The organism is Geodermatophilus sp. SYSU D00696 (assembly GCF_054050235.1).
This window is the reverse complement of the sequence record NZ_JBJGYY010000019.1, coordinates 1-90386: the sequence shown is the minus strand read 5'-3', so window position 1 is coordinate 90386 and position 90386 is coordinate 1. Positions and strand designations below refer to the sequence as shown.

The window sequence follows — 90386 nt, the reverse complement described above, 5'->3', positions numbered from 1 at the left end:
AACACCGACCACCCCCCCCACCCCCCCAAAACCCAATAATCCCCCCCGCGAGGGGCCCGGGACCCCCCCCGGTCCCGGGGCCCCGTCGCGTTCAGTGGGCGTTGGCCAGCGGCGGCGGGCGGCCGGGCTCGCCGGTGCGGGCCGCGGGGTCGACCGGGGCGTCGGTGGCCTGGCAGGTCGGGCACCAGTAGGTGATCCGCTCCTGCAGGTCCGGCCCCTGGTCGCCGCGCAGGACCGGCGTGCCGCAGCGGTAGCAGGGCTTGTCCTTGCGGCCGTACACCCAGTGGTCACGGCCGCGGCGCAGGTCGCCGGTGGTGCTCTGCTCGGGCCGGTCGCGGTTGGCCAGCATCAGCGCGCGGGTGCGCTCGACGAGCCCGGGGAGGTCCTCGACGTCGGCCACCCGCATCCACGGGTGCACCCCGCAGACGAACAGGCCCTCGACCTTGTAGAGGTTGCCCGGCCCGCACAGGTTGCGCTGGTCGAGGACAGCGACGCCGATCTGCTCGTCGGGGTGCGACCGCAGCCGGCGCAGGGCCTCCTCGAGGTCCCAGTCCGGGCCGAGGACGTCGGGGCCGAGGTGGCCGACGACGGAGTCCTCGTCCGCGGTGCGGACCAGCGCGACGTCGTGCAGCCGGTAGCCGACGCAGTCCCACCGGTCGGTGGCCAGGATCGCCCGGATCGAGAACGCCGGCCCACCGCGCCACCGGGCGCCCTTGCGGTAGATGTGCCAGCTGCCGTCCATCCGGTAGTGGGTGCGCAGCGTCCAGCCGTCGGTGAACCGGGTCAGCATGTGCTTGCCGCGGGGGACCACCTCGCTGACCGTGCGGCCGGTCAGGTCGGTCGCGGCCAGCTGGGGCACCCGGAGCTCGCCGCGGCGCAGCGTCTGGCCGGCCAGCGCGCTGTCCATCCGCTTGGCCGCCAGCCAGACGGTGTCTCCCTCGGGCACGTCCTCCAGTGTCCCCGGTGCGCATCGGCGCTGCTGGAGGGCGAGGGAGGTCACCCCGCGGGCGGGAAGCGCCGTGCGCCCGGACGCGCTGGGTCTGCCGTGCAGCGACGTCCCGACCCCAGCGACACGGCCGTCTCCCCCGAGCACGTGACCGGGGTTGCCGAGCCGGTCACGGTGACCGTCGCCCGCGACGTCCGCGGCGACCACCGGACGGCGTTCGAGCAGTGGGCCGGTGAGGTCCTCGGCCTGGCCGAGCGGTTCCCCGGCAACCTCGGCACCAGCCTGCTCCGCCCCGGTCCCGGCTCGACGCGGTACCACCTGGTCTACCGCTTCGCCGACGGCGAGTCGCTGGCCGGCTGGGAGCGCTCGGCGGAGCGTCAGGCGGCCCTCGCGCGGGTCGCGCACCTCTCCGACGGCGCCGACTACGCCCGCGTCGCCGGACTCGACAGCTTCTTCACCGCGCTGACCCCGCCGCGGCCGGGCCCGCGCTGGCGGCTCACGGTGCTGACCATCGCCGCCGTCTTCGGCATCACGCTGGCCTTCCAGCTGCTGGTGGCCCCGCACGTCGCGTCGTGGCCGCTGCCGCTGCGGCTGCTGCTGTCGGCCACGGTGGTCGTCGTGCTGCTCGGCCAGGTGGTCATGCCGCGGCTGACCCGCTGGTTCGCCCCCTGGCTGCGCGGCCGCCGCTGACCGCCCGCTCCCGGACGGGACGCCCGCTCAGTCGAGAGGACGGACGCCGCTGGCGCTGGTGCCGCGCGTCCCGGAGGTGCGGGTGAACGAGACCCGCTGGCCCTCCTCGAGCTCGCGGTAGCCGCCGTCGTCCTCGATCTCGGAGTAGTGCACGAAGACGTCGTCGCCGCCGTCGTCGGGGGTGATGAACCCGAAGCCCTTGTCGGGGTTGAACCACTGCACGGTGCCCTCGGCGTCCCCGCCGGAGTCCCCGCCGCGCGGAGCGCGGGCCGGCCGCTGGTCGCGGCTGCCCCGGTCGTCACGGCGGTCGCGCGGCGCGGGCCGGTCGTAGCCGCCGCGACGCGGGGTCGACGGCAGCAGCCGCACGGAGTCGGCCTGCAGGCCGCGGTTGCCCTCGACGAGCTCGAACTCGACCCGGTCGCCCTCCTCGAGGTCGCCGCCGCGGGTCACCGCGGAGACGTGCACGAAGACGTCCTCGGGGACGATGAAGCCGAACCCGCGGTCGGCGTCGAAGCGCGCCACGGTGCCCTGGACGACGATGCCGCGGGGCGCGCGGCTCCCCCCGGAGCGGCCGCGGTCGTCCCGCGACCCGCCGCGGTCGTCGCGACGGCCGCCGCGCGGGGCGCCGCCGGTCGGGCGCACCCGCTCGGCCTGCGGGCCACGCGGCCCGTCGGCGGCGTCGTACTCGACCGGCTGACCCTCGTCGAGGGAGCGGAACCCCCCGGTGTCCTCGATGGCCGAGAAGTGGACGAAGACGTCGTCCCCGCCGTCCTGCGGCTCGATGAACCCGAAGCCCTTGTCCGCGTCGAACCAGCGGACCGTGCCGGCTGCCATGTCTGTTCCCTCATCCCTCACGACTGCGACGGTCCACGGTACGCGCGGTGGCGCGGACGCCGGTCGGCCAGCCGCCGGAGGGTCACCCGCGCAGGCGCAGCCCGCGCGGGGTGGCGGCGAACCCGGCGGCCTGCAGCGCGGACGACAGCGGGGTGTCCTGGTGCACCGAGGCGCCGTCGGCCTTCTGCACGACCATCCGCCCCAGCGCTCCGGCCGCGACCGCGCCCGACAGCGCGGTGGCCGCCTCCTTGAGCGTCTGCTCGTCCTCGGTGAACGACAGCAGCGACTTGCCGCCGCGTTCCACGTAGAGCACGAGGTCGCCGTCGACCAGCACCACCAGGGCCCCGGCCTTGCGCCCGGCGCGGTGCCCGGTGGCCCGCTTTCCGCCGCCGGTGCCCTCGCCGACGTCGACGGCCACCTGTTCGGCGGACTCGCCGTCGGCCGGCCCGCCGCGCTCGGGCCACGGCAGCGCCGCGCCGTAGACGTTGGCCGGGTCGGTGGCCGCGAGCACCACCGCGCCCTCGGGGGCCCGGTCGGGGGAGGCGAACGCCCGCAGCCGGTCGACCGAGCCGGGGGTGCCGAACTGCGCGGCGCCGAGGGTCTCGACGAAGTAGCCGCGCCGGGCCCGGTTGTTCTCCTCGAACGCGCGCAGCACGGGGTAGACGGCGGAGAAGCCGCCGGGCACCTGCTCGGCCATCACCGCGCCGCGGGTGAGCACGCCGTGCCGCTCGAGCAGCGCCTCGGCGCGGGCGGTGGTGCGCCGGGTCGGGTTGGGCTCGCGCTCGGGCAGCCGCGACCACCGGCCGGCGACCGTGGGCGGCCCGGTGCGGGTGGGCATCGCCGGGCGGCCGAGCCGCGGACGGCCGTAGCGGGTGCGGTCGACCCGGGCCCGCGGCGGTGCCGGGGCCCGCTTGTGGGTGCCGCCGCCGGCCAGCCGGGTGCGCAGTGGGGCGAGGGTGTCGTTGGTGAGCAGCCCGGCCCACACCAGGTCCCAGACGACGTCGGCGAGCGCGGTGTCGTCGGTGGAGCCGACCAGGTCGGACAGCCCGCGGAAGAACACCGCCTGCCCGGCGGCGAGCTGCTCGAGGACGGCGAACGCGACGCCGCCCTCCTCCGGCGGCTCGACGACGTCGGGGAGCAGCAGCGGCGCGAGGTCGGCGGGCACCAGGCTCACCCAGCCGTCGCCGCCGGGCAGCCCGCCGGCGCCGGCCCACAGCACCTCGCCGGCGCTGGTGAGCTCGTCGAGCATCGCGGGGGAGTAGTCGCGGACCCGGCCGGGCAGCACCAGCGTCTCCAGCGCGCTGGCCGGGACGAGGGCGCCGGCCAGCTGCTCGACGACGGCGAGGACGCCGTCGACGCCGCGCATCCGGCTGCCCACCGACTGCCAGGACGGGGTGAACCGGGCCAGCGTGCCGATGGGCACCGGCTCGACCTCCTGGCGCAGCTTGGCCAGGCTGCGGCGGCGCACCGAGCGCAGCACCTCGGCGTCGCACCACTCCTGGCCGCTGCCGCCGGGGCGGAACTCGCCGGTGACCAGCCGGCCGGTGCCGACCAGCCGCTGCAGGGTGGCGGTGACGACCGCGACGCCGAGGCCGAGCCGGGTGGCCACCTCGGCGGGCTGGACCGGGCCGTGGGTGCGGGCGTATCGGCCGACCAGGTCGCCCAGCGGGTCGGCGACCGGCTCGGTGAACGCCTCGGGCACCCCGACGGGCAGCGCTGTGCCCAGGGCGTCGCGCAGCCGGCCGGCGTCCTCGATGGCGACGTACCGCTCCTGGCCGGCGATCCGCACGACGATCGCCCGCCGCGACGCGACCAGTTCCTCCAGCCACTCGGCGGGCACGCCGCGGGGCGCCGCCTCTTCCGCGGTGAGGTCGCCCAGCAGGCGCAGCAGGTCGCCCGCGCCGTCGACGTCGCGCGGGTGCCGCTCGGCGGGCAGCCGCTGCAGCTCGCGCTCGACCTCGGCCAGCGCCTCGGCGTCGAGCAGCTCGCGCAGCTCCGAGCGGCCGAGAAGCTCGGCGAGCAGGCCGGTGTCGAGGGCCAGCGCCTGCGCGCGGCGCTCGGCCAGCGGGGCGTCGCCCTCGTAGAGGAACTGCCCGACGTAGCCGAACAGCAGCGACTGGGCGAACGGCGAGGCCGCCTGGGTCTGGACGTCGACCACCCGCACCCGCCGCGAGCGGACGTCACGCATCAGCTCCACCAGGCCCGGCACGTCGTAGACGTCCTGCAGCACCTCGCGGGCCGCCTCGAGGGTGATGGGGAAGCTCGAGAAGTCGCTGGCCACGGACAGCAGCTGCGCGGCGCGCTGCCGCTGCTGCCACAGCGGGGTCCGCCGGCGCGGGTCGCGGCGGGGGAGCAGCAGCGCGCGGGCGGCGCACTCGCGGAACCGGCTGGCGAACAGCGCCGAGCTGCCGACCTCGGCGGTCACCTCGCGCTCGACGTCGTCGGGGTCGAGGACGGCGAGGTCGGCCTCCGGCGGCTCGCCGGTGGTGTCGGGCAGTCGCAGCACGATGCCGTCGTCGGAGTGCATGGAGGCGACGTCGACGCCGTAGCGCTCGCGCAGCCGGGCGGCGAGCACCAGCGCCCACGGGGCGTTGACCTGCGCGCCGAAGGGGGAGTGCACGACCAGCCGCCAGTCGCCGAGCTCGTCGCGGAACCGCTCCACCAGCAGCGTGCGGTCGTCGGGCAGGTGGCCGGTGGCCGCCTTCTGCTCGGCGAGGTAGGCGAGCAGGTTGGCCGCGCCCCAGTCGTCGAGGCCGGCGGCCTGCGCCCGCTCCCGGCCGCGCTCCGGCGTCGCGGAGCCGACCTCGCGCAGGAAGGCGCCCAGTGCCCGGCCCAGCTCCAGCGGCCGGCCGGGGGCGTCGCCGTGCCAGAACGGCATCTTCCCGGGCTGGCCGGGCGCGGGGGAGACGAGCACCCGGTCGTGGGTGATCTCCTCGATGCGCCACGAGGAGGAGCCGAGCAGGAAGACGTCGCCCACCCGGGACTCGTAGACCATCTCCTCGTCGAGCTCGCCCACCCGGCGCCCGCCCGACCCCTCGCCGCCGACGAGGAAGACGCCGAACAGGCCGCGGTCGGGGATGGTGCCGCCGCTGGTGACCGCCAGCCGCTGGGCGCCGGCGCGCGCGGTGAGGGTGTCGGTGACCCGGTCCCAGGTCAACCGCGGTCGCAGCTCGGCAAAGGCGTCGGAGGGGTAGCGCCCGGCGAGCATGTCGAGGACGGCGTGCAGCGCGGAGTCGGGCAGGCCGGAGAAGGGCGCCGAGCGGCGCAGCAGGGCCCCGACCTCCTCCACCGTGCGCGAGCCCTCCGACACGATCGCGACGACCTGCTGGGCGAGCACGTCGAGGGGGTTGCGCAGGTAGCGGATCGACTCGATGGCGCCGGCCTTCATCCGCTCGGCGACCAGCGCGCACTGCACCAGGTCGCCGCGGTACTTGGGGAACAGCACGCCCCGGCTGACCGCGCCGACCTGGTGCCCCGCCCGGCCCACCCGCTGCAGGCCGGCCGCGACCGTGGGCGGGGCCTCCACCTGGACGACGAGGTCGACCGAGCCCATGTCGATGCCGAGCTCGAGCGACGACGTCGCCACCACCGCCGGCAGCCGCCCGGACTTCAGCGCCTCCTCCACGACCGCCCGCTGCTCCCGCGACACCGACCCGTGGTGGGCGGCGGCGACCGGCCGCACGCCCTCGGGCACCCCGCCCCCCGAGCCGGCCTGCGCCATGAGCGCCGCGGCGTTGGTGCCCGGCGGGACGGTCTCGCCGGTGGCCCGCTCGTAGGCCATCTCGTTGAGCCGGCTGGTCAGCCGCTCGGCCAGCCGGCGGGAGTTGGCGAACACGATCGTGCTGCGGTGGGCCTCCACCAGGTCGAGCACCCGCTCCTCGACCGCCGGCCAGATCGACGCCCGCGGCTGGTCGCCGGCCGCCGACCCGTCGAGCTCACCGGTGGGCTGGCCCAGCTGGCTCATGTCCTCGACCGGGACGACGACCGACAGGTCCCACTCCTTGGCCGACGGCGGCTGCACGACCCGCACCGGGCGCCCGCCGGCGAGGAAGGTGGCGACCTCCTCGATCGGGCGGACCGTGGCCGACAGGCCGATCCGCTGCGCGGGCCGCTCGAGCAGCTCGTCGAGCCGGTCGAGGGAGACCGCCAGGTGCGCACCGCGCTTGCTGTCGGTGACCGCGTGGACCTCGTCGACGATCACCGTCTCGACGCCGCGCAGCGCCTCCCGGGCCGCGCTGGTGAGCAGCAGGAACAGCGACTCGGGGGTGGTGATGAGGATGTCGGTGGGGCGGCGGGTGAACGCCCGCCGCTCGTCGGCCGGGGTGTCGCCGGAGCGGATGCCGACCGAGATCTCCGGCCGGGGCAGGCCCAGCCGCATCGCCGCCTGGCCGATGCCCGTCAGCGGGGCGCGCAGGTTGCGCTCGACGTCGACGGCCAGCGCCTTGAGCGGGGAGACGTAGAGGACGCGGCAGCGGCGGCTCTCGTCGTCCGGCGGCGTGCTGGTCAGCCGGTCGAGCGACCACAGGAACGCCGCCAGCGTCTTGCCCGACCCGGTGGGGGCGACGACGAGGGCGTGCTCGCCGCTGCTGATGGCCTCCCAGGCGCCCTCCTGGGCGGCCGTGGGCTCGGCGAAGGCACCGGTGAACCAGGCCCGCGTGGGCGCGGAGAACCGGTCGAGAGCGGGCACGTCCCCAGTGTCCCCGGGGGTACGACAGTCCGCTGGCCTGCGGGGACGTCACCGGCCCGCGGGGTCGCCCGATCCGGTGGTGGCGTGCGGCACACTGCCGGGCATGCGCACCTCCCTCTACGAGGCCGGGCACGAGGACTTCCGGCAGACCGTCCGCACGTTCCTCGAGAAGAACGTCGCCCCACACCACGACCAGTGGGAGCGCGACGGGATCGTCCCGCGCGAGGTGTGGCTGGCCGGCGGCGAGCAGGGTCTGCTCGGGATGGACGTCGACGAGCGCTTCGGCGGCGGCGGGGTGCGCGACTTCCGCTACAACGCCGTCCTCGACGAGGAGGTCACCCGGATCGGCGCCAGCGGACTGGGCTTCGGGCTGCACAACGACGTCGTCGCCCCCTACCTGCGCGACCTGTGCACCGAGGAGCAGGCGCAGCGCTGGCTGCCCGGCTTCTGCCGCGGCGAGCTGATCACGGCGATCGCGATGACCGAGCCGGGCACCGGCAGCGACCTGCAGGCCATCCGCACCACCGCCCGCCGCGACGGTGACTCCTGGGTGCTCACCGGCGCCAAGACGTTCATCACCAACGGCATCAACGCCGACCTGGTGATCGTGGTGGCGCGCACCGACCCCGACGCCCCCGGCGCCAAGGGCACCAGCCTGCTCGTCGTCGAACGGGGCATGCCCGGCTTCACCCGCGGCCGCAACCTCGAGAAGGTCGGTCTCAAGGCCCAGGACACCGCCGAGCTGTTCTTCGACGAGGTGCGCGTGCCGGCGGAGAACCTGCTCGGCACCGAGAACCGCGGCTTCGCCCACCTCATGGACAACCTGCCGCAGGAGCGGCTGTCCATCGCCGTCGGCGCGGTCGCCGCCTGCGAGACGGTGCTCGCCCGGACCCTCGAGTACGTGACCGGCCGGACCGCATTCGGCCGGCCGGTCGGCAGCTTCCAGCACAGCCGGTTCGTCCTCGCCGAGCTGCACACCGAGACGACGATCGCGCGCACCTTCGTCGACGAGTGCATCCGGCAGCTGGGCACCGGCGAGCTGACCGCCGTCGACGCCGCCATGGCCAAGTACTGGACGAGCGAGCTGCAGAACAAGGTCGCCGACCGCTGCCTGCAGCTGCACGGCGGCTACGGCTACATGGACGAGTACCCGGTGTCGAAGGCCTGGCGCGACGCCCGCGTGCAGTCGATCTACGGCGGCACCAACGAGATCATGCGGGAGATCATCGGCCGCTCGCTGGGACTGTGACCACGCAGGCGGGCCCCGACGTCGGACGGGTCCAGCGGCGCACGGTCGGCGTGCTGTCCGGCGCGGTGGCGCTGGCCGGGCTCGGGGTCACCGTGGGCATAACCATCGGCGGCCTGCTGGCCCGCGAGGTGGCCGGCAGCGACGCCGCGGCCGGCCTCGGGCAGACCGCGGGCGTCCTCGGTGCCGCGGTGCTCGCCGTCCCGCTGGCTCGGCTCTCCGACCGCTCCGGCCGGCGCGCCGGGCTGGCCGCCGGGTACGCCGTCGCCGTCGGCGGTGCGCTGCTGACCGTGCTCGCGGCCGCCCTGTCGTCCCTGGCGCTGCTGCTCGCCGGGCTGTTCGCCGCCGGCGCCGCCACCGCCTGCGGCCTGCAGGCGCGCTACGCCGCCGCCGACCTGGCCGCACCCGAGCGGCGCGGCCGCGACCTGTCCCTGGTCGTCTGGGCGACGACGGTCGGCTCGGTCCTCGGCCCGAACCTCGCCGCGCCCGGCGCCGACCTGGGCCGCGCGCTCGGCCTGCCCGCGCTCGGCGGCGGCTTCGCCGTCTGCGCGCTCGTCTTCGCCCTCGTCGCGGTCGGCCTGCTGGCCGGGCTGCGGCCCGACCCGCTGCTGCTCGCGCGCCGGCTGCGCGGGCCGGCCGACGGCGGGCCGGCGCGCGGCCGCACGCGCACGGCGCTGGCCGAGGTCTGGCGCGCACCCGACGGGCGGCTGGGACTGGTCGCCGTCGTGGTCTCCCACTCCGTGATGGTCGGCGTCATGGTCATGACGCCGGTGCACATGGGGCACGCCGCTCACGACGACGCGACGACCTTGCGGCTGGTCGGCGTGGTCATCAGCGTGCACGTCGCCGGGATGTACCTGTTCTCGCCGCTGGTCGGCTGGCTCGCCGACCGGGCCGGACGCCGGGTGACGGTCGCCGTCGGCGCCGGCCTGCTGCTGGCCGCCGCCGCGATCGCCGGCACCGCCCCACCGGAGGCCGCGGGCCGGCTCGGCGTCGGCCTGCTGCTGCTCGGGGTGGGCTGGTCGTGCGGGCTGATCGCCGGCTCGACGCTGGTCACCGAGTCGGTGCCCGCGGAGAGCCGGCCGACGGCCCAGGGCGGCACCGACCTGCTCATGGGGCTGGGCGCGGCGGTCGCCGGCGCCGCCGGAGGGCCGCTGCTGGCCGGCGGCGGCTACGGCCTGGTGGCGGGCGTGTCGGCGGCGCTCGTGCTGCCGCTGGCGCTGGTGTGGGCCCGGCGCTGAGCGGTCAGCGGCCGCGCAGGTTGCGCCAGAGCAGCACCAGCGTCACGACGAGGCACAGCGCGATGCCGATCTCCAGGACGGTGTCCCAGGTCGCCGAACCGGTGGTGGGGAACACGCCTCCAGGATAGTCCGCGTATCATGAAGCCACTTCACGGTGAAGGGGGCTCACGATGACCGCCGACGACCCACGGGTGGCGGCCCTGGACCGCGTGCTCGAGCTGACCGTGCTCCTCGGGCGGGACATGACGGCCTCCCTCGCCGCCTCCGGCCTCACCGTCGCCCGCACCACGCTGCTGTGGCACCTGCGCGCCGCGGGACCGAGCACCCAGCGCGCGCTGGCCGACGCGCTCGGGGTGAGCGCCCGCAACGTGACCGGCCTGGTCGACGGGCTGGTCGCGGCCGGGCTGGTGACCCGCGAGCCGCACCCGGGCGACCGCCGGGCCGCCCTGGTCACCCCCACCGCACGCGGGCATGCGCTGCTCGACGAGCTCGCGCGCGGACAGGCCGAGCTGGCCGGCCAGCTCTTCGGCGGGCTGCCGGCCGACCGGCTCGACGGGCTGGTGGCCGCGCTCGACGACGTCCTGGAACGGCTGCGGGCGCTGGTCCCGCACGGGGCCGCCGCGGAGGAGGAGGGCCGGTGACCGCCCGCGGGCTGCTGCGCGCCGCGGTCACCGCCGAGGTCGGCGTCTGGCGCAGCCTGGGGCGCTGGGTCCGCCGCCGGCCCGACGTGCCGGCCGGGGCCGACGCCTTCCCCTACGCCTCGGCGGCGTCGCCGGTGCTGTGGACCTTCATCGTGCTGTCGGCGGTCGAGATCCCGCTGGTCGACTGGCTGCTGCCCTGGCCCTCGCTGCGGATCGCGCTGCTGGTCGTCGGCGTCTACGGGCTGCTCTGGATGGTGGGCCTGCTCGCGGCGATGCGCGTGCACCCGCACACCGTCGACGACGGCGGTCTGCGCGTGCGGGTGGGGTGGTCGGTCGACGTCCGCGTGCGGTGGCAGGAGATCGCCGCCGTCCGGGTGCGCCGGCGCAGCGTCGAGGGCTCCCGCACGGTCGTCGTCGCCGAGGAGGGCGGCCGGCGTGCGGTGTCGGTCGCCGTCCTCTCCTCCACCCAGGTCGACGTCGAGCTGCGGGCGCCGCTGGTGTTGCCGCTGGCGCGCACCGGCGGCCGGCCGGTCGACGAGCTGCGGCTGGCCGCCGACGACCCCGCGGCGCTGGTCCGGCGGCTGCGGGCCGGGCTGGCCCACCACGCCGCCGCCGAGGGGGACGCGCGCTAGCGTCGGGGCGTGCGCCTGCAGGAGTTCTGGTCCCGGCTCGACGAGCAGTTCGGGTCGATGCGGGCGCAGAGCGTGGCGCGCGACCACGTCTTCGCCGCGCTCGGCGGGCGGACGGCCGTCGACGCCATCGAGGCGGGGCTGCCGGTGCGGCGGGTCTGGCTGGCGATCTGCGAGGAGTACGACGTCCCGCCGCGGGAGCGCTGAGCCGGTCGGAGCCGGGCGACGGCGTGTCGCTCGACTCGAACACGTGTTCGTCCTACAGTGGCGGACGCGTCCACAGGGGGGTCGTCCCTCCACAGGCCGAGCCGGTCACCGGAAAGTGTCGGACCCCCGGCCTACCGTCGCCTCCGACACCGCTCCGACTCCACGACACGCGACTTCCCGAAGGTGAGCAGCATGGCAACGCTGGACCGCGACAAGGCCCTCGACATGGCCCTCGCCCAGATCGACAAGCAGTTCGGCAAGGGCTCGGTCATGCGCCTGGGCGACAGCGCCGCCCAGGCGATCAAGGTCATCCCGACCGGCTCGATCGCGCTCGACATCGCGCTGGGCATCGGCGGCCTGCCGCGCGGCCGCGTCATCGAGGTCTACGGCCCCGAGGCCTCCGGCAAGACCACGGTCGCCCTGCACGCGGTGGCCAACGCCCAGGCCGCCGGCGGCATCGCGGCCTTCATCGACGCCGAGCACGCCCTCGACCCGGAGTACGCCCGGGCCATCGGCGTGGACACCGACGCGCTGCTGGTCAGCCAGCCCGACACCGGTGAGCAGGCGCTGGAGATCGCCGACATGCTCATCCGCTCCGGCGCGCTCGACATCATCGTCATCGACTCCGTGGCGGCCCTCGTGCCCCGCGCCGAGATCGAGGGCGAGATGGGCGACAGTCACGTCGGTCTGCAGGCCCGCCTCATGAGCCAGGCGCTGCGCAAGATCACCGGTGCGCTGAACAACTCCGGCACCACCGCGATCTTCATCAACCAGCTGCGCGAGAAGGTCGGCATCGTCTACGGCTCGCCCGAGGTCACCACCGGTGGGCGCGCCCTGAAGTTCTACTCGTCGGTCCGCCTCGACGTCCGCCGCATCGAGACCCTGAAGCAGGGCACCGAGGCGGTCGGCAGCCGGGTGCGGGTCAAGGTCGTCAAGAACAAGGTCGCCGCACCCTTCAAGCAGGCCGAGCTCGACCTGCTGTGGGGTCAGGGCTTCAGCCGCGAGGGCGGCCTGATCGACGCCGGCGTCGAGCACGGCTTCATCCGCAAGTCCGGCGCCTGGTACACGTACGAGGGCGACCAGCTCGGCCAGGGCAAGGAGAACGTCCGGGCCTTCCTCCGTGACAACCCCGACCTCGCCGACGAGATCGAGAAGAAGGTCAAGGAGAAGCTGGGCGTCGGTGCCACGCTCGACGCGCCGGCCGCCGACCCGGCCGACTTCTGAGCGACTCCGTGACCGGCTGGTCGGGCTCGTTCTCCGAGGAGATCGACCCCGAGCAGTCCGGCCGGCGCGGCCGCGGGGCCCGTCCGTCGGGTCCCGGCGGCCGCGCCGGCCGCCCCCGGCGGCGGTCCGGGCCGTCCCCTGACCCGGACGGCCCGGCCGCCGCTGTGCCGTTCCCGGCCGAGCGCGACGCCGGGCGCGGGGATCCTCCCGACGAGCCGGGCGATCCCGAGTCGGTGGCCCGGGCCATCTGCCTGCGGGCGCTCACCGGCGCGGCCCGGACGCGGCAGCAGCTGGCCGACCTGCTGGCCCGCCGGGGGATCCCCGAGGACGCGGCGACCGCGGTCCTCGACCGGTTCGGCGAGGTCGGGCTCATCGACGACGCCGCCTTCGCCCGGGCCTGGGTGACCTCGCGGCAGGCCGGCCGCGGCCTGGCCCGGCGGGCGCTGCGCGCCGAGCTGCGCGCCAAGGGCGTCGACGGCGAGGAGGCCGAGCAGGCCCTCGCCGAGGTCGACGACGACGACGAGCGCGCCGCCGCCCGCCGGCTGGTGGAGCGCCGCCTGTCCGCGCTCCGCCGGGTCGACCAGGCCACCGCCACCCGCCGCCTGATCGGCATGCTGGCCCGCAAGGGATACAGCGGCGGCCTGGCGGCGGCCGTGGTCCGCGACGTGATGGACGAGACCGGCTTCGGCACCGAGGATCCCGACCTCGACGGACCGACCTGGCACCCCGAGGACGACTGACCCGGCACGGGTCGTTCGCGCTCACCGCGGACGACACCCGCACGGTGCGTCCCGGGGCCTAGCTTCCCCCCATGAGCGCGACCGAGATCGTCCCGGGGCTGCACCTGCTGGCGCTCGGGATCAGCAAGGCCTACCTCTGGCGCGGCGAGTCCGGCCTCACCGTCGTGGACACCGGCCCGGCCGGCAGCGCTCCGGTCATCGCCGACGCACTGGCCGACCTGGGCCTGCGACGCGAGGACGTGCGCCGGATAGTGCTCACCCACTTCCACGACGACCACATGGGCTCGGCCGACGCGGTGCGTGCCTGGAGCGGTGCGCCGGTGCTCGCCGGGGCGGCGGACGTGCCGGTCGTCCAGCGCGACCGGCCGGGCCCAGCGGCGGTGGTCACGCCCGCCGAGCAGGAGCTGTACGCGATCGCCTCGGCGGAGGTGCCGCCGGCGCCCGCCTGCAGGCCCGTCGATCCGGTCGCCGACGGCGACGTCCTCGACAGCGGTGTGGTCGTGGTCGGCGTCCCGGGGCACACGCCGGGCAGCATCGCGGTGCACCTGCCCGAGGCGGGCGTGCTGATCACCGGCGACACGGTCGTCGAATTCCACGGCGAGCTCGTCCTGGGGCCGTTCAACGTCGACCGACCCCAGGCCTGGTCGTCCCTGCAGCGCCTGGCCGCGCTCGAGGCCGACGTCGTCTGCCCCGGCCACGGCCTGCCCGTCGTCGGTGGTGCTGCCGCAGCGCTGCGGGCGGCCACCGACCCCTTCGGCTGAGCGGACCGGTCAGCCGGCCGCGGGCACGGCCGCCATCGGCTCGGCTGGCAGCCCGGCGGTCCCGGCGCGACCCGCGCCGGGAGGTGTCGGGCTCAGCACCGGCATGGCCGCCGTCGGCAGGTGCGTGACCGTGGCCGACGGTGCCGTCCACGCGGTCAGGTCGACCGCGCGCCCGTCCGGGGCCTCGTCATCGCTGACCCAGCCGGCGGCCTGGTCGGCGGAGGCGGCGGCCAGCCACTGCTGGATCTGTGCCTCGAAGGTGCGGTCGGGCAGCACGGCGGGACGGCTCACCGGCCCGAGGAAGGTGACGTCGCGCTCGCCGCCGTCCGTGAGGCGCAGGACCACCCGGCAGCGGGCCCGGCGGTGCCGCGCCGGGGGCACGACCTCCCGGACGACGGCGGACCCCGCGCCGGCCGCGTCGGCGAATCGCGGCGCGGCCGCCCGGAGCCGGTTCACGAACTCCTGCGCGGCGTCGGCCTGCCCGCCGGGCAGGCGCACCATCGAGGGCAGCGGCGGCACGACGGGGCGGAGAGCGGTGTCCACGGGACTGTCATCGGCAGACCCGCGGACCGGCGGTACCACCGTTCCGCGGTCCGGAACCGGGTCCTACCGGCCGCCCGCCTCGGTCACCAGCCCCCCGCCGCTGCCGTCCATCTGCACCTCGGCCAGTCCGGCGTCGCCGGCGCCCGCGGTCTTGCGGTTGCTCCGGGTGCGCTTCTCGACGTACTTGGCCAGCTGCGAGAGCAGCACGTTGACGATGATGTAGATGAGCCCGGCGGCCACGTAGAGCTGGAACGTGTAGATGTTGCCGAACTGGAAGTTGAAGAACTCGACGAGGCTGCGCGCCTGCCGCAGCAGCTCGACGTAGCCGACGATGAAGCCCAGCGAGCTGTCCTTGAGCAGCACCACGAGCTGGGCCACCAGCACCGGCAGCATCCGGCGGACGGCCTGGGGGAGCAGGACGAGGGTCATCACCTGCGTCTTGCGCATGCCCAGCGCGAAGGCGGCCTCCCGCTGGCCGCGGTCGACCGACAGGATGCCCGCCCGGAAGATCTCCGCGAGCACGGCCATGTTGTAGAGCGTCAGCCCGAGCGCCAGGGCGCGGAACGCGGTCATGGGGACGCCGATGGTGGGCAGGAACAGCAGGCAGAAGAGGATCAGCACCAGCAGCGGGACGGCGCGGAAGAACTCGATGACCACGGCCACCGGCCCGCGCACCCACGCGTGGTCGGAGAGCCGGCCGACCGCGAGCAGCGCACCCAGGACGGTGGCCGCAACCATGCCGACGGCCGCGACGGCGAGGGTGTTGAGCAGTGCCTCGCCCAGGGCCTGCGGCACGCCGGCGGCCGGGTCGAACAGGATCGCCCAGCGGTCGGGGTCCAGCTGGCCGTTGGCGCCCAGCCGCCACAGCGCCAGCGCGACCAGGCCGGCGATCAGCAGCGCGCCGACGACCGTGCCGATGCGCTGGCGGCGGCGGGCCCGCGGCCCCGGGAGGTCGAACAGGACGGTCGGCGCGCTCATCGGACGATCGCCACCCTCTTCTCGATGACCCGGATGACCCACGCGGAGGGCAGGGTGATCACCAGGTAGCCGGCGACGATGGCGGCGAAGACCAGCAGCAGCTGGTCGGCGTTGGCGTTGGACAGCCGCTGCAGCGCCGCGGTGAGGTCGGCGACGGCGAAGCCGGCGGCGATGGAGGTGTTCTTCGCCAGCGCGATCCAGACGTTGCCCAGCGGCGGCACGACGGTGCGGAAGGCCTGCGGCAGCACGATGGTCCGCAGGCTCTGCCCGAAGTCCAGTCCCAGGGCGCGGGCGGCCTCGGCCTGGCCCGGCGGGACGGCGTTGATGCCTGAGCGCAGCGCCTCGCACACGAACGCGGCGGTGTAGGTCGACAGCGCGGCGACCGCGGCGATGAAGCGGCTCGGGAACGACAGGTCGATCTGGACGATGCCGAAGACGAGGAAGAAGAAGACCACCGTGAGCGGGGTGTTGCGGAACACCTCGACGTAGAAGGTGGCCAGCCCCCGCAGCGGCGGGACCGGGCTGACCCGCATGCCGGCGAGCACGGTGCCGATCACCAGCGCGCACAGGCCGCTGACGACGGCCAGGGACAGCGTCGTCAGGAACGCGCTCCACAGCAGATCGGCGTTGTCTCTCAGGAAGCCCATGGCGCCTCGCCGTCAGGTCGTCGGTCGTCGGGGACGGTCGTCGGGGACACGGCGGGACGCCGCCGGGCGGGAGGTCCCGCCCGGCGGCGTCCCGGTGCTCAGTAGCGGTCGACCGTCGGGGGCTCGGGGGCCTCCTCGCCGGTGATCGACCCGGCAGTGCGGTCCCAGGCCTCGGCCCAGCGGCCGTCCTCGAAGGCCTCCTCGAGCACGTCGTTGACGAAGGTGCGGAACTCCTCGTCACCCTTGGGCAGGCCGATGCCGTAGGGCTCCTCGGTGAAGGGGTTGCCCACCAGCTCGAAGCCCTCGGGGTTGCCGGCCACCAGGCCGGTGAGGATGACGTTGTCCGTGGTCACGGCCTGCACCGCGCCGTTGGCGAGGTCGTCGGCGCACTTGGAGTAGACGTCGTAGGTGACCAGGTTCGCCTCCGGGAAGTTGTCCCGGATGTTCTGGGCGGGCGTGGAGCCCTCGACCGAGCACACCGTCTTGCCGGCGAGGTCCTCCGGGCCCTGGATCCCCTCGGGGTTGCCGGCGGCGACCATGATGTCCTGGCCGGCGATGTAGTACGGGCCGGCGAAGTCGACGACCTGCTTGCGGGTGTCGTTGATGGTGTAGGTGGCCACCACCATGTCCACCTGGCCGTTCTGGATGAACGGCTCGCGGTTGGCCGACACCGTCTCGGTCCACTCGATGTCCTCGGGCGCGATGCCGAGCTCACCGGCGATGATCTTCGCGATCTCCACGTCGAAGCCCTCGGGCTCGCCGTCGGGGTTGAGCAGGCCGAAGCCCGGCTGGTCGTACTTGGTGCCGACGGTGATGCTGCCCGCCTCAGACAGCTCGGCCATCGTCGTGCCCGGCTCGAAGTCGACCTCCTCGGCGACGGTGGGCGCGCTGGCCTCCTCCTCGGCGGCCTGGTTGCCCGCCTCGCTGGAACAGGCCGCGAGGGTCAGGCCGAGTGCGGCGAACGCCGCCAGCTTCCGGGTGCTGCGCATGGGTTCCTCCCGTGGGTCAGTGCTCGAGGATCTTGGACAGGAAGTCACGGGCCCGGTCCGAACGCGGGCTGGTGAAGAAGGTGTGCGGGTCGGCGGCCTCGACGATCCGGCCGCCGTCCATGAAGACGACCCGGTTGGCCGCCCGGCGGGCGAAGCCCATCTCGTGGGTGACGACCACCATCGTCATGCCCTCGCGGGCGAGGGAGGTCATGACGTCGAGGACCTCGTTGATCATCTCCGGGTCGAGCGCCGAGGTCGGCTCGTCGAAGAGGATGACCTTGGGGTCCATTGCCAGCGCGCGGGCGATGGCCACGCGCTGCTGCTGGCCGCCCGACAGCTGCGCGGGGTACTTGTCCGCCTGGTGCCCGACGCCCACCCGGTCGAGCAGCTCACGCGCCCGCCGCTCGGCCTCGGACCGCGACTGCCGGCGCACCTTCACCGGCGCGAGCGTGACGTTCTCGAGGATCGTCTTGTGCGCGAAGAGGTTGAAGCTCTGGAAGACCATCCCGACGTCGCTGCGCAGCCGGGCCAGCGCCTTGCCCTCCTCGGGCAGCCGCTGGCCGTCGATGCGGATCTCGCCCTTCTGGATGCTCTCCAGCCGGTTGATGGCGCGGCACAGCGTGGACTTGCCCGAGCCGGACGGTCCGATGACGACGACGACCTCGCCGCGGTCGATCGAGAGGTCGATGTCCTGCAGCACGTGCAGGTCGCCGAACCACTTGTTGACGCCGGTCAGCTCCACGAGCGGTGCTCCGGTCTGCTGGCTGGTCACCGGGGCACCCTATTGCCGCCCGGGCGCAGCAGCGTCCCGGGACCGTCACGAACCAGTAACGAGTGCCGTCACCGCCCGTGACCGCCGGGGCCGGGCGCGGCGCCGTACCCTCGCAGGCGACATGGGAACCGAGGCCGACAGCCCGCAGCGCACCTACCGGGTGCGCACCTACGGGTGCCAGATGAACGTGCACGACTCCGAGCGGCTGTCCGGGTTGCTCGAGGCCGCGGGCTACGCCGCCGCCCCCGACGGCGAGGACGCCGACGTCGTCGTGCTCAACACCTGCGCGGTGCGGGAGAACGCCGACAACCGCCTCTACGGCAACCTCGGCCACCTGCGCCCGGTGAAGGACGCCCACCCGGGGATGCAGATCGCCGTCGGCGGCTGCCTGGCGCAGAAGGACCGCGGCGAGATCGTGCGGCGGGCGCCGTGGGTCGACGTCGTCTTCGGCACGCACAACGTCGGGTCGCTGCCGGCGCTGCTCGAGCGCGCGCGGCACAACGCCGAGGCCCAGGTGGAGATCGCCGAGGCGCTCGAGGTGTTCCCGTCGACGCTGCCGGCGAAGCGGGACTCCGCCTACGCGGGCTGGGTGTCGATCAGCGTCGGGTGCAACAACACCTGCACGTTCTGCATCGTCCCGGCGCTGCGCGGCAAGGAGAAGGACCGCCGTCCCGGCGAGATCCTGGCCGAGGTGCAGGCGCTGGTCGACCAGGGCGTGCTCGAGGTGACGCTGCTCGGCCAGAACGTCAACGCCTACGGGGTGGAGTTCCGCGACCGGGGCGCGTTCGCCGACCTGCTGCGCGCGACCGGCCGGATCGAGGGTCTGGAGCGGGTCCGCTTCACCAGCCCGCACCCGCGCGAGTTCACCGACGACGTCATCGACGCGATGGCCGAGACCCCGGCGGTCTGCCACCAGCTGCACATGCCGCTGCAGAGCGGGTCCGACGAGGTGCTGCGCCGGATGCGCCGCGGCTACCGGCAGGAGCGCTACCTCGGGATCATCGACCGCGTCCGCGCGGCGATGCCCGACGCGGCGATCACCACCGACGTCATCGTGGGTTTCCCCGGCGAGACCGAGGCCGACTTCGAGCAGACCCTCGAGGTGGTCCGCCGGGCCCGTTTCGCCGGCGCCTTCACCTTCCAGTACTCCAGGCGCCCCGGGACGCCGGCGGCGGAGATGGACGGGCAGCTGCCCAAGGAGGTCGTGCAGGAGCGGTACCTGCGGCTGACCGCGCTGCAGGACGAGATCGGCTGGGCGGAGAACCGCGCGCAGGTCGGCCGCACCGTCGAGCTGCTGGTCGCGGCGGGGGAGGGCAGCAAGGACGCCCGCACCGGCCGGATGAGCGGCCGGGCCCGCGACGGCCGGCTGGTGCACTTCGCCGGCGGCACCGAGGCCGGCGTGCGCCCGGGCGACGTCGTCGAGACCGTCGTCACCGCCGCCGCGCCGCACCACCTGGTCGCCGACGGCCCGCTGTTGTCGCACCGGCGCACCCGCGCCGGGGACGCCCACGAGGCCGGCACCCGGCCGACGACGCCCGGCGTGCTGCTGGGCATGCCGCGGATCGGCGCCCCGGCCTGAGGTCGCCACACGCCTCGCGTCAGGCGAGCTCGAGCAGCAGCTCGGCGAGCTCGCGCGGCCGGTTCTGCGCGACGAGGTGGGTCGTGGCGATCTCCCGGTAGTTCCAGGAGCCCGAGGCCCGGGCGCGGGCGGCGGCGGCGTCGAACGCCGCGTTCGTCACCGCGGCCGGCTCGACCGCGGTCGCCCGGACGTACGTGCGCCGGAACGGCCAGTCCTCCAGCGGCCGGGACATCCGCACCGGCTCGGTGAAGCAGGCGACCGGCTGCGGCGTCCGCCGAGGAGCGGAGAACGCCTCCTCCGCCGGGTCGTCGTAGGCCCGCGCCGGGCCCTCGACCAGCCACGGAGTCCCCGGCCCGGCACCGGGGGCGGGCAGGCCGAGCAGCCCGTACACCGTGTCGCCGTCCGACGGGACGAACGCGTCCAGGTACACCAGTGACCGCACCCGGTCGCCCACCGTCTCCAGCGCCCCGGCCACCACCATGCCGCCGTAGGAGAACCCGAGCAGCACCACCTCGTCGAGGTCCTCGTAGAGGACCTGGTTCACCACGTCGGTGACGTGCGTGGTGAGGTCCACCTGCGCGCTCGCCAGGTGCACCCGCTCCCCGACGCCGGTCAGGGCCGGGGTGAACACCTCGTGCCCCGCCGCGGCGAGCAGGCGGCGCACGTGCCGGAACCCGTGGGCGCCGCCCCACGCCCCGTGCACGAGGACGAAGACCGCCACCGCCGCTCCCGCCCGGTGCGCGTCAGCGGCGGGAAGCGGACCGCTCCGCCTCGGCCAGCCACTCGCGCCGGGTGGCCAGGTTCGCCCGGGCCTCCTCGATCCGGCGGGCGTCGCCGGCGGCCTCGGCCTTGGCCAGCTGCTCCTCGGCCTTGGTGACCGCCGCCCGCATCGAGGTGACCATCGGGTTCTCCGGGGCGGTGCGCACCCGGCCGGAGTCGGCGGCACCGCGGATCCGCTGCTCGACGGCCTGCATGCGGTCCTCCAGCGAGCGCATGGCCCCGCGCGGCACGTGGCCGATCGCGTCGTAGCGCTCCTGGATGCGCCGCAGCGCCGCCTGGGCGCCGCGCAGGTCGGTCGCGGGGTCGAGCTTCTCGGCCTCGGCGAGCAGCTCCTCCTTGGCCTGCTGGTTGGCCAGCTGCTCGGAGGAGCGGGCCTTGTCGGACTCGGCGCGGGCGGTGAAGAAGACGTCCTGGGCGGCGCGGAACTGCTTCCACAGGTCGTCGTCGCCGTCGCGGCCGGTGCGCGGCACTGCCTTCCAGCGGTCCATCAGCGAGCGCATGGCCGCGCTGGTCGGGCCCCACTCGGTGGACGTGGACAGCCGCTGCGCCTCGGCGATGAGCTCCTGCTTGGCCGCGCGGGCCTCGCCGCGCTGCACGTCGAGCGCCGCGAAGTGGGCGCCGCGCCGCCGGCCGAACGCGTCGCGGGCCGCGGCGAACCGCGACCACAGCGCCTCGTCGGTCTTGCGGTCGATGCCGCGGATGGTCTTCCACTCCTCGACGATCGCCTTGAGCCGGTCGCCGGCGGCCTTCCACGACGTCGACTCCGCGGCGATCTGCTCGGCCTCGGCGGCCAGCGCCTCCTTGCGGGCGACCTGCGCGGCGCGGGCGGCGGCCTTCTCGGCGCGGGACTCGGCGGCCGCGGTGTCGGCGGCCCCGATCATGGCGCGGGCCCGGGCGGCGAGGCCGTCGAGGTCGCCGACGGCGGTGGCGGTCGGGATGGAGTCGGCCAGGGCCTGCACCTTGGCCTTGATCTCCGCCGGGTTGCCGGTGTGCGCCCGCAGCCGCGCCTCGAGCAGCGACACCTCGGTGGCGAGGTCGTCGAAGCGGCGGGCGAAGTGCGCCAGGCCCGCGGCGGGGTCACCGGCCTGCCACGAGCCGACCGCGCGCTCGCCGTCGGCGGTGCGCACGTACACGGTGCCGTCCTCGTCGACCCGGCCCCAGCGCGAGGGGTCGGAGGTGGCGGCCACGGCCGGCTCGGGCGCGGTGGGGACGGGAGCGGCCCGCTCGGGGACGGCCGGGGTCTCCGGCGTCGCGGCCTCCTCGGTCTCCGGCGTCGCGGCCGCCGCCTCGGTCGCCGGAAGCTCGGCCGCCGCCTCGGTCGCGGGGCCGTCGGCCGTCGGGTCGGCCAGCGCGGCCGCCTCGGGGGTGGGCGCGGTGGGCGTCCCGGCCTCGGGGGTGACCGCGTCCGGGCCGGCCGTCTCGGGCGAGGGGACCTGCTGCGACCCGGTTCCGGGGTTCTCCGTGCTCGACACGCACCGCAGTCTCCCACGCCGCATCGGCGACACTGCTGCGGTGAGCAGCCCGCCCGCCGGACCGGTCTCGGTCGCCTTCTGCCCGTGCCCCCCGCTGCTGCTCCCGCAGGTGGCCGGTCGGGCCGCCGCCGACACCGCGGGCCTGCGCGCTGCCTGCGCGGACGCGGTCGACGCGGTCCTCGCCGCCCGCCCCGAGGTGGTCGTCCTCGTCGCGCCGGACGCCGACGGCCGCTACGGCCCCGGCGACGGCGGGGACCTGCGCGGCTACGGCGTCGACCTCGAGGTGCCGCTGTCCGGGCGGGTGCGCCCGGGCGGCCGGCGGACCCCGCTGGGCCTGACCGTCGGCGCCTGGCTGCTCGACGCCGCCGGGCACACCGGCGCCCGGGTCGGCGTCGGCCCGCGCGACCTCGCCGCGGTGGTGGCCGGGCTCGCCGGCCCGGTGGGCGTGCTGGCGATGGGCGACGGCTCGGCCCGCCGCAGCGTCAAGGCGCCCGGGCACCTCGACGCCGCCGCCGCCCCGTTCGACGCCGCCGTCGCCGCGGCCCTGGCAGCCGGGGACGCCGCCGCGCTCGCCGCCCTGGACGCCGCCGAGGGCGAGCGGCTGCTGGCCGCCGGCGTCCCGGTCTGGCGGGCGGTGGGCGTGCTGCTGGCCGGCAGCGTCGTCGACGCGCGACTGCTCGCCGACGAGGCGCCCTTCGGCGTCGGCTACCTGGTGGCCTCGTGGCAGGGCCGGTGACCCTCCCGCCCGTCCTCGCCGTGGTCGGGCCCACCGCCACCGGCAAGACCGCGCTGGCCGTCGAGCTCGCCCTGGCGCTGGGCGGCGAGGTGGTCAACGCCGACTCGATGCAGCTCTACCGCGGCATGGACATCGGCACGGCCAAGCCCGACGCGGCCGAACGGCGCGGCGTGCCCCACCACCTGCTCGACGTCTGGCCGGTGCGCCGGACCGCGTCGGTGGCCGAGTACGCACGGATGGCCCGCGCCGAGATCGACCGGCTGCGCGGGACCGGCGTGCTGCCGTTGCTGGTGGGCGGGTCGGGCCTGTACGTGCGGGCCGTCCTCGACGACCTCGACATCCCCGGCACCGACCCCGCCGTCCGGGCGCGGCTGCAGGCCGAGCTCGACGACCTCGGGCCGGCCGCGCTGCACGCCCGCCTGGCCGCGCTCGACCCCGCCGCGGCCGCCGCGGTCCTCCCGTCCAACGGACGGCGGATCGTGCGGGCGCTGGAGGTCGTCGAGCTCACCGGCGGGCCGTTCCGGGCCACGCTGCCCGAGCCGCGGCCGCACTACCCGGCGGTCGTGGTCGGCCTCGACCGGGAGCCCGCCGAGCTGGACCGGCGCGTGGCCGACCGCGTGGACCGCATGTGGGCCGCCGGGTTCGTCGCCGAGGTCGAGGCGCTGGCGGAGCAGGGGCTGCGCGAGGGCCCCACCGCCTCCCGCGCGCTGGGCTACGCGCAGGTGCTGGCCCAGCTCGACGGCAGGCTCACCCCCGACGAGGCGCGGGAGCGCACGGTCGGCGCCACCCGCCGCTTCGTGCGGCGGCAGCGCTCCTGGTTCCGCCGCGACGCGACGACGACGTGGTTCGACGCCCGCCGGCCCGACCTCGCCGACGCCGTCGGCGCGCTGCTCGCCGGCCGTACGATCGGCCGGTGAGCGACCGGTTCCTCCTCGGGCACGGCACCGAGAACGACTTCGTCGTGCTGCCCGACCCCGACGGGGACCGCTGGCCCGAGGACCGTCTCGACGCCGCGCTGGTCCGCCGGCTGTGCGAGCGCCGCTCGGGCCTCGGCGGCGACGGCGTGCTGCGGGTGGTCCGCAGCGTGCACGTGCCCGACGCCCCCGCCGTCCTCGGCGAGCAGCTCGGCGCGTGCGAGTGGTTCATGGACCACCGCAACGCCGACGGTTCGCACGCGGAGATGTGCGGCAACGGCATCCGGCTGTTCCTGCACGCGCTGGTGACCGAGGGCCTGCTCGACCGCGCGGCCTGCGCCGACGGGGTCCTCGTGGGCACCCGCGGCGGGCCGCGACGGGTCGGCGCGGGTCCCGACGGCACCTACTGGGTGGACATGGGCCCGGCGCGCCCGTTCGGCCGCGGCGAGGCGACCGTGGCCGGCCAGGTGTTCGCCGGCCAGGCGGTGTCGATGGGCAACCCGCACCTGGTCTGCCTGACCGACGCCGACCTCGACGCGCTCGACCTCACCGCGCAGCCCGGGTTCGACCCCGCGCTGTTCCCCGACGGCGTCAACGTCGAGTTCGTGCGGGTGCTCGCCGCCGACGTCGAGGGCGCCGACGCGCACGTGCGGCTGCGGGTGCACGAGCGCGGGGTGGGGGAGACCCGCTCGTGCGGGACGGGCGCCTGCGCCACCGCCTACGCCGCGCTGGCCGCCGGGTCCGACGGGCCCCAGCGCGGCACGGTCGTCGTCGACGTCCCCGGCGGCCGGCTGACCGTCGACGTCACCCCCGAGACGACCGTGCTGCGCGGTCCCGCCGTCGTGGTGGCCACCGGCGAGCTGACCCGGGAGTGGCTCGCGAGCTAGGGGTTGTCCGGGGTGTCGGCGCGGGTCTCCGGCTCGTCGGTGGGCGCCTCGGGCTTGTCGCCGGGCCCGACGTTGCCGGTGCCACGCGGCGTGCCGGCCCCGGTGTCCTGGTCGGCGCCGCCGAAGAGGTTGCGCGGGACCTCGAGGCCGGCCGGGTCGCGGCCCGGGTCCTCGACGCCGGCGTCACTGCTGGTGCTCACGGGGTGCCCCTCTCGTCGGTGCTGCGGACGGTCCCGACCTACCCGGCTCCCGGCGGGATGCACCTGACCCGTTCCGGTGTTGCACCCGGTGTATGACGACTGCACAGACGACAACCCAGGTGACCACTGACGACGCGCGTGTCACGCTGGACGCGATGACGACCGCCCCCCGCAGCACCCCGATCGACGACCAGCAGGCCGTCGACCCCCGTCCCGCGCCGGCCGGCCAGTGGGACGACGACACCGACGACACCACCGGCTCCTACGACCTGGAGGCCCGCGGCGCGCTGCGCCGGGTGGCGGGCCTGTCCACCGAGCTCGCCGACATCAGCGAGGTCGAGTACCGGCAGCTGCGCCTCGAGCGCGTCGTGCTGGTCGGCGTGTGGACCGAGGGCACCCAGGCCGACGCCGACCGGTCGCTGGCCGAGCTGGCCGCGCTCGCCGAGACGGCGGGCTCGGAGGTGCTCGAGGCGGTGAGCCAGCGGCGGGACAAGCCCGACGCCGGCACCTACGTGGGCTCGGGCAAGGCCGGCGAGATCCGCGACATCGTGGCCGCGACCGGCGCCGACACCGTGATCTGCGACGGCGAGCTGACCCCCGGCCAGCTCAACGCGCTGGAGCGGATCCTCAAGGTCAAGGTGGTCGACCGGACCGCGCTGATCCTCGACATCTTCGCCCAGCACGCCACCAGCCGGGAGGGCAAGGCCCAGGTCGAGCTCGCGCAGATGCAGTACATGCTGCCGCGCCTGCGCGGCTGGGGTGAGTCGCTGTCCCGGCAGGCCGGTGGCCGCGTCGCCGGTGGTGGCGGCATCGGTACCCGCGGTCCCGGTGAGACGAAGATCGAGACCGACCGGCGGCGGATCCGGTCGCGGGTCAGCAGGCTGCGCCGCGAGATCGCCGGCATGGCCACCGCGCGGGCGACCCAGCGCTCGGCGCGCGGCCGCAACGCCGTCCCGAGCGTGGCGATCGCCGGCTACACCAACGCCGGCAAGTCCAGCCTGCTCAACCGGCTCACCGGTGCCGGCGTGCTGGTGGAGAACGCGTTGTTCGCCACCCTCGACCCGACGGTGCGCCGCGCGCAGTCGCCCGACGGCCGCGAGTACACCCTCACCGACACCGTCGGGTTCGTGCGGCACCTGCCGCACCAGCTCGTCGACGCCTTCCGCTCGACGCTGGAGGAGGTGGCCGGCGCCGACCTGCTGCTGCACGTCGTCGACGGCTCCGACCCCGACCCGCTCGGCCAGATCGACGCGGTGCACGTGGTGCTGCGCGAGATCGACGCCGCGGCGGTGCCCGAGCTGATCGTCGTCAACAAGGTCGACGCCATGACCGAGGACGACGTGCTGACCCTGCGCCGGGCGCTCCCCGGCGCGGTGTGGGTCTCGGCGCGGACCGGCGAGGGCATCGAGCAGCTCCGCGAGGTCGTCGCCGCCCGGCTGCCGCACCCGGACGTCGAGGTCGAGGTGCTCGTGCCCTACGACCGCGGCGACCTGGTGGCCCGCGTCCACCGCGACGGCGAGGTCTTGAGCGAGCAGCACGAGGCGGACGGCACCCGGCTGAGTGCGCGGGTCGACGGCGGCCTGGCCGCGGCGCTGGAGCGGTTCGCCGTCCCGGTCGGCTGACCGGCCGCGGCGCTCGCCCGCCCGGGTGACCGGCTGCCCGCCGGTCACCCGGGCGGCTCGCCGTCCCCCGCGGCGAGGTCACGGCCGGGTCACGGCCCGGTACCGTGGCCGCGTGACCAGCGGCGTGGTGCGTCGGGGGAGGGGAGCGCCGGCCGACGGCGACCCGTCGGCCCCCGTCCCCGCCGTCGTGACCCCAGGACGGCCGCCGTGGTGGCTGATGATCCTGTCGCTCGTGGTGACCGTGGGCGTCACCGTCGACCTGCTCAGCCGGGGTGTCCTGGAGCGGCTCGACCTCGAGGTCTCCGAGATCGTCAGCCAGTGGGGGCTGCGCGACTCCCCGGCCTACTGGCCGGTCTGGGCGGTCACCCAGATCGGCGGACGGGGCACGATCCTCGTCGTCCTGGCCGGCCTGGTCGGCTGGCTGTGCATCCGCCGGCGGACGCTGCTGCCCCTGGTGCGGGTGCTCGTCGCCCTCGCCCTGCTGACCGTCGTGGTCTACGCGTTCAAGTTCGGCACCGGTCGCACGGCGCCCGCCTATCCCGGCTCGTTCTTCCACCGCGACGGCGCCAGCTACCCCTCGGGGCACGTGGCCAACGCCGTGCTCATGTGGGGCGTGGCCCGCTGGCAGGCCGTCGAGTACCGGCTCGCGCCGCCGGTGCAGCGGACGCTGTGGTGGCTCAGCGTCGTCGGGCCGGTGGCCACCGGGATCGCCATGGTCTCGCTGGACTTCCACTGGGTCACCGACGCGGTCGTCGGGGCCTCGGTCGGGATCCTGCTGCTGGGCGTGGTGCACGCACTCGACGCAGTCGTGCTGTCACGCTGGGCGGGTGCCCGCGCCGGCCGTCCTCCCGCGTAGCGCGCGGGCGTGCGCCCCGCGCGCACCGGCCGCCGTCCTCGGGCTCGCGCTGGGGCTCGCCCCGGTCCTGCTGCCATCGGCCTCCGCGGCCGCCGAGGAGGCCACGCCCGCACGGCGCTGCCAGGTGACCGACCCCCGGCTCGCGGAGCTCTCCGGTCTCGTCGACGTCGGCGACCGGATGCTGGCCGTCGCCGACGGCGGTGAGCGGGTGACCGTCGCGGTCCTCGACCAGACCTGCCGGGTCGTCGACGAGACCGTCGCGCCGCTGGACCCCTACGACCCCGAGGACCTCGGCGTCGGACCCGACGGCACCGTGTGGCTGGCCGACACCGGGGACAACAACGCCACCCGGGAGACCGTCGCCCTCATCGCGCTGCGGCCCGACGGCGCCACGGCGCTGCACCGGCTCACCTATCCCGACGGCCCGCACGACGCCGAGGCACTGCTGGTCGCGCCCGACGGCACGCCGTACCTGGTCACCAAGGAGGTGCTCGGGGCCAGTCACGTCTACCGGCCGGCGGCACCGCTGGTCGACGGCGGCACGGTCGAGCTGGCCGACGTGGGCACCGTGGCCTTCACGCTCACCGGGACGCCGGGCGGCCCGGTCGGGCGTGCCGGCCAGTTGCTGGTGACCGGGGGCGCGGTCGCCCGCGACGGCAGCCGGATCGCGCTGCGGACCTACACCGACGCCTACGTCTGGCCGCTCGCCGGGTCCGACGTCCCGGCCGCGCTGGCGGGCGAGCCGGTGCGCATCGCGCTGCTCGAGGCGCCGCAGGGCGAGGCGGTGTCGTTCACCGCCGACGGCGCCGCGCTGCTCGTCGCCGGGGAGGGACCGCCCGGCGACGTCACGGTCGTGCCGATCCCGGCCGGGGCCGCCGCGTCGTCGTCACCGGCGGGGACCTCGACGGCGACCGCGCCCGCCGACGGCGGCACGGACATCCCCCCGGTCACCGCCGGGCTGGTGGCGGCCGCCGTCGCCACGGTGGCGGTGTGGATCGGCGGCCGCCTGCGCCGCCGGCGGGCGGCCGCGCCACCCACCGGCTGAACCCGCGACCCCGGGGCCTGGCTCCTGCCGCGCCGGTCGGCGGGAGCCGGGCCCGCGTGGGTCGGGCGGTGGGTCAGACGCGGCGCAGGACGGACACCACGCGGCCGAGGACGGTGGCCTCGTCACCCGGGATGGGCTCGTAGGCCGGGTTGTGCGGCAGCAGCCACACGTGCCCGTCGCGCCGCTTGTAGGTCTTGACCGTGGCCTCGCCATCGAGCATGGCGGCGACGATCTCGCCGTTCTCGGCGGTGGGCTGCTGGCGCACGACCACCCAGTCGCCGTCGCAGATCGCCGCGTCGACCATCGAGTCGCCGGCGACGCGGAGCATGAAGAGGGTGCCCTCGCCGACCAGCTCGCGCGGCAGCGGGAAGACGTCCTCGACGGCCTGCTCGGCCAGCACCGGGCCACCGGCGGCGATCCTGCCGACCAGCGGCACGTAGGTGGGCGCGGTGCTGCCGTCGGCGGCGGCCGGCGCGGCCGGTGCGCCCTCGGCGGCCGTGTCCCCGGGCAGCCGCACGTCGAGTGCGCGCGGGCGGTTGGGGTCGCGCCGCAGCCATCCCTTCTTCTGCAGCACCGAGAGCTGGTGGGCGACCGACGACGCCGAGGACAGGCCCACCGCCTCGCCGATCTCCCGGACCGAGGGCGGGTAACCGCGGCGGTCGATCGAGTCGCGGATGACCTCGAGGACCCGGCGCTGCCGCTGGCTCAGCCCGTCGCCGGCGTCGCCCCGATCGGGGAACGACCGCACCGCGGCGGTCTGCCCCCCGGCGCCGTCGGCAGCGGTGTCCGTCCCCCGCCGGCCTCCTCGCCGGGTGGCCGTGCCCCCGCGCGTGCCCTGGCCGGTGCCGCTCGTGCCCGCCACGTCTCCTCCTCGCCGGCCGTGTCGCCACGGCCCTCGTGTCCCGCCCGCCACCCGGAGGACCCGGCCCCCGGACGCCGGGAGGTGCCGGCGTCCGGGGGAACGGGCGGACGGCTGCTGATCGGACCGTAGCGCCTCGGGCCCGGTACTTCAAACGTGTGTTCGAAACCCGTCGGAGGTGTCGGGTCGACCCCGTCGGTCCCATGCGGTAGACATCGCACAGACGTTCGATCGAACGCGTGTTCGACGGCGGTGGGATGACGAGGAGGAGTGGTCATGGGCAGCGTGCACCAGGCGGTTCTGGAGTTCGACGCGGCGGTCCGGGTCCCCTGGCGGCCGCTGCTGGCGGAGGGGGCCGCGCGCGGGACCGCGGCCCCGCGCCGGCAGGCACCTCCCCCGGCTCCGCGTCGCCCGGCCCAGGGCACTCCGGCGTCGCCGCGGGCGGCCCTGCCGGGCTCGGGTCCGCGGATCACCGGGCACCTGCGGCCGGTGCCCGACCGCCCGGCCGCGGCGCCCGTCCGCGCCACCGGTCCCGCCGCGGGGCCGGCCGCCGAGGCGCCCCGCACCCGCCGGGCACCGGCGCGGCCGGGGGGCCGGCCGGTGCGCTGCGAGCCGGCCCGGGCCGGCCGCGGTCCGGCGGCGCCGGCCCCCGGGCCCGTGCGGCTGACCCGCCGCGGGCGCCGCCTGGTGGCCGTGCTGGTCCTCGCCGCGGGCGTCGGCGGCGCGGTCCTGGGGCGGGAGGTGCTCGCTCCCGAGCAGGGCCTGCGGCTCGCCGGGGAGAGCAGTGTCGTCGTGCAGCCGGGTGACACCGTGTGGTCGATCGCCGGCGAGGTCGCCGGCCCGGAGCAGGACGTGCGGGTCGTCGTCGACGCGATCGAGGAGCTCAACGACCTCGACGACTCGGCGGTGGTCGCCGGTCAGGTGCTGCGCCTGCCGTGACCGGGACGGGGGCACTCCTCGGACAAGTGACGAGACCGCCCCGCCCGGTTCGTCAACCATCGGTGTCCGGTCGCTCACGCATTCGGCTTGAACGAACACATACGGTGAGGACGTGTCAGCAGCCGTGAACAGCAGGGCAGCGGTGTCATTCGGGTCGCCGCAGGACGTCGAGGTGCTCGTGGACGGCGCCTGGGTCGCGGGCGCGATGCTCGGCTGGCGGCACGACGAGACCGGCGCGTGCGAGGTCTGGGTGCGACTGCGCACCGAGGTCCCGGGCGTCGTCGAGGGCGCCGGGACCTGGGTCGATCTGGCCGCCGTCCGGCTGCCGGAGCGCCGGCTCACGCTGGCGCCGGCGGTCGCCACGGCGGTCGCTGCCACGGCCGCGATGTCCGTCGTCCGCCCGGTCGGCGTGCCGGCTGCTGACCGCCCGCGCCGTTCCCGCCGGCACTGTGCCGACGTGACCGCCGAGCAGCCCGCCGTCGGCGTGGCCGGGCCCGGCCGGCACCGGGCTCCCTCCGCGGCCGGCGCCGGCCGGCACCGCGCGGTCACCGCCGAGATGCCGGCCGTCGCCGGGTCCGCCGGGGCACCCGTCGCGGTGTCCGTGGGCACCTCTGGCGCCACCCTCGTTCCCGACGCGGAGCCCGACCTGCTCACCCGGCCGATCCGTCTGGGCGACCTGGTGCCGAACCCGCGCGGCAGGCGTCCCGCGGTGCGCCCGTCGGTCTGAGCGACCCCTCTCGGGCGTCCCGCGCCCTCCCGGACCCGCCGGCGGCGTCCCCGGCCGTGCCGGGCACCGCGCGGTGGCGGCGGTCCTGGTCGTGGCCGGCGTGTACACCCGGCAGCCGTGTCCCGCGCGCGGACGCGCGGGCGCCGCGGCGTGTCGTGTGACGGGTGGGAGAGGTGGTCGCGCCTGGTCACCGCGAGGTCACGACCGCATCTCGGGGGAAGAGACACGCCCGGCGTCGGCTTGCAGATGTTGTGGAGCCAGGCCTACTGTCCCCCTACATCTAGTGGTCACGACGGAGGGAGTCCTCCACAGGGCCGTCCTCAGGTCATCCCCGGGGTGTCCACCGGATGTCCCCAGAGGGGTCCACAGCAGAGGGCGGCGAGGCGTGGTGGCCGGTGGCATCCGGCCGTCCGCCGGCACGTCCCACCCGGCGCCGGGGAGACCGGTACCGAGCTCGTCCGCAGAGGGAGGTGAACCGCAGTGCGCTGCCCCTTCTGCCACAACCCCGACAGCCGGGTGATCGACTCGCGCGAGGCCGACGAGGGTGCCACCACCCGTCGCCGTCGTTCCTGTCCCGCCTGCGGCCGCCGGTTCACCACGGTGGAGGAGGCCGTCCTCGCCGTCGTCAAGCGCAGCGGGGTCAGCGAGCCGTTCAACCGCTCGAAGGTCGTCGCGGGCGTGCGCCGGGCCTGCCAGGGCCGGCCGGTCGACGAGGACCAGCTCCAGCAGCTCGCCCAGCAGGTGGAGGACGCCATCCGCGCCAGCGGGGTGGCCGAGGTGCCCAGCCACGAGGTGGGCCTGGCGATCCTGCGGCCGCTGCGGGAGCTCGACGAGGTCGCGTACCTGCGCTTCGCCAGCGTCTACCGCGCCTTCAGCTCGGTCGAGGACTTCGAGAAGGAGATCACCGAGCTGCGCGCGCGGCACCACACCGGGGGCACGCCACCGCTGCCCGGCATGCAGCTCGACCCGCCGCCGCGCCGTCGTGGCGGGCGCGGCCAGGCCGGCACCAGCGGCGCTGCCACCCCCTGACCACCGGCCGGCAGCGTCGCCGGACCGTCCAGCACCACCTCAGAAACCGTCAGCACCAACCGCTAGGAACAGGGTGGCTCTCTTCCCCAGCCGCCTGGACCACTCACCGAGGGAGAGCTCGTGACCGAGATCGAGGACCGTCCGGCAGGCCGCACGCGTCGTGCCCCTAAGGCGCCGACCCGGGGGAAGGGCCTGAAGGTCAAGCGCGTCTACACGACCGCCGGCGTCCACCCCTACGACGAGGTGGCCTGGGAGCGCCGCGACGTCGTCATGACCAACTGGCGTGACGGCTCGGTCAACTTCGAGCAGCGCGGTGTCGAGTTCCCCGCCGAGTGGAGCATCAACGCCACCAACATCGTCACGACCAAGTACTTCCGTGGCGCCGTGGGCACCCCGCAGCGGGAGACCAGCCTGCGCCAGCTCATCGACCGGGTCGTCCTGACCTACGGCGCCGCCGGCCGTGAGCACGGCTACTTCGCCACCGAGGGCGACGCCGAGGTCTTCGAGCACGAGCTGACGTGGATGCTGCTGCACCAGGTGTTCAGCTTCAACAGCCCCGTGTGGTTCAACGTCGGCACCAGCGCCCCGCAGCAGGTCAGCGCCTGCTTCATCCTCGCCGTCGACGACACGATGGACTCGATCCTCAACTGGTACCGCGAGGAGGGGCTGATCTTCAAGGGCGGCTCCGGCGCCGGCCTGAACCTCTCGCGCATCCGCTCGTCCAGGGAGCTGCTCTCCTCCGGCGGCACCGCCTCGGGTCCGGTCAGCTTCATGCGCGGCGCCGACGCCTCCGCCGGGACGATCAAGTCCGGCGGCGCGACCCGGCGCGCGGCCAAGATGGTCGTCCTCGACATCGACCACCCCGACATCGAGGAGTTCATCGAGACCAAGGCGCGCGAGGAGGACAAGATCCGCGCGCTGCGCGACGCCGGGTACGACATGGACCTCGGCGGCAAGGACATCACCAGCGTCCAGTACCAGAACGCGAACAACTCGGTCCGCGTCTCCGACGAGTTCATGCGCGCGGTCGAGGACGGCACCGGCTTCGGCCTGCGTGCCCGCCTCGACGGCTCGGTGATCGAGACCGTCGACGCCAAGGACCTGTTCCGCAAGGTCACCCAGGCCGCGTGGGAGTGCGCCGACCCCGGCATCCAGTACGACGACACGATCAACGACTGGCACACCAACCCCGAGACGGGTCGGATCAACGCGTCCAACCCCTGCTCGGAGTACATGAGCCTGGACAACAGCTCGTGCAACCTGGCGTCGCTGAACCTCATGAAGTTCCTGAAGGACGACGGGACCTTCGACGCCCGCACGTTCGTCAAGGCCGTCGAACTGGTCATCACGGCGATGGACATCTCCATCTGCTTCGCCGACTTCCCGACCGAGCCGATCGGTGAGACCACCCGGGCCTACCGGCAGCTGGGCGTCGGCTACGCCAACCTGGGCGCGCTGCTCATGGCCACCGGCCACGCCTACGACTCGCGCGGCGGCCAGACCCTCGCCGCGGCGATCACCTCGCTGATGACCGGCACCGCCTACCGGCGCTCGGCCGAGCTGGCCGGCATCGTCGGCGCCTACGAGGGCTTCGCCCGCAACGCCGACGCCCACGCCCGGGTCATGCGCAAGCACGCCGCGGCCAACGACGCCATCCGCCCGGTCGGCGCCGATGACGCCGACGTGCTCCGCGCGGCCACCGCCCAGTGGCAGGAGTGCCTGGACCTCGGTGCCGAGAACGGCTGGCGCAACGCCCAGGCCTCGGTGCTCGCCCCCACCGGCACCATCGGCTTCATGATGGACTGCGACACGACCGGCATCGAGCCGGACTTCTCGCTGGTCAAGTACAAGAAGCTGGTCGGCGGCGGGTCCATGCAGATCGTCAACCAGACGGTCCCGCGGGCGCTCAAGAGCCTCGGCTACCAGGACGAGCAGGTCGAGGCGATCGTCGAGTACATCGCCGAGCACGGCCACGTCGTCGACGCCCCGAGCCTGCGCCCGGAGCACTACGAGGTCTTCGACTGCGCGATGGGCGAGCGGGCCATCTCCCCGATGGGCCACGTGCGGATGATGGCCGCGGTGCAGCCGTTCATCTCCGGTGCCATCAGCAAGACGGTCAACATGCCGGAGACGGCGACCGTCGAGGACGTCGAGAACATCTACTTCCAGGGCTGGAAACTCGGCCTCAAGGCGCTGGCGATCTACCGCGACAACTGCAAGGTCGGCCAGCCGCTCTCCGACGCCAAGGCCAAGAAGACCACGGCCGATGGTGGGGCCAAGGCGGAGGTGGAGGCGGCTCCGGTCGCCGCGACGTCGCACCCGGTCCGCCGCCGCCTGCCCAAGAAGCGGCAGAGCATGACGACGTCGTTCAGCGTCGCCGGCGCCGAGGGCTACATGACCGCCGGGATGTACGAGGACGGCAGCCTCGGCGAGGTGTTCCTCAAGCTCGGCAAGCAGGGCTCGACCCTGGCCGGTGTCATGGACGCCTTCTCGATCGGCATCTCGATCGCGCTGCAGCACGGTGTGCCGCTGGAGACCTACATCCAGAAGTTCACCAACATGCGGTTCGAGCCGGCCGGCATGACCGACGACCCGGACATCCGGATCGCCCAGTCGGTGATGGACTACATCTTCCGCCGCCTGGCCCTCGACCACCTGCCGGTCGAGACCCGCGCCACCCTCGGCATCTTCACCGCCGAGGAGCGGGCGGCGCAGGTGTCGGGCAGCTACGGCGGCTCGGCCTCGACGGCGGAGGTCGTCGAGGAGGAGGTCGACGTCGAGGCGCTGCGCGGCTCGGTGCCGACCGAGGCGCCGGCCAAGCCCGAGCCCGCCGCGGACAAGCCGGTCAAGGAGGCCCACTCCTCGGCCGAGCTGCTCGAGCTGGTCACCGGCAACGTCACCGACGCGCCGCTGTGCATGACCTGCGGCACGAAGATGCGCCCGGCCGGCAGCTGCTACGTCTGCGAGGGCTGCGGCTCCACCAGCGGCTGCAGCTGACCCTGACCGGTCAGGGACGTCCCTGACCACCGAGGTCGTCACCGGCCCGGTCCCCTGCAGGGGGCCGGGCCGGTGACGTCTCGCGGGGGCGACGCGTCAGGGCAGCCGCGCGAGCAGTGCCCGGGCGAACGCCTCGGCGGCCGGGTCGACCGGCCCGTGCGTCGCCGCGGCGCGCAGCCAGCCCGCCAGCGGCGCGGCCAGCTCGGGGGAGAGGGCCGCGATCCACGCACCGGTCCCGGCCCGTGCCTCGGCCACGTGCTCGGTGCCGCCGTCGGGGGAGTGCGCGACCACCTCGGGACGGGTCGCCAGCAGTCCGCCGGTGCGCCAGTCGCCGGGGGTCGTCCGGGCGGCGAGCGCGTCCAGCCGGTCGGCCGTCGTCCGCAGCAGCTGCTCGGGGTCCACCGCGCGATCGTGCCCGACCCGCGGTCGGGCCGAGGAGGTCCCGCCGAGCGCGGTGCCCGCCCTCAGGCCGGGGCCGCCGCCGTCGGTGCGATCGCGGCCGTGAGGCTCAGCCGCAGGTCGAGCAACGCGTCGAGCGCGTCCTGGGCCGCCTGGCACAGGCCGAAGGCGCGGCCGCTCGGGGCGCTCTGGAAGTCGTCGCGGGCGGTGCCGAGTTCTCGGTAGGCGGCCACGATGCGACGGTCGACGTCGGGAACGGGGGGACGAGAGGGCGACACGTCGCCTCCAGCGGATCGGCGGCGCCGGGAGTGGATGCCCGGTCGTCACGGGTCCCTCTACCCACCGCGGGGCGGGCGCACGCGCGCTCCGGCGACACCGGTCGTCCGCGGGTCAGTCGATCCCGCACTCCTCGCGCAGGTAGGTGTCGACGTTCTCGCTCGCGGTGTCCAGCCCGCTGCCGGCGTCCTCGAGCGCGGCGACCGAGTCCTGGTCGGTGAGGTCGAGGTCGGCCATCGCGTCGGCCATCCGGTCCAGGCCGGCCTGCATGGCCTCCCAGTCGTCGGCGATCGCTTCCGGTGCGCTCATGGCGCGCATCTCGTCCCCGAGCCGGCGGAACACCTCGGGGACCGAGGCGTCGCCCTCGGCCTCCGCGAGGGCGTCCTCCACCCGCTGGTCGAGGTCGGCGGCCTGGGCGCAGAAGTCGTCCCCGGCCGCCGAGTCCTCCGCGGGGGAGTCGGTCGCCGGGGTGTCGGCGGCCGACCCGCCGCCGTCGCCGGAGCCCTCGTCGCCGGAGCACGCGGCGAGCAGGACGACGCCGAGGAGGGTGACCACCCCGGCTCGGACGGAACGCATCTGCTGGCGCATGGACCGACCCTCCCGCCGCCGCGGCGGCGCGGGCAGAGGCGAAGGACCGTCGCCGGCGGCGGGCCCGGACGGACCACCGGCCCGGTCCCTCGTCGAGGGGCCGGGCCGGTGGCCGTGCGAGCGGGGACCGCGGCGGAGCGGCGCGGCCGGGTCAGCCGACCTCGACGGCCCGGGCGGTCGGCTGCTGCTCCGGGCGGCCCAGGTACCGGTCGACGAGTGGACCGGTCATGCCGGTGGTGATCAGCGCCATGACCACCGCGCCGGCCTGCAACTGGGGGCTGATGACCCCGGCGTTGAGCGCGACCAGGGCGACGACGAGCACCATCAGGCCGCGGCAGTTCATCAGGATGCCCAGCGCGTTGCTCTCGGCCCAGGTGAGCCCACCGAGCCGCCCGCTGACCAGGCCGCCGCCCCACTTGCCGATGATCGCCACGACCACGAACAGCGCGATGCCGGGCACCACGGCCCAGGTCAGCGTGGTGAAGTCGGTGCGCAGCCCGCTGTAGGCCAGGAAGATCGGCAGCAGGAACACGATCGCCACGTCGGAGAGCCGCGAGGTCAGCGCCGTGGTGAGGACGGCGTGCCGCGGCACGACCAGGCCGGCGACGAAGCCACCGACGAGCGCGTGGATGCCGATCCGGTCGGCGGCGTACGCGGCCAGCACGACCATGCCCATGACGACGGCGAACTGGGTGCCGGTGAGCGGGTCGCCGGCCTCGCCACCACGGAACAGCCGCGCCAGTGCCGGCCGCACGACCAGCCACATCACCGCGAGGAAGACGAGCGTCCCGGTCAGCCGCCACAGGTGCGAGGACGCCGGCTCCCCGGTGGCCACGCCGCGGGCGACGCCCACCGTGAGGAACATGAGGATGGTGACCAGCGCCGCCGCCGCGATGCCGACGATGCCGAGCGGCGAGGTCGCCAGCCCCTTCTCCTGGAGGATGCGCGCGGCCACCGGGAACGCGGTCACCGCCAGCATCGCGCCCACCATGAGGGTGAAGCCGATCCGGGACGGGTCGCCGACGCCGGTGAACCGGTCGGTGAAGAGGACCGGCGCGATGAGGAACCCCAGCGCGACCGGGATGGCCACGACCCCGACGGCCACGGTGACGATGCCGGCGGCCCGGCCGCGCAGGCGGTCGGTGTCGAGCTCGAGCCCGACCAGGAACATGAACAGGACCAGGGCGATCGTGCCGAGCAGGGCCAGCCCGCTCTGCGCCTGGGCCGGGAACAGGCACGAGCTGATGCTCGGCGCCACCCCCTCCGGGAGGGACCGGTCGCAGGCCAGGAACGACGGCGCGTCGTCCCAGACGAACGTCGTGGCGCCCAGCAGGGAGGGGCCGAGGAGGACGCCCGCGACGATCTCGCCGACGACACGGGGCTGGCCGACGCGCAGGGCGAGCGCGCCGACGAGACGGGCGGCGATCAGGATGATCGCGATGTCCAGCAGGACGAAGGCGATCACCTGGTCCCCGGGCAGGGACGGTGCGGGCATGGGGGTCTCCGGAGGTGGGGGCTGAGCGGCGGCACATGGTGGCGCAGCCCCCCGGTCCCCGTCACCGGTTCCGTGCGCGGCACTTTCACGCCTGTGGAAACCGGAGCTGCTCAGCCCTGCGCCGTCGTCGAGGCAGCCGCCCCCGGCTGCGCCTGCTGCCGGCGGGGGAGCGGCACCGGCCCGGCCTCGACCTCCTGCCAGAAGGCGTCGACCCGGGCGTTCCAGCGCTCGGGCACCTCCTGGAACGGCTGGTGCGACTCGGTCTCCCACACCTCGAAGCGGGCGCCGGGGATGGCGTCGGCCACCACCCGGCCCAGCGCCGGACGCGCACCGGGGTCGACGCCGCCGGCGAGGACCAGCGTCGGCACCGCGATCTGCGGGAGCCGGGCGGTCGTGTCGTGGTCGGGCAGCGGGTCGAGGTAGCGCTGCAGGTCCCGCGCCGACTGCTTGTGCGGGAACGCCAGCGCGTCGTCGACCAGCGCGGCGACCGTGCCGTCCGCGTACGCCCGGGGTGTGTAGATGTCGAGGAAGAACCCCTCGAGGAACGCCCGCTCGCTCGGGGCGGCCTCGACCAGCCACTGCACGAAGCGCACCCAGGACCGGTAGTAGGGGTCCATCGCGGCCCAGGTGCTCTGCAGGACGAGGCTGCGCACCCGGTGGGGGTGGCGCAGCGCGAGCTCCTGGACGGCGATGCTGCCGCCGGAGTAGCCCACCACGTGCGCGGCGGCGATCCCGAGCCCGTCCAGCACCGCGGCGGCGTCGTCCGCCATCGCCTCGATGGTGACCGGCTCGTCCGGCATCGCGGTGCGGCCGGCGCCCCGGTTGTCGAAGGCCGTCAGCCGGTAGCGGCCGGCCAGCCCGTCGAGCTGCGCCTGCCACGCCTCGACGGTGTCCCCGGCGCCGCAGACGAGCAGGACGTCGGGTCCCGCGCCGGCCTGCTCGGTCCAGATGTCCAGGCCGTTGCCGGCCACGTACCCGCCCACGGTCAGCCCTCCTCGGCGTGCCACCGGTCCATGTGCTCGGCGTGCGTGCGCAGGTACGCGTTCGCGGTGAAGAACCGGTCGTAGAACTCCAGGTCCAGGTGGTGGGCCTGCAGGTAGTTGAGGATGAACAGGGTCGGCACCGTCCCCGGGAACTTGCCGAACGTGTCGAACACGTACTGCGCCTGCAGGGCGATCAGCGCCCGGAAGCGCTCGTCGTGCACCTGCGCGCTCCCGCGGAAGCCGGGGCTGTCGGTCCACGCGCCCGGGGTGTCGCGGTGGAACGGCCCGCCCGGGCCGAACTTGCGCACCACGAACGCGTCGACCGCGGCGGCCATGTCGGCGTGGTGCGGCGGGCAGAACGCCTCGAACACCCCGGGCAGGCCGGTCGGGTTCGGCGTCGACCAGCGCTCGTCCTCGTCGTAGCGGAACCCCAGCCCCGGGACCTCGGGGTTCCCCGACGCGCCGAGCACGGTGAACCGGTCGATCCCGTCGAACATCCAGCCGCCGAGGCCCATCGCCTGCAGCACGAGCGCGCCCGCGTAGCAGCTCGTCGCCAGCTCCGCGGTCGCCTCGGTCAGGGCGTACTGCTCGACGAAGGTCAGCGGCAGGGGCTCCTCGACGTCGACCAGGTCGGCGAAGGCCTCGACGCCCGGGATCCGGCGGCGGTGGACGTCGTCGCTGACGCTGTACCCGTTCTGTGCGAGGAAACAGAGGATCGCGATCATGTGCTGGGCGATGTCGGCCACCGGGATGACCAGCAGCGATCCCGGCACGTTGACGCACCAGGTGTTGTGGCCCTCCATGTAGGGCTCCTCGGCCGGCAGGTGGAGCCGGCGGTCGGAGAGCCGCCGCACCCGGTCGCGGTGCCGCTCGACCATCAGCCGCGGCGTGACCTCCTCGGTGGCGGGGTCGACCAGCGCTCCCGCGTCCCGGGTCGGGAAGAACCAGACGCCGGAGTCGTCGGTGAAGAACAGCTCCGCGGTGTGGAAGCCGGCCGCCGACGGGAAGGTCCGCCCGGCCGCTCCTCCGGCGTAGTTCGCGGCGTGCGGCGCGTACCGGGCGTTGCGGGTGATCGAGTAGTGCCAGCCCGTCGTGCCGCCCGCCGCGCTGACGACCAGCATCCGCTCGAGGTCGGTGAGCGGGACCGGGTCGTGCCGGGACCGGTATGCGAGCGGGCCGTCCGGGATCTCGTCGCCCAGCGCGAAACGCCGGGAGCGCCGCCCGTAGAGCGCCTCCAGCAGCGGGAAGGCGGCGAGGTCGGCCAGCGGGTCGGACCGCGGCGGCGCCTCCTCGGACCTGCGGGCGGACGGGATCCCCCCGGCCGGGGTGGTCGTCGGTCGCTGCGTGGTGCTCATCGCGTTCGTCCTCGCTGTGCTCGGCCCCCGCGCGGGGCGAGGCTCCCGCCGGCGGGCACCCGGGTCAACGGAGACCGCCGCGTCCGCCCGGCGACCGCCGGGCACGTCCGGGAGGGGCGATAGCGGGACGTGATCGGCTTCGGTATTGGCCTCCCGCCCTCCCCCGCGTCACCGTGGACGCGCCCGGCCGGAGCCCCCGCCGGCCGGGCCCCTCGCTCCGTCGTCCCGCCCCGCCGTGGAGAGCGACATGACCGCTGCACCGCCGATGCCCGTGCGGACGGCGACCGCGCCGGCCCGGGTCCGCGACGAGCGGCGCCGCCGCGCCGACGGCGTGACGGCCGAGGCCGTCGTCTTCCCCGCCCACGGCACCCCGCTGGCCGGGGTGCTCTACCGGCCGGCGGGGGTCAGCGGTCCGCTGCCCGGTGTGGTGGTCACCGGCACCTGGACCAGCGTCCGGGAGCAGATGGCCGACCGGTACGCCGCCCGGCTGGCCGCCCGCGGTCACGCCGCGCTGGCCTTCGACCACACCGGTTACGGCACCAGCGGGGGAGCGCTGCGCGACTACGAGTCACCGGGGCTCAAGGCCCGCGACATCGGTGACGCGGTGGGCTACCTGGCCGGCCGCACCGACGTCGTCGACCCGGGGCGGATCGGTGCGCTCGGGGTCTGTGCCTCGGCGGGGTACACGGTCAGCAACGCCGTGGCCGACCCGCGGGTACGGGCGCTGGCCCTGGTGGCCCCCTGGTTGCACGACGCGGAGGTCGTGGCGGACACCTACGGCGGCGCCGAGGGCGTCGCGATGCGGATGGCCGCCGGTGCCCGGGCGCGCAGCCACCACGAGGCGACCGGCGAGGTGACCTACGTGCCGGCGGTCGGTGTCGGCGACCCGCTGACCGCGATGCCGTTCGACATCGACTTCTACCAGGACCCGCTGCGGGGAGGGGTACCCGCCTGGAGCAACCGCTTCGCCGTCATGGCCTGGCCCGGGTGGCTCACCTACGACCCGATCTCCCTGGCCCCGCGGGTGCGGCAGCCGGTGCTGCTCGTGCACAGCGAGGACGCCGCCATCCCGCAGGGCGCGCACCGGTTCGCCGCGTCGGTGGCCGGGACGATCGACCAGTACTGGGACGACGGCACCCAGTTCGACTTCTACGACGGCGACGCCCACGTCGACCGCGCCGTCTCCCTGGCCGGCGCCCACTTCGCCGAGCACCTGTGAGCACCCTGCTCGTCGTCGGCGGCTCGGGGCGCACCGGCCGGCGGGTCGTCCAGGGGCTGCTCGCCGCCGGGCAGCCCGTGACGGTCCTCAGCCGCCGGCCGCGGCCGGTCGCCGGGGTCGGCACGACCGTCGGAGACCTCGCCGACCCCGCCACGTGGCCGGCGGCCCTGGAGGGGGTCGGCGGGGTCGCGGTGTCGGTCGAACCGCCCTACGACGCCGACGGCGCCGAGGCGGTCATGCACCGCGGCGTGGCCGCCCTCGCCGCCGCCGCGGCGGACCGGGGGACCCGGGTCGTGCTGGTGAGCCAGATCTACGTCACCCACCCGCAGGCGTACCCGACGATGGCGCACGTGACCGAGGCCCGGTGGCGCGGTGAGCAGGCACTGCGGGCCAGCGGCGCCGACCACGCCGTCGTGCGGCCCGGCTGGCTCACCGACCGGCCCGCCACCGGGGTCCGGCTCGAGCAGGGCGACACCGGTGACGGGGAGACCAGCCGAGACACCGTGGCGGCGGCGTGCGTGCACCTGCTGCTGCGCCCACCCGGCGCGCCGGTCACCTTCGAGGTGTTCGACGACCCGGCGGCGGGGGCCGTGGACTGGACGGCGGCGCTGGCCGCCCTGGCCCCCGACCGCGTGGCGGGTGCGCGGTGAGGACCAGCGGCGTCGCGGTCGTCACCGGCGCCAACCGGGGGATCGGCCGGGAGGTGGTGGCCCGGCTCGCCGCCCGCGGGGTGACCACCGTCCTCGGGTCCCGTGACGAGGCGCGCGGCCGGGACGCCGCCCGTGGCATGACCGGTCCGGTCGTCGTCCGGCAGCTCGACGTCGCCGACCCGGCCAGCGTGGAGGCGCTGGTGTCCTGGCTGCGGATCGAGCACGGCGGCGTCGACGTGCTCGTCAACAACGCCGCCGTCCACTACGACACCTGGCAGACCGCGGTCGACGCCGACCTCGGCGTGGTCGCCGAGGCGCTGGCGGTCAACGTCGTGGGCGCCTGGCGGATGGCGGTGGCGCTGGCCCCGCTGCTTCGGCCGGGGGGCCGCCTGGTCAACGTCTCCAGCGGCGCCGGGTCCTTCGGGGAGACCGACGGCGCCGGCGGGGCGCCGGCCTACTCCGTGTCAAAGGCCGCCCTCGACATGCTCACCGTGAAGCTGGCCGCCGACCTGCGCCGCCGTCGCGTCCTGGTCAACGCCGTCTGCCCGGGCTGGGTGGCCACCGACATGGGCGGCGCGGGCGGCCGCCCGGTGGCCGACGGCGCGGCCAGCGTGCTGTTCGCCGTCGACGTCGGCGACGACGGGCCCAGCGGCGGCTTCTTCCGCGACGGCCGGCCGATCCCCTGGTGACCCGGTCGGGCGGTCGGACTCACCCGGCCGCGGCGGTCGGGGGGCCGGGCACTCCCGCGCCGGGCGTCGACGCTGCGGCCTCCACGCAGGCGGCCACGAAGTCGTGGACGGCCGGCCGGGGGTCGCCGTCGCGCCACGCGATGGCCAGCTCACCGGGCGGCAGCCCGCGCACCGGACGGACCACGTACTCGGGACGGCGGTAGATCGCCGCGTTGCCGGCGCTGATCAGCGCGACGCCCAGGCCCCGGCCGAGGGCCTCCACCGTCTCCTCGGGGCCGTGCACCACCGCGCCGATCCGCACGGGGTGGCCGTCGCGGGCCTCGACCGCCAGCCAGTAGTCCCGCAGGCTGCCCGTCGACTCGGGCAGCGCGAGGAACGGCTCGTCGTAGAGGTCGGCCATCGTGAGCTCGGCCCGCTCGGTGAGGGGGTGGGCGGCGGGCAGCGCCAGGTGCCGCTCCTCCCGGACGAGCACCCGGTGGGCCAGCCCGCTGTCCTCGGGCAGGGGCAGCCAGCAGAACGCGAGGTCGGCGGCGCCCGAGGTCAGGCCGGCGGTGCGGTCGTCGAACGTCGTCTGCTGGAACTGGACGGTGAAGCCCGGGTGGCGCTGCTCGAACGCCTCGACCGCGGCCGGGATCAGGCCGCGGCCCACGCCCACCGACATCCCGACCGTGATCGTCCGGCTCGCGGCGGCGACCGCCTCGGCGACGGCGTGCTGGGCCTCGTCCCACGTCGCGACCGTCGCCCGGGCGTAGGGGACCAGGGCCCGGCCGGCGGTGGTCAGGGTGACCCCGCGCGGCCCGCGGGCGAACAGCGGCGCGCGGACGTGCTGCTCGAGCACCTGGATCTGCCGGCTGAGCGCGGGCTGGGAGACGAACAACCGCTGGGCGGCGCGGGTGAAGTGCAGCTCGTCGGCCACCGCGAGGAAGTACCGGAGGTCCCGCAGGTGCACGTCCATGAGGGGGTGCTATCACGCCCGGCATTGGACCGACAGTTCTGCAGGTCCTGCACTGACGGAGGACGGTCGGCGGTGACCGACCGCGACGAGTGGAGGGTCAGGTGCAGGGACGACCCACCGTGGCCGCACGGCCTCCGGCAGCGTCCCGGGTGCCGCCGGCGGTGGTCGTGGTGACCGGCGCCAACCGCGGCATCGGGTTCGAGCTCGTGCGCCGGCTCGCGCTCCGCGGTGACACCCCCGTCATGGCCGTGCGCGACCTGCGCCGCGGGCTGACCGCGGCCCGGGAGCTCGGGGCGCGCGACGGCGTCCGCCTCGACGTCGTCCGGCTCGACGTGACCGACCCGTCCAGCTGCACCCGGGCCGCCGAGGAGGTGCGCCGCTGCCATGGCCGGGTCGACGCCCTCGTGAACAACGCCGCGGCGCCCCGTGACGTGCGCGGCACCGCCGCCGCGGCGGACCTCGAGCAGGTCCAGCGGGCGTGGGAGGCCAACGTGCTGGGCGCCTGGCGGACCACGCAGGCCTTCCTCCCCCTGCTGCGGCGGAGCTCCGCCGGGCGGGTGGTCAACGTGTCCGCGGAGGCCGCGTCGCTGGTCAACATGGGCGGGGGAGCGCCCGCGTTCCGCGTCTCGAAGGCCGCCCTCAACGCCCTGACCCGCATGCTGGCCGCCGAGCTCGGGCGCGAGGGCATCGCGGTGAACTCCGTCTGCCCCGGTTGGGTGGCGACCGACGACCGGGGCACCGGTGGGCGGTCGGCGGACGACGCGGCCGCCAGCATCCTGCGGGCGGTCGACCTGCCGCCCGGGGGCACCACCGGCGACTTCCTCCGGGACGGCCGCCGCCTGCCCTGGTGATGCGGGCGCGGCGCCGTCGACACCATTTCGCCATCGGCGCCAGAAATGCGCGGAAAGCGTAATGGCGCCATTTCGCTGCGCATTTCCGTGGATCTCCCGATTGACTGCGACCGTCCGGTCCCGGCGGTCCCCAGGAGGTCTGAGAACGATGACGACGAACGGCCACGGCTCGCTGCAGGACGCCGTCCTCGACCGGCTGCTGCAGGAGCGCATCGTCGTCCTGGGCAGCCAGGTCGACGACGACGTCGCCAACCAGCTGTGCGCGCGGATGCTGCTGCTGGCGGCCGACGACCCCACCCGGGACGTGCACCTCTACGTCAACTCACCCGGTGGCTCGGTCACCGCGGGGATGGCCGTGTACGACACGATGCAGTTCATCGACTGCGACGTCGCCACCTACGCGTTCGGCATGGCGGCCTCGATGGGCCAGTTCCTGCTGACGGCCGGCACGCCGGGCAAGCGGTACGCCCTGCCGCGCACCCGGATCCTCGTCCACCAGCCCTCGGCCGGCGTCGGGGGCACGCAGTCCGACATCGCCGTCCAGGCCGACATGCTGCGCCGCCTCAAGCGCGAGGTGAACGAGCTGCAGGCGCGGCACACCGGGCAGACCGTGGAGCGGATCGAGCGCGACTCCGACCGCGACCGGTGGTTCACCGCGGAGCAGGCCGTCGAGTACGGGCTGGTCGACCACGTCGTCGGGTCGGCGGCGGCCCTGCCCGGCCCGGCCCTCGTCCCCGCCGGCGGGGGCGCGCGGTGACCGACTGGCTGAGCGCGGCGCTGCACGAGGACCGGTCGGCGGAGCTGCGGCGCTCGGTGCTGCACCACCGCCGGGTCGCCGCGGCGCGGCGCCGGGCGCACGCCCGGGAGCTGGCGCGCCGGGCCGCCGCGCTGGCCGAGCGCTCCGCCGTCCTCGCCGCCCGTGCGGCGCTGCTGTCGACGGGCCCGCACGCCGTGGCGGACCCTCCGGCGAGGGGGCGGGTCGCCGCGCGGTGATCCCGCGGGCGGGGTCCCGCTGCGCGGCCGTGCCAGGGTGGGGCCGTGCGCGTCCTGGTCACCGGCAGCTCGGGACACCTCGGTGAGGCGCTGGTCCGCGTGCTGCGCGCCGCCGGCGACGACGTCGTCGGCCTGGACCTGCTGCCCTCGCCGTGGACCGACGCCGTCGCCTCGGTCGGTGACCGGGGCGCGGTCCGCGCCGCGCTGGCCGGCGTCGAGGCCGTGCTGCACACCGCCACGCTGCACAAGCCGCACGTCGGCACGCACGACCGCCAGGCGTTCGTCGACACCAACGTCACGGGCACGCTCACCGTGCTGGAGGAGGCGGTGGCCGCCGGCGTCGGCCGGGTCGTGGTCACCAGCACGACCTCGGCCTTCGGTCGCGCGCTGACCCCGGCGCCGGGGGAGCCCGCCGCGTGGGTCACCGAGGTGGTGGCCCCGCGGGTGCGCAACGTCTACGGCGCCACCAAGGTCGCCGCCGAGGACCTCTGCGAGCTGCTCGCCCGCGACACCGGCCTGCCCGTGGTCGTGCTGCGCACCTCCCGGTTCTTCCCCGAGGGCGACGACGCCGACGACGTCCGCCGCGCGTACGACGACGACAACGTCAAGGTCAACGAGCTGCTGCACCGGCGCGTGGACCTCGCCGACGTGGTCTCCGCCCACCGCGCCGCACTCGACCGGGCACCGGCGCTCGGGTTCGGCCGCTACGTCGTCAGCGCCACCACGCCGTTCCGCCGCGAGGACCTCGCCGGGCTGCGCACCGACGCCCCGGCCGTCGTCGCCCGCCTCTTCCCCGACGCGCCGGCCCTGTACGAGCGGCTGGGCTGGCGGCTGTTCCCCTCGATCGACCGGGTGTACGTCAACGCCGCCGCCCGCGCCGACCTCGGCTGGACGCCGGAGTACGACTTCCGCGCCGCCCTCGACCTGCTCGCCGCCGGGCGCCCGCCGCGCAGCGAGCTGGCCCGGACCGTCGGCGCGAAGGGCTACCACGCGGAGCCGACCGGGCCGTACACCGTGCGCTGACGCCGCGATCGTCGGTGGGCCGTGCCAGGGTGACCCGACCGGCGGACGACCCGAGGGGACGGCATGACCACGTTGCAGGACAGGCCCCACAGCGCGCTGCTCGTCGTCGACGTGCAGAACGGCGTCGTCGGCGGGGCCCACGCGCGCGACGAGGTCGTCGCCACGATCGCCGGGCTGGTCGACCGGGCGCGCGGTGAGCGGGTCCCGGTCGTGTGGGTGCAGCACGACGACGAGGAGCTGGCGCGCGACAGCGACGAGTGGCGGATCGTCCCCGAGCTCGCCCCGGCCGAGGCCGAGCCGCGGATCGAGAAGCACTACGGCGACTCGTTCGAGGGCACCGACCTCGAGCAGGTGCTGGCCGGGCTCGGCGTCGGCCGGCTCGTGGTCACCGGCGCGGAGACCGACGCCTGCATCCGCGCCACGCTGCACGGCGCGGTGGTCCGCGGCTACGACGCGCTGCTGGTCGGGGACGCGCACACCTGCGGCGACAAGACGCAGTGGGGCGCGCCGCCGCCCGCGCAGGTCGTCGCGCACACCAACCTGTACTGGGGCTTCTCGGGTGCGCCCGGGCGCACCGCCGGCACCGTCGCCGCGGCCGACGTCGACCTGCGGGGGACGCCCACCGCCTGAGCAGTGCGCGTGCACGGTGCACGGCGAATCGCTGACCGGCTGACCTGCGGAAACTGTCGTACTCGCTCCGTAGGTTCGGTGTCGTGGAGGAGGTCGCCGGTGCCGGGTCGCTCGTCGAGCGCGCGCTGGCCGGCTGGCTGCTCGACCGGCCGGTCCGGCTGGCGCGGCTGCCGGTGGCGCTGCTGTCCCGCGAGCAGAAGGCGGCGGAGCTGCAGCGGGTCGCCGCACTCAAGGCGATGACCGCGGCCTACGAGGCCGAGCTGGTCCTGGGCCTGGCCGACGACTCGCCCGATGACGACGATCCCGCCCCCGGCACGCCGGGTGCGAGGTCGTGGAAGCCCGACACCGAGCTGCCCGGGGTGTCGGAGTTCTTCACCGCCGAGCTGGCGGTGGTGCTCAACTGCGGCCGCGGCACCGTCAACCACCTGGCCCACCGGGCCTGGACCTACCGGGAGCGCCTGCCCGCCACCTGGGCGGCGCTGGCCGCCGGCACCCTGGACGAGACCCGCGCCAAGGCGCTGGTCGATGTCCTTGAGCACGCCCCGGCGGGGATCGCCCGCCGGATCGAGGCGGCGCTGCTGCCCGCGGCCGCGCAGTCGACGGTGGGCCGGCTCAAGCAGCGCGCCCTCGCCCTGCTGCTCGACCTCGACGCCGACGCCGTCGGCCGGCGCAAGCAGCAGGCCCGCCGCCGCGCCGACGTGCGGGTCGATCCCTGCCCGCTGGCGGGCATGGTCACGCTGGCCGCGGACCTGCCGGTGGAGGTGGCCGCGGCCTGCCACGCGCTGGTCGACTCACTCGCCCGGATGCTCAAGGCCGACGGCGACCCCCGGCCGATCGGCGAGCTGCGCTGCGCGGTGGTGTTCGCCGACCTGCTCCAGCGCCCGTGGGAGACCGGCCGTCCGGCGGTGACCGCGCAGCTGACCATCATCGCCGGCCTCGCCGCCCTCGCCGGCCGCTCGGCGGAGGCCGGGCAGGTCAACGGGCTGCCCATCACCGCCGCCCACCTGCGCGACCTGCTGCGCGAGCTGGACGCGTTCGGCGTGCGGGCGCCGGACGGCGGGTCGGTGACGGTGGCGCTGACCGACGCCGACGGCACGCTGCGCGCCACCGGCACGCTGGACCGGCTGCGCCGGCTGGCCGCCCGCGGCTGCCCCGCCCACCCCGACGAGCCGGACTGCGGATGCCCGGTGCTCGACCGGCCCGACCCGGTCGACCGCTACACCCCCACCGCGGCGCAGCAGGCGTTCGTGCGCACCCGCGACCGCACCTGCCGGTTCCCCACCTGCGGGCAGCGGGTCGGCTGGGCCGACGCCGACCATGTCCTCCCGCACGCCGACGGCGGGGTCACCGACTGCGCCAACCTGTGCTGCCTGTGCCGCTCCCACCACCGGCTCAAGACCTTCGCCCGCGGCTGGCGCTTTCACCTGCACCCCGACGGGACCCTCACCGTCACCACACCCTCCGGCATCACGAGAACGACCCGCCCACCCGGGGTGCGACCACCCCCGGCAGCACCCGACCCACCACCGGACGACACCAGGCCACTCCCGCCATCCGCCGACCCGGTCGACGACCCACCGCCGTTCTGACGGGCTGGGCACACTCCGCGACCGGGCGCGACCGTCCGCTCAGGCCCGGACGGCGGGGCGGACCTGGGCGAGCACGAACGCGGCGACGACGTCGTGCACGGTCTCCCGGTCGTGCTCGTTGAGGACGTCGTGCAGGTCGCCGGGGAACGTGCGCAGCGTGGCCCGGGGCAACCGCGCGACCAGCGCGCGCGAGTGCTCGACCGGCACCATCGGGTCCGACTCGCCGTGCAGGAACAGCGTCGGGATCGACGGCTGCCCCGCGGCGACCCCCGCCTCCACCTCGGGCCAGGCGGCCTCGATCGCCACCATCGTCTGCCGGGGGACGGGCCCGCGGTGCACCAGCGGGTCGTGCAGCAGCCGGTCCAGGTACTCGGGGTGGGTGCTGAACATCCGGCTGGGGTCGGGGTCCTCGACGTCCTCGGCCTCCGCGGCCATCAGGGCCTCGACCCAGGGCAGGCACTGGGCCGGTGGCGCGGAGACCACCAGGGCCTGCGCCAGGTCGGGGGACCGCTGGGCCAGCAGCAAGGCGGCCACCCCGCCGCCGGAGTGCCCCATCAGCACCAGCGGGCGGCCGGGGTGCTCGGCCTGGGCGATGCCGGCCAGGGTCCGGGCGTCGTCGACGTAGTCGTCCCACGAGACCATGAGGTCGCGCTCGCCGTCGCTGCGGCCGTGGCCGATGGCGTCCAGGGCGTGCACGGCGATGCCGTCGGCGGCCAGCCGCCGGCCGAGGGGCTCGTACAGGCCCACGTGCTCGCCGAAGCCGCCGTGGCAGAAGACGACGACGGCGCGCACCTCGCCGTCGGGGAGCCACGCGGTGTGGTGGATGCGGCCGCGGGAGCCGTCGAAGAAGGGCATCGCGCCCCTCCCTCCAGGTCGGGTGGACGTGACCCCCGCGGCCGCGCATCCTCCTCGCCGCCGGCCCGCCGCAGCGCGGCTCCGCGCACCGCTGGGCGGCGACCCCGGCGCAGCGTCACCGGCCGGCGTCCGATCGCCTACGCAGCGCGGTCGCAGCTCGGCGGCTCCCCGGTTCGGGTCCTCGCGCGCCGGGCAGGACAGCGGCCATGGCCCACACCGCAGCGCAGGACCGCTACGACTCCATGACCTACCGCCGCACCGGCCGCAGCGGCCTGGACCTCCCCGCGATCAGCCTCGGGCTGTGGCACAACTTCGGCGACGACGTCCCGCTGGAGCGGCAGCGCGCGGTGCTGCGGAGGGCCTTCGACCTGGGCATCACCCACTTCGACCTGGCCAACAACTACGGGCCGCCCTACGGCAGCGCCGAGACCAACTTCGGCCGGCACCTGCGCGACGACCTCCACCCATACCGCGACGAGCTGGTGCTCTCCACCAAGGCCGGCTACGACATGTGGCCCGGCCCCTACGGGCAGGGCGGCGGCTCGCGGAAGTACCTGCTCGCCAGCCTCGACCAGTCGCTGCGCCGGATGGGTGTCGAGTACGTCGACGTCTTCTACTCCCACCGGCCCGACCCCACGACGGCGCTGGAGGAGACGATGGGCGCGCTCGACACCGCCGTCCGGTCGGGCAAGGCGCTCTACGCCGGCATCTCGTCGTACTCGCCGCAGGACACCGCGCGGGCCGCGGCTGTCCTCGACGATCTCGGCACGCCCCTGCTCATCCACCAGCCCAGTTACTCGATGCTCAACCGCTGGATCGAGACCGAGGGCCTGCTCGACACGCTCGCCGAGGTCGGCGCCGGCTGCATCGCGTTCTCACCGCTGGCCCAGGGGATGCTCACCGACAAGTACCTGTCCGGCATCCCCGAGGGCTCGCGCGCCAGCCAGGGCAAGTCGCTGTCGACCGACCTGCTCACCGAGGAGGCGCTGGGCCGCATCCGGGAGCTGGACGGCATGGCGCGGGAGCGCGGGCAGTCCCTCGCCCAGATGGCGCTGGCCTGGGCGCTGCGCGACCCGCGGGTGACCAGCGTGCTCGTCGGCGCCAGCAGCGTCGCCCAGCTCGAGCAGAACGTCGCCGCCCTCGACCGCCTCGACTTCTCCGCCGACGAGCTCGCCCGCATCGACCGGCACGCCGTCGACACCGGCGTCGACCTGTGGGAGGGCCCCCGCACCGCCTGAGCCCGCAGCGCCTGCGCCCGCCCTGCCTGGGACCGGGGCGGTGTCGCGGGCACGGGCTCCGCGGGTCACACCGTCTCGGCGGCCGCCCGCACGGCGTCTCGCACGACCCCGAGCACCTCCTCCTGCTCGGGGGTCGTCGGGTGCCCGGCGGCGCGCGCGATGCCATCGGTGTGCGCGATCAGGGGGATGTCCCGGTCGCCGTCGTCGGACACCCGGGCCATCGCCCAGCGGGCGAAGCGCCGGTTCGGGACCCGCTGGCCGTGGAGGAGCGTCACGAACTCGTGGCGCCGATCGCGCGCGATCGTGGCGTAGAGCGACCGTACGGTGGCCTCCTCGCCCTCGAGCACCTGGACGAACCAGTCGGCGTGGACCAGCAGTGCGCCGGTGACCCCGCGGCCCTTGTCGTCCCGGCGCGCCTGGCTGAACAGCCGGCCGAGCTCCTCCTTGCGCTCCTCGGCCGGGATCAGGTTGCGGCTGCGGTACACCAGGCGGAAGACGTCGCCGGATGCGGTGTCACGCGCGGCATCTGTCATGGCGTCCCCTCGGTTCGACGGAGTCCTCCACCGTCATCCTGTGAGGGGCGAGCGGGCCGGCTGTCTCGATGTGAGACGCCCGCCCGGCCGGAGAGTTCAGCGCCGGCGACGGCGGGCGAGCAGCACCACCGCCACGAGGACGAGCGCCGCGACCGGCGCGGCCGGCCCGCCGCTGAGCAGCGTGCCCGCCGGGTGCAGCCGCGCGTGCCGCGTGCCGAGCAGCGCCGAGCCCGCCGCCGAGTCGACGTCGGCGCCCAGGCTGAGCACCCGGCCGCCGGGACCGTCGAGCCGCGCGGTCAGCCCCCGGCCGGCCAGGGTGTCGGCCACCCGGGCGAGTTCCGCCCGGCCGGGCGGGCCCTGCGTGGCCGCCCCGCCCGCCACCCGCACCGCGGAGAACAGCCGCCGGACGTCGGGGGAGGCGGCGGTGATCTCTGACCCGGACGCCCACACCCGCAGCGGGAGGCCGTCGACCTCGAGGGACAGGTCGGCGGAGACCTCGAGCGCCGGGTCGCCCTCCGGGGTCATCCCCGGCTGGCGTTCTCGGCGGTGGTGATGCGCAGCGTGCCGTTGAGCTTCCAGGTGGCGCGCGGGGAGTCCGGGCCGGTCTCGCGCGGCACCTCGACGGTCATGTCGACGAACTCGTAGTTGATCGCCGCGCCCTTGCCGGTGAGGTAGGACCACATCTCCTTGCCGAGGTCGGCGAAGCTCGTCGACTCGTGCGACTTGATGTCGCGCGGGCCGGTGGCGGCGTCGCGGGTGGTCGTGTCGGGAACGGTCATCGCAGGTCTCCCTCGTCTCGGCGGTGTGCGACTCGGCGGCGCACTACCCGTGTCCCCGCGGCCACACACGACCCCCGGCGGACGGCTCCGTTTCCAGAGACCGGCCGCGACGTCGCGCAGCGCGGTCGCGGTCGGCGGCGCGCTCGCCGGCCACACCGTGCTCGACCGGCTGCGTCCGCACCGCCTGCCGACGCTGGTGCTCACCGCCGTCCTCGACCGGTGCGAGCAGGGCTGAGCGGCTCTAGCGTGCGCGGCGTGGACCCCCGGGTGGTGGCGTGGCGGCGCAGCGACGAGGAGCAGGGGCACAGCCTGGCCCGGGTCGAGCGGCGCGGGGACGGCTGGCTGCTCCACGGCACCGAGGTGCTGGCCGGACCGACGCTGCTCGCCTGCGCGTTCCGGGTCGAGGTCGACGGCGCCTGGGCGACCCGGGCGGTCGAGGTGACCGCGGTGTCCGCCGCCGGGGAGCGGCGGTTGACGCTCACGGCCGACGGCGACCGGCGCTGGTGGCGCGACGGCGCCCGCGCACCGGAGCTCGACGGCTGCGTCGACGTCGACGTCGCCGCGACCCCGCTGACCAACACCTTCCCGATCCGGCGGCTCGCGGCGCTGGAGGTCGGTCGGCAGGTGACCTCGCCGGTGGCGTGGGTCGACGTCCCGGCGCTCGGCGTGACCCGCGTCGACCAGACCTACCGCCGGCTGGGACCGCGGCGGTGGGAGTACGCGGACGCCGCGCACGGCGCCTTCGAGCTCACCGTCGACGACGACGGCCTCGTCGTCGACTACACCGGCTTCGCCACCCGCGTCGCCGGGTGACGGCATCCTCACGCGCCGACGAGGACCACCCGGTTGCCCTCGGGGTCGCCCAGCCGCAGGACGCGGCTGCCCCCGCCGGGCTGCGGGCCGTCGTGCGTGATCCCGGCGGCCGTCAGGTCGCGCGCGACAACGTCGGAGTCGGCGACCTCGAGCACCACGGTCGACCGGCCGCTGCGCCCGGGCTCCCGCCACACCTGGACGCCGCCGGAGTCGGTGAGGTGCCACTCGAGCAGGCCGTCCATGGGACGGCTGTCGGGGGCACGGCCGAACAGCGTGGCGTACCAGCGCTCGGCGCGGTCGAGGTCGGCGACGGTGGCCTGGGCCAGGACGCGGGTGGCCTGCACCGGGATCTCCTCGCGGTCGGGCCGCGGCGGCACCGCGGCGCGTCGGTCTGTCCGCAGGGCAGACCGCCCGGCGGCCGGGGACTCATCGGTGTCGTCGAGGACCGCCGCGCGGCCGGCGGCGGACCGGGGTAGGGAGGGAGGCATGCAGCTCCAGGACGCCGTCACCGTCGTCACCGGGGCCGGCAGCGGCATCGGCGCCGCGCTGGCCCGCCGTTTCGCCGCCGAGGGCGCGGCCGCCGTCGTGGTCAGCGACCGCGACGGCGCGGCCGCGGAGCGCGTCGCCGGGGAGATCGGCGGGACGGCCGACACCACCGACGTCAGCGACGAGGCCGCCGTCACGGCGCTGGTCGAGCGGACGCTGGCCGAGCACGGCCGCATCGACCTGTTCTGCTCCAACGCCGGCGTCTTCGCCGGCGGCGGGCTCGAGGTCGCCACCGATGACTGGCAGCGGGTGTTCGCCGTCAACGTGCTCGCCCACGTGTACGCCGCCCGCGCGGTGCTGCCCTCGATGCTCGAGCGCGGCTCGGGGTACCTGCTCAACGTGGCCTCCTCGGCGGGGCTGCTCACCACGCCGGGCGACGCCCCGTACACGGTGACCAAGCACGGCGCGGTCGCGCTGGCCGAGTGGCTGGCGGTGACCTACGGCGACCGGGGCATCGGTGTCAGCGTGGTCTGCCCGCTCGGCGTGGCGACCCCGCTGCTGCTCGACCCGCTGGAGCAGGGCAACCCGTCGGCGTCGGTCGTGGTCGCCTCGGGGGAGGTCATCGCAGCCGAGGACGTCGCGCGGTCGGTGGTCGAGGCGCTGGCCGAGGAGCGGTTCCTGGTCCTGCCGCACCCCGAGGTGGGCACCTACTGGGCGCAGAAGGCCGCCGACCCGGAGCGGTGGCTGGCCGGCGTGCGGAAGCTGGTGCGACGCACGGTCAGCTGACCGTGCGCACCCGCTCGGCGACGAGGTCGGCGACGGCGTCCGGGCGGGTGACGAGCGGGCTGTGCCCGCAGGCCCACGCCACGGTGCGGGTGGCGCGGGCGGCCATGGCGCGCTGCCGCTCCGGGTGGACGACCTCGTCGGCGGTGCAGACGACGTAGGTCGACGGCACGGTCCGCCACGCGACCGCCTCCGGGACCCCGCGGAACACCGCCCGGCCCACCGGGCGCAGCCGGGCGGCGCACGCCGACGCGGTGTCCGGGTCGGCGTCCCCGTACAGCAGCCGCGGGCCGAGCGCGGGGTCGAGGCCGACCTCGTCCCCGGACACGACCATCGCCTCGCCGAGCCGGGTGTCGGGCAGGTCGCCGAACCGGGTCCGGCTCACCGACTCGCCCTCGTCGAGGGCGAACGCCGCCAGGTAGACCAGCTCCCGCACCAGCGGGTGGGCGCCGGCGGCGGTGACCACCGCGCCGCCGTAGGAGTGCCCGACCAGGACGGCGGGGCGGCCGGCGGCGTCCAGCGCGTCGCGCGCGGCCGCGGTGTCGGCCGGCAGGTCGGTGAGCGGCAGCTCCACGGCCACGCTGTCGACGCCGCGGTCGTCCAGCGCCGCGCGGACGGCGTCCCAGCACCAGGCGCCGTGCCAGAGGCCGTGCACCAGCACGGCGAGGGGAGTGCTCATCCGGTCCAGCATGGCGGGTGCTCCCCGGCCCGGTTCACCCGCCGGTGGCGCGCCTGCCGTGCCCGGCGGCCAGCCGGCCCTCCGGGTCGAGCCGCTCGAGCAGCGCGCCGGCGATCTCGGCGAGCTGGCCGACCTGCTCCGGGGTGAGCGCGTCGACGACGTGCTCGCGGACGGTGGCCACGTGACCGGGCGCCGTGGCGCGGACCGTCGCCCAGCCCTCGTCGGTCAGGCGCGCGTTGGTGGCGCGGCCGTCGGAGGGGCACGGCGCCCGCTCGACCAGCCCGCGGTCCTCGAGCCGGCGCACGACGTGGGACAGCCGGGGCAGCGTGGCGTTGGTGCGGGTGGCCAGCTCGGTCATGCGCAGGGTCCGCCGCGGGGCCTCCGACAGCATCGCGAGCACGTGGTAGTCGAAGTGGGTCAGCCCGGCGTCGCGGCGCAGCTGGCCGTCGAGGACGCCCGGCAGCAGCTCGACGACGGCGACCAGGCGCACCCACGCCGTCATCTCCGCCTCGCTCAGCCACCGGGGTTCCACGACGACATCGTCCCACCCGGTCACTTGTAGGTTCAACTTCCTGGGGCTAGGGTCGTCACTTGTAGGTACAAGTGATCGGAGGTCGCGATGACCCTCTCCCTCGACGCCGACGTGGTGTCCCCGGCTCCCGCGGCCACCGTGCGCACCCGCGTGACGGTGCCGCTGCGCTTCGCCGACGGGTACGCCACGACGGCGGAGGTGCTGACCTTCGACGGGCTCGCCGACGGCCGCGAGCACCTGCTGCTCGGGCTGGGCGACTGGCGCGCCGCGCTCGCCGGGTCGGCCGCCGGGGGAGCGGCGCCGCTCGTCCGCCCGCACAGCGAGTGCCTCACCGGCGACGTCTTCGGCTCGGAGCGCTGCGACTGCGGCCCGCAGCTGCGCGAGGCCGCCGAGCGGATCACCGATGCCGGCGGGTTCCTGCTCTACCTGCGCCAGGAGGGCCGCGGCATCGGCCTGTACGCCAAGCTCGACGCCTACGCGCTGCAGGACGCCGGCCTCGACACCTACGAGGCCAACCGGGCGCTGGGCCGCGGCGAGGACGAGCGCGACTACACCGCCGCCGCGCAGATGCTGCAGGCGGTGGGCGCCGACCGCGTCCGGCTGCTGTCGAACAACCCCGACAAGGCCGCCGCGCTCGAGCTGCTCGGCGTCGCGGTGACCGAGCGGGTGCCCACCGGCGTCCACCTGTCGGCGGCCAACGCCCGCTACCTCGCCGTCAAGCGGGACCACACCGCGCACACCCTCGACCTGCCGCTGGCGGGCTGACCCGCGCACCCGGCCCCGCGAGTGGTCACCTGCCGTGGTCGTGCACGGGGGTGACCACGTCAGGTGACCACTCGGCGCCCGTTGTCGACCTGGTGCTCTCTCCGCGCCCGGGAGACCGCGCCAGGTCGACACGGGGCGGGGTCAGGCGCGGCCGCGGGCCAGCTCGGCGAACGTGTCGGCCACCCAGTCGGCGACGAAGGTGCTCACGTACGGCAGGTGGTCCAGGCCGATGTGCTCGGTGGCGCCCTCCTCGGGGGTGAACACCCGCAGCTCCCGCTTGGGGGAGTTGACCGCCTGGTCGTGGGAGCGGTGCGCCATCTCCAGCGGGATCTGCCGGTCGTTGGCGCCGTGCGCGACCAGGAACGGCACGGTGATGTTCTCGACGACGCCCTCGAGGTTCACCGCGTCGGCGAACTCGATGAACTCGTCGAGGTCGGTGTGGCCCCACACCCACAGCACGTGCTCCCAGTAGTGCGGCACCGGCCGCTCGCCCTCGCGGTGCCGCCGGCGCCGCTGCACCGCGCCCCAGTCGTGGTTGGCCCCCCACGCCACGCAGAGGGCGAACCGCTTCTCGAACGCCGCGGCGCGCGGGGCGTAGTAACCGCCCAGCGACCAGCCCACGATCCCGATCCGGGAGGCGTCGACGTCGTCGCGGGTCTCCAGCCAGTCGACGGCGGCCGCGCCCCACGCCTCGGTGTCGACCCGCGCGGTGAGCCCCTGCAGCCGCAGCGCCTCGCCGGTGCCGGGCTGGTCGAGCATCAGGCAGGAGATGCCGCGGGCGGCCAGCTCCTCCCAGTGGTTCGAGGCGTACATGTGCTCCTTGGTCGAGTCCAGCCCGTTGACCAGCACGACCACCGGCACCGGGCCGTCGTCGGCGGCCGGCGCGGCGCTGAAGTAGGCCGGCAGCGTCGTCCCCTCGTAGGGGACCTCCACCCGGGAGACGCGCGGGCTGTGCGTCTCGAAGGCCTTCTGCGCGATCTCGAGCATCCGGCGGTAGGTGGGCACCCGGTTCGGGTCGGAGTGGGCGAGCATCCGCTCGGCCTGGGCGAGGTAGTTCGACGCCCGGAACCACAGCTGCCCGGCGGTGCGGGTGTGCCCGGCCTTCTCCGCCGCCTCGGCCTGCTCGACGAGCTGGTCGGTCAGCGCGGTCCAGGCGCGCAGGAAGTCCGGCGTGCCGGCGTCCTCGCCGGCGCCGGCGGCGTCCTTGATCGGCCGGCAGGCGCGGTCGACCTCGTCGATGAGCCCGCCGGAGTTCAGCGTGGCGACCACGCTGAGGTTCCAGGTGTAGGGGCCGGTGGGGAAGTACTCGAACACTGCGGGGTCCTCTCAGGCGGTACGGACGGCGTCGCTGATCGACTTCACGCCGCCGTGCGCGGTCATCCCGCCGTCGACGGGGATCTCGGCGCCGGTGACGAAGGAGGCGCCGTCGCCGAGGAGGAAGGCGACCAGGGGCGCCACCTCGTCGACGGTGCCGGTGCGGCCGAGCGGGGTCTCGGCGACGTTGGCGTCGCGGAACGCCGGCGCCGCCGAGGCGGTCATCGGCGTCTCGACGTAGCCGGGGTGGACCGTGTTGACCCGGATGCCGCGCGGGCCGAGCTCCAGGCAGGCGGCCTTGGCCAGCCCGCGCAGCGCCCACTTCGACGCGGTGTAGGCGACCGGGAAGTGCCCGGTCAGCGCGGCCACCGAGCCGACGACGACGATCGACCCGCCGCCGGTCATCAGCGGGGCGAGCGCCTGGATGCCCAGCAGGGTGCCGGTGACGTTGACCTCGGTGACGCGGGCGAGGTCGGCGGGGTCGAGGTCGGCCAGCCGCGCCCGCCAGGTGATGCCGGCGTTGGCGACCAGCCCGTGCACGCGGCCGTGCCGGCTCTGCAGGTCGTCGGCCAGCGCGGCCCAGCCGGCGGCGTCGGTGACGTCGAGCCGCCGGTAGGCGGCGCCGCCGAGGTCCTCGGCGGCCTGCTCCTGCACGTCGGTGGCCACGACGACGGCGCCCTCGGCGGCCAGCAGCCGGGCCTCCGCCGCGCCCTGGCCCTGGGCCGCGCCGGTCACCACGACCACCCGCCCGCGAGGCTCATGCCGGACGCTCGCGGGTCCGCGGGCGTGGCCGGGCGGCCCGGACCGGCGGCAGGGCGACCCCGGCGACGACCCGGTTGCGGATGGTCCCGATGCCCTCGACGGTCATCTCCACGACGTCGCCGGGCCGCAGCGGGGGAGGGGCCGCCGCGCCGCGCCGTCCCCAGAGCTCGGCGAGGCACCCGCCGTTGCCGCAGGTGCCCGAGCCGAGGACGTCGCCGGCGCGGACCCAGGTGCCGCGCGACGCGTAGGCGACGAGCTCCTCGAACGGCCAGCCCATGTTGGACAGCAGGTCCTGGCCGATCTCGACGTCGTTCACCGACACCCGCATGTCCAGCGCCAGGAAGCCGTCGGCGTCGCGGTAGGGCTCGAGCTCGTCGGCGGTGACCAGCCACGGGCCGAGCGTGGTGGCCGAGTCCTTGCCCTTGGCCGGGCCGAGGTTGACCCGCATCTCGCGGGCCTGCAGGTCGCGGGCGGACCAGTCGTTGAGGACCGTGTAGCCGAACACGTGGTCGCGGGCCTCCTCGGGGGTGAGGGAGGTGCCGTCCTCCCCGACGACGACGGCGACCTCGAGCTCGAAGTCGAACCGCTGCGAGCCCGGGGGCACCGCGACGTCGTCGTGCGCGCCGACGAGCGCGTAGGGGTTGGTGAAGTAGAACGTCGGCGCCTGGTACCACTCCTCGACCACGCCGGCCTGCCCGTCGATGGCCTTGCGGACCCCCTCGACGTGCTCCTCGAACGCGACGAAGTCGCGCACCGTCGGGGCCTGCAGCGGGGGCAGCAGCCGCACCTCCGACACCGGGACCGCCGGCGCCGACAGCGCCGCCAGCCCCGCGTCGAGCGCCGCGGGCAGCCCGGCGCGCACGAGGTCCAGGACGGTGACGTCCGGTGGCAGGGCGTGCAGCCCGTGCTCGCCGACGACGCCGGCGCTGACCACGCCGCCGTCCTCCCAGGTGGCGAACCGCATCAGACCGGAGGAGCGACGAACAGCCCCTTGTCGGGGTCGTTGAACGATTTCTTGGCGACGAACTCGTTCATCTGGTTCGCGGTGCCCCACTGGTCGCTGACCTCGGGCTGGGTGAAGTCGTAGACGTGCGGGTGCCAGGTGTCCTCGTCGATCGTCTCGAGCTCGGTCGTGTACTCGACGGTGTTGCCGTGCGGGTCGAGGAAGTAGGAGAACGTGTTGTTGCCGGCCATGTGGCGGCCCGGGCCCCAGATCTTCTCGATGCCCTGGCGCAGCAGCCGGCCGGTGCCGCGCATGTACTCGTCGATGCCGCGCATCTCGAACGAGGCGTGGTGCAGCGCCGCGTGCGGGCCGCGGGCGATCGCCATCGAGTGGTGCCACTCGTTGGTCCGCAGGAACCACATCATGTTCCCCATCCGGGGGTGCATGAGCGTGTCCGACAGCGAGAACGCCAGGTAGTTCTCGTAGAAGGCGAGGGTGCCCTCGGGGTCGGCCGAGTTGACGACCACGTGCGACAGGCGCACCGGAATCGACTCGCCCTCCTCGATCCGGCGGTGCTGCCGCACGGCGACGTCGGAGCTGACCTCGATGGTGCGGCCCTCGTTGTCGAAGAACCGGAACCCGTAGCCGCCGCCGGGGGTCTGCAGGTCGCGCGGCTCGTGGACCAGCCGCACGCCGTCGCGGGCCAGGGTGCCGGCGAGGGTGTCGACGTCGGCCCGGTCCTCCGCCCCGAAGGAGATGAGGTCGATCCGCTTGTCGGGGGCCTCACGCAGCCGGACGACGTACTGCTCCGGGCTGCCCTCGGCGGCGAGGAAGGTCAGGCCCGAGTCGGTGTGCTCGGCCGTGAGGCCCCAGGTGTGGGTGAAGAAGTCCTGCTGCGTGCGCAGGTCGGGCACGGCGAGGTCGACGTGCCGCAGGTGGGTGATCAGGCGCTGGGTCATGTCTCTCTCCGGGAGGGGAGAGCCTTTATCGCGATAAAGGCTGTTCAGGCGGGCTGGGCGACGAGCTGGGCGATGGAGCGCATCAGGCCCGGGATGTCGCCCTGGACGTGGTCGAGCTGCCACTGGGCGAGCTGGTTTGACGCGTCGACGACGGTCGTCGCGCGCTCGAAGCGGCGGGCGGTGAAGGCGTCCCACAGGTCCTGGTCGAGCGCGGACCGGGTGAGCAGCAGGTCGGTGAGCGCGTAGGCGTCCTCGAGCGCCTGCGCGCCGCCCTGGGCGATGGTGGGCGGGCAGGCGTGCGCGGCGTCGCCGACGAGCACCACCCGGCCGCGGTTCCACGGCGCGGGCAGCACGTGGGTCTCGAACCAGGTGTAGTTCACCCGGGACGGGTCGGTCAGCGTCTCGCGGACGTCGTCCCAGGGGCCGTGGTAGGCCGCGGCGAGCTCCCGCATCGTGGCCAGCTGCTCCTCGGGCGTCAGCGTCGAGCGGTCCTGGGCCGGCTCCACGATGTAGGCGTAGAGCGAGTCCTCGCCGGTGGGGCAGTAGCCGGCGATGAACGACGGCCCGCCGTAGTACAGGTCGGTGCGCGTGACGCTCGCCGGGCGCGGGCCGAACGCGCGCCAGATGCCCATGCCGACCGGCGTCGTCTCCAGCTCGATGCCCAGCGCCCGGCGGGTCCAGGAGCGCAGCCCGTCCGCGCCGACGACGAGGTCGTAGCGGCCGGCCGAGCCGTCGGCGAAGGTGACGTCGACGCCGGTCGCGTCCTGGCGCAGCTCGGTGTGCGTCGTCCCGAACCGGACCTTGACGCCGACCTCCGCGGCGCGGTCGGTGAGGATGCGGGCGAGCTCGGGGCGCGACATCCCCATGACGGCGGGCAGGTCCGGGCCGCCGGTCCGGGCGTCGGGGATCTCCGCGACGACGGTGCCGGCGGGGTCGGGCGCCCGGATGCCGGTGACGTCGAAGGCGTACCCGGCGGCGGACACCCGCTCCCAGACGCCCAGGGTGCGCAGCTCGCGCAGCGCGTTGCCCTGCAGCGTGATCCCCGACCCGAGGGCGCTCACCTCGGGCCGGATCTCGACCAGGTCGACGGCGACGCCGGCCTCGGCCAGGCGGATGGCGGTGGCGGCACCGGCGAGGCCGGCGCCGACCACCAGGACGTTGCTGACGGCGGGCATCTCTCGGCTCCTACTTGACGGCGATCGGGTTGACCGGGGCCCCCACGGCGCCGGTCACGGGCAGGGGGGCGGCGGTGAGGAAGAACTCCCACACGCCGTCGGCGGCGCAGTCGGCGGCGAGCGCGTCGAGGTCCCACAGCTCGCCGAGGAACAGGCCGATGTGCGGGATGGCGACCTGGTGCAGCGGCTGGAAGGCGACGTCGAACTCGTTGGGCCGCACCTCGAAGCCCCAGGTGTCGGTGGCGACGCCGGCGATGTCGGTGGCGTGCAGCCAGTCGGCGGCGGTGAACGACAGGCCCGGCGCGGGACCGCCGGCGTAGTCGCCCCACCCGGTGCCGGCGGCCACCGAGCGTCGGGCGCGGGTGAGCTGCCCGGTGCGCACGCACAGCAGGTCGCCGCGGCCGACGCGGGCGCTCTCGCCCTGGGCGGCGATGGTGGCCTCGAGGTGCTGCGGGGTGATGGCGAACCCGTCGGGCAGCTCGCCGTCCTCGCCGAGGGCGCGGCCGACGTCGAGCAGCACGCCCCGGCCGGCGATGCGGTCGGCGACGGTCTCGATGCCGGTGACGGCGTCGCCGAGGCTGGTGACGACGTCGCCGGCGCGGCGGCCGTTCCAGGCGGCGCCGTGGTCGAAGATGTGCCCGAGGCCGTCCCACTGGGTGGAGGCCTGCAGCGGCATCGCGATCACGTCGTCGGCGCCGCCGATGCCGTGCGGGAAGCCCTGCACGCCGCGTTCGGCGTCGGTGCCGGTGTCGAGCATGGTGTGCACCGGGTTGGTGCGCCGGCGCCAGCCCCTCTGCGGGCCGTCGGCGTCGAAGCGCTGCGACAGCGAGAAGGCCGCCCCGCGGCGGACCAGCCGGGCTCCCTCGGCGCGCTTGGCGTCGTCGAGGAGGTTGAGGGTGCCCAGCACGTCGTCGGTGCCCCAGCGGCCCCAGTTCGAGCAGCGCTTGGCGGCCGCCGCGATGGCCCCCTCGGGGTCGGTGCGGTCGAGCTCTGCGGGGTCGAGCCAGGTGCGGTCGGGCACGGTCGCGTCCTCCTCGTCGTGACGCGGACCACGGTCGGTCACGGCGGGTGGTCCGGGAAGACGAGATGTCTGATGGGGGTCATAGACGGCGCCGATACCGTCGCCCCGTGAACCTCGCGAGCCTGGACCTCAACCTGCTCGTGGCCCTCGACGCGCTGCTCACCCAGCGCAGCGTCACCCGCGCCGCCGGGCAGATGGGGTTGTCCCAGCCGGCGCTGTCGGCGTCGCTGGCCCGGCTGCGCCGGCACTTCGGCGACGAGCTGCTCACCCGCGTGGGCAACGACTACCGGCTCACGCCGCTGGCCGTGCAGCTGCGCGAGCTGGTGCGGGTGGCGCTCGGCAACGTCGAGCGGGTGTTCACCGCGCAGCCCGGCTTCGACCCGGCGTCGTCGACCCGGGAGTTCTCGGTGCTCGTCAGCGACTACGTCGTCGTGGTGCTCGGCGACACCATCGCCGCGCTGCTCGCCGAGGAGGCCCCGCGCACCCGGCTGCGGCTGACCCCGCACTCGCCGGCGATCGTCGAGAACGCCGCCCAGGCGCTGCTCACCGCCGACCTGCTGCTGCTGCCGCACGGCTTCGTCAGCGACCTGCCCCACCGCGACCTCTACCGCGACGAGTGGGTGTGCGTGGTCGCCGCCGACAACCCCGTCGCCGAGCAGGGGCTGACCGTCGAGGACCTCGAGACGCTGCCCTGGGTCGCCACATACCACGGCCAGACCGCCTCCACCCCGGCGGCGCGGCAGATGCGCCAGCTCGGCATCGAGCCCCGCGTCCAGGTGGTGATCGAGAGCTTCCTGACCGTGCCCGCGCTGGTCGCCGGCAGCGACCGGATCGCGCTGCTGCAGCGCCGGCTGGTCGACCTGCTGCCGCTGGGCTCGGGCATCCGCGCGCTGCCGCCGCCGTTCGAGGCCGGGCCGCTGGTCGAGGCGATGTGGTGGCACCCGGTCTACGACGACGACCCCGAGCACCGGTACCTGCGCGACGTCGTCTCGCGGGCCGCCGCGCAGGCGGTCTCACCCGGCGCCCGCGAGGGCATCGACCTGACTGATACCGCACCCCAGGAGAAGTGATTTCCGCTCCGGCCCCCGCGTCCTGACACTTCCCGGCCAGTGATGCCGGTCACCGGGACCGGCGCCCGTCCCCTGGAGCCGCCCGTGTCCGTCCGCGACGCCGCACCCCTCGCCGACGAGGTCGCCGTCGACCCCGCCACCGGCCGCCCGGCCGGCCGCGCGCAGGCCCTGGTCCTGCTGTTCTCCAGCTGCCTGTCCGTGCTGGGCGCGGTGCTGCTGGCGCCGGTCCTGCCCCGCATCCAGGACGCCTTCGCCGGCACCCCGGGCGTGGAGACGCTCACCCCGGTGGTGCTCACCGCCCCGGCGCTGGTCATCGGCCTGACCGCGATGATCGCCGGCCGCATCGTCGACCGGGTCGGCCGCAAGCGGCTGCTGGTCGGCGCGCTGGTCGCCTACGCCTTCGCCGGCACCGCGCCGCTGTGGCTGGACTCGCTGCAGCTCATCGTGGCCAGCCGGGTCCTGGTCGGCCTCACCGAGGCGGCGATCATGACCTGCTGCACCACGCTGCTCGCCGACTACTTCTCCGGCGCGCAGCGCGAGCGCTACTTCGGCCTGCAGGTGGTGTTCACCACCGTCTCGGCGACGGTCTTCTTCGGCGCGGGCGGTGCCCTGGGCGCGCAGGACTGGCGGACGCCGTTCTGGCTGTACGCGGTCAGCCTGCCGCTGGCGGCGCTGGCGGCGAGGTACGTCTGGCAGCCGGCTCCCGCGCCCGCCCGGTCGCGGCGGCTGCCCCGCCTGCCCTGGGCGCAGCTGGCCGTGCCGGTGGTGGTCACCCTCGTCGGTGGCCTGGTGTTCTACGTCCTCGTCGTGGAGCTGTCCTTCACGCTCGACGCGATCGGCGTCGAGTCGACCGGGGCCATCGGGGCGATCAGCGCCATCGGCTCGCTGGGCACCGCGGTCGGCGCGTTCTCCTTCGGCCGGCTCGCGCGGCTCGGCCCGGCGGTGACCGTGCCGGCGGCGTTCGCCCTCTCCGGCGCCGGCCTGGTCGGCCTCGGGCTCGCCGACTCCGTCCCCGCCGTCGTCGTCGCGGCGGTGGTGACCGGCCTGGGCAACGGCCTGCTGCTGCCCTCGATGCTCTCGTGGGCGCTGGGCTCGCTGACCTTCGAGCAGCGCGGCCGGGCCACCGGAGTGTGGACCTCGGCGCTGTTCGTCGGTCAGTTCGTCTGCCCGCTGGTGGTGCTCGCGCTCACCGGCGTCCTCGGCAGCCTGGGCACGGCGCTGGCGCTGCTCGGCGTCGTCAGCGTCGGCGCCGCGGCCGGGGTGCGGCTGGCCCGGCCGGTCGCGGTGGCCACCGCCTCCTGAGACCCCAGCTCCCGATCGCCCGCTCCCGGTGCCCCGGTCCGCGTCCGCGGACCGGGGCACCGGTCGTCAGCGGCGCAGCCGCTCCCGCACCCCCAGCGCCGCGGTGATGCCGACCGCGGCCAGGCCGACGACGACCAGCCAGAACAACCCCTCCACGACCCAGCCGACGACGGTCACCGCGAGCCAGACGAGCAGCAGCAGTCCGAGCAGGCGCAGCAGCACGGGGACCTCCGGACGCCGGTGGGATGGTGGACCCAGCCTAGGCAGGAGGGCCCCTGTGGAGGAGGGACCGGTGAGCGACCCGGTGGACGACATGACGGCGTTGCTGACCGCGCTGGCGCCCCCGACCGCGGACCTCGTCCGCGCCGCCGACGCACTGGTGCGCGAGACCGACCCCGCCGTGGTCCGGGTGGTGTGGCCGCACCAGCGGACCGTCGGCTACGGCGTGGGACCGCGCAAGCAGTCGGAGCACTACGCCTACCTCGACGTGTACGACCGCCACCTCAACCTCGGCTTCAACCGTGGTGCGGCGCTCGCGGCGGCCGGCCTCGACGGCGGCCTGCTCGACGGGACCGGCGCGTCCTTCCGCAAGCTCGCCGTCCGCACCCTCGACGTCCTCGCCGACCCGCGGCTGCCCGTGCTGCTGCGCGCCGCCCGCGAGGAGCGGCTGCGGGCGCTCGGGCGGTAGCCCGCGGGTCAGCCGGTCAGCTCGGCGAGCAGCCCGCACACCCGGCGGTCGAGCTCGTCGCGTACCGGCCGCACCCCGGCGACGTCGGCCCCGGCCCGGTCGGCCACCGGCCAGTCGAGGTAGCGGGTGCCCGGCAGCAGCGGGCACCGCCGGGCGCCGCCGAGGCTGACGACGACGTCGGAGACGTGCACCGCGTCGGCGGTCAGCGGCTTGGGGAAGCGGACGGACAGGTCGACGCCGAGCTCGGCCATCGCCGCCACCGCGGCGGGGTCGACCCGCGCGGCCGGTGCGGACCCGGCCGAGAGCGCGCGGACCCTCCCGCCGGCCCGCCGGGCGAGCAGGGCGGCGGCCATCTGGGAGGTCGCCGCGTCGGAGGCGCCGACGAACAGGACCGTCGGGGGGCCGACCGGGTGCGGGGCCGCGCTGGGCTGGGCGGAGGGGGAGGGGACCACGGGGACTCCGGGGGTCGGGTGCCGACCGGCGGGTGCCGGCGCGTCGGGACGTCGTCCGGGGCGGGGGACGGCGCCGTCCTCCGGGCCCCACCGTGCCAGGGACGCCACGCGGGCGCACCTCTCTCGCGCGCGGCGGTCGACCGCCCGTCCGCGGCCGTGGCAGGGTCGCGCCGTCGTCCGCCGACCCGCGAGGAGGGAGCGTGGACCTCGACGAGGTCGCCGACGAGCTCTACGGCCTGGCCCCCGGCGACTTCGTCGCCGCCCGCACCGAGGCCGCCCGCCGGGCCCGCGCGGCCGGTGACCGGGCCCTCGCCCAGCGGATCGCCGCCCTCGGCAAGCCCACCACGGCGGCCTGGGCCTGCAACGCGCTGGTGCGGGAGCAGCCCGACGAGATCGCCGGGCTGATCGAGCTCGGGGACCTGCTGCGCGAGGCGCAGCAGGCCCTGGCCGGTGACCAGCTGCGCACCCTGGGCACCCAGCGCTCGCGGCTGCTGGCCGCGCTCACCCGCCAGGCCCGGGCGGTGGCCGCCCGGCTCGGGCACCCGCTCAGCGACGCCGTCGCCGACGGGGTCGAGCAGACGCTGCGGGCCGCGCTCGCCGACCCCGAGGCGGGGGAGGCGCTGCTCGCCGGCCGGCTCACCGGCCCGCTCTCGCCCCGCGGCACCGGCCTCGGCACCCGGCCCGACCTGCGGGTCGTACCGCCGCCGGCCACCGCCCGTCGGCCCGCGCGGCACGAGGCGGACGGGCGCGCCGCCGGGCGGCGGGAGGACGAGGAGGAGGCGCGGCGGCGCGACGAGGAGGCCCGACGGCGGGACGAGGCCGAGGCCCGGCGACGGCGGGCCGCGGAGGAGCGGCGGCAGCGCGAGATCGCCGCCGCCCGCGAGGACGCCGAGGCCGCGGCCGACGTCGCGGAGGAGGCCGCGCGCTCCGCCCGGACGGCGCGGGACCGGGCGGAGCGGGCGCGGCGCCGGGCGGCCGACCTCGCCGCCCGGGTGGAGGACCTGGCCGCGGAGCTCGCGCGGGTCCGCGAGGAGGCCGCGCAGGTCGAGACCGAGGCGGCGACGGCGTCGCGGCGGGCCGGTGCCGCCGACCGGGCGGCCGAGCGCGCGGCGGCCGAGCGCGACCGCGCCGCCGCCCGGGTCACCGAGCTCGAGGACGCCCCGCCGGCCGGCTGACCCGTCGGCTCGCGGCCGGCGGGGGTCAGGGCGTGACCGGGTCCGCGGGCGGGAGCGGGTCGGCCGGGACCTCCGTGGCGGGGTCCTCCTCCCGGGCCTCCTCGGCGGGCGCCCGCCCGGCGGGCTCGTCGGCAGGCGCCTCCGCGGCAGGCGTCTCGGCAGGCGTCTCGGCAGGCGCCTCGGCAGGTTCCTCGGCCGGCTCCGGGTCCGGCGGAGGCGCCTCGGCGGGTGGCGCCTCGACGGGCGGCTGGTCGGCCGGCGGTGGACCGACCGGCGGGGGCTCCTCGGCGGGTGGCGGCTCGTCGGCCGGTGGTGGCCCGGCCGGGGGTGCGTCGTCCGCCGGCGGGGGTTCGCCGGCCGGCGGCTCGGCCGGCGGCGCCTCGGCCGGTGGTGGCGGCTCGTCGGCCGGCGGGGGTCCGGCCGGCGGTGCCTCGTCCCCGGGTGCCTCCCCGGCCGTCCCGTCGTCCGCGGGCGGGCTACCGGGCTCCTCGGGACCGCCCGGGGCGGGGGCGGGCGTGCCTCCGGTCGCCGGGTCGCTCGTTCCCGGCGGGTCGCCGGCGGGCGGTGACCCGCCGGTACCGGCCGACCCGCCGGCGGACGGGGACCCGGTGGCGCCGGGACCGGTGCCGGTCGTGCCCGCGGCCTGCGGGTCGGCGGACGGCGGGGCACTGCTCGACGGGGGCGTCGGCGCGAAGCCGCGGGCCTGCGCCGCCAGTTGCGGGGCGACCGGTCGGTCGGCGTCGCCGGCGGTTCCTGCGGGACGCGCCTCGACGGCGCCGGTCGCGTCGTCGACGAGGACGAGGACCGGCACGGGCGCCGGGCTGCGCTGCACGACGACGACCGTCTCCGGCGCCAGGCCGGGCCACGGGTCCCCCCCGTACTCCGGGCCGGGCCGGGGGGCGGGCGGCGCCAGCGGGTTGCCGCAGATGCAGCGGACCTGCGGGACGCCCGCGCCGTCGACGAGCACGGCGGTGCCCGCCTGCAGCACCGACTGGAACGGGATGGCCCGCCCGTGGGCGAGCCCGTGGTTGGTGACGGCGGTGTCGAAGCGCAGCACGACGGGGGTGAGCGCGGCCAGGTAGTCGCCGATCTCGGCGCGGGGGACGTCCTCGACGGCGGCGAACGCCGCGGCCGCATCGGGGTGGGCGTCGAGGTACTCGGCCATCGCCGCGGGATCGCAGACCTCCGCCCCGGAGCCGCCGTAGAGGCCGGGCCGGTTCCCCGCGACGGTGCTGCCCGCCGCGGTGGCCGGGGCAGCGGCACCCGATGCGGGGCCGCCCGCGCCCGAGGTGGTGCCGGCGGTCCCCTCGGCGGGGCCGTCGCCGTCCGGCTGCGGTGTGCCGGCGGAGTCCGGTGCCGCTTCGCCGTCCGGCTGCGAGCTGCCGGCGGAGCCCGGTGCCGGTTCGTCGTCCGGCTGGGCGGTGCCGGGGCTGCCCGGTCCCGGGGCGCCGTCCTGTTGCGCCGGGTCGGCCGTGCCCGGCGGCGGTGGGACGAACGGGTCGTCCCCGGGGTCGCCGGCCGGCTCGGCCACGACCGGGGTCGACGCCGCCGCGTCGGAGCTGTCGGAGGCCAGCCGGACCGCGGCCACGCCCCCCGCGGCACTCACGGCGACCGCTCCGGCGACGAGCACGGCGATCAGGCCCCGCCGGTGCCCGGCCCGCGGTGCCGGTGGCGGGACGCGGTGCCGCGCTCGGCGGGCACCGGCCGGCCCGGTGGCGGCACCGCGCGCACCGCCCGCCGCGGCACCGCGCGCACCGCCCGCCGCGGCACCGCGCGCACCGCCGGCGGCCGGCGGTGCGACGGCCTTCACCGGCACCGTGTCCGGGGCCGGGACGAGCGCCGCCCGGGCGGCCTGCGCCAGCTCCCCGGCGGTCCCGTACCGCCGGTCGGGGTCCTTGGCCATGCCGTGCGCCACGACGTCGTCCAGCGCGGGCGGGAGCGACTCGACCGCGTCGGAGGGGCGCGGCGGCTCCCGGTGCAGGTGGGCCGCGTACAGCTCCTGCGGGTCGGCGGCGTCGAAGGGCGGCCGGCCGGTGAGCACCTCGTACAGGAGGCAGGCCAGTGCGTAGACGTCGACCCGGTGGTCGGCGAGCCGGGCGGTCAGCCGCTCGGGGGGCACGTACCGGGGGACCTCGACCGGCCCGACGCCGTCGGCCGTCGTGTCCTGGCCGGTGCCCGCGACGGGGGCGCCGGCGACGCCGAAGCCGCTGAGGTGGCAGACCGGGCGGGTGCTCGGGCCCGACAGCAGCACCTCGGACGGCCGGACGTCGCGGTGCACCAGACCGCGGGCGTGGGCGGCGTCGAGGGCGCTGGCCAGCTGGCTCACGGCCACGACGGCGCGGGATGCCGGCAGCGGCCCGTCTGCGGCGAGCGCCGCGGCCAGGGTCCGGCCGTCGACCAGCTCGGTGTCCACGTACAGCCGGCCGTCGATCTCGCCGAACTCGTGCACCCGGACGACGTGCGGCTCGTCCACCCGTGCGGCGCGCTCGCAGTCGCGGAGGAAACGGACGCGGAACCGCGGGTCCTGGGTGAGTTCCGGCCGCAGGATGCGGAGGGCGACGGTCCGGTGCCGGCGGGTGTCCCAGGCACGGTGGACCTCGCCGGAACGGCCGTGGCCCAGCAGCTCGTCGAGCTCGTAGGGGCCGAAGGTCTGGAGCGGCAGGAGCGTCTCCCGGTGGCGCACGGGCTGACGGGGGCTGCGTCAGTCCACCGAGTGTGGGCCGCGACCGGGCGGTGTGCCACGGTCCTGCGGAACGCGCGCGCGTGCGCGGCGGACCGTCGTCGTGTCACTGCGCACGGTGACCAGCCATCCGGCGGGGGCCGCGGTCGGCCCCCAGCATGGGGACATGACGGAGTCAGCGGGCCGCGTCGCGGTCGTCACGGGGTCGGAGTCGGGCATCGGGAAGGCGGTGGCCGTCGCGCTCGCCGAGCAGGGCTGCGACGTCGGGATCACCTGGTACCGCGACGAGGCCGACGCCCTCGACACCGCCGAGGAGGTGCGCTCGCGCGGCCGGCGGGCGGAGGTCCGCCACGTCGACCTCACCCGGCTGCCCGAGGCCGCCGACGTCGTCGACGAGCTCGCCGACGCGCTCGGCGGCATCGACGTCCTGGTCAACGACGCCGGCACCGGGCACTCGACGCTGCTCCTGGAGACCGACTACGCGACCTGGCGCGAGGTGCTGGCCACCGACCTCGACGCGGCGTTCCTGTGCCTGCAGCGCGCCGCGCGCCGCATGGTCGCCGCCGGCCGGGGCGGGCGGGTCGTCAACGTCACCAGCGTCCACGAGCACCAGCCGCGGGTGGGCGCGGCCGCCTACTGCGCGGCCAAGGGCGGGCTGGGCCTGCTCACCCGGGTCGCGGCGATCGAGCTGGCCGAGCACGGCATCACGGTCAACGCCGTCGCGCCGGGGGAGATCGCCACCCCGATGACCGGCCAGGAGGACGAGGACCCGACCGCGCCCGGCCACGAGCGGCCCGGCGTCCCGGTCGGCCGCCCGGGCGACGCGCACGAGGTCGCCGCCGTCGTCGCGTTCCTCGCCTCCCCGGCGGCCTCCTACGTCACGGGGGCGTCCTACACCGTCGACGGCGGCATGCTGCAGATGGGGCCGATGGCCGGCTCGCACCTGACCTCCGGCGACTGGCGCCGTCCCTAGCTACACCTGGCCCGCGAGCAGCTCGAGCAGCCGTGCCCGGTCCGGGCCGGGGAAGCCCGACGGCGGCCGGTGCTCGGCCGCGGCGACGCGCTCCTGCACCTCCGGCCGGGCGAGCACCTCCGCCAGCGGCGCCATGCAGAGCCGGTACTCGAGCATCGCGCGGAAGAGGCCGGCGTCCTGCGCGGCGGCACCGAGGAAGGCGGCGAGCTCCGGCGACGGAGGAGGCGGGGGCCGTCCCTCCCGGGCGGCGGCCATCTGGGCCAGCCGCGAGCGGTCCTCCGCCAGCTGCTCCTGGACGAACGGCGCGGCGGTCCGCTCGGTCGCCTCGTGCCAGGCGGTCGCCAGCGCGGCGGGCCGGTCCAGGTGCTCGGCGACGACGGAGCGCAGCAGCGCCGCGTGCAGGAGGCCGACCGACAGTCCCCGTCCGGCCGAGGGGTTGGTGCAGGCCCAGGCGTCCCCGACGGCGGCGAACCCGGTCACCACCGGACGGCCGTCGACGACGAAGCGGCGGGAGCAGTCGAGCCCACCGGCCATCGCCAGCACCCCGTCGAGCGGCTCCCCGTCGAGCCAGTGCGCCTGCAGGGGGAACGCGCCGAGGACGCGGTCGAAGACCCCGGGGTCGCGCAGGGCCTTGAGCGGGGCGTCCCCGGTCTGGCCGAAGACGGTGAGCGACCAGGTGTCGTTGTCGCCGTCGAGGGTCAGCACCGAGACGCTGCCGCAGGGCATGAGCGACGGTCCGCGGCGCGCCGGCCGGTGCGGGCCGGTGAAGTAGCGCGTGTAGTAGACGAACCCCGAGTCCTGCGCCCGGGTCTCCGGTGGGCGCGCACCGAGTCCGGCCAGCCAGTCCGCCGAGGGCGTCCGCCGGCCGGTCGCGTCGACGACGAGGTCGGCGGCGACCTCCTCGCCCGCCGTCGTCACCACCCCGGCGGCGTGCGGCACGCCGTCGACCGCCGAGGCCCCCGGTCGCAGGCCGGCCACCCGCACCCCGCGGCGCACCGTGACCCCGGGGGTCTCCTCCGCGGCGGCCGCCACGGCCGACTCGACGACCGGGCGCCGTCCGGTGACGAAGCGCAGCCGTTCGTCCCCGGGCCGCGGCGCGCGGTCGGTCACCGTGGGCGGCAGCAGGGGCGTGTAGTCGACCCACACGCAGCCGGCGTCGAGCAGCCGCGTGGTCAGGCCGGGGAGCTCCGCGTCGGCCACGGCACGGAAGCGCGCGAACAGGTTGTGCGGCTGCCGGAACTGGGCCACCCCCCGCCGGTGCCAGGCGTCCCAGGCCTCCGCCGGGGTGGCCGGTGCGCCGTCGGGGTCGGTCTCCAGCACGGTCACCTCGTGACCGTCCTGGGCCAGCATCATCGCCGCGCACAGGCCCACGACGCTCCCGCCGCACACCACCACCGAGGCCATCTCCGCCTCCCCGCGTCCGAGGTCGGTCCCGTGGTCGGCGCGGACGCTCCTCCCGGTCCGGGCTCGCCGGAACGCGACCGGGCGCGCCGGGAGGCGGGCCGTGGCGCGTCGGTACGCAGTGCCGGGCGGTCGTGACCGCCCGGACGCCGTCAGTCGACGGGCGTCCGGCTCTCGCGGGAACGGGTGGCCTTCTGCCGGTAGAGCGCGGCGTCGGCGCGGGCGAGGACCTCGGGGAGCACCTCGCCGGGGCGGGCGGTCGCCGTCCCGGCCGACCAGGCACCCGTCGACGCGGCGCGCAGCCGCCGCAGCAGGTCGGCCGTGGCTGCGGCGTCGCTGCCGGGCAGGCACAGGGCGAACTCGTCCCCGCCGACCCGGCCCAGCAGGTCCGACCGGCGCAGTTCACCGCGCCACCCGACGGCCAGCGAGCGCAGCAGCGCGTCGCCGGCGGCGTGGCCCCCGGTGTCGTTGACGGCCTTGAACCCGTCGAGGTCGAGCAGCGCGACGGTGACCGGCTCGCCGGCCCGCTCGGCCGCGGCGAGCAGCCGGACGGCGCCGTCCTCCCAGGCGCGGCGGTTGGCCAGCCCGGTCAGCGGGTCGGTGCAGGCCGCCCGGCGCAGCGCACCGGTCTGGCGGGCCTGGGCCTCGGTGAGCACGACGGCGGTGACGACCGCGGCGATCCACGGGGAGAGGAAGCCCGACGGGGCCGCCGCGAGCGCGCCGCCGCTGACGACGGCGACCCCGCCGGCGAGGTGGGCCCGGGCGTGCTCGGGAGGCAGCACGTGCCCGGCGAGCACGCCGAGGGCCACCAGTGCCGGTCCGAGGCCGACGAGGCCCACGGCGGTCGCCGACTGCCAGGCCACCAGGGCGGTGAGCAGGGACAGCAACGCGAGTCCCGCGTGGACGGCGGCCATCGGCAGCCGGTCGCGGCCGAGCCAGAACGCCGCGGACAGCCCTCCGCCGGAGACGGCGAGCACGGCGAGCAGCGCCACCGGCGTGCGCGTGTTCATCGGCCACAGCGCGCCGACCGCGCACAGCGCGGCACCGCAGCCGTACAGCAGTGCGAGCAGGCCCAGTCCGCTCCTGCGGTCCCCGTACACCGGCGTCCCCCTCCGTCGCGGGGGTCATCGTCACCCACCGGGACGTTCCTGAGCAGGGGGAACGGCACGGCACCCCGGAGGAGGGGTCAGCCGGTGAGCTCGGTCGGGACGGCGATGACGTCGACCATCGCCCCGCGCCGGTACACCGTCACCGGCAGCGACCGGCCGACCGCCTCGGCGAACAGCAGTCGCTGCAGGCTCTGCGCCTCGGCCACCGGCGCCCGGCCGGCCTCCAGGACGAGGTCGCCGGGCCGCAGCCCCGCCCGGTCGGCCGGCGACCCCGCGACGACGTCGACCACCCGCAGCCCGCGGCGGCGGCCGGTGCGCTCGGCGAGCGGGGCCGGCAGGGGAGCGGGGCTGCTGACCAGGCCGAGGTAGGCCCGCCGGACGCGGCCGTCGCGCACCAGCGTCGTCATGATCCGGCGGGTGGTGGCGTTGACCGGGACGGCCAGCCCCAGCCCCCACCCGGCGACGGCGGTGTTGATGCCCACCACCCGGCTGGCGGAGTCGGCCAGCGCGCCGCCGGAGTTGCCGGGGTTGAGCGCGGCGTCGGTCTGGATGACGTCCTCGACCACCCGCGCGGTGCGCCCGTCGCGGGTCGGCAGCGAGCGCCCCAGACCGCTGACGACGCCGGCGGTGACCGACCCGGCCAGGCCCAGCGGGTTGCCGACGGCGACGACGAGCTGGCCGACCCGCAGCTGCGCGGCGTCGCCGAGGACCGCCGGGTCGGGGGCGGTGTCGGTGGCGCGGACGACGGCGAGGTCGGAGAGCGGGTCGGTGCCCACGACCTCGACCGGCGTCTCGCTGCCGTCGCCGAACACCGCCCGGCCCGCGCGGGCGCGGCCGACGACGTGCGCGTTGGTGAGCAGCAGGCCGTCGCCGGGGACGACGACCGCCGAGCCCGCGCCCGGCCGCCCGTCGGGGCCGGTGACCTGCAGCGCGGCGACGTGCGGCGTGAGGTCGGCGGCCACCGCGGTGACCACCTGCGAGTAGGCGTCGAGCGCGGCGTCGGTGTCCGGTCGCGTCACGGCGCACCTCCTGGGTCTGATTACACCGTTGCACCGTCCAGTGGACGCCTGCCGGGCCGGTCGCGGCCACCCCTCCGGCTACGCCGTGAGCGATCAGGTGCTCTCGCGCGCGGTCGTGCTCTGCACACAGGTGTGTGCACAGCACGACCGTGCTGGTCAGCAGGTGCGCGCCGGGTCCGCCGGTCGTAGCGTCGGCCTGCCCGGCAGGACCCCCGACGGCACCCAGGAGCGGCGTGCACCCCGACGGCCAGCAGTCCGACAGCGGCGGCGTCGGGCGCACCCTCGGCGTCGAGGAGGAGTTCCACCTCGTCGCCCCCGGCACCTACGAGCTGACCCCCGGGCCGCGCGCCTCGGCCGCGGCCCTGGCCGGCGAGGCCGGACCGCGCGTCCTCCCCGAGATCGCGACCACCCAGCTCGAGATCGCCACCGGGGTCTGCACCACGCTGGCGCAGGTCCGCGCCGAGCTGACCGCCGCCCGCGCCGAGGCCGCCGCGGCCGCCGCCCGCGATGGGCTGCTCGTGCTGCCCGCCTCCACCCACCCCTGGGGGTCCTGGCACACGATGCCGGTCACCCCGGGCGAGCGGTACGAGGCGATGGTCGAGCGCTGGGCGGGTCTGGCCCGGCAGCAGGACATCTGCGGCTGCCACGTGCACGTCGGCGTCCCCGACCTCGACACCGCCGTCGCCGTCCTCGACCGCACCCGGCCCTACGTCCCGGTGCTGCTGGCGATGACCGGCAGCTCGCCGTTCCACGACGGCGTCGACACCGGCTACGAGTCGTGGCGGACGCTGTGGTGGACCCGCTTCCCGCACGCCGGCGCTCCCGAGCCCCTCGGCGACGCCGACGGCTACCGCCGGGTGCTCGCGGGCCTGGTCGCCTCCGGCGTCGTCGCCGACGGCTCGCACCTCTACTGGGACGTCCGCCCATCGGCCCGGCTGCCCACGATCGAGTTCCGCCTGGCCGACGTCTGCACCACCCTCGACGACACCGTCCTGCACGCGGCGCTGGTCCGCTCGCTCGTGCGGGTGCTCGCCGCCCGCGCCGTCCGGGGCGAGCCGGTGCCCGAGGTCCGCCCGGAGCACCTGCGCGCCGCCCGGTGGCGGGCCGCGCGGGAGGGCGTCGCGGGGCGGCTGTTCGACCCGCTGCGCCTGGAGCTGGTCGACGCCCGCGACGCGGTCAGCGGGCTGCTCGCCGAGCTCGAGGAGGACCTCACCGCCGCCGGCGAGTGGGACGAGGTGTGCGTCCTGGTGCAGGACCTGCTCGGCCGGGGTACGTCCGCGGCACGGCAGCGGAGGACCTGGCTGCGCACGGGCGACCGCCGGGCGGTCGCCGAGCGGGTCGTCCGGGAAGGGGCGGCCGGGGAGGTCTGATGGACCGGGACGACGTCCGGGGGCTCGCGCTCCCGCTGCGCGACGCGACGGACCTCGACCCGCTGCTCGCCCGGGTCGGCGACGCCCGGGTGGTCGCGATCGGCGAGGCGAGCCACGGCACGCACGAGTACTACGCCTGGCGGGCGGCGCTGACCCGCCGGCTGGTCGAGGAGCGCGGCTTCGGCCTCGTGGCCGTCGAGGGGGACTGGCCCGACTGCTACCGGGTCAACCGGAGCGTGCGGCTGCGCCCGGGCGCCGACGCCGACCCGCGCACCGCGCTGGACGCCATCTCCCGCTGGCCGACGTGGATGTGGGCCAACGACGACGTCGTCGAGTCCTGCCGGTGGCTGCGCGACCACAACGCGGCCCGGCCCGGGGCCGACCGCGTCGGCTTCTACGGCCTGGACGTCTACAGCCTCTGGGACTCGATGCAGCAGCTGGTCGCCTGGCTGCGGGAGCACGAGCCCGACCACGCCGACGCCGCCGTGCAGGCGCTGCGCTGCTTCGAGCCCTACGGGGAGGACGGCGCGGAGTACGCCTTCGCCACCCGGCTGGCGCCGGCGACCTGCGAGCAGACCGTCGTCGACCTGCTGCGCCGGCTGTGCGAGGAGCGCGGCGCCACCACCGACGGCGACGACCCCGAGGCCCGCTTCGCCGCCGAGCAGAACGCCGCGGTCGTCGCCGGGGCCGAGCGCTACTACCGGTCCATGCTGGCGGGGTCGGCGGCGTCCTGGAACGTGCGCGACGTGCACATGGCCGACACCCTCGACCGGCTGCTGGCGCACACCGGCGCGAAGGCCGTCGTCTGGGAGCACAACACCCACGTGGGCGACGCGCGGGCCACCGACATGGCCGACGCCGGGATGACCAACCTCGGGCAGCTGCTGCGGGAGCGGCACGGAGCCGGCGACGTCGTCCTGGTCGGCTTCGGCGGGCACCGCGGCGGGGTGGTCGCCGGGCGGGAGTGGGGCGCGCAGATGGAGCGGATGACCGTCCCGCCGGCCCGGGAGGGCAGTCTGGAGCACCTGCTGCACGAGGCGCTCGGCCGGGACGCGCTGGTCGTCGTCCCGCCGGGTGCGCGCCCGGGCTGGCTGGACCGCCGGCTCGACCACCGGGCGATCGGCGTCGTCTACCGGCCCGAGCGGGAGCGCTGGGGCAACTACGTGCCCACCGTGCTCGGGGAGCGCTACGACGCCTTCCTGTACCTGGAGGAGACGACGCCGCTGCAGCCGCTGCACCTCGAGCGGCCCGACGAGCACGTGCCCCCGGTGGCGCACGCGGTGTAGCCGTGGCCGCTCCGCGCCCGGCCGCCGCGGGACGGCTCGAGGCCCGCCCCGGGCCCGACCCGGCCGGCCCGCCGCTGCCGCCGGGCACCACCGCGCTCGACCTCGGGGGCCGCGCCGAGGCGCTGGTCGCGGTCCCGGGCGGGGGCACCGGCGCGCGGCCCCTGCTGGTGTTCTGCCACGGCGCCGGCGGCGACGCCGCGCAGTCCCTGGCCGCGGTGGGCGACGTCGCGGGGGCCCGCGGGGTCGCCGTGCTCGCCACGTCGTCGGTCGCCACCACCTGGGACCTCATCGCCGGCGGGCTCGGCCGCGACGTCGCCGTCCTGGACGCCGCGCTGGAGCAGGTGGCCGCGGGTCTGGCGGTGTCGCGGACGGCGCTGGGCGGCTTCTCCGACGGCGCCTCGTACGCGCTGTCGCTCGGCCTGGCCAACGGCGGCCTGTTCGAGGCGCTGCTCGCGTTCTCGCCCGGCTTCGCCGCGCCGCCGGGGCGGGAGGGGCGCCCGCGCGTGTGGATCGCGCACGGCACCGCCGACCGCGTGCTGCCGGTGGAGCGCTGCGGCCGGCGGGTGTCGCAGCAGCTCACCGCGGCCGGCTACGACGTCGCCTACGACGAGTTCGACGGCGGCCACGTGGTGACGCCGGACCTCGTCACCGCCGCCCTCGACACGTGGCTCACGTGAGGTGCTGGAACGGCCCCGCTGCAGGGTCCCGCGCCGAGCGTGCGAGGCGTGGGGGGCAGCGGGGTCCTTCGTCTAGGCGGTGCGGCGGGCGACGAGGTCCTTCTGCTGGTCGGGGTTGACCTCGTCCGGGTTCTCGCCGTGGTCCTTGGGGCCGCCGGTCTTGGACGCCGAGAAGCCGGGACCGAGCTTCTCTAGGGCCAGCCGGCCGTAGACCTGCTGCTGGGTGGCAACCCGCTGGGAGCGGCCGCGGCCGAGGAAGCTGACCATCCAGTGCAGCACCGTGGTGACGCGGCTCTTGAAGCCGATGATGTAGAAGAGGTGCACCACCAGCCAGATCACCCAGGCGATGAAGCCCTCGAACTTCAGCTTCTTGATGTCGGCCACCGCGGAGAACCGCGAGATGGTCGCCATGTTGCCCTTGTCGCGGTAGCGGAAGGCCCCGCGGGGCTTCTTCCCGGCGAGGCGGCGGGTGATCTGGTCGGCCGCGTAGCGCCCGCCCTGGATGGCCACCTGCGCCACGCCCGGCAGCTTGTCCGGGTGGTTGGCCATGTCGCCGACGACGTGGATCTCGGGGTGCCCGGGCAGCGTGAGGTCGGACTGCACCGAGATCCGGCCGGCCCGGTCGACCTCGGCACCGGTCTTCTCGCCCAGCATCCGGCCCAGCGGGGACGCCTGGACGCCGGCCGCCCACACCTTGGTGGCCGCGGTGATCCGGCGCAGCTGCCCGTCGGAGTCCTTGACGGTGAGGCCGTCGGCGTCGAGGTCGGTCACCAGGGCGCCGAGCTGCACCTCGATGCCCATCCTGTTGAGGTGCCGGCGGGCCTTCTCACCCAGCTTCGGGCCGAACGGCGGCAGCACCTGGGGCGCGCCGTCGATGAGGATGATGCGCGCCTGCTCGGGGTCGATGTTGCGGAAGTCGCGGCGCAGCGTGCGGTGCGCGAGCTCGGCGATCTGGCCGGCCATCTCCACGCCGGTCGGGCCGGCGCCGACGACGACGAAGGTCATCAGGCGCTCGACCTCGGCGGGGTCGGTGGCGATCTCGGCCAGCTCGAAGGCGCCGAAGATCCGGCCACGCAGCTCGAGGGCGTCGTCGATGCTCTTCATGCCGGGGGCGAACTCGGCGAACTGGTCGTTGCCGAAGTAGGACTGCCCGGCACCCGCGGCGACGATCAGCTCGTCGTAGGGGTGCACCGCGGTGCGGCCGAGGACGGTGGAGGTCACCGTCCGCGCGTCGACTTCGATGTCGACGACCTCGCCGAGCACCACCCGGACGTTCTTCTGGTGCCGCAGCACCTCACGGGTGGCCGGGGCGATCTCGCCCTCGGACAGGATGCCCGTGGCGACCTGGTAGAGCAGCGGCTGGAACAGGTGGTGCCCGGTCTTGGCGATCACCGTGATGTCGACGTCGGCCTTGCGCAGGGCCTTCGCGGCGAACAGGCCGCCGAAGCCGGACCCGACGATCACCACCCGCGGCCGGCCGGTCCGCGAGCTGTCGGCGGGGGTGTGCGCAGGTGATGTCGTCGTCATGATGACTGATCCTCTCCCGTCAGGGACTCCGCTGTCCTGCGGCGCCCGGGCCGGGGCGGTGATCCCCGACACGGCCGCCGTCGAGTGGTGCGCTCGCGGTGTCCGCGTCCACCCGGTACAACCGGGCCGGTGCCCGCCCTCATCCCCCGGCTCGTGGTCGTCCCGGGCCTGGGGCTGGACGGGCGGTCCTGGTCACGGCTGTGCCGGCGGGTGCCCGCCGACGTCGTGCTCCTACCCGGGATGGGCCGGTCTGCACCTGTTCCCCCGCTCGACGACCTCGCCGCCGCGCTGCGCGCCCGCCTCGGCACCGGGCCGGCCGTGCTGGCCGGTCACAGCCAGGGCTGCCAGGTGGTCGCCGCGGCGGCGACCGACCCCCGCGTCGCCGGGGTGGTGCTGCTCGGCCCGTCGACCGACCCGCGGCTGCGCCGGCCGGCGACGCTCGTGCGGTGGTGGCTGGGGACGGCGGTGCGCGAGCCGTGGTGGCAGGTCCCCCTCGTCCTGGCGCAGTGGCTGACCACCGGCCCGCGGGCCATGCGGGCGCTGTGGCGGGCCGCCGCCCGCGACCGGATCGACGCCCGGCTGCGCGCCGTCGGCGTGCCGGTGACCGTCGTCCGGGGCACCCGCGACCGGCTCTGCCGCCCGGACTGGGCGGCACGGGTGGCCGCCGCGGCGCCCCGCGGCCGGGTGGCGGAGGTGCCCGGCGCGGCCCACCTGACCGTGCAGACCCACCCCGACGACGTCGCGGCCGTGCTGCGGACGGCCCTCGCCGACGCCGCCGGGCCGAGCAACGGGCAGCAGGCCCGCGGCGTGTCACCATGACGGCATGGGCTCCTCCTCCGCCTCGGCCGGCGCGCTGCTGCACCACGTGCGCACCGGCCGTGCCCGGAGCCGGGCCGAGCTCGTCGCGCTGACCGGCGCCGCGCGCAACACGGTGAGCGCGCGCGTCGACCAGCTCATCGCCGCCGGCCTGCTCGAGGAGGGCGGCCGCGGCTGGAGCACCGGGGGCCGGCCGCCGACGCTGCTGCGGTTCAACAGTGCGGCCGGGTGCGTGCTCGCCGTCGACCTGGGCGTCACCAGCGTCGACGTCGCCGTCACCGACCTGTCGGCGCAGATCCTCGCCACCGCCGGGCACCCCATCGACATCGCCGAGGGGCCCGGCCCGGTCCTCGCCGAGGTCGACCGGCTGGCGCAGCAGGTGCTGGCCGAGGCCGGGCTGACCCCGGCCGACGTGTGCGCTGCCGGCGTCGGCGTCCCCGGCCCGGTCGAGTTCTCGACCGGACGGCCCTCCCACCCGCCGATCATGCCGGGCTGGCACGACTTCCCCATCCCGAGCGCGTTCGGCCGCTACGGCTGCCCGGTGTTCGTCGACAACGACGTCAACGTGATGGCCCTCGGCGAGATGGGCGTGGCCGGGTCGGTGCAGGACGTCCTCGTCGTGAAGGTCGGCACCGGCATCGGCTGCGGGATCATCGTCGACGGCGGGGTGTACCGCGGGGCGCAGGGCAGCGCCGGCGACATCGGCCACATCCACGTCCCCTCCGCCGACGGCCGGGAGGTCGTCTGCCGGTGCGGCCAGACCAACTGCCTCGAGGCGATCGCCGGCGGGGGAGCGTTGCTGCGCGACGCCCAGGCCGCCGGGCTGCCGGTGACGACGACCCGCGAGGTCGTCGAGCGGGCGGCGCAGGGCGACGGCGTGGCCCTGGAGCTCGTCCGGCGCGCCGGCCGCACGATCGGCACCGTCCTGGCCGCGCTGGTCAACTTCTTCAACCCGCACCGGATCGTCATGACCGGCGGGGTCGCCCAGGCGGGCGTCCCGCTGCTCGCCGGGATCCGCGAGGCGGTGTACGGCCGGTCCATGCCGCTGGCCGCGCGCGCCCTGGAGATCACCGTCAGCGAGGCGCCGGACCTCTCCGGCCGGATCGGCGCGGCCCTCATGGCCATCGAGGGCTACCTGGACGAGGACTCCGTCCACCAGGCGCTCGCCCACTGAGACCGAACCCCCTCCGGCCCGTCCCCGGCACGCCGGGCCGGACCCGCTGGCACGTCGCGATTCGGTAACCGCACCGCGCGGGGCTTGACCTCCTGTGTGCCACCTCATACGTTCTGCGCTCAACGTACTAATGGTCAACACTGAGCAGAAGTCGGGTGATGCCGTGGACACCCAGCACGGAGCGGTGCTGCGCGAGGCGCCGCTGCTGGAGATGCAGGGCATCGTCAAGACCTTCCCGGGCGTCCGGGCGCTCGCCGGTGTCGACCTCGACGTCCGCGCCGGCGAGGTGCACTGCCTGCTCGGCCAGAACGGCGCCGGCAAGTCCACGCTGATCAAGGTCCTCGCCGGCGCCCACCAGCCCGACGACGGCGTGATCCACTGGCGTGGCGAGCGGGTCCGGCTGGCCACGCCGCAGGCCGCGCTGGGCCTCGGCATCGCGACGATCTACCAGGAGCTCGACCTGGTGGCCGGGCTCACCGTCGCCGACAACGTCTTCCTCGGCCGCGAGCAGGCCCAGCTGGGCTTCGTCCGGCCGCGCGAGCTGAACCGGCGGGCGGGGGAGCTGCTCACCCGGCTCGGCCACCCCGAGATCCGGCCGGCCGCCGAGGTCGGGTCGCTGCCCGCGGCCTCCCAGCAGATGGTGAGCATCGCGCGGGCGCTGTCCCAGGACGCCCGGCTGATCATCATGGACGAGCCGTCCGCGGTCCTCGACAACGAGGAGGTCGAGCGGCTGTTCACGGTCATCCGCGACCTCACCGCGCACGACGTCGCCGTCGTCTACATCTCCCACCGGCTGGAGGAGATCCGGGAGATCGGTGACCGGATCACCGTCCTCAAGGACGGCCGGACCGTCGCCACCGGGCTGCCGGCCCGCGAGACGCCCACCCGCGAGGTCATCACGCTGATGACCGGCCGCGACATCGAGTACGTCTTCCCCGAGCGCCACCACCGGCCCCCGGCCACCGCCGAGCCGGTGCTCGAGGTCGACGACCTCGGCCTGCGCGGCGCGTTCTCCGACGTCTCCTTCACCGTCCGGCCGGGGGAGATCGTGGGGCTGGCCGGGCTGGTCGGCTCGGGCCGCTCGGAGATCCTCGAGACCGTCTACGGCGCCCGCCGGGCGACCAGCGGCTCGGTGCGCGTGGGCGGCCGCCGGCTGCGGCCCGGCGACGTCGGCGCCGCGGTGGCCGCCGGCGTCGGCCTCGCGCCGGAGGAGCGCAAGAGCCAGGCGCTGCTGCTCGGCGAGTCGGTCGCCCGCAACATCTCGATCTCCAGCCTGGCCCGCTTCGCCCGCGGCGGCTTCCTGTCCGGCACCGCCGAGCGCGACGCCGCCCGCGAGCAGGTGAGCGCGCTCGAGGTCCGCCCGGCCGACGTCGGCCGCGAGGTGCGCACCCTCTCCGGCGGCAACCAGCAGAAGGTCGTGCTCGCCCGCTGGCTGCTGCGCGACTGCCGGGTGCTGCTGCTCGACGAGCCCACCCGCGGGGTCGACGTCGGCGCCCGATCGGAGATCTACGCGCTGGTCCGAGACCTCGCCGACCGCGGGGTCGCGGTGGTCGTGGTCTCCAGCGAGATCCCGGAGGTGCTCGGTCTGGCCGACCGGGTCCTCGTCGTCGCGGAGGGCCGGGTGCTGGCCGAGGAGCCCGCGTCGGCACTCGACGAGCACCGCGTGCTCGACCTGGTCATGGAGGGGACGTCGACGCACGGCGTCCCGGTGCACGAAGGGGACGTCGCATGAGTGAGGGCAGCACCGCGCTGACCACGGGGACCGGTAAGCAGCAGGCCCGCCGCGGGCACTCCGGCGGGTTGCTGGCCGGGCCGGTGGGCCGCAACCTCGGCCTGGTCGTCGCCCTGGTGCTCCTGTGCGTCGTCGGCGTCGTCACGGCGGGGGACCGCTTCGCCGACGTCGACAACATCCTGACCATCCTGCGGCTGGCCTCGGTCATCGGCGTGGTGAGCGTCGGCATGACGTTCGTGATCATCGGCGGCGGCATCGACCTGTCGGTCGGCGCGCTGGTGGCCCTGGCCTCGGTCTGGGCCACCACGCTGGCCACCCAGCAGATGGCCGAGGACGTCCACTGGATCGTCATGGTCTTCACCGCGCTGGTCGTCGGCGCGGTCGCGGGGCTGGTCAACGGCGTCGTCATCGCCTACGGCCGGCTCGCCGCCTTCATCGCCACCCTGGCCATGCTCACCGCCGCCCGCGGCCTGGCGGAGATCATCGCCAACCGGCGCACCCAGATCGTGCGGGACCGGGACTTCCTGTCCTTCTTCTCCGGCGACGTCCTCGGCGTCCCGACCCTGGTGATCATCTTCGCGCTGGTCGCCGTGGCCGGGTGGGTGCTGCTCAACCGCACCACCTTCGGCCGGCGGACGTTCGCCGTCGGCGGCAACGCCGAGGCCGCCCGACTCGCCGGCATCCGGGTGCAGCGGCACACCGTCAAGCTCTACGTGCTCTCCGGCATCACCTGCGGCATCGCCGCAGTGATGATGATGGCGCGGACGACGACGGGCAGCTCGACGCACGGCACGCTCTACGAGCTCGACGCCATCGCCGCGGTGGTCATCGGCGGGACGCTGCTGATCGGCGGGCGCGGGACGATCGTCGGCACCGTCTTCGGCGTCCTCGTCTTCGAGACGCTCGGCAACATCTTCACGCTCAACAACCTGTCGAGCTCGGCGCAGGCCGTGGCGACCGGCGTGATCATCGTCCTCGCCGTCCTGCTGCAGCAGCGGCTGGCCACCGGCGGCTTCAGCTTCCGCCGGCCCCCGTCCGGAGGCGTGTCCGGAGGCCCCGTGCTGCCCGGCTCGCCGTCGGGCGCGGTGTCCGGCGGCACCACCGCCGACGGCGGGCCCGGTGGTGCCCGGCCGGCCGCGACCGGCAAGACGCTCTGACGGCCCCCGGCCGGGACCTCCCCGCAGGACTTCCCCGCACCACCCGGCGCGCGACCCCCGCGCGCCGGTCGCACCACCCGCCGGACCCGTCCGGCGCCCACCCGGCTCCCGGACAGGGAGGCGACACCCGAGGAGAGAGCATGTCCGCATCGAGGCAGCGTCCGTTCCGCCGTCTGCCGTACGCCACGGTCGCCCTGCTCAGCGCAGGCGTGCTCGTGGCCGGCTGTACCAGCAACACGCCCGAGGACACCGGTGGCGGTGGCGGTGGCGACCAGGCGGCCAGCAGCAACGACGAGGCCGGCGAGACCGTCACCATCGGCTTCTCCGCCCCGGCCGCCGACCACGGCTGGATGGCCGGCATCACCGAGGCCGCCCGCGCCGAGGCCGAGAACTACGAGGACGTCGAGCTCGTCGTCGCCGAGGGCACCAACGACGTCAGCACCCAGATCAGCCAGGTGGAGACGTTCATCAACGACGGCGTCGACGCCATCGTGCTGCTGCCCTTCGACGGCGCCGCGATGACCCCGGTCGCGCTCCAGGCGATGGAGGCCGGCATCCCGGTCATCAACGTCGACCGCGAGTTCGACAGCGAGTTCGCCGCCCGCGCGACGATCCTCGGCGACAACTACGGGATGGGCGTCTCGGCCGGCACGTACATCTGCGAGCAGCTCGGCGAGAACCCGGACGCGGTCGTCGCCGAGATCGCCGGCATCGACTCGCTGCCGCTGACCCAGGACCGCAGCCAGGGCTTCGCCGACGCGCTGGCGGAGTGCGGTCTCGACGTCGACAACCGCGTCGCCGCCGACTTCACCGTCGAGGGCGGCGAGGAGGCGGCGTCGAACCTGCTGCAGGCCGCGCCGCAGATCGACGCCATCTGGAACCACGACGACGACCAGGGCGTCGGCGTCCTGGCCGCCATCCAGAGCGCCGGCCGCAGCGAGTTCTTCATGGTCGGCGGCGCCGGCTCGGCCAACGCCATGCGGGAGATCCAGTCCGGCGAGTCCGTGCTCCAGGCGACGGTCATCTACCCGCACACCCAGGCCGCCGACGGCATCGCGCTGGCCCGGCTCGTCGCGCAGGACAAGAGCCTGTCGGACCTGACCTCCCAGGGCGTCCCGCGGCGGACGGTGCTGAACGCGCCGGTGGTCACCGCGGACAACGTCGACCAGTACATCGACGCCGCGTTCGAGTCCTGATCCACCCGGGCGGGACCGCCGGTCACCGGCGGTCCCGCCCCTCCCCGGGAGCCCCCATGACCTCAGCAGACCGGCCGACCCTCGGGATCGGTCTCATCGGACACGCCTTCATGGGCGCGGCGCACTCGCAGGCCTGGCGCACCGCCCCGCACTTCTTCGACCTCCCGCTCCGTCCCGAGCTCACCGTCCTCGCCGGCCGCGACCGCCAGCGGGCCACCGACGCCGCCGCCCGGCTGGGCTGGGCGGGGGTGGAGACCGACTGGCGGCGGCTGCTCGAGCGCGACGACGTCGGCCTGGTCGACGTCTGCACCCCCGGCGACACCCACGCCGAGATCGCGATCGCGGCGCTGGAGGCCGGCAAGCACGTGCTGTGCGAGAAGCCGCTGGCCAACACCGTCGCCGAGGCCGAGGCGATGGCCGCCGCCGCCGCCCGGGCCGCCACCCGCGGCGTGCGCTCGATGGTCGGCTTCACCTACCGCCGGGTGCCGGCGATCGGGCTGGCCCGCCGGCTGGTCGCCGAGGGCCGCATCGGCCAGGTGCGGCACGTGCGCGCGCAGTACCTGCAGGACTGGATCGCCGACCCCTCGGCGCCGATGTCGTGGCGGCTGGAGAAGGACAAGGCCGGCTCCGGCGCGCTGGGCGACATCGGCGCGCACATCGTCGACCTCACCCAGTACGTCACCGGCGAGACGCTCACCGGCGTCAGCGCGCTGCTGGAGACCTTCGTCAAGGAGCGCCCGCTGCCCGCGGCGGCCGGGTCGCTGTCCGGCGTCGCCGGCGAGGGGACCGGCCAGGTCACCGTCGACGACGCCGCCGTCTTCCTCGGCCGCTTCTCCGGCGGCGCGCTGGCCACGTTCGAGGCCACCCGGTTCGCGCTGGGCCGCAAGAACGCCATCCGCGTCGAGGTCAACGGGTCCGAGGGCAGCCTCGCCTTCGACTTCGAGGACATGAACGTGCTGCAGTTCTTCGACGGCCACGAGCCCGCCGAGCGCGCCGGGTTCCGGCGCATCCTGGTCACCGAGCCCGGCCACCCCTACATCGGCTCGTGGTGGCCGGCCGGGCACGGGCTGGGCTACGAGCACGGCTTCACCCACCAGGTCGTCGACCTGGTCACCGCGATCGCCAAGGACCAGGACCCGGCGCCGTCGTTCGCCGACGGCCTGCAGATCCAGCGGGTGCTCGACGCGGTCGAGCGCAGCGCCGCGGCCGACTCCGTGTGGATCCGCATCGAGGAGAGGACCGACTGATGCCCCGTCCCGTCACCCTGTTCACCGGCCAGTGGGCCGACCTGCCGTTCGAGGAGGTGGCCCGGCTCGCCTCCGAGTGGGGCTACGACGGCCTGGAGATCGCCTGCTGGGGCGACCACCTCGACGTCGAGCGCGCCGCGAACGACGAGTCCTACGTGCAGCAGAAGCTCGAGCTGCTCGACAAGTACGGCCTCAAGGTGTGGGCCATCTCCAACCACCTCAACGGACAGGCCGTCTGCGACGACCCCATCGACGCCCGGCACCAGGACATCGTCAACAGGCGCGTCTGGGGCGACGGCGACCCCGAGGGCGTGCGGCGGCGCGCCGCCGAGGAGATGGAGCTGACCGCGCGCGCCGCGGCGAAGCTCGGCGTCAAGACGGTCGTCGGCTTCACCGGATCGAAGATCTGGAAGGCCGTGGCGATGTTCCCGCCGGCCCCGGCCTCGATGATCGAGGACGGCTACGCCGACTTCGCCGCCCGGTGGAACCCGATCCTCGACGTCTTCGACGAGGTCGGCGTCCGGTTCGCGCACGAGGTGCACCCGTCGGAGATCGCCTACGACTACTGGACGACGGTCCGCACGCTCGAGGCGATCGGCCACCGCGAGGCCTTCGGGCTCAACTGGGACCCGTCGCACTTCGTGTGGCAGGACCTCGACCCGGTCTCGTTCATCTGGGACTTCAAGGACCGGATCTACCACGTCGACTGCAAGGACGCGAAGCGCCAGGTGGGCAACGGCCGCAACGGCCGGCTCGGCTCGCACCTGCCGTGGGCCGACCCGCGGCGGGGCTGGGACTTCGTCTCCACCGGCCACGGCGACGTCCCGTGGGAGGCCTGCTTCCGGATGCTCAACACCATCGGCTACGACGGGCCGATCTCGGTGGAGTGGGAGGACGCCGGCATGGACCGCCTCGTCGGTGCCCCCGAGGCGCTGGCGTTCGTCCGCCGCCTGGCCTTCGACCCGCCGGCCGCCGCGTTCGACGCCGCGTTCTCGTCCTCCCAGGGCTGACGCCCGGCGGTGGGCGGGTGGCCCGCCCGCCCACCGCCGGGCGTCAGCGGCCGGCCGGCCGCCGGGCGAGGACGGCCAGCACGACGAGGACGACGACGGCGGCCGCCTCCACCCAGAAGGACTCCCACCACAGGGTCGCCAGGGTGGTCTCCACGAACCCGAAGAGGCCGACCGTCGTGGACAGCAGCAGTGCGGCCAGGGACCCCGCGGCGAACAGGGCGCCCAGCGATGCCGCCCAGGTCACCAGGCGCGGCGGCGCGGCCAGCAGCAGCAGCGCGCCACCGATCCCGAGTGCGGACTGCACGAGGAACGCCGGGCCGATCACCTCGACACCGCTGTAGCCCTGCTGCCACAGGTAAAGGTGGATGGCGGCGATCGCCGCCAGCAGCGCCGCCCCGACCAGTCGGAGCAGCGCGATCGCCACCCCGGTCCGCGGGGGCCGGGTCGAGGTCTGGCCGCTCATGCCGCGACCGTCACGTTCGTCAGCATCCCCATGGCCCGGTGGTTGCCGATCGAGCAGTAGAAGACGTACTCACCCGCCTCGAGGGTGACCGTCAGCGTGGTCGACTCGCCCGGTCCGATGGTGTCGCTCGCGGCGACGTCCTGCCCGTCCCGCTCGACGACCAGGTCGTGGGTGGCGTTGCCCTCGTTGACCACCTCGATGGTGTACTCACCGGGGGTGAAGGAGCTCTCCGAGAGGTCGATGTACATCTCGCCCTCGGTGGCGGTGACGGTCCGCGCCTCGGCCGGCGCCGCCGGGGCGGCAGCGGGGGTGCTCTCCGGCGCGGCGCTGCTGGGCGTGGTGCCGCTGGACGTGGCGCTGCTCGAGGTGGCGCTCGGCGAGGGCGTGTCCTCGGAGTGCTCGCCCTCGGCGTGGGCGCTGGTCGAGGCGGCGGCGGTGTCACCCTCACCGCCGTCCGAGCACGCACCCAGCAGGCCGACGCCCAGGGTGATGGCGAGCGCCGCGGCGCGACGGGTGGGCAGCGACACATGGACCTCCTCGCGAACGACGGGGCCCGTCCCGGCGACGGTCCACCGTTGGCCGGGGATACTGCACCCACCAGCGCCGGTCGGGAACCCCCGTCCTCCCGGCTCAGGTGGGGGACGTGACCGCGACCACCCGACGGCACCACCCGACGACGGCCGCGAGCACCTCGGCGTCCACCGGTCGGCGCAGCTCGCCGCGGTAGGCCCCCATCGACGCCCGCCCCGGCTGGCGGCGCAGCGTGTGCGTCAGGTCGGGCACCGCCACGGTGGTGACCGGGCCGGGCACCGTCGCCGCGACGACGTCGAGGTCGGCGACCGGGACCTGCAGGTCCTTCTCGCCGGTCACGGCGAGCACCGGCGCGGTGATCCGGGCGAGGTCGCCCCGCGGGTCGTGGTCGAGGAACTCCCGGTGCCAGCGGGCGTTCACCCGCACGCCGCCGATCCGGGCGACGTCGGTGGTGGTGGCCCGGATGCGCTCGTGGTTGGCCGCCACCTTGCGCTCCAGGTCGATCCGCAGCAGCCGCAGCACGCCGCGGACGGGAGCCGGCAGGGTGGGCCCGATCTGCCGGGCCTGCCAGCGCAGCAGCTCGTCGCCGGGCCGCGCCGACGCCGCCAGCAGGACCACCCCGGCGGCCGGCACCCCGCGCGCGGCCACCGCCGCGGCCAGCAGGGCACCCTCGCTGTGGCCGACCAGCAGAACGCGGCCGGGGTCGACCTCGGGCCGGGCCGCGAGGGCCTCGCGGGCGCGGACCAGGTCGTCGGTGTTGTCGGAGAACCCGGCCCGCCGCCAGTCGCCGGGGGAGCCGCCGACGCCGCGCTTGTCGTAGCGCAGTGACGCGATGCCGCCCTCCGCGAGGGCGTGCGCCAGTTCCCGGGTGACGCCGAAGCGGGCCCGGCGGTGGTCGGAGTCGCGGTCCAGCGGGCCCGAGCCGGGCGCCAGCAGCACCGCGGGCACCGGGCCGGGGGAGTCGGGCAGGGTCAGGGTGCCGGCGAGCGGGGGCTCGCCGGGCACCGTCAGCGGGGTCTCGCGCACGGTCAGCGCCCGGGGGGCAGGTGCGCGGCGACGCCGGCGGCGACCGCGGCGGCGTCGCCGGCGGACACCAGCAGGGTGTCGAACCGCTGCCCCGTCAGGTGCAGGCGCACGGCCGGGCCGCGGCGCACGCTGACGAACGCCTTGCTGCCCCGGCGCCGCCAGGTGCCGATCAGCCGCCGGCCGGGCAGGCCCAGCCCGGGAGCGCGCAGGCCGCGGGCGGCGGCCAGGCCGTCGGGGACGACCTCGGCCGAGTGCACCGCCGTCAGCGGCACCTCGAGGTCGCGCAGCAGGCCGAGGACCTTCTCGGCCCGGGTGAGGGTGACGCGCAGCGTCCAGGGTGTCGTCTCGATCGTCGCCATGGCATCATCGTTATCGATCGTGAGACCGTTGTCAATGATGAGAGAGGTGGCTGCGTGGCGACCGCGGACCTCCTGTTGCACCCGGTGCGCCTCCGGGTCGTCCAGGCGCTGCTCGGCGACCGGACCCTGACCACCGGCGAGCTGCACGCCGAGCTGCCCGACGTCCCGGTCGCGACCCTCTACCGGCACGTCGGCGTGCTCGCCGACGCCGGCGTGCTCGAGGTGGTCGCCGAGCGGCGGGTCCGGGGGAGCACCGAGCGCACCTACCGCCTGGTGGTCACCGCGGCCTCGGTCGGGCCGGCCGAGGCCGCGGCGATGACCCCCGACGAGCACCGCCGCGCGTTCGGGACGTTCGTGGCCGCGCTGCTGGCCGACTTCGACCGCTGGGTGGCGCGCGCCGCGGACGCGCCGGGCGGGCCCGATCCGGCGCGTGACGGCGTCGGCTACCGGATGACCGGGCTGTGGCTGGACGACGACGAGTTCGCCGGCCTGCTCGACGACGTCCGTGCGGTGCTCCGGGCCCGGCTGGGCAACGAGCCCGGCGGAGACCGGCGCCGGCGCCTGGTCGGCACGGTGTTCCTCCCCGGCGACTGACTTACGCGGCGGCGCGGGCGGCGGCCCGGGCGGCGCGGCGCTCGGCCTGCCGCTCGACCTTGCGCTCGGCCTTCGCCACGCGGCGGTTCGCCCGGGCGAGGGTCCGCGAGGCCTTCTCCACGCGCTTGGCGCCGCGGTCGACGGTGCCGCGGGTGAGCAGCCCGACGCCGATGCCGAGCAGCCACACGTCCTTGGCCACGGTCAGGCCCTGCTCGGTGGGGGCGAGGCTGCCCTCCTTGCGCATGCCGGGCGTGCGCAGGTACAGGCCGAGCAGGCCCCCGGCGAAGCCGGTGAGGACGGCGCCGGCCACCGCGGTCGGGACGAACGGGGTCAGCAGGGCGGCCCCGACGGCGATCTCCGCCGTCGACAGGACCTGCACGAACTGCCGCGGCTCGACGTCCTTGAGGAACGGGTAGGTGCCGGCGGCGAAGCCGTGCAGCCCGGCGGCGGTCTGCTCGTCGGCACCGCGCTTGCCCAGGCCGCTGTTGAGGATGAACGCGCCGGCGGAGACGCGGGGACCGATCTCGGACAGGGTGATGGGCAGGGCCACGGGGCACCTCGCAGGGGTCGGGGACGGTCGGGAGTGCTCTTCCCGACCGTCCC

Annotated in this window: 94 protein-coding genes; 50 read left to right on the top strand and 44 right to left on the bottom strand. The window is 75.7% G+C overall.

Going from position 1 to position 90386, the window contains the following annotated elements; all coding sequences use genetic code 11:
• Window positions 1–91 precede the first annotated feature (91 nt).
• Window positions 92–946 (bottom strand): DNA-formamidopyrimidine glycosylase family protein, encoded by an 855-nt coding sequence (locus tag ACI79O_RS13920; RefSeq protein ID WP_456876242.1) that lies wholly within the window; start codon window positions 944–946, stop codon window positions 92–94.
• A gap of 99 nt (window positions 947–1045) precedes the next feature.
• Here ACI79O_RS13920 and ACI79O_RS13915 point away from each other — a divergent pair, with 99 nt between their 5' ends.
• Window positions 1046–1636 (top strand): antibiotic biosynthesis monooxygenase, encoded by a 591-nt coding sequence (locus ACI79O_RS13915; protein WP_456893377.1) that lies wholly within the window; start codon window positions 1046–1048, stop codon window positions 1634–1636.
• A 27-nt stretch (window positions 1637–1663) separates the two neighbouring features.
• Here ACI79O_RS13915 and ACI79O_RS13910 read toward each other — a convergent pair whose 3' ends face one another.
• The gene (locus ACI79O_RS13910; protein WP_456893379.1) at window positions 1664–2470 is read right to left on the bottom strand and encodes a cold shock domain-containing protein; all 807 of its coding nucleotides are present in this window, start codon (window positions 2468–2470) and stop codon (window positions 1664–1666) included.
• 82 nt (window positions 2471–2552) lie between these two features.
• Window positions 2553–7157 (bottom strand): ATP-dependent helicase, encoded by a 4605-nt coding sequence (locus ACI79O_RS13905; RefSeq protein ID WP_456893381.1) that lies wholly within the window; start codon window positions 7155–7157, stop codon window positions 2553–2555.
• Between the two features lie 103 nt (window positions 7158–7260).
• Between ACI79O_RS13905 and ACI79O_RS13900 the strand changes: the two genes are divergently transcribed.
• The 8 genes from ACI79O_RS13900 (at window position 7261) to ACI79O_RS13865 (ending at window position 13846) form a co-directional block, all read left to right on the top strand.
• A complete protein-coding gene (locus ACI79O_RS13900; RefSeq protein WP_456893383.1) occupies window positions 7261–8406 on the top strand; it encodes an acyl-CoA dehydrogenase family protein in 1146 nt (381 codons plus the stop codon).
• Window positions 8403–9644 (top strand): MFS transporter, encoded by a 1242-nt coding sequence (locus ACI79O_RS13895; protein ID WP_456876247.1) that lies wholly within the window; start codon window positions 8403–8405, stop codon window positions 9642–9644. The genes ACI79O_RS13900 and ACI79O_RS13895 overlap by 4 nt, the downstream gene beginning before the upstream one ends.
• Before the next feature lie 170 nt (window positions 9645–9814).
• On the top strand, window positions 9815–10285 hold the full coding sequence (locus ACI79O_RS13890; RefSeq protein ID WP_456893387.1) for a MarR family winged helix-turn-helix transcriptional regulator: 471 nt from the start codon (window positions 9815–9817) through the stop codon (window positions 10283–10285).
• Window positions 10282–10917: a hypothetical protein gene (locus ACI79O_RS13885; RefSeq protein ID WP_456914439.1), complete on the top strand. Its 636-nt coding sequence runs from the start codon at window positions 10282–10284 to the stop codon at window positions 10915–10917. Before ACI79O_RS13890 ends, ACI79O_RS13885 begins: the two co-directional genes overlap by 4 nt.
• 9 nt (window positions 10918–10926) lie before the next feature.
• On the top strand, window positions 10927–11121 hold the full coding sequence (locus ACI79O_RS13880) for a DUF3046 domain-containing protein (RefSeq protein ID WP_456876250.1): 195 nt from the start codon (window positions 10927–10929) through the stop codon (window positions 11119–11121).
• A 192-nt stretch (window positions 11122–11313) separates the two neighbouring features.
• Window positions 11314–12345 (top strand): recombinase RecA, encoded by a 1032-nt coding sequence (gene recA, locus ACI79O_RS13875; protein ID WP_456876251.1) that lies wholly within the window; start codon window positions 11314–11316, stop codon window positions 12343–12345.
• A gap of 8 nt (window positions 12346–12353) precedes the next feature.
• Window positions 12354–13085: a regulatory protein RecX gene (locus ACI79O_RS13870; protein WP_456914438.1), complete on the top strand. Its 732-nt coding sequence runs from the start codon at window positions 12354–12356 to the stop codon at window positions 13083–13085.
• 71 nt (window positions 13086–13156) lie between these two features.
• Entirely contained in the window at window positions 13157–13846 is a 690-nt protein-coding gene (locus tag ACI79O_RS13865) for an MBL fold metallo-hydrolase (protein ID WP_456891268.1), read from the top strand.
• A gap of 9 nt (window positions 13847–13855) precedes the next feature.
• Here the strand turns inward: ACI79O_RS13865 and ACI79O_RS13860 are convergent, their stop codons facing one another.
• The 5 genes from ACI79O_RS13860 to ACI79O_RS13840 form a co-directional block, all read right to left on the bottom strand.
• Window positions 13856–14389 carry a hypothetical protein gene (locus ACI79O_RS13860; RefSeq protein WP_456914437.1) on the bottom strand — a complete coding sequence of 178 codons (534 nt, stop codon included), beginning with the start codon at window positions 14387–14389 and terminating at the stop codon, window positions 13856–13858.
• Between the two features lie 63 nt (window positions 14390–14452).
• Window positions 14453–15367 carry an amino acid ABC transporter permease gene (locus ACI79O_RS13855; protein ID WP_456891262.1) on the bottom strand — a complete coding sequence of 305 codons (915 nt, stop codon included), beginning with the start codon at window positions 15365–15367 and terminating at the stop codon, window positions 14453–14455.
• Window positions 15364–16014 (bottom strand): amino acid ABC transporter permease, encoded by a 651-nt coding sequence (locus tag ACI79O_RS13850; protein WP_456875948.1) that lies wholly within the window; start codon window positions 16012–16014, stop codon window positions 15364–15366. Before ACI79O_RS13850 ends, ACI79O_RS13855 begins: the two co-directional genes overlap by 4 nt.
• 98 nt (window positions 16015–16112) lie before the next feature.
• The gene (locus ACI79O_RS13845; protein ID WP_456891260.1) at window positions 16113–17003 is read right to left on the bottom strand and encodes a glutamate ABC transporter substrate-binding protein; all 891 of its coding nucleotides are present in this window, start codon (window positions 17001–17003) and stop codon (window positions 16113–16115) included.
• A gap of 16 nt (window positions 17004–17019) precedes the next feature.
• Complete coding sequence (locus tag ACI79O_RS13840; protein WP_456875950.1) at window positions 17020–17775, bottom strand: amino acid ABC transporter ATP-binding protein; 756 nt, start codon at window positions 17773–17775, stop codon at window positions 17020–17022.
• Between the two features lie 121 nt (window positions 17776–17896).
• On the opposite strand from ACI79O_RS13840, the gene miaB reads away from it, so the two are divergent.
• Window positions 17897–19354: a tRNA (N6-isopentenyl adenosine(37)-C2)-methylthiotransferase MiaB gene (miaB, locus tag ACI79O_RS13835; RefSeq protein ID WP_456914436.1), complete on the top strand. Its 1458-nt coding sequence runs from the start codon at window positions 17897–17899 to the stop codon at window positions 19352–19354.
• 19 nt (window positions 19355–19373) lie between these two features.
• On the opposite strand, the gene ACI79O_RS13830 is transcribed toward miaB, so the two are convergent.
• Together ACI79O_RS13830 and ACI79O_RS13825 are read right to left on the bottom strand one after the other, a co-directional pair.
• Entirely contained in the window at window positions 19374–20075 is a 702-nt protein-coding gene (locus ACI79O_RS13830; RefSeq protein WP_456891255.1) for an alpha/beta fold hydrolase, read from the bottom strand.
• Window positions 20076–20097: 22 nt separating this feature from the next.
• Window positions 20098–21606: a DUF349 domain-containing protein gene (locus tag ACI79O_RS13825; RefSeq protein WP_456914435.1), complete on the bottom strand. Its 1509-nt coding sequence runs from the start codon at window positions 21604–21606 to the stop codon at window positions 20098–20100.
• Window positions 21607–21646: 40 nt separating this feature from the next.
• Between ACI79O_RS13825 and ACI79O_RS13820 the strand changes: the two genes are divergently transcribed.
• The 3 genes from ACI79O_RS13820 to dapF are packed head-to-tail and all read left to right on the top strand — an operon-like array spanning window position 21647 to window position 24143.
• Window positions 21647–22342 (top strand): hypothetical protein, encoded by a 696-nt coding sequence (locus tag ACI79O_RS13820; RefSeq protein ID WP_456914434.1) that lies wholly within the window; start codon window positions 21647–21649, stop codon window positions 22340–22342.
• On the top strand, window positions 22339–23259 hold the full coding sequence (gene miaA / locus ACI79O_RS13815) for a tRNA (adenosine(37)-N6)-dimethylallyltransferase MiaA (RefSeq protein ID WP_456914433.1): 921 nt from the start codon (window positions 22339–22341) through the stop codon (window positions 23257–23259). Before ACI79O_RS13820 ends, miaA begins: the two co-directional genes overlap by 4 nt.
• Window positions 23256–24143 carry a diaminopimelate epimerase gene (gene dapF / locus ACI79O_RS13810; RefSeq protein WP_456914432.1) on the top strand — a complete coding sequence of 296 codons (888 nt, stop codon included), beginning with the start codon at window positions 23256–23258 and terminating at the stop codon, window positions 24141–24143. Before miaA ends, dapF begins: the two co-directional genes overlap by 4 nt.
• Here dapF and ACI79O_RS13805 read toward each other — a convergent pair.
• Window positions 24140–24343, bottom strand: coding sequence for a hypothetical protein (locus ACI79O_RS13805; RefSeq protein WP_456875957.1), 204 nt, complete (start codon window positions 24341–24343; stop codon window positions 24140–24142). The two genes, dapF and ACI79O_RS13805, sit on opposite strands and share 4 nt — an antisense overlap.
• 155 nt (window positions 24344–24498) lie before the next feature.
• Here ACI79O_RS13805 and hflX point away from each other — a divergent pair, with 155 nt between their 5' ends.
• The 3 genes from hflX (at window position 24499) to ACI79O_RS13790 (ending at window position 27866) form a co-directional block, all read left to right on the top strand.
• Entirely contained in the window at window positions 24499–25965 is a 1467-nt protein-coding gene (gene hflX / locus ACI79O_RS13800; protein WP_456914431.1) for a GTPase HflX, read from the top strand.
• A 112-nt stretch (window positions 25966–26077) separates the two neighbouring features.
• A complete protein-coding gene (locus tag ACI79O_RS13795; protein ID WP_456891243.1) occupies window positions 26078–26821 on the top strand; it encodes a phosphatase PAP2 family protein in 744 nt (247 codons plus the stop codon).
• A complete protein-coding gene (locus ACI79O_RS13790; RefSeq protein ID WP_456914430.1) occupies window positions 26793–27866 on the top strand; it encodes a hypothetical protein in 1074 nt (357 codons plus the stop codon). The genes ACI79O_RS13795 and ACI79O_RS13790 overlap by 29 nt, the downstream gene beginning before the upstream one ends.
• 73 nt (window positions 27867–27939) lie before the next feature.
• Here ACI79O_RS13790 and lexA read toward each other — a convergent pair whose 3' ends face one another.
• Window positions 27940–28728: a transcriptional repressor LexA gene (gene lexA, locus ACI79O_RS13785; RefSeq protein ID WP_456891240.1), complete on the bottom strand. Its 789-nt coding sequence runs from the start codon at window positions 28726–28728 to the stop codon at window positions 27940–27942.
• Between the two features lie 273 nt (window positions 28729–29001).
• Here lexA and ACI79O_RS13780 point away from each other — a divergent pair, with 273 nt between their 5' ends.
• From ACI79O_RS13780 to ACI79O_RS13765, 4 genes are all read left to right on the top strand, one after another.
• Window positions 29002–29664, top strand: a complete 663-nt coding sequence (locus ACI79O_RS13780; protein ID WP_456891238.1) for a LysM peptidoglycan-binding domain-containing protein — start codon at window positions 29002–29004, stop codon at window positions 29662–29664.
• 112 nt (window positions 29665–29776) lie between these two features.
• Entirely contained in the window at window positions 29777–30391 is a 615-nt protein-coding gene (locus ACI79O_RS13775) for a hypothetical protein (RefSeq protein ID WP_456891236.1), read from the top strand.
• Between the two features lie 480 nt (window positions 30392–30871).
• Window positions 30872–31420: a transcriptional regulator NrdR gene (nrdR, locus tag ACI79O_RS13770; protein WP_456875964.1), complete on the top strand. Its 549-nt coding sequence runs from the start codon at window positions 30872–30874 to the stop codon at window positions 31418–31420.
• A gap of 120 nt (window positions 31421–31540) precedes the next feature.
• Window positions 31541–34417, top strand: a complete 2877-nt coding sequence (locus tag ACI79O_RS13765) for a vitamin B12-dependent ribonucleotide reductase (protein WP_456891234.1) — start codon at window positions 31541–31543, stop codon at window positions 34415–34417.
• 96 nt (window positions 34418–34513) lie between these two features.
• Here the strand turns inward: ACI79O_RS13765 and ACI79O_RS13760 are convergent, their stop codons facing one another.
• The 6 genes from ACI79O_RS13760 to ACI79O_RS13735 all read right to left on the bottom strand — a co-directional run bounded on the left by ACI79O_RS13760 (window position 34514) and on the right by ACI79O_RS13735 (window position 39513).
• Window positions 34514–34819 carry a hypothetical protein gene (locus ACI79O_RS13760; protein ID WP_456891232.1) on the bottom strand — a complete coding sequence of 102 codons (306 nt, stop codon included), beginning with the start codon at window positions 34817–34819 and terminating at the stop codon, window positions 34514–34516.
• Window positions 34820–34881: 62 nt separating this feature from the next.
• A complete protein-coding gene (locus ACI79O_RS13755; protein ID WP_456875967.1) occupies window positions 34882–35049 on the bottom strand; it encodes a hypothetical protein in 168 nt (55 codons plus the stop codon).
• Window positions 35050–35206: 157 nt separating this feature from the next.
• Window positions 35207–35668: a hypothetical protein gene (locus tag ACI79O_RS13750; RefSeq protein WP_456891230.1), complete on the bottom strand. Its 462-nt coding sequence runs from the start codon at window positions 35666–35668 to the stop codon at window positions 35207–35209.
• A gap of 163 nt (window positions 35669–35831) precedes the next feature.
• On the bottom strand, window positions 35832–37175 hold the full coding sequence (locus ACI79O_RS13745) for a cation:proton antiporter (RefSeq protein ID WP_456891227.1): 1344 nt from the start codon (window positions 37173–37175) through the stop codon (window positions 35832–35834).
• 110 nt (window positions 37176–37285) lie between these two features.
• A complete protein-coding gene (locus tag ACI79O_RS13740; protein ID WP_456914429.1) occupies window positions 37286–38158 on the bottom strand; it encodes an alpha/beta fold hydrolase in 873 nt (290 codons plus the stop codon).
• Between the two features lie 2 nt (window positions 38159–38160).
• The gene (locus tag ACI79O_RS13735) at window positions 38161–39513 is read right to left on the bottom strand and encodes a hypothetical protein (RefSeq protein ID WP_456891223.1); all 1353 of its coding nucleotides are present in this window, start codon (window positions 39511–39513) and stop codon (window positions 38161–38163) included.
• 247 nt (window positions 39514–39760) lie between these two features.
• On the opposite strand from ACI79O_RS13735, the gene ACI79O_RS13730 reads away from it, so the two are divergent.
• Genes ACI79O_RS13730 through ACI79O_RS13720 form a run of 3 tightly spaced genes read left to right on the top strand, consistent with a single transcriptional unit; the run spans window position 39761 to window position 42071 of the window.
• Window positions 39761–40732: an alpha/beta hydrolase gene (locus ACI79O_RS13730; RefSeq protein WP_456891221.1), complete on the top strand. Its 972-nt coding sequence runs from the start codon at window positions 39761–39763 to the stop codon at window positions 40730–40732.
• A complete protein-coding gene (locus ACI79O_RS13725) occupies window positions 40729–41382 on the top strand; it encodes an SDR family oxidoreductase (protein WP_456914428.1) in 654 nt (217 codons plus the stop codon). The genes ACI79O_RS13730 and ACI79O_RS13725 overlap by 4 nt, the downstream gene beginning before the upstream one ends.
• Window positions 41379–42071: an SDR family NAD(P)-dependent oxidoreductase gene (locus ACI79O_RS13720; RefSeq protein ID WP_456891216.1), complete on the top strand. Its 693-nt coding sequence runs from the start codon at window positions 41379–41381 to the stop codon at window positions 42069–42071. Before ACI79O_RS13725 ends, ACI79O_RS13720 begins: the two co-directional genes overlap by 4 nt.
• 19 nt (window positions 42072–42090) lie before the next feature.
• On the opposite strand, the gene ACI79O_RS13715 is transcribed toward ACI79O_RS13720, so the two are convergent.
• On the bottom strand, window positions 42091–43026 hold the full coding sequence (locus tag ACI79O_RS13715; RefSeq protein WP_456914426.1) for a LysR family transcriptional regulator: 936 nt from the start codon (window positions 43024–43026) through the stop codon (window positions 42091–42093).
• A 119-nt stretch (window positions 43027–43145) separates the two neighbouring features.
• On the opposite strand from ACI79O_RS13715, the gene ACI79O_RS13710 reads away from it, so the two are divergent.
• The 6 genes from ACI79O_RS13710 (at window position 43146) to ACI79O_RS13685 (ending at window position 48112) form a co-directional block, all read left to right on the top strand.
• Entirely contained in the window at window positions 43146–43877 is a 732-nt protein-coding gene (locus ACI79O_RS13710) for an SDR family NAD(P)-dependent oxidoreductase (RefSeq protein ID WP_456891211.1), read from the top strand.
• Between the two features lie 148 nt (window positions 43878–44025).
• A complete protein-coding gene (locus ACI79O_RS13705) occupies window positions 44026–44634 on the top strand; it encodes a ClpP family protease (RefSeq protein ID WP_456875977.1) in 609 nt (202 codons plus the stop codon).
• A complete protein-coding gene (locus ACI79O_RS13700; RefSeq protein WP_456891207.1) occupies window positions 44631–44870 on the top strand; it encodes a hypothetical protein in 240 nt (79 codons plus the stop codon). Before ACI79O_RS13705 ends, ACI79O_RS13700 begins: the two co-directional genes overlap by 4 nt.
• 45 nt (window positions 44871–44915) lie before the next feature.
• Window positions 44916–45893, top strand: coding sequence for an NAD-dependent epimerase/dehydratase family protein (locus tag ACI79O_RS13695; protein ID WP_456914425.1), 978 nt, complete (start codon window positions 44916–44918; stop codon window positions 45891–45893).
• A 63-nt stretch (window positions 45894–45956) separates the two neighbouring features.
• On the top strand, window positions 45957–46523 hold the full coding sequence (locus ACI79O_RS13690) for an isochorismatase family protein (protein ID WP_456914423.1): 567 nt from the start codon (window positions 45957–45959) through the stop codon (window positions 46521–46523).
• An 83-nt stretch (window positions 46524–46606) separates the two neighbouring features.
• On the top strand, window positions 46607–48112 hold the full coding sequence (locus ACI79O_RS13685) for a DUF222 domain-containing protein (RefSeq protein ID WP_456914422.1): 1506 nt from the start codon (window positions 46607–46609) through the stop codon (window positions 48110–48112).
• A 39-nt stretch (window positions 48113–48151) separates the two neighbouring features.
• On the opposite strand, the gene ACI79O_RS13680 is transcribed toward ACI79O_RS13685, so the two are convergent.
• Window positions 48152–48967, bottom strand: coding sequence for an alpha/beta hydrolase (locus tag ACI79O_RS13680; RefSeq protein ID WP_456891199.1), 816 nt, complete (start codon window positions 48965–48967; stop codon window positions 48152–48154).
• A 206-nt stretch (window positions 48968–49173) separates the two neighbouring features.
• Between ACI79O_RS13680 and mgrA the strand changes: the two genes are divergently transcribed.
• Window positions 49174–50205 (top strand): L-glyceraldehyde 3-phosphate reductase, encoded by a 1032-nt coding sequence (gene mgrA / locus ACI79O_RS13675; protein ID WP_456891197.1) that lies wholly within the window; start codon window positions 49174–49176, stop codon window positions 50203–50205.
• 65 nt (window positions 50206–50270) lie between these two features.
• Here mgrA and ACI79O_RS13670 read toward each other — a convergent pair whose 3' ends face one another.
• The 3 genes from ACI79O_RS13670 to ACI79O_RS13660 all read right to left on the bottom strand — a co-directional run bounded on the left by ACI79O_RS13670 (window position 50271) and on the right by ACI79O_RS13660 (window position 51517).
• Window positions 50271–50738 (bottom strand): BLUF domain-containing protein, encoded by a 468-nt coding sequence (locus ACI79O_RS13670; RefSeq protein ID WP_456891195.1) that lies wholly within the window; start codon window positions 50736–50738, stop codon window positions 50271–50273.
• A gap of 96 nt (window positions 50739–50834) precedes the next feature.
• The gene (locus ACI79O_RS13665; protein WP_456891193.1) at window positions 50835–51263 is read right to left on the bottom strand and encodes a hypothetical protein; all 429 of its coding nucleotides are present in this window, start codon (window positions 51261–51263) and stop codon (window positions 50835–50837) included.
• A complete protein-coding gene (locus tag ACI79O_RS13660; RefSeq protein ID WP_456875986.1) occupies window positions 51260–51517 on the bottom strand; it encodes a hypothetical protein in 258 nt (85 codons plus the stop codon). The genes ACI79O_RS13665 and ACI79O_RS13660 overlap by 4 nt, the downstream gene beginning before the upstream one ends.
• 49 nt (window positions 51518–51566) lie before the next feature.
• Here ACI79O_RS13660 and ACI79O_RS13655 point away from each other — a divergent pair, with 49 nt between their 5' ends.
• A complete protein-coding gene (locus ACI79O_RS13655) occupies window positions 51567–51752 on the top strand; it encodes a hypothetical protein (RefSeq protein WP_456891192.1) in 186 nt (61 codons plus the stop codon).
• 20 nt (window positions 51753–51772) lie between these two features.
• The gene (locus ACI79O_RS13650; protein WP_456914421.1) at window positions 51773–52330 is read left to right on the top strand and encodes a putative glycolipid-binding domain-containing protein; all 558 of its coding nucleotides are present in this window, start codon (window positions 51773–51775) and stop codon (window positions 52328–52330) included.
• An 8-nt stretch (window positions 52331–52338) separates the two neighbouring features.
• Here ACI79O_RS13650 and ACI79O_RS13645 read toward each other — a convergent pair whose 3' ends face one another.
• Window positions 52339–52674: a VOC family protein gene (locus tag ACI79O_RS13645; RefSeq protein WP_456891189.1), complete on the bottom strand. Its 336-nt coding sequence runs from the start codon at window positions 52672–52674 to the stop codon at window positions 52339–52341.
• Window positions 52675–52816: 142 nt separating this feature from the next.
• On the opposite strand from ACI79O_RS13645, the gene ACI79O_RS13640 reads away from it, so the two are divergent.
• Window positions 52817–53602, top strand: a complete 786-nt coding sequence (locus ACI79O_RS13640) for an SDR family oxidoreductase (RefSeq protein ID WP_456914419.1) — start codon at window positions 52817–52819, stop codon at window positions 53600–53602.
• Here ACI79O_RS13640 and ACI79O_RS13635 read toward each other — a convergent pair.
• Window positions 53595–54278 (bottom strand): alpha/beta fold hydrolase, encoded by a 684-nt coding sequence (locus ACI79O_RS13635; RefSeq protein ID WP_456891187.1) that lies wholly within the window; start codon window positions 54276–54278, stop codon window positions 53595–53597. The genes ACI79O_RS13640 and ACI79O_RS13635 overlap by 8 nt on opposite strands.
• A gap of 34 nt (window positions 54279–54312) precedes the next feature.
• Complete coding sequence (locus ACI79O_RS13630; protein WP_456891185.1) at window positions 54313–54810, bottom strand: MarR family winged helix-turn-helix transcriptional regulator; 498 nt, start codon at window positions 54808–54810, stop codon at window positions 54313–54315.
• A gap of 87 nt (window positions 54811–54897) precedes the next feature.
• On the opposite strand from ACI79O_RS13630, the gene ACI79O_RS13625 reads away from it, so the two are divergent.
• The gene (locus tag ACI79O_RS13625; RefSeq protein WP_456891183.1) at window positions 54898–55575 is read left to right on the top strand and encodes a GTP cyclohydrolase II; all 678 of its coding nucleotides are present in this window, start codon (window positions 54898–54900) and stop codon (window positions 55573–55575) included.
• A gap of 141 nt (window positions 55576–55716) precedes the next feature.
• Here ACI79O_RS13625 and ACI79O_RS13620 read toward each other — a convergent pair whose 3' ends face one another.
• The 6 genes from ACI79O_RS13620 to ACI79O_RS13595 are packed head-to-tail and all read right to left on the bottom strand — an operon-like array spanning window position 55717 to window position 61749.
• Window positions 55717–56889, bottom strand: coding sequence for an alpha/beta hydrolase family protein (locus ACI79O_RS13620; RefSeq protein ID WP_456914418.1), 1173 nt, complete (start codon window positions 56887–56889; stop codon window positions 55717–55719).
• Window positions 56890–56901: 12 nt separating this feature from the next.
• Window positions 56902–57624 carry an SDR family NAD(P)-dependent oxidoreductase gene (locus ACI79O_RS13615; protein WP_456914417.1) on the bottom strand — a complete coding sequence of 241 codons (723 nt, stop codon included), beginning with the start codon at window positions 57622–57624 and terminating at the stop codon, window positions 56902–56904.
• Window positions 57625–57646: 22 nt separating this feature from the next.
• Window positions 57647–58615: a fumarylacetoacetate hydrolase family protein gene (locus ACI79O_RS13610; RefSeq protein ID WP_456914415.1), complete on the bottom strand. Its 969-nt coding sequence runs from the start codon at window positions 58613–58615 to the stop codon at window positions 57647–57649.
• Window positions 58615–59553 carry a VOC family protein gene (locus ACI79O_RS13605; protein ID WP_456914414.1) on the bottom strand — a complete coding sequence of 313 codons (939 nt, stop codon included), beginning with the start codon at window positions 59551–59553 and terminating at the stop codon, window positions 58615–58617. Before ACI79O_RS13605 ends, ACI79O_RS13610 begins: the two co-directional genes overlap by 1 nt.
• 44 nt (window positions 59554–59597) lie before the next feature.
• Entirely contained in the window at window positions 59598–60728 is a 1131-nt protein-coding gene (locus tag ACI79O_RS13600; protein ID WP_456914413.1) for an FAD-dependent oxidoreductase, read from the bottom strand.
• Between the two features lie 10 nt (window positions 60729–60738).
• Window positions 60739–61749 (bottom strand): cyclase family protein, encoded by a 1011-nt coding sequence (locus tag ACI79O_RS13595; RefSeq protein WP_456914412.1) that lies wholly within the window; start codon window positions 61747–61749, stop codon window positions 60739–60741.
• Window positions 61750–61856: 107 nt separating this feature from the next.
• Here ACI79O_RS13595 and ACI79O_RS13590 point away from each other — a divergent pair, with 107 nt between their 5' ends.
• Window positions 61857–62819 carry a LysR family transcriptional regulator gene (locus ACI79O_RS13590; RefSeq protein WP_456914411.1) on the top strand — a complete coding sequence of 321 codons (963 nt, stop codon included), beginning with the start codon at window positions 61857–61859 and terminating at the stop codon, window positions 62817–62819.
• 84 nt (window positions 62820–62903) lie between these two features.
• A complete protein-coding gene (locus ACI79O_RS13585) occupies window positions 62904–64121 on the top strand; it encodes an MFS transporter (RefSeq protein ID WP_456914410.1) in 1218 nt (405 codons plus the stop codon).
• 66 nt (window positions 64122–64187) lie between these two features.
• Here ACI79O_RS13585 and ACI79O_RS13580 read toward each other — a convergent pair whose 3' ends face one another.
• Complete coding sequence (locus tag ACI79O_RS13580; protein ID WP_456876001.1) at window positions 64188–64343, bottom strand: hypothetical protein; 156 nt, start codon at window positions 64341–64343, stop codon at window positions 64188–64190.
• A 70-nt stretch (window positions 64344–64413) separates the two neighbouring features.
• Here ACI79O_RS13580 and ACI79O_RS13575 point away from each other — a divergent pair, with 70 nt between their 5' ends.
• Window positions 64414–64809 carry a hypothetical protein gene (locus tag ACI79O_RS13575; protein ID WP_456914409.1) on the top strand — a complete coding sequence of 132 codons (396 nt, stop codon included), beginning with the start codon at window positions 64414–64416 and terminating at the stop codon, window positions 64807–64809.
• An 8-nt stretch (window positions 64810–64817) separates the two neighbouring features.
• On the opposite strand, the gene ACI79O_RS13570 is transcribed toward ACI79O_RS13575, so the two are convergent.
• Window positions 64818–65261 carry an arsenate-mycothiol transferase ArsC gene (locus ACI79O_RS13570; RefSeq protein ID WP_456914408.1) on the bottom strand — a complete coding sequence of 148 codons (444 nt, stop codon included), beginning with the start codon at window positions 65259–65261 and terminating at the stop codon, window positions 64818–64820.
• Window positions 65262–65461: 200 nt separating this feature from the next.
• Here ACI79O_RS13570 and ACI79O_RS13565 point away from each other — a divergent pair, with 200 nt between their 5' ends.
• A complete protein-coding gene (locus ACI79O_RS13565; protein ID WP_456914407.1) occupies window positions 65462–66436 on the top strand; it encodes a hypothetical protein in 975 nt (324 codons plus the stop codon).
• Window positions 66437–66461: 25 nt separating this feature from the next.
• On the opposite strand, the gene ACI79O_RS13560 is transcribed toward ACI79O_RS13565, so the two are convergent.
• Window positions 66462–69119: a DUF6777 domain-containing protein gene (locus ACI79O_RS13560; protein WP_456914406.1), complete on the bottom strand. Its 2658-nt coding sequence runs from the start codon at window positions 69117–69119 to the stop codon at window positions 66462–66464.
• 163 nt (window positions 69120–69282) lie between these two features.
• Between ACI79O_RS13560 and ACI79O_RS13555 the strand changes: the two genes are divergently transcribed.
• Complete coding sequence (locus tag ACI79O_RS13555; RefSeq protein ID WP_456891160.1) at window positions 69283–70089, top strand: SDR family oxidoreductase; 807 nt, start codon at window positions 69283–69285, stop codon at window positions 70087–70089.
• Here ACI79O_RS13555 and ACI79O_RS13550 read toward each other — a convergent pair whose 3' ends face one another.
• The 3 genes from ACI79O_RS13550 to ACI79O_RS13540 all read right to left on the bottom strand — a co-directional run bounded on the left by ACI79O_RS13550 (window position 70090) and on the right by ACI79O_RS13540 (window position 73618).
• The gene (locus ACI79O_RS13550; RefSeq protein ID WP_456914405.1) at window positions 70090–71493 is read right to left on the bottom strand and encodes an NAD(P)/FAD-dependent oxidoreductase; all 1404 of its coding nucleotides are present in this window, start codon (window positions 71491–71493) and stop codon (window positions 70090–70092) included.
• A gap of 149 nt (window positions 71494–71642) precedes the next feature.
• Window positions 71643–72590, bottom strand: a complete 948-nt coding sequence (locus ACI79O_RS13545; protein WP_456891155.1) for a GGDEF domain-containing protein — start codon at window positions 72588–72590, stop codon at window positions 71643–71645.
• An 86-nt stretch (window positions 72591–72676) separates the two neighbouring features.
• A complete protein-coding gene (locus ACI79O_RS13540; RefSeq protein ID WP_456914404.1) occupies window positions 72677–73618 on the bottom strand; it encodes a S1C family serine protease in 942 nt (313 codons plus the stop codon).
• Window positions 73619–73851: 233 nt separating this feature from the next.
• Between ACI79O_RS13540 and ACI79O_RS13535 the strand changes: the two genes are divergently transcribed.
• From ACI79O_RS13535 to ACI79O_RS13525, 3 genes are read left to right on the top strand one after another with little or no spacing between them, the layout of a single operon-like run.
• Window positions 73852–74988, top strand: a complete 1137-nt coding sequence (locus ACI79O_RS13535; protein ID WP_456914403.1) for a carboxylate-amine ligase — start codon at window positions 73852–73854, stop codon at window positions 74986–74988.
• A complete protein-coding gene (locus ACI79O_RS13530; protein WP_456892549.1) occupies window positions 74988–76274 on the top strand; it encodes an erythromycin esterase family protein in 1287 nt (428 codons plus the stop codon). Before ACI79O_RS13535 ends, ACI79O_RS13530 begins: the two co-directional genes overlap by 1 nt.
• 2 nt (window positions 76275–76276) lie before the next feature.
• Window positions 76277–76951, top strand: a complete 675-nt coding sequence (locus tag ACI79O_RS13525; RefSeq protein ID WP_456892547.1) for an alpha/beta hydrolase — start codon at window positions 76277–76279, stop codon at window positions 76949–76951.
• 72 nt (window positions 76952–77023) lie between these two features.
• Here ACI79O_RS13525 and ACI79O_RS13520 read toward each other — a convergent pair whose 3' ends face one another.
• Window positions 77024–78478: an NAD(P)/FAD-dependent oxidoreductase gene (locus tag ACI79O_RS13520; protein ID WP_456914402.1), complete on the bottom strand. Its 1455-nt coding sequence runs from the start codon at window positions 78476–78478 to the stop codon at window positions 77024–77026.
• A 129-nt stretch (window positions 78479–78607) separates the two neighbouring features.
• Here ACI79O_RS13520 and ACI79O_RS13515 point away from each other — a divergent pair, with 129 nt between their 5' ends.
• From ACI79O_RS13515 to ACI79O_RS13485, 7 genes are all read left to right on the top strand, one after another.
• Window positions 78608–79297 (top strand): alpha/beta fold hydrolase, encoded by a 690-nt coding sequence (locus tag ACI79O_RS13515; RefSeq protein ID WP_456892544.1) that lies wholly within the window; start codon window positions 78608–78610, stop codon window positions 79295–79297.
• A gap of 4 nt (window positions 79298–79301) precedes the next feature.
• Entirely contained in the window at window positions 79302–80468 is a 1167-nt protein-coding gene (locus ACI79O_RS13510) for an ROK family protein (protein ID WP_456892541.1), read from the top strand.
• Window positions 80469–80631: 163 nt separating this feature from the next.
• Entirely contained in the window at window positions 80632–82200 is a 1569-nt protein-coding gene (locus ACI79O_RS13505; protein WP_456914401.1) for a sugar ABC transporter ATP-binding protein, read from the top strand.
• The gene (locus tag ACI79O_RS13500; RefSeq protein WP_456914399.1) at window positions 82197–83357 is read left to right on the top strand and encodes an ABC transporter permease; all 1161 of its coding nucleotides are present in this window, start codon (window positions 82197–82199) and stop codon (window positions 83355–83357) included. Before ACI79O_RS13505 ends, ACI79O_RS13500 begins: the two co-directional genes overlap by 4 nt.
• A gap of 140 nt (window positions 83358–83497) precedes the next feature.
• The gene (locus tag ACI79O_RS13495; RefSeq protein ID WP_456892536.1) at window positions 83498–84553 is read left to right on the top strand and encodes a substrate-binding domain-containing protein; all 1056 of its coding nucleotides are present in this window, start codon (window positions 83498–83500) and stop codon (window positions 84551–84553) included.
• A gap of 56 nt (window positions 84554–84609) precedes the next feature.
• Window positions 84610–85800: a Gfo/Idh/MocA family protein gene (locus tag ACI79O_RS13490; protein WP_456914398.1), complete on the top strand. Its 1191-nt coding sequence runs from the start codon at window positions 84610–84612 to the stop codon at window positions 85798–85800.
• Window positions 85800–86810, top strand: a complete 1011-nt coding sequence (locus ACI79O_RS13485; RefSeq protein WP_456892532.1) for a sugar phosphate isomerase/epimerase family protein — start codon at window positions 85800–85802, stop codon at window positions 86808–86810. The genes ACI79O_RS13490 and ACI79O_RS13485 overlap by 1 nt, the downstream gene beginning before the upstream one ends.
• A 43-nt stretch (window positions 86811–86853) precedes the next feature.
• Here the strand turns inward: ACI79O_RS13485 and ACI79O_RS13480 are convergent, their stop codons facing one another.
• The 4 genes from ACI79O_RS13480 to ACI79O_RS13465 all read right to left on the bottom strand — a co-directional run bounded on the left by ACI79O_RS13480 (window position 86854) and on the right by ACI79O_RS13465 (window position 89189).
• Window positions 86854–87273, bottom strand: a complete 420-nt coding sequence (locus tag ACI79O_RS13480; RefSeq protein WP_456892530.1) for a hypothetical protein — start codon at window positions 87271–87273, stop codon at window positions 86854–86856.
• Window positions 87270–87800: a cupredoxin domain-containing protein gene (locus ACI79O_RS13475; RefSeq protein WP_456892528.1), complete on the bottom strand. Its 531-nt coding sequence runs from the start codon at window positions 87798–87800 to the stop codon at window positions 87270–87272. Before ACI79O_RS13475 ends, ACI79O_RS13480 begins: the two co-directional genes overlap by 4 nt.
• 103 nt (window positions 87801–87903) lie before the next feature.
• The gene (locus ACI79O_RS13470; protein ID WP_456914397.1) at window positions 87904–88830 is read right to left on the bottom strand and encodes an alpha/beta hydrolase family protein; all 927 of its coding nucleotides are present in this window, start codon (window positions 88828–88830) and stop codon (window positions 87904–87906) included.
• 2 nt (window positions 88831–88832) lie between these two features.
• Window positions 88833–89189: a hypothetical protein gene (locus ACI79O_RS13465; protein WP_456914396.1), complete on the bottom strand. Its 357-nt coding sequence runs from the start codon at window positions 89187–89189 to the stop codon at window positions 88833–88835.
• A 54-nt stretch (window positions 89190–89243) separates the two neighbouring features.
• Here ACI79O_RS13465 and ACI79O_RS13460 point away from each other — a divergent pair, with 54 nt between their 5' ends.
• On the top strand, window positions 89244–89783 hold the full coding sequence (locus ACI79O_RS13460) for a helix-turn-helix domain-containing protein (protein WP_456914395.1): 540 nt from the start codon (window positions 89244–89246) through the stop codon (window positions 89781–89783).
• A gap of 1 nt (window position 89784) precedes the next feature.
• On the opposite strand, the gene ACI79O_RS13455 is transcribed toward ACI79O_RS13460, so the two are convergent.
• Entirely contained in the window at window positions 89785–90333 is a 549-nt protein-coding gene (locus tag ACI79O_RS13455; RefSeq protein ID WP_456873595.1) for a hypothetical protein, read from the bottom strand.
• Window positions 90334–90386 lie beyond the last annotated feature (53 nt).

Excerpts from the sequence above, each read along its gene's own strand:
- ACI79O_RS13910 (WP_456893379.1), bottom strand. The coding sequence starts at position 2,470 with ATGGCAGCCGGCACGGTCCGCTGGTTCGACGCGGACAAGGGCTTCGGG.
- ACI79O_RS13900 (WP_456893383.1), top strand. The coding sequence starts at position 7,261 with ATGCGCACCTCCCTCTACGAGGCCGGGCACGAGGACTTCCGGCAGACC.
- ACI79O_RS13890 (WP_456893387.1), top strand. The coding sequence starts at position 9,815 with ATGACCGCCGACGACCCACGGGTGGCGGCCCTGGACCGCGTGCTCGAG.
- recA (WP_456876251.1), top strand. The coding sequence starts at position 11,314 with ATGGCAACGCTGGACCGCGACAAGGCCCTCGACATGGCCCTCGCCCAG.
- ACI79O_RS13865 (WP_456891268.1), top strand. The coding sequence starts at position 13,157 with ATGAGCGCGACCGAGATCGTCCCGGGGCTGCACCTGCTGGCGCTCGGG.
- ACI79O_RS13855 (WP_456891262.1), bottom strand. The coding sequence starts at position 15,367 with ATGAGCGCGCCGACCGTCCTGTTCGACCTCCCGGGGCCGCGGGCCCGC.
- ACI79O_RS13850 (WP_456875948.1), bottom strand. The coding sequence starts at position 16,014 with ATGGGCTTCCTGAGAGACAACGCCGATCTGCTGTGGAGCGCGTTCCTG.
- ACI79O_RS13845 (WP_456891260.1), bottom strand. The coding sequence starts at position 17,003 with ATGCGCAGCACCCGGAAGCTGGCGGCGTTCGCCGCACTCGGCCTGACC.
- miaB (WP_456914436.1), top strand. The coding sequence starts at position 17,897 with ATGGGAACCGAGGCCGACAGCCCGCAGCGCACCTACCGGGTGCGCACC.
- hflX (WP_456914431.1), top strand. The coding sequence starts at position 24,499 with ATGACGACCGCCCCCCGCAGCACCCCGATCGACGACCAGCAGGCCGTC.
- ACI79O_RS13780 (WP_456891238.1), top strand. The coding sequence starts at position 29,002 with ATGGGCAGCGTGCACCAGGCGGTTCTGGAGTTCGACGCGGCGGTCCGG.
- ACI79O_RS13750 (WP_456891230.1), bottom strand. The coding sequence starts at position 35,668 with ATGCGTTCCGTCCGAGCCGGGGTGGTCACCCTCCTCGGCGTCGTCCTG.
- ACI79O_RS13745 (WP_456891227.1), bottom strand. The coding sequence starts at position 37,175 with ATGCCCGCACCGTCCCTGCCCGGGGACCAGGTGATCGCCTTCGTCCTG.
- ACI79O_RS13735 (WP_456891223.1), bottom strand. The coding sequence starts at position 39,513 with ATGAGCACCACGCAGCGACCGACGACCACCCCGGCCGGGGGGATCCCG.
- ACI79O_RS13730 (WP_456891221.1), top strand. The coding sequence starts at position 39,761 with ATGACCGCTGCACCGCCGATGCCCGTGCGGACGGCGACCGCGCCGGCC.
- ACI79O_RS13715 (WP_456914426.1), bottom strand. The coding sequence starts at position 43,026 with ATGGACGTGCACCTGCGGGACCTCCGGTACTTCCTCGCGGTGGCCGAC.
- ACI79O_RS13705 (WP_456875977.1), top strand. The coding sequence starts at position 44,026 with ATGACGACGAACGGCCACGGCTCGCTGCAGGACGCCGTCCTCGACCGG.
- ACI79O_RS13690 (WP_456914423.1), top strand. The coding sequence starts at position 45,957 with ATGACCACGTTGCAGGACAGGCCCCACAGCGCGCTGCTCGTCGTCGAC.
- ACI79O_RS13680 (WP_456891199.1), bottom strand. The coding sequence starts at position 48,967 with ATGCCCTTCTTCGACGGCTCCCGCGGCCGCATCCACCACACCGCGTGG.
- mgrA (WP_456891197.1), top strand. The coding sequence starts at position 49,174 with ATGGCCCACACCGCAGCGCAGGACCGCTACGACTCCATGACCTACCGC.
- ACI79O_RS13670 (WP_456891195.1), bottom strand. The coding sequence starts at position 50,738 with ATGACAGATGCCGCGCGTGACACCGCATCCGGCGACGTCTTCCGCCTG.
- ACI79O_RS13665 (WP_456891193.1), bottom strand. The coding sequence starts at position 51,263 with ATGACCCCGGAGGGCGACCCGGCGCTCGAGGTCTCCGCCGACCTGTCC.
- ACI79O_RS13660 (WP_456875986.1), bottom strand. The coding sequence starts at position 51,517 with ATGACCGTTCCCGACACGACCACCCGCGACGCCGCCACCGGCCCGCGC.
- ACI79O_RS13640 (WP_456914419.1), top strand. The coding sequence starts at position 52,817 with ATGCAGCTCCAGGACGCCGTCACCGTCGTCACCGGGGCCGGCAGCGGC.
- ACI79O_RS13635 (WP_456891187.1), bottom strand. The coding sequence starts at position 54,278 with ATGAGCACTCCCCTCGCCGTGCTGGTGCACGGCCTCTGGCACGGCGCC.
- ACI79O_RS13625 (WP_456891183.1), top strand. The coding sequence starts at position 54,898 with ATGACCCTCTCCCTCGACGCCGACGTGGTGTCCCCGGCTCCCGCGGCC.
- ACI79O_RS13610 (WP_456914415.1), bottom strand. The coding sequence starts at position 58,615 with ATGCGGTTCGCCACCTGGGAGGACGGCGGCGTGGTCAGCGCCGGCGTC.
- ACI79O_RS13605 (WP_456914414.1), bottom strand. The coding sequence starts at position 59,553 with ATGACCCAGCGCCTGATCACCCACCTGCGGCACGTCGACCTCGCCGTG.
- ACI79O_RS13600 (WP_456914413.1), bottom strand. The coding sequence starts at position 60,728 with ATGCCCGCCGTCAGCAACGTCCTGGTGGTCGGCGCCGGCCTCGCCGGT.
- ACI79O_RS13555 (WP_456891160.1), top strand. The coding sequence starts at position 69,283 with ATGACGGAGTCAGCGGGCCGCGTCGCGGTCGTCACGGGGTCGGAGTCG.
- ACI79O_RS13550 (WP_456914405.1), bottom strand. The coding sequence starts at position 71,493 with ATGGCCTCGGTGGTGGTGTGCGGCGGGAGCGTCGTGGGCCTGTGCGCG.
- ACI79O_RS13530 (WP_456892549.1), top strand. The coding sequence starts at position 74,988 with ATGGACCGGGACGACGTCCGGGGGCTCGCGCTCCCGCTGCGCGACGCG.
- ACI79O_RS13520 (WP_456914402.1), bottom strand. The coding sequence starts at position 78,478 with ATGACGACGACATCACCTGCGCACACCCCCGCCGACAGCTCGCGGACC.
- ACI79O_RS13510 (WP_456892541.1), top strand. The coding sequence starts at position 79,302 with ATGGGCTCCTCCTCCGCCTCGGCCGGCGCGCTGCTGCACCACGTGCGC.
- ACI79O_RS13500 (WP_456914399.1), top strand. The coding sequence starts at position 82,197 with ATGAGTGAGGGCAGCACCGCGCTGACCACGGGGACCGGTAAGCAGCAG.
- ACI79O_RS13495 (WP_456892536.1), top strand. The coding sequence starts at position 83,498 with ATGTCCGCATCGAGGCAGCGTCCGTTCCGCCGTCTGCCGTACGCCACG.
- ACI79O_RS13490 (WP_456914398.1), top strand. The coding sequence starts at position 84,610 with ATGACCTCAGCAGACCGGCCGACCCTCGGGATCGGTCTCATCGGACAC.
- ACI79O_RS13485 (WP_456892532.1), top strand. The coding sequence starts at position 85,800 with ATGCCCCGTCCCGTCACCCTGTTCACCGGCCAGTGGGCCGACCTGCCG.
- ACI79O_RS13480 (WP_456892530.1), bottom strand. The coding sequence starts at position 87,273 with ATGAGCGGCCAGACCTCGACCCGGCCCCCGCGGACCGGGGTGGCGATC.
- ACI79O_RS13465 (WP_456914396.1), bottom strand. The coding sequence starts at position 89,189 with ATGGCGACGATCGAGACGACACCCTGGACGCTGCGCGTCACCCTCACC.